Annotated in this window: 81 protein-coding genes and 2 tRNA genes; 44 read left to right on the top strand and 39 right to left on the bottom strand. The window is 54.8% G+C overall.

Annotated elements, in window-relative coordinates; translation table 11 throughout:
* Nucleotides 1-112: 112 nt before the first annotated feature.
* A complete protein-coding gene (locus tag TMES_RS12175) occupies nt 113-421 on the top strand; it encodes a HigA family addiction module antitoxin (protein WP_085582903.1) in 309 nt (102 codons plus the stop codon).
* Between the two features lie 207 nt (nt 422-628).
* Here TMES_RS12175 and TMES_RS12170 read toward each other — a convergent pair.
* Nucleotides 629-718: transfer RNA gene (locus TMES_RS12170), tRNA-Ser, on the bottom strand.
* Nucleotides 719-1273: 555 nt separating this feature from the next.
* Here TMES_RS12170 and rplU point away from each other — a divergent pair.
* From rplU to proB, 4 genes are all read left to right on the top strand, one after another.
* The gene (rplU, locus tag TMES_RS12165) at nt 1274-1585 is read left to right on the top strand and encodes a 50S ribosomal protein L21 (protein WP_085582812.1); all 312 of its coding nucleotides are present in this window, start codon (nt 1274-1276) and stop codon (nt 1583-1585) included.
* 33 nt (nt 1586-1618) lie between these two features.
* Nucleotides 1619-1879: a 50S ribosomal protein L27 gene (gene rpmA / locus TMES_RS12160; protein WP_085582810.1), complete on the top strand. Its 261-nt coding sequence runs from the start codon at nt 1619-1621 to the stop codon at nt 1877-1879.
* Between the two features lie 160 nt (nt 1880-2039).
* On the top strand, nt 2040-3077 hold the full coding sequence (gene obgE, locus TMES_RS12155; RefSeq protein WP_085582808.1) for a GTPase ObgE: 1038 nt from the start codon (nt 2040-2042) through the stop codon (nt 3075-3077).
* On the top strand, nt 3074-4189 hold the full coding sequence (gene proB / locus TMES_RS12150; RefSeq protein WP_085582806.1) for a glutamate 5-kinase: 1116 nt from the start codon (nt 3074-3076) through the stop codon (nt 4187-4189). The genes obgE and proB overlap by 4 nt, the downstream gene beginning before the upstream one ends.
* A gap of 142 nt (nt 4190-4331) precedes the next feature.
* Here the strand turns inward: proB and TMES_RS12145 are convergent, their stop codons facing one another.
* Complete coding sequence (locus TMES_RS12145; RefSeq protein WP_085582804.1) at nt 4332-4727, bottom strand: helix-turn-helix domain-containing protein; 396 nt, start codon at nt 4725-4727, stop codon at nt 4332-4334.
* A 1010-nt stretch (nt 4728-5737) separates the two neighbouring features.
* Nucleotides 5738-6370 carry a polyhydroxyalkanoate synthesis repressor PhaR gene (gene phaR, locus TMES_RS12135; RefSeq protein WP_085582800.1) on the bottom strand — a complete coding sequence of 211 codons (633 nt, stop codon included), beginning with the start codon at nt 6368-6370 and terminating at the stop codon, nt 5738-5740.
* Between the two features lie 101 nt (nt 6371-6471).
* Here phaR and TMES_RS12130 point away from each other — a divergent pair, with 101 nt between their 5' ends.
* The 3 genes from TMES_RS12130 to TMES_RS12120 are packed head-to-tail and all read left to right on the top strand — an operon-like array spanning nt 6472 to nt 8850.
* On the top strand, nt 6472-6915 hold the full coding sequence (locus TMES_RS12130; protein ID WP_143589638.1) for a hypothetical protein: 444 nt from the start codon (nt 6472-6474) through the stop codon (nt 6913-6915).
* Nucleotides 6912-7778: a hypothetical protein gene (locus tag TMES_RS23325; protein ID WP_085582796.1), complete on the top strand. Its 867-nt coding sequence runs from the start codon at nt 6912-6914 to the stop codon at nt 7776-7778. The genes TMES_RS12130 and TMES_RS23325 overlap by 4 nt, the downstream gene beginning before the upstream one ends.
* Nucleotides 7708-8850, top strand: coding sequence for an alpha/beta fold hydrolase (locus TMES_RS12120; RefSeq protein ID WP_245835380.1), 1143 nt, complete (start codon nt 7708-7710; stop codon nt 8848-8850). The genes TMES_RS23325 and TMES_RS12120 overlap by 71 nt, the downstream gene beginning before the upstream one ends.
* 22 nt (nt 8851-8872) lie before the next feature.
* On the opposite strand, the gene TMES_RS12115 is transcribed toward TMES_RS12120, so the two are convergent.
* Complete coding sequence (locus TMES_RS12115) at nt 8873-9832, bottom strand: nucleoside recognition domain-containing protein (protein WP_245835378.1); 960 nt, start codon at nt 9830-9832, stop codon at nt 8873-8875.
* A gap of 216 nt (nt 9833-10048) precedes the next feature.
* On the opposite strand from TMES_RS12115, the gene TMES_RS12110 reads away from it, so the two are divergent.
* The 3 genes from TMES_RS12110 (at nt 10049) to phbB (ending at nt 12843) form a co-directional block, all read left to right on the top strand.
* Nucleotides 10049-10507, top strand: coding sequence for an Lrp/AsnC family transcriptional regulator (locus tag TMES_RS12110; RefSeq protein ID WP_085582791.1), 459 nt, complete (start codon nt 10049-10051; stop codon nt 10505-10507).
* Between the two features lie 186 nt (nt 10508-10693).
* On the top strand, nt 10694-11866 hold the full coding sequence (locus tag TMES_RS12105) for an acetyl-CoA C-acetyltransferase (protein ID WP_085582789.1): 1173 nt from the start codon (nt 10694-10696) through the stop codon (nt 11864-11866).
* A gap of 254 nt (nt 11867-12120) precedes the next feature.
* Nucleotides 12121-12843 carry an acetoacetyl-CoA reductase gene (phbB, locus tag TMES_RS12100; protein ID WP_085582787.1) on the top strand — a complete coding sequence of 241 codons (723 nt, stop codon included), beginning with the start codon at nt 12121-12123 and terminating at the stop codon, nt 12841-12843.
* A 182-nt stretch (nt 12844-13025) separates the two neighbouring features.
* Here the strand turns inward: phbB and TMES_RS12095 are convergent, their stop codons facing one another.
* From TMES_RS12095 to TMES_RS12080, 4 genes are all read right to left on the bottom strand, one after another.
* Nucleotides 13026-13691, bottom strand: coding sequence for a nucleoside triphosphate hydrolase (locus TMES_RS12095; protein WP_085582785.1), 666 nt, complete (start codon nt 13689-13691; stop codon nt 13026-13028).
* Nucleotides 13692-13718: 27 nt separating this feature from the next.
* A complete protein-coding gene (locus tag TMES_RS12090; protein ID WP_085582783.1) occupies nt 13719-14516 on the bottom strand; it encodes an ATP-binding cassette domain-containing protein in 798 nt (265 codons plus the stop codon).
* On the bottom strand, nt 14513-15595 hold the full coding sequence (locus tag TMES_RS12085; RefSeq protein ID WP_085582781.1) for an ABC transporter permease: 1083 nt from the start codon (nt 15593-15595) through the stop codon (nt 14513-14515). The genes TMES_RS12090 and TMES_RS12085 overlap by 4 nt, the downstream gene beginning before the upstream one ends.
* 174 nt (nt 15596-15769) lie before the next feature.
* Complete coding sequence (locus TMES_RS12080; RefSeq protein WP_085582779.1) at nt 15770-16801, bottom strand: sugar ABC transporter substrate-binding protein; 1032 nt, start codon at nt 16799-16801, stop codon at nt 15770-15772.
* A gap of 231 nt (nt 16802-17032) precedes the next feature.
* Here TMES_RS12080 and TMES_RS12075 point away from each other — a divergent pair, with 231 nt between their 5' ends.
* The gene (locus tag TMES_RS12075) at nt 17033-18280 is read left to right on the top strand and encodes an ROK family transcriptional regulator (RefSeq protein ID WP_085582777.1); all 1248 of its coding nucleotides are present in this window, start codon (nt 17033-17035) and stop codon (nt 18278-18280) included.
* Nucleotides 18281-18376: 96 nt separating this feature from the next.
* On the opposite strand, the gene gloB is transcribed toward TMES_RS12075, so the two are convergent.
* Nucleotides 18377-19147, bottom strand: a complete 771-nt coding sequence (gloB, locus tag TMES_RS12070) for a hydroxyacylglutathione hydrolase (RefSeq protein ID WP_085582775.1) — start codon at nt 19145-19147, stop codon at nt 18377-18379.
* Between the two features lie 111 nt (nt 19148-19258).
* Here gloB and TMES_RS12065 point away from each other — a divergent pair, with 111 nt between their 5' ends.
* Complete coding sequence (locus TMES_RS12065; RefSeq protein WP_085582773.1) at nt 19259-20065, top strand: methyltransferase domain-containing protein; 807 nt, start codon at nt 19259-19261, stop codon at nt 20063-20065.
* Between the two features lie 248 nt (nt 20066-20313).
* Entirely contained in the window at nt 20314-21141 is an 828-nt protein-coding gene (locus tag TMES_RS12060) for a substrate-binding periplasmic protein (protein ID WP_085582771.1), read from the top strand.
* A 62-nt stretch (nt 21142-21203) separates the two neighbouring features.
* Here the strand turns inward: TMES_RS12060 and TMES_RS12055 are convergent, their stop codons facing one another.
* From TMES_RS12055 to petA, 4 genes are all read right to left on the bottom strand, one after another.
* Entirely contained in the window at nt 21204-21830 is a 627-nt protein-coding gene (locus TMES_RS12055; protein WP_085582769.1) for a LysE family translocator, read from the bottom strand.
* Nucleotides 21831-22021: 191 nt separating this feature from the next.
* Nucleotides 22022-22792, bottom strand: a complete 771-nt coding sequence (locus tag TMES_RS12050) for a cytochrome c1 (RefSeq protein ID WP_085582767.1) — start codon at nt 22790-22792, stop codon at nt 22022-22024.
* On the bottom strand, nt 22785-24053 hold the full coding sequence (locus TMES_RS12045) for a cytochrome b (RefSeq protein WP_085582765.1): 1269 nt from the start codon (nt 24051-24053) through the stop codon (nt 22785-22787). The genes TMES_RS12050 and TMES_RS12045 overlap by 8 nt, the downstream gene beginning before the upstream one ends.
* 11 nt (nt 24054-24064) lie before the next feature.
* Entirely contained in the window at nt 24065-24613 is a 549-nt protein-coding gene (petA, locus tag TMES_RS12040) for a ubiquinol-cytochrome c reductase iron-sulfur subunit (protein WP_085582763.1), read from the bottom strand.
* 395 nt (nt 24614-25008) lie between these two features.
* Between petA and TMES_RS12035 the strand changes: the two genes are divergently transcribed.
* Entirely contained in the window at nt 25009-25482 is a 474-nt protein-coding gene (locus TMES_RS12035; protein ID WP_143589636.1) for a tRNA (cytidine(34)-2'-O)-methyltransferase, read from the top strand.
* Nucleotides 25479-26342 (top strand): oxygen-dependent coproporphyrinogen oxidase, encoded by an 864-nt coding sequence (gene hemF / locus TMES_RS12030; protein WP_085582759.1) that lies wholly within the window; start codon nt 25479-25481, stop codon nt 26340-26342. The genes TMES_RS12035 and hemF overlap by 4 nt, the downstream gene beginning before the upstream one ends.
* Before the next feature lie 87 nt (nt 26343-26429).
* Here hemF and TMES_RS12025 read toward each other — a convergent pair whose 3' ends face one another.
* Nucleotides 26430-27374 carry an AraC family transcriptional regulator gene (locus TMES_RS12025; protein ID WP_085582757.1) on the bottom strand — a complete coding sequence of 315 codons (945 nt, stop codon included), beginning with the start codon at nt 27372-27374 and terminating at the stop codon, nt 26430-26432.
* A gap of 224 nt (nt 27375-27598) precedes the next feature.
* On the opposite strand from TMES_RS12025, the gene TMES_RS12020 reads away from it, so the two are divergent.
* Entirely contained in the window at nt 27599-28225 is a 627-nt protein-coding gene (locus TMES_RS12020; protein ID WP_085582755.1) for an NAD(P)H-dependent oxidoreductase, read from the top strand.
* 85 nt (nt 28226-28310) lie between these two features.
* Here the strand turns inward: TMES_RS12020 and TMES_RS12015 are convergent, their stop codons facing one another.
* Nucleotides 28311-29207, bottom strand: coding sequence for a branched-chain amino acid aminotransferase (locus tag TMES_RS12015; protein ID WP_085582753.1), 897 nt, complete (start codon nt 29205-29207; stop codon nt 28311-28313).
* A 113-nt stretch (nt 29208-29320) separates the two neighbouring features.
* Here TMES_RS12015 and TMES_RS12010 point away from each other — a divergent pair, with 113 nt between their 5' ends.
* The 3 genes from TMES_RS12010 to TMES_RS12000 all read left to right on the top strand — a co-directional run bounded on the left by TMES_RS12010 (nt 29321) and on the right by TMES_RS12000 (nt 32117).
* Nucleotides 29321-29839: a MarR family winged helix-turn-helix transcriptional regulator gene (locus TMES_RS12010; RefSeq protein ID WP_085582751.1), complete on the top strand. Its 519-nt coding sequence runs from the start codon at nt 29321-29323 to the stop codon at nt 29837-29839.
* A gap of 146 nt (nt 29840-29985) precedes the next feature.
* On the top strand, nt 29986-30711 hold the full coding sequence (locus TMES_RS12005) for a response regulator (RefSeq protein ID WP_085582749.1): 726 nt from the start codon (nt 29986-29988) through the stop codon (nt 30709-30711).
* Nucleotides 30712-30803: 92 nt separating this feature from the next.
* Complete coding sequence (locus TMES_RS12000; RefSeq protein WP_342746310.1) at nt 30804-32117, top strand: ATP-binding protein; 1314 nt, start codon at nt 30804-30806, stop codon at nt 32115-32117.
* A gap of 98 nt (nt 32118-32215) precedes the next feature.
* Here TMES_RS12000 and TMES_RS11995 read toward each other — a convergent pair whose 3' ends face one another.
* Both TMES_RS11995 and TMES_RS11990 read right to left on the bottom strand, forming a co-directional pair.
* On the bottom strand, nt 32216-32917 hold the full coding sequence (locus TMES_RS11995; RefSeq protein WP_085582747.1) for a nitroreductase family protein: 702 nt from the start codon (nt 32915-32917) through the stop codon (nt 32216-32218).
* 144 nt (nt 32918-33061) lie between these two features.
* Nucleotides 33062-33727 (bottom strand): GntR family transcriptional regulator, encoded by a 666-nt coding sequence (locus TMES_RS11990; protein ID WP_085582899.1) that lies wholly within the window; start codon nt 33725-33727, stop codon nt 33062-33064.
* 311 nt (nt 33728-34038) lie between these two features.
* Between TMES_RS11990 and TMES_RS11985 the strand changes: the two genes are divergently transcribed.
* Nucleotides 34039-34815, top strand: a complete 777-nt coding sequence (locus TMES_RS11985; RefSeq protein WP_085582745.1) for a ferredoxin--NADP reductase — start codon at nt 34039-34041, stop codon at nt 34813-34815.
* Nucleotides 34816-34935: 120 nt separating this feature from the next.
* Here the strand turns inward: TMES_RS11985 and TMES_RS11980 are convergent, their stop codons facing one another.
* The 6 genes from TMES_RS11980 to TMES_RS11955 form a co-directional block, all read right to left on the bottom strand.
* Nucleotides 34936-35280 (bottom strand): tRNA-binding protein, encoded by a 345-nt coding sequence (locus tag TMES_RS11980; protein ID WP_085582743.1) that lies wholly within the window; start codon nt 35278-35280, stop codon nt 34936-34938.
* A 234-nt stretch (nt 35281-35514) separates the two neighbouring features.
* Nucleotides 35515-35970 carry a phasin family protein gene (locus tag TMES_RS11975; RefSeq protein ID WP_085582741.1) on the bottom strand — a complete coding sequence of 152 codons (456 nt, stop codon included), beginning with the start codon at nt 35968-35970 and terminating at the stop codon, nt 35515-35517.
* 223 nt (nt 35971-36193) lie between these two features.
* Nucleotides 36194-36919 carry a TetR/AcrR family transcriptional regulator gene (locus TMES_RS11970; RefSeq protein WP_085582739.1) on the bottom strand — a complete coding sequence of 242 codons (726 nt, stop codon included), beginning with the start codon at nt 36917-36919 and terminating at the stop codon, nt 36194-36196.
* Between the two features lie 131 nt (nt 36920-37050).
* Nucleotides 37051-37866: a pyrroline-5-carboxylate reductase gene (gene proC, locus TMES_RS11965; protein ID WP_085582737.1), complete on the bottom strand. Its 816-nt coding sequence runs from the start codon at nt 37864-37866 to the stop codon at nt 37051-37053.
* Nucleotides 37867-38161: 295 nt separating this feature from the next.
* A complete protein-coding gene (locus TMES_RS11960) occupies nt 38162-38668 on the bottom strand; it encodes a type III secretion system chaperone family protein (protein ID WP_245835370.1) in 507 nt (168 codons plus the stop codon).
* A 243-nt stretch (nt 38669-38911) separates the two neighbouring features.
* Nucleotides 38912-39232, bottom strand: a complete 321-nt coding sequence (locus TMES_RS11955; protein WP_085582735.1) for an accessory factor UbiK family protein — start codon at nt 39230-39232, stop codon at nt 38912-38914.
* Between the two features lie 226 nt (nt 39233-39458).
* Here TMES_RS11955 and rfaD point away from each other — a divergent pair, with 226 nt between their 5' ends.
* From rfaD to TMES_RS11900, 11 genes are all read left to right on the top strand, one after another.
* The gene (gene rfaD / locus TMES_RS11950) at nt 39459-40445 is read left to right on the top strand and encodes an ADP-glyceromanno-heptose 6-epimerase (protein ID WP_085582733.1); all 987 of its coding nucleotides are present in this window, start codon (nt 39459-39461) and stop codon (nt 40443-40445) included.
* Nucleotides 40446-40594: 149 nt separating this feature from the next.
* Complete coding sequence (gene lgt / locus TMES_RS11945) at nt 40595-41440, top strand: prolipoprotein diacylglyceryl transferase (protein WP_085582731.1); 846 nt, start codon at nt 40595-40597, stop codon at nt 41438-41440.
* Between the two features lie 4 nt (nt 41441-41444).
* On the top strand, nt 41445-42578 hold the full coding sequence (locus TMES_RS11940; protein WP_085582729.1) for a class I SAM-dependent methyltransferase: 1134 nt from the start codon (nt 41445-41447) through the stop codon (nt 42576-42578).
* 36 nt (nt 42579-42614) lie between these two features.
* Nucleotides 42615-43433, top strand: coding sequence for a peptidoglycan editing factor PgeF (gene pgeF, locus TMES_RS11935; protein ID WP_245835369.1), 819 nt, complete (start codon nt 42615-42617; stop codon nt 43431-43433).
* 94 nt (nt 43434-43527) lie between these two features.
* Entirely contained in the window at nt 43528-44541 is a 1014-nt protein-coding gene (locus TMES_RS11930; RefSeq protein WP_245835367.1) for a hypothetical protein, read from the top strand.
* 306 nt (nt 44542-44847) lie between these two features.
* Nucleotides 44848-45780, top strand: coding sequence for a ribose-phosphate pyrophosphokinase (locus TMES_RS11925; protein WP_085582727.1), 933 nt, complete (start codon nt 44848-44850; stop codon nt 45778-45780).
* A gap of 123 nt (nt 45781-45903) precedes the next feature.
* Nucleotides 45904-46521 (top strand): 50S ribosomal protein L25/general stress protein Ctc, encoded by a 618-nt coding sequence (locus TMES_RS11920; protein ID WP_085582725.1) that lies wholly within the window; start codon nt 45904-45906, stop codon nt 46519-46521.
* A gap of 15 nt (nt 46522-46536) precedes the next feature.
* Complete coding sequence (gene pth / locus TMES_RS11915) at nt 46537-47388, top strand: aminoacyl-tRNA hydrolase (protein WP_085582723.1); 852 nt, start codon at nt 46537-46539, stop codon at nt 47386-47388.
* Nucleotides 47389-47474: 86 nt separating this feature from the next.
* Complete coding sequence (ychF, locus tag TMES_RS11910; protein WP_085582721.1) at nt 47475-48578, top strand: redox-regulated ATPase YchF; 1104 nt, start codon at nt 47475-47477, stop codon at nt 48576-48578.
* A gap of 322 nt (nt 48579-48900) precedes the next feature.
* On the top strand, nt 48901-49641 hold the full coding sequence (locus TMES_RS11905) for a glutamine amidotransferase-related protein (protein WP_085582890.1): 741 nt from the start codon (nt 48901-48903) through the stop codon (nt 49639-49641).
* A gap of 98 nt (nt 49642-49739) precedes the next feature.
* Complete coding sequence (locus TMES_RS11900) at nt 49740-50300, top strand: invasion associated locus B family protein (RefSeq protein WP_158091231.1); 561 nt, start codon at nt 49740-49742, stop codon at nt 50298-50300.
* Between the two features lie 115 nt (nt 50301-50415).
* Here TMES_RS11900 and TMES_RS11895 read toward each other — a convergent pair whose 3' ends face one another.
* From TMES_RS11895 to TMES_RS11885, 3 genes are all read right to left on the bottom strand, one after another.
* Nucleotides 50416-51456, bottom strand: a complete 1041-nt coding sequence (locus TMES_RS11895) for a zinc-dependent alcohol dehydrogenase family protein (protein WP_085582717.1) — start codon at nt 51454-51456, stop codon at nt 50416-50418.
* A 195-nt stretch (nt 51457-51651) separates the two neighbouring features.
* Entirely contained in the window at nt 51652-52812 is a 1161-nt protein-coding gene (locus tag TMES_RS11890; protein WP_085582715.1) for a rhomboid family intramembrane serine protease, read from the bottom strand.
* A gap of 139 nt (nt 52813-52951) precedes the next feature.
* A complete protein-coding gene (locus tag TMES_RS11885) occupies nt 52952-53875 on the bottom strand; it encodes a LysR substrate-binding domain-containing protein (protein ID WP_085582713.1) in 924 nt (307 codons plus the stop codon).
* A gap of 164 nt (nt 53876-54039) precedes the next feature.
* On the opposite strand from TMES_RS11885, the gene TMES_RS11880 reads away from it, so the two are divergent.
* Both TMES_RS11880 and ahpD read left to right on the top strand, forming a co-directional pair.
* The gene (locus tag TMES_RS11880; RefSeq protein WP_085582711.1) at nt 54040-54567 is read left to right on the top strand and encodes a peroxiredoxin; all 528 of its coding nucleotides are present in this window, start codon (nt 54040-54042) and stop codon (nt 54565-54567) included.
* A 193-nt stretch (nt 54568-54760) separates the two neighbouring features.
* The gene (gene ahpD / locus TMES_RS11875; protein WP_085582710.1) at nt 54761-55294 is read left to right on the top strand and encodes an alkylhydroperoxidase, AhpD family; all 534 of its coding nucleotides are present in this window, start codon (nt 54761-54763) and stop codon (nt 55292-55294) included.
* Between the two features lie 123 nt (nt 55295-55417).
* Here ahpD and TMES_RS11870 read toward each other — a convergent pair whose 3' ends face one another.
* Together TMES_RS11870 and TMES_RS11865 are read right to left on the bottom strand one after the other, a co-directional pair.
* On the bottom strand, nt 55418-56284 hold the full coding sequence (locus tag TMES_RS11870) for an alpha/beta fold hydrolase (RefSeq protein ID WP_085582708.1): 867 nt from the start codon (nt 56282-56284) through the stop codon (nt 55418-55420).
* 115 nt (nt 56285-56399) lie between these two features.
* Nucleotides 56400-57602, bottom strand: coding sequence for an aspartate transaminase (locus TMES_RS11865; protein ID WP_085582706.1), 1203 nt, complete (start codon nt 57600-57602; stop codon nt 56400-56402).
* Nucleotides 57603-58021: 419 nt separating this feature from the next.
* Between TMES_RS11865 and uvrB the strand changes: the two genes are divergently transcribed.
* Nucleotides 58022-60169 carry an excinuclease ABC subunit UvrB gene (gene uvrB, locus TMES_RS11860; RefSeq protein WP_085582704.1) on the top strand — a complete coding sequence of 716 codons (2148 nt, stop codon included), beginning with the start codon at nt 58022-58024 and terminating at the stop codon, nt 60167-60169.
* Between the two features lie 73 nt (nt 60170-60242).
* Here uvrB and TMES_RS11855 read toward each other — a convergent pair whose 3' ends face one another.
* From TMES_RS11855 to trxB, 7 genes are all read right to left on the bottom strand, one after another.
* Nucleotides 60243-60602, bottom strand: coding sequence for a cupin domain-containing protein (locus tag TMES_RS11855; protein ID WP_211275914.1), 360 nt, complete (start codon nt 60600-60602; stop codon nt 60243-60245).
* A gap of 114 nt (nt 60603-60716) precedes the next feature.
* The gene (msrP, locus tag TMES_RS11850) at nt 60717-61685 is read right to left on the bottom strand and encodes a protein-methionine-sulfoxide reductase catalytic subunit MsrP (RefSeq protein ID WP_085582702.1); all 969 of its coding nucleotides are present in this window, start codon (nt 61683-61685) and stop codon (nt 60717-60719) included.
* Nucleotides 61686-61935: 250 nt separating this feature from the next.
* Nucleotides 61936-62406, bottom strand: coding sequence for a Dps family protein (locus TMES_RS11845; RefSeq protein WP_085582700.1), 471 nt, complete (start codon nt 62404-62406; stop codon nt 61936-61938).
* Nucleotides 62407-62548: 142 nt separating this feature from the next.
* Complete coding sequence (locus TMES_RS11840) at nt 62549-64633, bottom strand: elongation factor G (RefSeq protein ID WP_245835365.1); 2085 nt, start codon at nt 64631-64633, stop codon at nt 62549-62551.
* A gap of 2109 nt (nt 64634-66742) precedes the next feature.
* Nucleotides 66743-68122: an adenylate/guanylate cyclase domain-containing protein gene (locus TMES_RS11825; RefSeq protein ID WP_085582694.1), complete on the bottom strand. Its 1380-nt coding sequence runs from the start codon at nt 68120-68122 to the stop codon at nt 66743-66745.
* Nucleotides 68123-69294: 1172 nt separating this feature from the next.
* Complete coding sequence (locus TMES_RS11815) at nt 69295-70209, bottom strand: LysR family transcriptional regulator (RefSeq protein WP_085582690.1); 915 nt, start codon at nt 70207-70209, stop codon at nt 69295-69297.
* Between the two features lie 347 nt (nt 70210-70556).
* Nucleotides 70557-71507 (bottom strand): thioredoxin-disulfide reductase, encoded by a 951-nt coding sequence (gene trxB / locus TMES_RS11805; protein ID WP_085582686.1) that lies wholly within the window; start codon nt 71505-71507, stop codon nt 70557-70559.
* A 334-nt stretch (nt 71508-71841) separates the two neighbouring features.
* Between trxB and TMES_RS11800 the strand changes: the two genes are divergently transcribed.
* The gene (locus TMES_RS11800) at nt 71842-72330 is read left to right on the top strand and encodes an Lrp/AsnC family transcriptional regulator (RefSeq protein ID WP_085582685.1); all 489 of its coding nucleotides are present in this window, start codon (nt 71842-71844) and stop codon (nt 72328-72330) included.
* 117 nt (nt 72331-72447) lie between these two features.
* Here TMES_RS11800 and TMES_RS11795 read toward each other — a convergent pair whose 3' ends face one another.
* From TMES_RS11795 to carA, 4 genes are all read right to left on the bottom strand, one after another.
* Complete coding sequence (locus tag TMES_RS11795) at nt 72448-72945, bottom strand: GNAT family N-acetyltransferase (RefSeq protein ID WP_158091230.1); 498 nt, start codon at nt 72943-72945, stop codon at nt 72448-72450.
* 133 nt (nt 72946-73078) lie between these two features.
* Nucleotides 73079-73552 carry a transcription elongation factor GreA gene (greA, locus tag TMES_RS11790; RefSeq protein ID WP_085582681.1) on the bottom strand — a complete coding sequence of 158 codons (474 nt, stop codon included), beginning with the start codon at nt 73550-73552 and terminating at the stop codon, nt 73079-73081.
* 111 nt (nt 73553-73663) lie between these two features.
* A complete protein-coding gene (carB, locus tag TMES_RS11785; RefSeq protein ID WP_085582884.1) occupies nt 73664-76906 on the bottom strand; it encodes a carbamoyl-phosphate synthase large subunit in 3243 nt (1080 codons plus the stop codon).
* A gap of 79 nt (nt 76907-76985) precedes the next feature.
* Nucleotides 76986-78152, bottom strand: a complete 1167-nt coding sequence (gene carA / locus TMES_RS11780; RefSeq protein WP_085582679.1) for a glutamine-hydrolyzing carbamoyl-phosphate synthase small subunit — start codon at nt 78150-78152, stop codon at nt 76986-76988.
* A gap of 374 nt (nt 78153-78526) precedes the next feature.
* On the opposite strand from carA, the gene TMES_RS11775 reads away from it, so the two are divergent.
* From TMES_RS11775 to TMES_RS11740, 8 genes are all read left to right on the top strand, one after another.
* On the top strand, nt 78527-78982 hold the full coding sequence (locus tag TMES_RS11775) for a GatB/YqeY domain-containing protein (protein WP_085582882.1): 456 nt from the start codon (nt 78527-78529) through the stop codon (nt 78980-78982).
* 122 nt (nt 78983-79104) lie between these two features.
* Complete coding sequence (gene dnaG, locus TMES_RS11770) at nt 79105-81000, top strand: DNA primase (protein ID WP_085582677.1); 1896 nt, start codon at nt 79105-79107, stop codon at nt 80998-81000.
* 111 nt (nt 81001-81111) lie between these two features.
* Nucleotides 81112-83241 (top strand): RNA polymerase sigma factor RpoD, encoded by a 2130-nt coding sequence (gene rpoD / locus TMES_RS11765; protein WP_085582675.1) that lies wholly within the window; start codon nt 81112-81114, stop codon nt 83239-83241.
* Between the two features lie 107 nt (nt 83242-83348).
* Nucleotides 83349-83425 (top strand) — tRNA-Ile (locus TMES_RS11760).
* A 615-nt stretch (nt 83426-84040) separates the two neighbouring features.
* Complete coding sequence (locus TMES_RS11755; protein ID WP_085582673.1) at nt 84041-85600, top strand: Fic family protein; 1560 nt, start codon at nt 84041-84043, stop codon at nt 85598-85600.
* Nucleotides 85601-86318: 718 nt separating this feature from the next.
* A complete protein-coding gene (locus tag TMES_RS11750; RefSeq protein WP_085582671.1) occupies nt 86319-87908 on the top strand; it encodes a long-chain-fatty-acid--CoA ligase in 1590 nt (529 codons plus the stop codon).
* A 79-nt stretch (nt 87909-87987) separates the two neighbouring features.
* Nucleotides 87988-89178, top strand: coding sequence for an acetyl-CoA C-acyltransferase (locus TMES_RS11745; protein WP_085582669.1), 1191 nt, complete (start codon nt 87988-87990; stop codon nt 89176-89178).
* 323 nt (nt 89179-89501) lie between these two features.
* Nucleotides 89502-90200 carry a TetR/AcrR family transcriptional regulator gene (locus TMES_RS11740; protein ID WP_211275913.1) on the top strand — a complete coding sequence of 233 codons (699 nt, stop codon included), beginning with the start codon at nt 89502-89504 and terminating at the stop codon, nt 90198-90200.
* Nucleotides 90201-90343: the final 143 nt, after the last annotated feature.

Below are 90343 nucleotides of genomic sequence, written 5' to 3'. Positions count from 1 at the left end.
AAATAGGTGGGCCGCTCGCACCGCTTACGATCTTTCGCTGGGATGGTGAGCGCGGCGAAGCGGACGGGGTTTATCTGGACGATCACAGTTACCGATGAGAGTGAGGTATGTCATGCTGACGACGAAGCGCAAGCCAGCCACTGTCGGTGAAATTCTGACAGAAGAGTTCATGGGGCCAATGGGCCTGACTCAGGGGGCGCTGGCCGAAGCAATGGGCGTGCAGCGCAAGCACGTTAACGAATTGTGCAATAATCGCAGGAATGTAACTGTTGCGACGGCGCTTATCCTTGCGCGTGTATTTGGCAACAGCTCTGATTTCTGGCTGAATGTGCAGCGACGTAATGATCTTTGGGAAGTCATGAATACTCCCGGAAAGCGCGAACGTATCGAACGCGCCCGCCCGCTCAGGCGTGCTGCCTGAGCCTTGTGTGGCCAGATTGGTCGGTCGTGATATTTGTTTGAGACGGAGGTGAAGATAATCGCTGACGCTTTCTTGAGCCTTCAGCGTGCGTCCACATACGATTTCTGGGTGTGCTTGTCTCACTGTGAGCGGGAATCCGTCCAAAAACAACAAAAGCCGCCCAAGGGCGGCTTGTCGTGCCGGGTGATGCTGACATCACTCGGAATATGGCGGAGAGGGTGGGATTCGAACCCACGGTACTATTGCTAGTACAACGGTTTTCGAGACCGCCCCGTTCGACCACTCCGGCACCTCTCCACATGTGGTCTTTCGGCTTGCGAGGCGCTGTTTAACGGTCTGTGCGCCAGATTGCAAGAGGGAAAACACAAAACGTTCGGTTTTGCGGCGGAAATTGTTGTTTGCGCGGCGTTCCCATTGAATTTGGTCAGGGGCAGGGGGAGTGTGTTTTGCGGGTCGTTTGGTGCCCCTATTATAAGGTAACGGGGCGCGCATGGCTTGATCGGCGGGTTAGGTGTTTCGTGTCGGGGCTTTTGGCTGTGCGCTATGTTGGGCATTCCGGTGGCGAATGCGTGCCTGTTTGCCGGGAAACAGGAGTCGGGTGTTGGCCATCTGGCTGCGGGCATGAGAATGCCCGGCAAGGGGTTTTGAGGGTTTGCAGCGCTTGTGTGGCGGGATGCAGGCTTGCCATGCGTGCCAAACAGGGCCGTATGGCGGGTTGGGCCTGCTTTAGAGTTGACATTTAAGGGGGGAAACGGTAATTCACCCGTCTCTCGCAGCGGTCCGGTCTTCGTTTGCAGCGACACCGGTCTGCGCGTTTGCGTTTCCGAAGTCTTTTATTCAGGAACTATTTCGATGTATGCAATCATCAAAACTGGTGGCAAGCAGTATAAGGTTGCCGCCAACGACGTTATCAAGGTCGAAAAGATCGCTGCCCAAGCTGGTGAAACCGTGACCCTGGATCAGGTTCTCATGGTGGCTGGCGACGGTGCGCCGCAGGTTGGTGCTCCGTTGGTCTCTGGTGCTTCTGTTGTTGCAGAAGTTCTGGAACAGGCCAAGGGCGACAAAGTGATCGTTTTCAAGAAAAAGCGCCGGCACAATTACCGTCGCAAAAATGGTCATCGCCAGAACCTGACCGTTCTGCGCATCACGGGCATCAACGTCTGATTTTCAGGCGGATGCAGGTTTTAGGAGGGTTTCATGGCTCATAAAAAAGCTGGTGGTAGCTCCCGTAACGGTCGCGACTCCGAAGGTCGACGCCTCGGCGTTAAGAAATTCGGCGGCCAAGCGGTTGTTGCAGGTAACATTCTCGTACGTCAGCGTGGCACAAAATTCCATGCGGGCGAAAATGTTGGCCTCGCCAAAGACCATACCTTGTTTGCAACTGCGGGCGGTAGCGTTCAGTTCAAGTCAGGTTTCAAAGGTCGTACCTATGTGAACATCGTCCCGGCAGAGGCGTAAGCCTCCCGTTCCGGACACGATGTGTCAAGAATTTGCAGGGGAGGAATGAGCAATCATTCCTCCCCTGTTTTATATGTTTCAGGCAAAATAATGCCGGGCGCGGATTGCCGCGCGGCATTGGGGAAATACCCCCGGACGAATTGATCCCAAAGGACTGGTTATGAAGTTTCTCGACGAAGCAAAAATTCATGTGCAAAGCGGCCGCGGCGGCGCAGGAGCGGTGAGCTTCCGGCGGGAAAAATTCATTGAATATGGCGGGCCGGATGGGGGCGATGGCGGCCGCGGCGGCGATATCATTATTGAAGCCGTTGAAAACCTTAATACCCTGATCGATTTTCGCTATCAGCAGCATTTCAAGGCCCAGATCGGCATGCATGGCATGGGCCGTAACCGGACCGGTCCTGCGGGCAAGTCCATTACCATCAAGGTGCCGGTTGGCACCCAGATTATGGCCGAAGACCGCGAAACCGTTATCCTTGATATGGTTAAAGCCGGGCAAAGCATTGTTTTGTGCCGGGGCGGTGATGGCGGCCGGGGCAATACCCATTTTAAATCATCGATCAATCAGGCCCCAAGACGCGCCGAAGAAGGCTGGCCGAACGAGGAAATGTCGGTCTGGCTGCGCTTGAAGCTGATTGCCGATGCCGGGCTGGTCGGCCTGCCCAATGCCGGGAAGTCGACCTTCCTTGCCGCATCGTCAGCCGCGCGCCCGAAAATCGCCGATTATCCCTTTACCACCCTGCATCCGCAGTTGGGTGTGGTCGAGGTGGATGACAATGAATTTGTGCTGGCCGATATTCCCGGCCTGATCGAAGGGGCATCTGAAGGCAAGGGGATTGGCACCCGCTTTTTGGGCCATCTTGAGCGCTGCGAAGTGTTGTTGCACCTGATCGATTGTGCCGATGAAGACCCGGTTGCGACCTATCGCACGGTGCGTGAAGAACTGGATAATTACGCCGATATCTTGATCGACAAACCCGAAATTGTTGCCCTGTCCAAGGCCGATACGCTGTTGCCCGAAATGGTCGAGGAACAGCGCGAAATTTTGGAAAAAGGGATCGGCAAGAAGGTTTACATCGTTTCGGGCGCCACCCAGCAGGGTGTGAAAGACGTGCATCGCCTGTTGCGCCACCATATTGTCGCCGAGCGTGAACGCCGCGCCCAGGAAAATGCCGAGGATAAAGGGTTCCAGCCTTGAGCCTTGGGGACGCAAAACGGCTGATTATCAAGGTTGGTTCGGCCTTGCTGGTGGATGAAACCACCGGCAAGCTGCGCCGTGCCTGGCTGGAGGCGCTGGCCGATGATGTTGCCGCCCTGCGTGAACGTGGCACCGAAGTTATTATTGTCTCGAGCGGGGCCATCGCCATGGGCCGCCGCCTGTTGGGGCTGGATCATCGCACCATCAGCCTGGCCGACAAGCAGGCCGCCGCCGCAACCGGGCAAATTTCGTTATCACAAGTGTGGCAGGAAGCCCTGCATCGCAACGGGCTGATCATGGCGCAGGTGTTGGTAACACTGGAAGATATGGAATCGCGCCAGCGTTATTTAAACGCGCGCGGCACGCTTAACGCGTTGCTGGGCCATGGTGCCATTCCGCTGATCAATGAAAACGATACCGTTGCCACGGCTGAAATCCGCTTTGGCGATAATGACCGGCTGGCGGCCAAGGTCGCGCATATGATTTCGGCCGATATGCTGGTTTTGCTGTCTGACATAGACGGGCTTTATACCGCAGACCCGCGTAAAAACCCCGATGCCGAACTGATCCCCGAAGTTCGTGAACTCACCCCTGAAATCATGAGCATGGCGGGGGCTGCGCCGACGATGTACAGCTCGGGCGGGATGGTGACCAAACTTCTGGCCGCCGAAATTGCCATGAAATCGGGTTGCCGCATGATGATTGCACGCGGCACGATTTATCATCCGTTAAAAGCACAGCTTGACGGCGGCCTGCACACCCTGTTTCAGCCATCCGAAACACCGCTTGCTGCCCGTCGCCACTGGATTGCGACATCGCTTTCGGCACGCGGTGCGATTGTGATTGATGCCGGGGCGGTCAACGCCCTGCGGGCGGGTAAAAACCTGCTGGCACCGGGCATTACCACCTTGCAGGGCAGTTTTAAACAAGGCGATGCGGTTCGTGTGCTGGCCAGCGACGGCGTTGAAGTGGCGCGCGGGCTGTCGGCCTATTCCGCCGACGAAACCCGCCAGCTCATGGGCCATAACAGCCACGATATCGAGCCTATTCTGGGTTACAGCCGGGGCAATGCGATTATCCATTCCGATGATCTGGTGCTGGCTGAAGGTTAGGTTTCTGGCCGCGACGTGTGATGTTGGGACGGTATAGTTTGCTGCATTGTCCGCCCGCCAAGGGGGGATTGGGATTGCGGTATCAAAAAAGGCTGCCGTGGGGGCAGCCTTTTTTAAGGTAGCACGTCTAACGAAGAAACGATCAGGCTGCCTGGTCGGCAAGGGCGCGGGCCATCTGGCTTAACGCTTCCTGATGTTTTTCGTGTTTGATGCTGGCGAAGTTACGCGCCAGTTCCAGGCACATGCGCTGACGCGCATTAAGCTCGGTTTCCTGGTTGCCGTTCAGCCCTTCATAGAAGTAGTTGACGGGAACACCCAGGACTTGTGAGATTTCATAAAGACGACCGGCAGAAATGCGGTTAATGCCACGTTCGTATTTATGAGCCTGCTGGTAGGTAACACCAATCAGGTCTGCCATCTGCTGCTGGCTAAAGCCAAGCATGATCCGGCGTTCGCGGATGCGCTGGCCGACATAACGATCAGTGTCGGTTGCACGATTGGCACGTTTAGGTTCTTCGTTGGGGGAAATTGCATTCATTGCATTGTTATCCGTTATCAACCGCCAGTTATAAAGATTCCCACTCCGATCGTTGTTTGGCGTCGTAAATGCGCCGTCCTCCCACATCTTTTGGGTAAGTTTCTACACAGGGATATGATGTGGATGGCATCTGACTGGGAGTCAGATATCGTTCTCAACGAACCGAAGGAAGCTAGGTATATAGGTCAATTGGCCTGTCTTTGTCTAGTGCGTAAGGCGAAAAAAAGACAGAGGCTTCTGAGCCATAGGGTGTGAGAAGGGCTGCATAGCTGGCATGCATCTTTTGAATGATCACAGGTTGCACAAGGCTTTCTGCCGGCATTATTTGCCCTAAAAGTTGTGCCAGAAAAGCCGAGCTTCCACCGGGAAAATGGTAGTCAAGCCAAGGCCCTCCGACCCGATTTATCGCTAAAACCTTATGTGGCGGTGCAGCATGGGTGACGCTTATTCCACGCGTGCTACTTGCACCTGCGTTGCTGGCAGGGGCGTTGTAAACGGGGGATGCCAGCGGGGCTGTAAGGGCCATTTCACCGTCATATCCTGCGGGTTTATATCACGATTTCTTGAAGCCCCTGAGTTGGGGGCCGGCCATGGGACCGTTTTGCAAATGGAGTCCTTTTAAATTTAGCCCGTTCAAGGATGCAAAATTTGCCTGTTTTGGTGCAAATTGGCGGTTGCCGTTCGGTATATGAGGCAAATTTTGCCCGTCGAATCGCCGGTTTTTAAAATGTCGCTTTCTGCAGGGAAAGCCATGCAGGATCGGTGCCGAAGCGAAACGCAGCGGTTGTAAAATAGCGACATAAAAAAACGGGGCACGATGGCCCCGTTTGCCGCGTTGATTTTGCGGATTAAGATTTATTGTCAGGCGATAGCCGGTTTATTCCCCGTTCATTCCCGATTTAAGCCCCGTGCGCCGGGCCCGGTTTTCGTGCTGTGCCGCACAAAGGGAAATATCCCTTCTCCGGGTCGCAAAAAGGGTTCAGGCGGCACGTTACCGGCTTTGAGCGGGGTTATTTTTTGGTTTTGCCTTCAACCAGATTGTTGAGTTGCGCCTGCATGGCTTCGAGCTGAGATTTCAAATCATCAAGCGAGGAATCGCGCGCAGCAGGTGCGGCCGGGGCAGGGCGCGGCGTGTTGCTCGGCGCGGTGCCATTATTTTGGGCCCGTTCCTGTTCTTTGGCTAAAAACGGCGAAAACATTTTCATCGTTTGTTCAAACAGCGCCATGTTCTGTTTGTTCATTTCTTCAAACTGGCCAAAGGGGAACATACCCTGCATGGTGCCCTGCATATAATCGCGCATCTGTTCCTGATTATGGGAGAAAGAGCGCATCGACTGTTCGAGATAGCTGGGAATAAGCCCCTGCAGGCTGTCGCCATAAAACCCGATCAACTGGCGCAGAAAACTGATGGGCAGCAGGTTCTGGCCCTTGTTTTCTTCCTCGACTATAATCTGGGTCAGGACGGGGCGGGTAATATCGTCGCCGGTTTTGGCGTCATATACGACAAAGTCGGTGTTTTCCTTGACCATTTGGGAAAGATGATCAAGCGTAACATAGGAACTGGTTGCGGTGTTATACAGGCGCCGATTGGCGTATTTCTTGATGACGACGCGATCCGGATCGTTGGTGTTTTTGGTGGTCATGGCGTTGTTTCCTGCTTCCCTGTTTCCCCGACGTGCGGTTTGTAAACCAGCTTCTTGTCGTAAGGTTCTGTGCGCGTGCACAAATTGTCTTGTGGCGCAGCATGGTCACTGCTGCAATTGCTAATGCCAACGGTAACAGTGCCGTTAAATTACAAATGTGTCCAGCATTCAACACGGGTTGCAACGCGAAACAGGACGTGTTTTTACGCTGTTGCCGCGCAACAAGGGATTTGATTTTATCAAAAACTGGTTCAGCCTATAATAACGATGGTATGACCTTTGATGCCAGCCGCGCAAAATTGGGGGCGCAAAAACAGCCATGGCAGATCAGACTGGAAAAAAATCAACCGCGCCCCGGCGTGGCAAAAATGCCGCGCCGAAAAAGCAAACGGTCAGAACCGGGGCTGCAGCCAAAGGGTGCAAATCCGCAACCGACCCCGCAGCCACATCAAAACCGGGGAAGCGCCACGCGCCCGGCACGGATGACGCAAAAGGCCGGTCACACAAGCGTGCGGGTGGCAAAGATAAAGATAAAGATGATGTGAGGCCTGCCCCGTCATCGGCCGCTGCGCAAACGCCCTTGAATAACGGCAAGGCAGCACGCAATGCGCCGGCGCCTGAAAACACGACGGCCAGCACCGTGCATGAAAATACCGGAAACAGCGCGAATGACGAGAATGACGAGAACCGTATCATTCCTGATCCTGATGAGCTGGCGATCCGTTTTCTGGAACTTTGGCGCGCACAGGTGGCCGCAACAGCAAGCGGCGGTGACGCGGCCAGTGCCATTGGTCGTTTATATGCCGGGCTTGGGGCCGATACATCGCGGCTGGCCGAAGGGTTTGAGGCCTGGGGCCGCTTGATTGGCCAACTGGCCACCGGGCAGTCGCCAGCGCAAAATCCGTTTGTGCCAGGCGGCAGTGATATGGGTGCCGCCGCGGGTATGAATGCTATGTTTGAGCCGATTACCGCGATGATGAATTTCAAGCCGCCGTTTACGACGGGCAAGGATGCGGGCAGGGATACGGACAAATCGGCAGGTTCGACAAACAAGCCAAGGGATGCAACTGCGGTAACACCACCGGCGGATGGCGCGCCAACCGGGCCGAAAACCGCCGTACCCTCAGACCAGAATACAAAAACAGCAACGTCAGGCGGCGGCGCAAAAACCGCACCTTTGGCAAATGACGGGGAAGAAAATGGGCGAGAACGACCAAAAAAGGCCGCAAGCGAGCGGACTCCGGGCGGGCCCAAGGCCGCTGGCGATGCATCTCGCCGTCGAGATGACGAGCTGGCTGAGCTCGCGCGCCGCCTTGCCGCTCTTTCGGAAACAATTGATGCCCTGGAAGCCGGAGCTGACGACAGCGGCGGAAAGCCTGCGTCAGGAGATGTCCCACCACAGCAATGATGTGATGGGGCAGGCGATTGACCGCGCCGCCTTTGCCCAGCATTCCGCCCTGCATGATGGCATTCGCCGCTATCAGGCCCATCCCTATCGCCGGGGGGCGGATGATGTGCCTGTGATATGGCAGGAAGGCGAGACGCGCATTTTTGATTATGGCGCGATTGCTTCTGAGGTCGTCAATGCTGATATTGCGAAACCCGGCAGCAAGGGGGCGGTGTTGCTCGTCCCGTCGCTGGTCAATCGCGGTTATATTCTCGATTTGAACAAAAAACGCAGTTTCGCCCGGTTTTTGGCCCAACAAGGCTATCGGCCGCTTTTGCTGGAATGGGGGTATCCTGGCGCGGACGAACGCGATTTCGGGATGGATGATTTTATTGCCGGGCGTCTGGTGATGGCCTTGCAAGATATGGCCGAACAAACCGGCGGGCCAATGCCGGTTGTGGGCTATTGCATGGGGGGCGTGCTGGCAATGGCGGCGTGCTTGTTAGAACCTGCCCTGGTGTCGCAGCTGGTATTGCTGGCAACCCCGTGGGATTTTATGGCTGCTGGCCCGACGCAGGCCCGCATTGCGGCCGCCTTTGCGCCGACCTTGCCCCATATGCTGTCGGTTCACGACGAATTGCCGGTGGATGTGTTGCAAACCCTGTTTTCCAGCCTTGATCCGTTCATGATTGGCGAAAAATTTCGCCGCTTTGCTGCCATGGACCCGTCAACAAACCGCGCGCAGGATTTTGTCGCCCTTGAAGACTGGTTAAATGACGGCGTGCCGCTGACCCGCAAGGTGGCGATTGATTGCCTGATCGGCTGGTATGTTGAAAACCGCCCGGCGCGCGGTAATTGGGCAATTGACGGGATCGCGATCGACCCCGCCGGGGTTACTTGCCCGACATTGGTGGTAATCCCCGAAAACGACCGCATCGTGCCACCCGAAAGTGCCCTGGCGTTGTTTGACGGCCTTGATCCGTCCCTTCGCACCGCGCATCGGCCCTCTGCCGGGCATATCGGCATGATGGTCGGCTCGCGCGCCCAGGGCTCCACCTGGCAGCCGGTGGTCGACTGGCTGGAAACGGCGTGATCAATTGCTGAACCGGCAAGGGCTATTGTGCCGGTTCTATCTGCGCGGTGGCCGGGGCTGTTTGCCAGCGCCGGGTAAGCCATGCCAGCAGCGTCATAATGATCAGGGTCAGAACAATCCTGCCCACCAGTACCACCCAGATGTCAGCGCCAAGGGCCAGCATGATCACGGTATCCTCGATCAGGGAATGCGATAACGATAACCATGACAGGGATAAAAACAGGGTGCGCGGCGGGAAGTTTTTCGCCCGTGCCTCGTCAATAATCAGCGCGCCGCCATAGGTGAGGCCGAGCAAAATACCGATGGTGGTGACCGGGGCGGCATCCTGTGACAAGCCCGAAACCCGCAACATCGGCAGCAATGCATTGGTAAAGCGATCCGTAAGGCCGCTTTTTTGTAAAATATCAAGCAGCACCAGCAACCCGACAATGATGGCAAAACTGGCCACCAGCGAATAAAGTGTGCTTTGCGCCCAGACCAGCCAGCCGGTCCAGCCCGTTTGGCTGGCGGCATCGGCGGCTTGCCCCGCCATCCATGACAGATCAACCGGTTGGGAAAGATACCCGGTGTGACGGCTGATCCAGGTGATGAAAGCGGCATAAAACAGGGCGGTAAAAACACGCAAGGCGGCCGTGGCCCAAAAACTGGCCCCGGCCTTTTTAACAATCGCCTGTTCGACGGGAATACCATGCGCAAACAGCATCATGGCGCATAAGGCACTAAGCTGTGCCGATGTCATATCAAGGTGGCTTGCCAGCCCGGCAATAACCGCAACCGCGCCGTAAATATTGATGAACAGGCAACTGGCCCAGATCAGCCCGGCTTCGGGTGGCATGCCAATCAGCGACATGACCGGAGTAAGGATTTTTGAGGCCATATCAACCACGCCGAACTGGTCGGCAATACGCACCAGCACCATAATGGGCAGCATCACCTTGGCAAGCGTGATGAAAAGTCGGCGACTGCGCACAAGTAACGACATCAGATAGGGCTGCATAAACGGACCTTGCCAGATAATTTGGTGTTTCGATGTGCAAGATATTGATCGCGAAATCGAACGCCGCAAACGACACCAGGGGAATGTTTCGATTGCCACTTTAGCGATAACACGCAATGCTGGGCGGCGTTTTTGGGCGAATATGTGCATTTTTACGGCGTATTTTTCACAAGTTGCGCTGAATTATTGTGAGGGGACGTTGTGGAACTTGACCAGATCGACACCCGCATTTTGCGGCAATTACAGATAGATGCCGATATTGCCACCAACCGGCTGGCCGATATGGTGGGGCTGTCGCCATCGGCCTGTTTGCGCCGAGTGACAAAATTGCGCCGCGACGGGGTTATTGCGCGCACGGTGGCGGTGCTGGACCCGGCCCTTGTCGGGCGGCCTTTAACCGCCGTGATCACGCTGGAATTTGCCCTGCATGGTACACGCCACCGGCAGGAATTTATCGACAAGGTACGCAAGCTTTCGGCGGTGCGGCAATGTTTTATGGTCACTGGCGAGGTGTCGTGCGTGCTGACATTGCATATGCGCGACATGGATGAATATCTGGCGCTGACCGATGAACTTTTTAATTCTGATCCGAATGTCGAATGGTTTCGAACCTATATTTCTGTTCAAACGGTAAAGGACGATCCCGGTGTGGCACTTTGACGATCAAGTGCCTATGTCCGGGGTGGTTGTTGTGCTGAAAAACAGTTCAAAAGCGTTGCAGCCTGTACCAAAGAGTCACGGATCAATGCTTGGCTTTTCATTGCAGCGCGATAAGATCAGATCTGGTTCGGTCGATTGAGCGAACGGGCCGGGAGTAAACGCAAAACAAAAGTTTCGGAGGGTTTCATGACCGAGGTCGTAATTGTTGGTGCCGCACGGACACCAATTGGTGCCTTTAACGGCACGCTGTCTGGCACACCGGCCCATGCGCTGGGAACCATCGCGATCAAGGCGGCTCTGGAGCGCGCCGGTGTCGAAGCCGGTGCTGTGGACGAAGTTATTTTAGGTCAGGTTCTGACCGCAGGCGAGGGGCAAAACCCGGGCCGACAGGCCGCCCTTGGTGCCGGTATTCCCGAAAGTGCAACGGCGTTTTTGATCAATCAGGTTTGTGGGTCGGGCTTGCGTACGGTGGCATTGGCCGCCCAGCAGATTATGACCGGTGATGCCACCATTGTTGTGGCCGGTGGCCAGGAAAATATGAGCATGTCCGGCCATGTTGCGCATTTGCGCGACGGCCATAAAATGGGCGATGTGAAATTCATCGATACCATGATCAAGGACGGCCTGTGGTGCGCGTTTAACGGCTATCACATGGGCAACACCGCCGAAAACGTTGCCACGAAATGGGATATCAGCCGCGAAGAGCAGGACGCTTTTGCCGTGGCCTCGCAAAACAAGGCCGAAGCCGCGCAGAAAGCGGGCCGGTTTAACGATGAAATTGCCCCGGTTGCCATTCAGCATCGCAAGGGCGAGACCATTTTTGATACCGACGAATATCCGCGCCACGGCGCATCGGTTGAAGGTATGGCAAAATTGCGCCCGGCCTTTTCCAAGGACGGCACCGTAACCGCAGGTAACGCATCGGGCATTAATGACGGCGCGGCTGCCCTTGTGTTGATGTCGGCAGAAGAAGCCAGCCGCCGCGGTTTGACCTCGCTTGCGAAAATCAAAAGCTGGGCGACGGCCGGTGTTGATCCGTCGATCATGGGCAGCGGGCCGATTCCGGCATCGCGCAAGGCGCTTGAAAAAGCCGGCTGGAGTGTTGATGACCTTGACCTGATCGAAGCCAACGAAGCCTTTGCTGCCCAGGCGATTGCGGTTAACCGCGATATGGGCTGGGATACTGCGAAGGTAAACGTCAATGGCGGTGCCATTGCCATGGGCCATCCGATTGGGGCCTCGGGCGCACGCGTTTTTGTTACCTTGCTGCACGAAATGCAAAAGCGCGATGCCAAAAAAGGTCTGGCGACCTTGTGCATTGGCGGCGGCATGGGCATTGCCCTGTGCGTGGAACGTTAATGGCGGGTAAGTCACCTTCTGCCATCTGAATTCAGGGTCAGGGGTGTCGTTGATGGTTGCCCATCTGGCGGTGCCCCTGATTGTCTTTTGGGGCGTTATGGGTTTGTATTATTCAACTTATGATGTGGATCATGGCGCCAGATTAACTTTGCGGTTACCCTGAAATCATTCTTGGTCTGGCGCAAAGGGCAAGTGAAGATGCGGTTCTGGCTAATCAGGGCTGTTATTAAAAACTGTTTCTAGGGAGGTCTGCAATGACCCAAATTGCACTGGTTACCGGTGGTACACGCGGCATTGGCAAGTCGATCAGTCTTGCCCTTAAAAATGCAGGTTTTCTCGTGGCCGCGAATTATGCCGGAAATGACGATGCCGCCCGGAAATTCAGCGACGAAACCGGGATTGCCACTTTTAAATGGAGTGTCGCCGACCCCGATGCCTGCGCACAGGGCATTAAAGAGGTGGAAAAGGAACTGGGCCAGGTCGACGTGCTGGTGAATAATGCCGGCATTACCCGCGATGGCTTTATGCACAAAATGTCGGTCGAAGGGTGGCGGGCGGTTATTGAAACCAACCTTGGCTCGTTGTTTTACATGACCCAGCCGGTTCTTGAAGGCATGCGCTCGCGCGGGTATGGCCGGGTGATCAATATTTCCTCGATCAATGGTCAGGCAGGCCAAATGGGCCAAACCAATTATTCGGCAGCCAAGGCCGGTGTGCACGGCTTTACCAAGTCGCTGGCCCAGGAAGTAGCGCGCAAGGGCATCACGGTTAACACCATCGCGCCGGGCTACATCAATACCGACATGGTGGCGGCGGTGCCTGAAAAGGTGCTGGAAAGCATTATTGGTAAAATTCCGGTGGGCCGACTGGGCGAAGCCGACGAAATTGCCGAGGCTGTGCTTTATCTGTCGGGGCCAAACTCGGGCTTTATTACCGGTTCGTGCCTGTCGATCAATGGCGGCCAACATATGGGCTGATTGTTAAAATCAGCGGGTAGTATGACCACCAACACCCCGGTTTTCCGGAGTGTTGGTGGTTTGGGACCAAATAGATTAGCCAGTCGCGTGCTTCTCCCAAGCCCATCCCAAGCCCATCCCGTGCCGATATCGCCTGATAACGGATGCGGGGCGATTGGGGACGGTTAATTTAATAACCCGCGTTATAGCAGGCGAATGATGTGGTCGGGTGGACGGCTGTGGTTTTGCACGGTTCGTGCATTGGGGATGTCATTGCCAAGGGCACGCTGTTTGGCCGTTTCGGTATCAAAGCCTTGTTGATGCCAGCGGTCAATCAGCCGTTCTTCAAGCACGGTTAACGGAATGTCGAGAAACAGGGTCAGGTCAAGCAGGGGGGATATCAGATCCTTCCACGGGGCCTGATCAAGCAGCAAATAATTTCCCTCGACCAGAATGATGCGGTGAGCCTTTGAGATGCAGCGCGCCGACCCGCGCGACAGTTCGAGGTTGCGATCAAACACCGGCACATAAATATCCGCGTCATCGCGTTTGATGGCCTCAAGACAGCGGGCAAAGCCGCCAACATCAAATGTGTGCGGGGCCCCTTTGCGGGCCAGATCGCCGCGCGCGCGCAAAATGGCATCATCGAAATGAAAACCATCCATCGGCACGATGGCCACCCCGGCTTCATCACCCCCCAGATGGTGATAAAGCCGTTCGGACAGGGTTGACTTGCCCGAAGCAGGGGCGCCAGCGATTGCCACCATCAGCCGGGTGTTGCCGGACGGATGGTTGGCAATGAGAGATGCGATGTGGTCGAGATCTGGATCAAGGACGGGATCAAGACCGGAATCAAAGTTATGGGGCATTTGCGGCGGGGTGTTCCTGATGGTGTTTTACGCCATTGCTGCAATTTCGGGGGCTTCGAGCGCCCCGGTCATGAACGCAACGGCATCGGACATGGTATAATCATTGGGCTGGATGGTGCACAGGCGTTTGCCCAGCCGATGGATGTGGATGCGATCGGCGACCTCGAATACATGGGGCATATTGTGCGAAATAAGCACGATCGGCATTCCGCGGGATCGTACATCCTGTATTAATTCCAGCACCCGACGGCTTTCTTTAACCCCAAGGGCGGCGGTTGGTTCATCCATAATCACCACGCGCGAGCCAAAGGCCGCCGCCCGGGCCACGGCCACCCCCTGGCGTTGCCCGCCAGACAGGGTTTCAATCGCCTGATTGATGTTTTGAATGGTCATCAGGCCCAGATCATTAAGCTTTTCGCGTGCAATGCGTTGCATTGCCGGATGATCCAGCATTTTAAGGAACTTGCCGGCAAAACCGGGGCGGCGAATTTCGCGGCCCATGAACATGTTATCGGCAATCGACAGGGCCGGTGACAGGGCCAGGGTTTGATAAACCGTTTCAATACCGGCTTCGCGGGCATCCATCGGGGATGAAAAATGAACCGGTTTGCCATCAAGCTGTATTTCACCTTCATCAAGCGAAATTGCCCCGGACAAAGCCTTGATCAGGGATGATTTTCCCGCACCATTATCGCCGATAACAGCCAGAATTTCGCCGGGATAAAGATCAAAATCGGCATTATCAAGGGCGGTGACGCGGCCATAACGCTTGACCAGACCACGCCCGGACAAAACCGGTTGGGGGGCAGGGGATGTCGTGTTCATGACGATACCTTTCTGATCCACTGGTCAATCGCAACGGCAATGATGGTCAGCCAGCCAATGGCAAACAATTGCCACAGCACATCAACCCCGACCATGCGCAGGCCGGAATTAAACACACCCACAATCAGCGCGCCAATCAACGGCCCGGCGATGGAGCCGCGCCCGCCAAACAGCGAAATGCCGCCAATCACCACCGCTGTGATCGACTGCAAATTGGCTTCCTGAAAGCTTTGCGGCGAGACCGAGCCTACACGCCCGATTGACGCCCAGCCGCCAATGGCACACACCACACCGGCCAGCACATAAACCGATATCAGAGTACGGTTGGTGCGAATGCCCGATAGCTCGGCTGATTCCTTGTCATCGCCAATGGCATAGACATGGCGACCCCAGGCGGTGTGGTTCAAAATGAACCAGAGAACAGCAAAAATCGCCAGCATCAGGATCGAGCCATAGGTAATGCGCGCCCCGCCAATGGCGATGGTTTCGCCAAACAGTTTTAACAGCGGAGCGACTTCGTCAAGTGTTTGACTGCGGATCGACTGGGCATTGGACAGCCACAAATTAAGGGCAAAGAAAATATTCCAGGAGCCGAGGGTGACAATAAAAGGCGGCAGTTTGATCCGGGTGACGAGAAAACCGTTCATGCCCCCGGCCAGTGCGCCCCCGCCAAAACCGATAAGAATGGCAAGCGGGGTGGGAACACCTATGGTTACGGCAAGTTGCCCCATGATGACCGACATTAAAACCATGATCGCGCCGACCGACAGGTCAATCCCGGCGGTAAGGATCACCAGGCTTTGGGCAGCAGCCAGAATGCCAATGATTGAAACCTGCTGTACAATCAGCGACAGGTTGAACGGTGAAAAAAACTTGGGCCCGGCCAGTGCGCCAAAAATGATAATCGATAAAATCAGCACAATGACCGGAATCATTGTGGGGTGGCCGTGCAAAAGATGCTGGGTCGATTGCAGGAAAGACCGGTTATGAGGCGTAAACGCAGCAACGCTTTTGTCACTGCGGCCCAATCCCTGTTCAAATTCCTGCTGTTTGCGCGGCGTACGGGTATCGTCGCTCATCGCTTCCTCCGGGGCCCGGTGTGCGCTCTGTCCTGTGGGGAAACAGACTGCATGCAGTGCAAGATCAACCCGGTTCGGGTGCCTGCGGGGCCGTTTGACATGGTAAGGATTTATGTGTTCTGGACCGGGGCGGAAGGGTGCCCGCCCCGGTCAACCGATGCGGGGTGCGGTTTATTAGCCCCAGCAGCGATCCAGACCTTCTTTAACGCTGATTGATTCAACGCCGTCGACTGGCTGGTCGGTGACCAGATTAACGCCGGTATTGACAAAATTCAGGCCGTCGCTGTTTTCCGGTTTTTTGCCCGAATCCGCCCATGCCTTGATGGCCTCGATCCCTTTGGACGCCATCAGCAACGGGTATTGTTGCGATGTTGCCCCGATAACACCATCCTTGACGTTTTCCACACCGGGGCAACCGCCATCAATCGATACGATCAAAACACCTTCCTGCATGCCAAAGGCTTTCAGGGCTTCATAGGCACCAGCCGCGGCGGGTTCGTTGATGGTGTAAACAACATTGATGCCGGAATCGCGCTGCAACAGGTTTTCCAGTGCCTTGCGGCCACCTTCCTCGTTGCCGCTGGTCACATCATGGCCAACGATGCGGGCATCGTCTTCGTCGCCAATTTTGTTTTCGTCTTTGATATCAATACCAAAGCCTTTCATGAAACCCTGATCGCGCAGCACGTCCACCGACGGGGCGCTGGCCGACAGGTCCAGAAATGCGATTTTGGCATCCTCGGCCTTGTCGCCCATTTTGGCTTTGGCCCACTGGCCGATCAATTCGCCCGCCTTGAAATTGTCGGTGGCAAAGGTGGCATCGGCAGCATCAAGCGGTTCAAGCGGGGTATCAAGCGCGATAACCAGAATTCCGGCATCGCGGGCTTTTTTAACCACGGGGACAATCGCCTTGGTGTCAGACGCGGTTAACATGATGCCTTTGACACCCGATGCAATGCATGATTCAATCGCCTGCACCTGGGTTTCGTGGTCGCCGTCAATTTTACCGGCATAGGTCGAAAGGTTGATGCCCAGTTCCTTGGCCTTGGCCGAGGCCCCTTCTTTCATTTTGACGAAAAACGGGTTGATGTCGGTTTTGGTGACCAGGCAGGCACCAATTTCATCGGCTTTGGCCTGATGAACGGGCAAGGCGGCAATCGACAGGGCAAGCGCACCAAGGGTTGCGCCAAGAAGTGCTTTTTTCATCTGTTTCCTCCCAGGGATTTCCCTGATTTCAAAGGCATTTTTGCCATTTATGGATCGACAAGACAGTCGCTGTGGTTGTTATTTTCAACCTTTAAGGGCGGCTGTCTGCCAATACACCACACCAAATGTGGGGGGCTGTCAATTAATAAATCCATTTGATTTATTAATGAGAATTGGCGATCTTGCCTCCCATAACAATAAAGGCGAAAGTGCCGCATGGGAGGACACATCATGCCTGAAAACCAGAGCCTCGGCGCGGATGCGGTCGGTGCAGCACCAGTTCATGGCGGGCCGCACGGCGGTGGCGGGGCGAACCAGATACGGGTGCGCGCCTATAACGAACGCTTGCTGTTATCGCTGGTACGGCGCACGGCAGGGCTGTCGAAGGCCGACATTGCCCGGTTGTCGGGGTTATCGGCGCAAACGGCATCTGTCATCATTCGCGCGCTGGAACGTGACGGGCTTTTGAAGCGTGGGGAACCGGTGCGTGGCAAGGTGGGCAAACCGTCGGTGCCAATGGCGCTTAACCCCGATGGGGCCTATTCGTTTGGCCTTAAAATTGGCCGTCGCAGTGCCGATCTGGTGTTGATGGATTTTGTCGGCACGGTGCGTGAACGGCGCATTGAAACCTATAAATACCCCACCCCCGCCACCATTCGCCAGTTTGTCCGCACCGCGATTAACAGTTTGATCGCCCGGCTGACCCCGGCCCAGTGTGCCCGTATTGCCGGGCTGGGCATTGCCGCCCCGTTCGAGCTGTGGAACTGGGTCGATGAAATGGGCGCGCCGGAACACGATATGAATGCCTGGCGCGAAATTGATCTGGTCGAAGACATTGGCGAAATTGTTTCTTTTCCAGTGTTTTTACAAAATGACGCTACGGCGGCCTGCGGGGCGGAACTGGTGTTTGGTCAGGGGGCCAATTACGCCGATTTCGCCTATTTTTTTATCGGCTCGTTCATTGGCGGCGGCGTGGTTTTAAATCAGGCTGTTTATGCCGGGCGCACGGGCAATGCCGGGGCATTCGGGTCTATGCCGGTGGGGGACCGGGCGGGGAACCCGTCGCAATTAATTGATCAGGCATCGTTGTTTGTGTTGGAAGAAATGCTGACGGCTGAAGGCATTAACCCCGACCGGTTATGGCGCGACCCGGAAAGCTGGGACGACATCGGCCCGCAGCTTGATCGCTGGATCACCCAGGCCGCCCGCAGCCTTGCCGTGGCGATTACATCGGTTTGTTCGGTGATTGATTTTGAAACCGTGATTGTCGATGGCGGGTTTCCGGCACATGTGCGCGACCGCGTGGTGGCCGCCACGCGCGCGGCGGTAATGGGGCTCGATTTACAAGGCATTGCCATGCCAAGGGTTGAACCTGGGGTGGTTGGCAACGGAGCGCGGGCAATTGGTGCGGCCAGCCTGCCGCTGTTTTCGCGCTACCTGCTCGATCAGAATGTGTTGTTCAAGCAGGTTGAAGGCTGAGGTTTCGCACTGAAACGTTCTTCCGTGGCGGGGATGCGAGACCGGAGAGACCGGAGGGATCTGGCGGCATCCCTCTGGTGCTTTGCGGTATCGGGATTAGAAATTATCCTTGCGATGGCGAATTTCGGTAAACACGATTTCGGCGGTGGCACCCGACATGCCCATTGCTTTGCCAACCAGCGGGACATCGGCCCGTAAAAACGGGTTGGTGTCGATTTCCTCGCCAATGGTCGAGGGGATGGTGGGACGGTTGGCCTTGCGCAGGGTTTCAATGGCGCTGACGCGGGCCTGAAGGGCGGTGTTTTCCGGCTCAATCGTTAAGGCAAAGCGGGCATTGTTCAGGGTGTATTCGTGGCCGCAATAAAGCCGGGTTTCAACCGGCAAGGTGCGGAACTTGATCAGCGAATGCCACATTTGCTCCGCCGTGCCTTCAAACAGGCGACCACAGCCAAGGGCAAACAGGCTGTCGCCCGAAAACAGCGCCGAAACGGCCGGAAAATAAAACGCAATATGCCCGGCAGTATGGCCCGGTACATCGTAAATACTGGCCTCAAGCTCGCCGACTTTAACCGTGTCGCCTTCGGCAACGGTAACATCGAGCCCGCCAATTTTATCGGCTTCTGCCGTCGGGCCGATTATTTTTGCGCCGTACTTTTCCTTAAGCTCGGCATTGCCGCCCACATGGTCGTTGTGGTGGTGGGTGTTTAAAATGATATCAAGCTGCCAGCCGCGTTTTTCCAGTTCATCGATCACCGGGGCGGCGTCGCCGGGGTCGATCACGGCGGTAACGCCGCTCTTGGCACAGCGCAGCAAATAGATGTAATTGTCTGACCGGTTCGGGATCAGGATGATGTCACCTGCCGACATTTTTGGCCTCATTTGTTTGAAAACATACCAAAGCCTAACAGGGTGGCGCCGCAGAAACAATTGCGCTGCAATTTGTTTCGCGCATCGTCTGGACAATGATAGGATTTGACCATGCGTCAGGATGTTGTCGATTTACACCGGTTTTATGCCACTAGCCTTGGTCAGGCCGCCCGTCGGCTTATTCGCCGCCGGCTGCGCCTGATGTGGTCGGATGTGCGCGGCATGCGCGTGCTGGGGTTTGGCTATGCCACGCCCTATTTGCGGCCCTTTTTGGGGGAGGCCGAACGGGTGATGGCCTTTATGCCCGCCCCGCAGGGATGTGTGCATTGGCCCGCCGGTGAATCCAACCAGGTTGCCCTGACCGAAGAAACCATGTTGCCGTTACCTGATAGTTCGGTGGATCGCATTTTACTGGTGCATCTGGTTGAACATTCCGACTCGCAACGTCGCCTGATGCGTGAATGCTGGCGTGTGTTAACGCCAAATGGCCGGATTGTGGTGGTTACGCCCAACCGCAGCTCATTATGGAGCTGGTCGGAAAATACCCCGTTCGGGTTTGGCCATCCTTATAGTGTTAGCCAGTTGCAAAACCTGATGCGCGAAAACATGTTTTTGCCGGTTCAACACAGCCGCGCCCTGTTTTTGCCACCGACGCGCAACCGGTTTTTGCTGCGCTGGTCGCAGGGCATTGAAAATGTTGGATCGCGCCTGTTCAAGGCCTTCGCCGGGGTCAGTATTGTTGAGGCTGGCAAGCAGCTTTATGCCAGCACCGGCACGCCGCAGCACAAAAGACGGCTGGTGCATATACCCGTAACCGTCCCGCCAATGCGCCCGGTTGACGGTAATCAGGTTGGCAATAATAACGACCTGCACGACGCCCTTTGCTCGACGCTAAAGGCGGTCGATAAAGACAGCTAAAGCTCACCAACGATCAGTGGTGCAGGGTGGTTCGCTCGCTTTGGGCAGGCCCAAAGCGGGAAGGATTTTAACATCCGTTGCGGCGCAAGGCCGCAAGTCATATCGCGATATGACGAAATCTGGTCGCGCAACTATCACCCTGCAGTTGTGCATGTCTCGGTTTCGTCTATCGCAGTGGTCATGCTGCGGCATTGCTGTTATCTCAGGCGCCGCTTCCCCCCTTATCGCCCACTGTTTCGGACATCGTCATGTCGATGCGCTTTGCGCTTGCCACTTTTCTGCTTTTTGGAACTCTTCTCATTCAGTCCGGGTCGGTATCGGCCCAGACGCAAAACGCGACCAGCGGGTCACGTCAGCGCGTTGTATTGTATGGCGAGGAAAATGACCCGCCTTATGCCTATTTGAACGGGGCAGTGATGGCAGGTGCCTATACCGATGTGCTGCGCCGGGCGGCAGAACAATTGCCGCAATACGACATTGAATTTGCGGCTGTGCCGTTTAAACGCGGGATCGAAATGTTGCAGCGTGGCGAAATCATGGCGTTTTTTCCGCCTTATCTTGATCCGAAGCGCGACTGGGTGGGCCGTTATTCGGTGCCGATCATTGATGAGTCTGTTGTGGTGATGTGTACGCAGCAATTTGTCCGCAACCGTGTTTTGATGGATTACCCGTTTGACTATATCGGCGCGCGATTTGGCAATACGTCGGGGTATAAACTGGCGGGCAAGGACCTGTTCGAGATGGCGCGCCTGCATGAGGTGACCCTGGAAGAAGCCCACACTGCCGAGATTAATTTGCGCCGCCTGCTTGCCGGGCGCATTGACTGTTATGTCAACGATCGGCTGGCAGCGGAAACAGCATTGGCGAAAATTGGCATTAACCCCGCCGATATTCGAAATAAATTAACCGAAACGGCCGTGTTGGGGCATCATCAGGGGGCCATTGCCTATGCCCCGGATGATCAGGGTAAATGGCCCTATCGCGATGATTTCGCCAAGGCGCTGGACGCGGTGTTGCTGCAAATGCACCGGGACGGTGTTATTGATCAGATATTGCAAAGCTATTTGATCTACTGATCGGGACTGCCGTGACCGGATTATATCATCGGCAAAATGGGACTTGTTAAAAGAAGCATGCGTTAGCGGTGGCTGGCAGCCAAAGCCAGACCGAAACTGACAAAAATGCTGCCTGCGACCCGGTCAAACCATTTGCGCGCGGATCCTAGCAGAAAATCCTTGCTGCGCGCGGCAAGTAAGGCATAGCCCATAATTGATGAAAACGACAAAATGACAAAGGTGCCATCCAGCGCGGCAAACTGCGTCATCAAGGGGGCATTGGGGTCAAGAAACATCGGGAACAGGGCGGTAAAAAAGGCAATTGCCTTGGGGTTGCTGGCCGAAATCAGAAAACCACGGACATAGCAGCGCAGGTAACCGGGGTGAACGGCAACGCGGTCTGGTGAAATATCGACCGCAACCTTGCCGCTGGCCTTCCACATTTTAAGGCCCAGCCAGATCAGATAGGCCGCCCCGGCAAAGCGGATAATATCAAACAGGATCGCCGATGCCATGATCATGGCACCCAGCCCCATCGCCGATAATGCCCCCATCAGCCCGGTGGCACTTACACAGCCCAGCGCGCCGACAAAGGACGTGGTCATGTTATGGCGGATGCTGTTGGTAATGCCCAGCATGACAGCCGGGCCGGGCGTGAGAACAGCAATCAGAACGGCAACCAGATACAGGCCATATTGGTCCAGCGACATAAGACGGTATCCTGCGGCATAGGGGGTGGCGGAAAACGGGGGACGGCGATTTTCGCGCGCAGAGGTGGCGGTTCAATCAATCATCTGTGCGCAGTGTTTCTTCTCTATCATGGCGGGTGAAAATTAAAAGCAAATAAAAAGGCCGCCGAAAAAATCCGGCGGCCTTTGGTAACGGGTTGGAACCAAACAGATTAATGTTCGATTTTTGCCCAGATTTTGCGTTTTACAGCATACAACATCGCGGTTAACACGAGCAGGAATAACAGCACTTTCATGCCCATTGCCTTGCGGGCTTCAAGCTCCGGTTCGGCAATCCAGTTCAAAAATGCGGTAACATCCTGAACTTCCTGATCAATGCTGGCTTCCGTGCCATCGGTATATTCAACATCGTCACCATACAGGGGCGGCGGCATCGAAATCTGGTGGCCAGGGAAGTAGTGGTTGTAATGCTTGCCTTCGGCCATTTCGACACCGGCAGGTGCCTCTTCTTCATAGCCGGTCAACAGGGCATGGATATAATCCGGGCCGTGCGCACGGGCCTTGGCCATCAGCGACAGATCAGGCGGGGTTGCCCCGCCATTGGCTGCCGCAGCAGCCTTGGCATTGGGGAAGGGTGACGGAAAATGATCAGCCGGTTTGCCCGAACGGGTGAACATTTCACCATCGTCATTGGGGCCGTCTTCGATATCATATTCCGCCGCAATCGCCTTGACCTGGTCGTCGTTAAAACCAATACCTTCAAGGTTGCGGAATGCCAGATAGCGCATGCTGTGGCAGCTTGCACAGACATTTTTGAATACCTGAAAACCACGCTGTAATTGCGCACGGTCATAGGTGCCAAAAAGCCCTTTCCAGCTCCAGTCCATTTCTGGCGGAACCACACCTTCGGAGGCTTTCGATGCGTTGGCAAAAGCGGTCAGCGCGAATGCAGCAGCAATTGCGGTGAGAGCAAATTTACGCATTTGCACCTCCCTTGAGGACAGATTCGCTGATACTTGCCGGAAGCGGTTTTGGCCGTTCCATTTTGCCAACCACAGGCATTATCACCAGGAAATGCAAGAAGTAATACAATGTTGCCAGCTGGCCCATTGTAATTACCTGAAGTCCCTGCAGCCCCATGAACGGGTCGGCTGGCGATTTGGCCCCGCAATAACCCAGAACAAAGCAGTCAATGATCAGCAGAACAAAGAACCATTTGTAAACCGGGCGGAAACGCGAACTGCGAACCTTTGATGTATCAAGCCAGGGAATGACGAACAAAACAATGATCGCGGCAAACATCGCCAACACACCCAGCAGTTTTGCCGGCATGCCAAGGAAACTGAAATCGATCGAGCGCAAGATCGCATAGAATGGCAGGAAGTACCATTCCGGCACGATATGTGCGGGTGTCGATAACGGGTTTGCCATGATGTAGTTGTCCGGCTCGCCAAAGAAGTTTGGCGCGAAGAACACAAAATACAGATAGATGATCAAAAACACGCCCATCCCGAACAGATCCTTGATCGTGTAGTAGGGATGGAAAGGAATGCTGTCCTGCGGGGTTTTGATTTCAACGCCGGTCGGGTTGTTCGAGCGCACCGCATGCAACGCCCAGACATGCAAGACCACAAGGCCCAGAATGACGAACGGCAGCAGGTAATGCAGCGAGAAGAACCGGTTCAGTGTCGGGTTGCCAATCGAGAAGCCCCCCCAAAGCCATGTCACCAGCGGATCGCCAATGACCGGAAAGGCGGAGAACAGATTGGTGATAACTGTTGCACCCCAGAACGACATCTGGCCCCACGGCAGCACATAGCCCATAAAGGCTGTTGCCATCATGGCCAGCAAAATCAGGATGCCAATCCACCACAGCACTTCACGCGGGGCTTTGTATGACCCGTAATAAAGACCACGGAAAATGTGGATATAAACACAGATGAAGAACATCGACGCGCCATTGACGTGCAAATAGCGCAACAGCCAGCCGTAATTCACGTCACGCATGATGCGTTCAACGGAATCAAATGCCATATCGGCATGCGGCGTATAGTTCATCACCAGGAAGATCCCCGAAAGGATCATGGTCACCAGAATAAAACCGGCCAGCGAACCGAAGTTCCACATGTAGGACAGGTTTTTCGGTGTCGGATATTCATAAGCGGCGTGGTGTACCATCGATATGATCGGAAGACGATCATCGACCCACTTTACCACTTTGTTATTCCATACAGGCGCGCTCATCTTACACTCCCTTAGCCGATCTTGACCGACGTGTCGGTGAGGAAGGTATAGGTCGGCACATGCAGGTTCAACGGGGCCGGACCCTTGCGGATACGACCTGAACTGTCATAATGCGACCCGTGACACGGGCAATACCAACCGTCAAAGTCCCCACGCGGTTCCCCGGTAGCGGTCCCCATCGGGATGCAGCCCAGATGGGTGCAAACGCCGACGACAATCAGCCATTCTTTCTTTTGGACGCGTGCATCGTCGGTCTCGGGATCGACCAGCTGGTTCAATGCAACGTCTTCTGCTTCTTTGATTTCCCGTTCGGTACGGTGGCGGATAAACACGGGTTTACCGCGCCACATGACCTTGATGGCCTGACCGACGGCTATATTGGACAGGTTAACTTCGACCGAGGACAGCGCCAGAACGTCCTTGGACGGGTTCATGCTGTCCACGAACGGCCACAGTGCCATACCGGTGCCAACGACACCGACAGCTGTGGTCGCAAGGGTCAGGAAATCCCTGCGGTTCTCGTCCGGCGTATCCCCGGATGATTGCACCGTTTGCGACATGATGTATTCCTCTTTCTGCCCCCAAAACAGGCATGCGGAATGCCTGAATTTACCACAAAGATCATTGACTTGTTTCAAACTGAAAAAAGTTTTCTGTCCCCGTGGCCTTCAGGCCTGAATCGAATTTCGTATACTAACAATAATGGCCTTTGTTAAGGAGAACTTGGCGGGAAAGGTCGGTATTAATAAACGCTGTGGTTTTGGAAGCATTATAAAAACCCTACGGCAAACAAGGCTTTTCCTAGCGCTGGCACCGGTTTCAGATACCCGCTATAACAAGCTGCTTAAGTGAAAGACCTGTTCCAGAAGCGGGAAACTCCTGTAACGCTATGAAACTTTTGGTAACATTTTTTTGGTTCCATTTACACAAAATTGCGCGAGTCTGTTGATCAATCATGAGAATTTGCCTGTTCGAGCCGGATATTCCCCAAAACACCGGCACCATTCTTCGCATGGCGGCCTGTCTGGGCGTTGGCGTTGATATTATTGAGCCTTGCGGTTTCCTGCTGACCTCGGCCAGCCTGAAACGGGCGGGCATGGATTATCTCGATGCCGCTGATTATCAGCGCCATGCCGACTGGCAGGCATTTGACGATGCCCGTAAAACCGGCGCGTTGCCGGGGCGGCTGGTGTTGATGACGACAAAGGGGGCGGTGCCCTATTGTGATTTTGATTTTCGGCCCGATGATATTTTGATGCTGGGGGCTGAAAGCCGGGGTGTGCCTGATCAGGTTCACGCGGCGGCCGATGCCCGGGTGGTAATTCCCCTGCGCCCGGGGATGCGGTCCTTGAATGTGGCGATGGCGGGGGCTATGACCTTGGGCGAAGCCCTGCGCCAGACCAACAGTTTTCCGGGATATTCTGAATGACCGACGCCACCGCACGCCAGACCGAAATTCATAAAGCACAAGCCGTCGAATGGTTCAAATCCCTGCGCGACCAGATCTGCGCCCGGTTCGAGCAGCTTGAAAACAGCTATACCGGCCCGCTGGCCGACCGGCCCGCCGGGCGGTTCGAACGAACCCGCTGGGACCGGGGTGAAAAGCAGGGCGGCGGTGAAATGTCGGTGATGCGGGGCCGGGTGTTTGAAAAAGTCGGGGTTAATATTTCGACGGTTCATGGCGAATTTTCGGAAAAATTTCGCAAGGAAATTCCCGGTGCTGATGAAAACCCCAATTTTTGGGCAGCGGGCATTTCGCTGGTGGCCCATCCCTGTTCGCCGCTGGTGCCAGCTGTGCATATGAATACCCGCCATATTGTGACGTCAAAGGCGTGGTTTGGCGGTGGGGCGGATTTAACACCGGTTTTCCCCGATGATGCCGACACAAACGATTTTCTCGGAGCGTTTAAGGCCGCCTGTGACGCGCATGGCGATGATTATTACGACCGTTTCAAAAAATGGTGCGACGACTATTTCTGGCTGCCGCACCGTAACGAAGCACGCGGTGTGGGCGGCATTTTTTATGATTATCTGGAAGATGACTGGGACGCCAATTTCGCCTTTACCCGCGATGTCGGGCGGGCGTTTCTTGATGTTTATCCACGGCTGGTCGAACGTCATTACAATAACGCGTGGTCAATCGACCAGCGCGAGGCCCAGTTGGTTAAACGCGGGCGCTATGTCGAATTTAACCTGCTCCATGATCGCGGAACGCGCTTTGGCCTGATGACCGGGGGCAATACCGAGGCCATCCTGATGTCGTTGCCGCCCATGGCGAACTGGCCCTGACCAGAAAGCCGGTGGGTTCGCCGCCGGTTTTGGTGATGACAAAACGTTGGTCCGGGCATTGCGGGGCAACGGTTATCATGCGTTTTGTTAAAGGGCGTGTTGCGCCGGAATAATTTCGGTTTGCGGGGTTACGTCGCCCCCCATATGAACAGTTTCACGCAACCGGCGGATATCGCGGACCGGCGGGGCGCCAAACATGCGCGTATATTCGCGGCTGAATTGCGATGCACTTTCATAGCCAACATGAAAAGCGGCACTTCCGGCATCAACGCGGTCATGTAACATTAACTGGCGGGCTTCAAGCAACCGTATCTGTTTGAGGTATTGAAGCGGGCTGATGCCGGTAACCGATTTGAAATGCTGGCGAAAGGTCGATGCGCTCATATTCGCACGCGAGGCCATAGCGGCGGCGGTTATATCCTGACAGAAATTTTCCCTTAGCCACGACAGAATGCTGGTAATGCGCTGAACGGGTGATTCCATCGACAGATGGTGGCGCAAACAGGGGCCGAAAGGGCCGTGCAACAGGCGAATTGTGATCTCGCGCTGAATGACGGGCAGAAGATGGGACGCAAGATCGGGTTTGTTTTGTAATTCCAGCAAGCGGATCAGGGCATTGCTGATGCCGCTATCGAGGTTTGTGACATGCATGCAGGAAAGCTCGGTTTCCGGCGCGTGTGGCGGTGTTGGTATCTCGACCGCCAGTTCGGCCATAAGGCGGATATCAAGATCAATCCATAAACCAAGATAAGGGTGATCTGGCGTTGCATGGGTGATCGCGGTAATGACCGGAAGATCGGCAGGGGGCAGCATGGCCTGCCCGGCCCGCATGGGATAGATCCTTTCCCCGATCATGATATCCTTGCTGCCCGATACCGTAACGCCAAGGCCAAAGAAATACATGCAGGGCAGGGGGCTGGAGGGATCAGAACTGCGGACAAGGCGGACGCGTGAATTCAGGATCGGATGTTCTCCGTCCTTTTGGGCAATCCTTGCTATGGCATTTGCCAGATTTTTTACATCGTCAGACATGGCTTGTCCCTTTGCATCCTTATTCGTGGCCCTTGTGTTTCGCCTGAATTGACTGTTAGGGGAAATATGCCCTTAACAATAGCATGGATCACCGGGTTTGATGCATTATCGGCGTTTCAGGCAAAACTGCCATCACAACTGGCAAACAGATTTTTTCCAGAATGCGTAAGCTGTCCTCATCACAAAGGTCATCCGCAGCAGAGCGGATTTATGAGGAGAGAATCGTGGTAAACATTCTGATTATCAATGCCCACAAACGTTACGAAGGCTGGTCGGAGGGAACGTTGAACCGGCACCTTGCAGGGGTGATTGATGCCGAGTTTCGCGCCGCCGGCTATGATGTGCGCCAGTCATATATTGACGATGGCTATGACATTGCCGATGAAGTTGCCAAACATGTTTGGGCGGATGTGATTATTTTACAAAGCCCGGTAAACTGGTTTGGTGCGCCTTGGACCCACAAGAAATATCTCGACGAAGTTTTTAATGAAGGCCTGGCACAAAAGCAGTTGATTACCGATGATGGCCGGAGCCGCAAGGACCCGTCGCGCCAATACGGCATGGGCGGCAACATGCAGGGCAAAAAATTCATGATGTCGCTGACATGGAACGCCCCGGAGGTGGCATTCGGGAACGATGCGCAGGTTCTTTATCGTGGTAAAACAGTTGACGATGCATTTTTGCATATTGCCGCCTGTTACCGGTTTTGCGGTGCCGAAATTGTACCGTCCTTTTCGTGCTATGACGTTATGAAAACACCGCAAATAGAACAGGATGTTGTGCGTTTGCGTGCGCATCTTGCCACGTATTTTTCATTATCAGCACAGAATCAGGATGCTCTGTCGGCCTGATTTTTGCAAAAACAGCATAAACAAAAAGCCCGTCCTGATGGTGTCAGGGCGGGCTTTGATGTTTATGGAACCGGCAAAGGTCGGTTTATTCGGCGGCGACGGCTTCTTTTTGCCCGGTCACCAGTGCCATGTAATCTTCCATCAGGGTTTTGGAAATCTGGCCGGGGGTGAATTTATACTGGCCGATTTCTGAAACCGGGGTGACCTCGGCAGCGGTGCCGGTCAGGAAGCATTCTTCAAAGCCGGCCATTTCGTCGGGCATGATTGTGCGTTCAATCACATCAATGCCGCGCGCCTTGGCAAGGCCGATAACCGTTCGGCGGGTAATGCCGTTCAGGAAACAATCCGGGGTCGGGGTGTGCAGTTTGCCTTCTTTGACAAAGAACACATTGGCACCGGTCGCCTCGGCCACATGACCGCGATAATCAAGCAGCATGGCATCGGCATAGCCCTTGCGCTCGGCTTCATGTTTGGACAGGGTGCAAATCATGTAAAGGCCGGCGGCCTTGGCATCGGTCGGTGCGGTGTTTGGTGCCGGGCGCGCCCATTTTGACAGGTCCAGACGAATGCCTTTCAGGCGTTCTTCGGGCTTGAAATAGCTGGGCCACTGCCAGGTGGCGATGGCAACATTGATTTTGGTGGTCTGGGCGGCAACACCCATCATTTCGCTTCCGCGCCAGGCGATGCGACGCACATAGCCATCAACAATATTGTTGGCTTTCAGCGTTTCCATCACGGCAGCGTCAAGCTCGGTCGAGCTGTAGGGAATGGTCATATCAAGGATTTTGCCCGATTTGATCAGGCGTTCGCCATGCTCGGCAAGCTTGAAAACATTACCATTATAAGCACGTTCCCCTTCAAACACGGCACTGGCATAATGCAGTGCATGGCTAAGCACATGTGCTGTGCTGTCACGCCAGGGTTTGAGTTCGCCGTTAAACCAGATAAAACCGTCGCGGTCATCAAAGGAAGGAGTCGTCATTTGCCAAATTCCATTTAAAAGGGTCTCTTGAACGTAACTTTATGTCCCTAAACATGTAGCCGAAGTAACATTCATAGATTAATATGTCAACGTAACTGACATAACGGAACAGCATGGCAGATATCTCGACACGCAAGGTCAATCCGCTTTTCCTGCGCGAGGAAGAGCTTCGTCAGGGCATGGAACTTCTGTTTTATGCCTATCGCGATTTCACGGCCGAAGCCGATTTGCTATTGGAGCAATATAATTTCGGCCGCGCCCATCATCGGGTTATTCATTTCGTCAGTCGTAACCCTGGTATCAATGTCAGTGACCTTCTGGCGATTTTGCAAATTACCAAACAGTCGCTTTCGCGCGTGCTAAGCCAACTGGTGCGCGACGGTTTTATCGAGCAGAAAACCGGTATTCAGGATCGTCGCCAGCGTCTTTTGACGGTAACGGAAAAAGGCGAGGAGCTTGAACGCAAACTGTCGGAAAACCAGCGCACTTTGATCGCCAATGCCTACCGCGAAGCCGGGGCAGAAGCCGTTGAAGGTTTTCGTAAAGTAATGCTGGGTATGCTGGGGGCCAGTGACCGGGCCCGGTTTGACGATGAGTTTTTGCCAAACGGCTTGCGGCGGCGGTTAGGATAATTGGTGGCCCAAAGGGGCCCGTATTTTGGGTTTTACCGCACGAAGACGGATTGCGCGGCGCAGGTGCCGGGTTATATTGTTGCGCGTATGGGGCTAATCAGCACGGTTCTGACAGGCCGATTGCGCGACTGTTAAAGGTGGATTGAATGGCCGAAATCGGATCGCCGCATATTTTGGTGGTGGATGACGATGACAGATTGCGCGATTTGTTAAAACGCTATCTGGGTGAAAACGGGTTTATGGTTACCGTGGCCCGCGATGCCGCCGAGGCCCGCGCCCGTCTTGAGGGGCTGGAATTTGATTTGCTGGTGATTGATGTGTTGATGCCCGGTGAACGCGGCGTTGATCTGGCAAAATCACTGCGAGACCGCGGCATGAAAGTGCCGATCATGATGTTAACCGCCTTGTCAGAAACCGACGACCGCATCGCCGGGCTAGAAGCCGGGGCAGATGATTATCTGGCCAAGCCGTTTGAGCCGCGCGAGCTTGTTTTGCGCATCGAGGCGATTTTACGTCGATACAGTGTGCGTCCCGAAACCGGCGACATCCCTGAAAAAGCAGTCTCGGAAGTGGCCTTTGGCGATTTTCGGTTTGATATGGACCGCATGGTTTTGCAACGCGGCGGGGAACATGTTTATCTGACCACCGCCGAGCAGGATCTGCTGGTAGCGCTGGCAGGCCGCACCGGGCAAACCACTACGCGCGAACAGCTTTTTGATTTAACCGGGGGCAGCGGCAGTGCTGATCCTGCGGCATCACGCAGCATTGATGTACAGGTCACACGGCTACGCCGTAAACTTGAAGATGATCCAAAACAGCCAAGATACTTGCAGACAGTACGCGGTCGGGGATATGTCCTTTATACAGATTGAACTGCTGCAATGCAGTGGACGCGATTAATGGCCGATCAAATCGATAAAGGGTGACGGTTTTGGGCAACGCTTATACCGGATGGATCAAATCTTTGCTGCCGAGGGGCCTGCTTGGGCGGTCCTTGCTGATCCTGATGACGCCAATGCTTTTGTTGCAGATCGTCACGGTGTTGATCTTTTTTGAACGGCACTGGGATACCATTGCCCGCCAGCTCAGCCGAGGTTTGGCCGGTGATGTTGCCTATGTGGTCGATTATATCGGCCAATATCCGGACCAGGCGCATTTTGATGCGATGACCGATAATGTGCGCCGTCGCATGCAGCTTGATGTGGTTTTTGAACCTGACGCTATTTTGCAAAAACAAATCACCGAACCGCCTTATGGCCTGGTATCGGAAGAACTGTTTACCGCCCTTAAAGAACGCCTCGACCGGCCTTTCTATTTTGATCTGGAAATTGATGACCGCCTGCTGGAAATTCGCGTGCAATTGCGCGACGGGGTGTTGTCGATTGTCGCCCCGCGCAAGCGTCTTTATACCTCGACCACCTATATCTTCTTTATGTGGATCGCTGGAACGGCCCTGATCTTGTACGGGGTTGCTGTGTTGTTCATGCGCAATCAGGTGCGGCCCATTCGCCGCCTTGCCAAGGCCGCAGACCAGTTTGGGCGCGGCGTGAATGTGGATGATTTCAAACCCGAAGGGGCATCCGAGGTGCGGCTTGCTGCCGCCTCCTTTATGTCGATGCGCGACCGTATTCAGCGCCATTTGTCACAACGCACGGCTCTTTTGGCTGGCGTCTCGCACGATTTGCGTACGCCCCTGACGCGTATGAAGCTGGAACTGGCCATGCAGGGCATGTCGCCCGGCGTGGATGCGTTAAAGCAGGACGTGCTGGATATGGAACGCATGGTTGATGCCTATCTGGCATTTGCCCGCGGCGAAGAAGGCGAGCAAGCGGTTGAAACCGATATTGGCAAGCTTTTGACCGATCTGGTGGGCGAGGCCCTGCGCGATGGCGACCAGATTGATTTGCATATCGAAGACAACCAGATGATGGAATTGCGCCGTCAGTCGGTGCGGCGGTGTGTTGCCAATATTATTGGTAATGCCGGGCGCTATGCCACCAACCTGTCGATCCGGGCCGGGCGGCGCGGCAATGATTTTGAAATTATATTTGACGATGATGGCCCCGGTATTCCGGCCGATAAACGCGAAGAGGTTTTCAAACCGTTTTACCGCCTTGAAGAATCGCGTAATCAGGCGACCGGCGGGGTGGGGTTGGGCATGACCATTGCACGCGATTCAGCACGCGGCCATGGCGGCGAGGTGTATCTGGAAGATGCCCCAAGTGGCGGCCTGCGGGTACGGTTGGTCCTGCCTATCGGCCATCAGATACGCACATAACGCGGTGCTGCCGGTTGCACGCCCGGCGTGCTCGTATATGCCCAAACCAAATTACAGGCACGATCCGCTGGCGCGGATCGTGCCATTTTATTGCAAGGTTACCCTGCCGGGAAAAACGTCGCGATATCGCCAAGTGCGCGCTTCAGGGTGGCATGTTGCGGAATGGTGGCATCCTGTGCCGGGTATCCGGTGACCAGCAGGAGGTAAGGTTTGTCTTGCGCCGGGCGGCCACAAATTTCGCCCAGAAATCCCATCGGGCTTGGGGTGTGGGTTAAGGTGGCCAGGCCCGCGCGGTGCAGGGCCGCAATCAGGAAGCCGGTGGCGATGGATACTGATTCGGGCACGTAATAGTTTTTGCGCATTTCACCATCGGTCGATTTGCTTTTGCGTTCACCAAAAATGCAAATCAGCCACGGGGCGATTTCCAAAAACGGTTTGCTGTCATCGGTGCCCAGCGGTGCCAGCGCCTTGATCCATTCATCCCCGGCGCGCCCGGCATAAAAGGCGCGTTCTTCTTCTTCGGCTGCATGGCGGATTTTACGTTTCATATCGGTATCGCCAATTACGGCGAAATGCCATGGTTGATGGTTGGCCCCGCTGGGCGCTGTGCCCGCTGCGCGCAAGCAGGTTTCAATAATGTCACGCGGCACCGGCCGGTCGGAAAATTCACGGATGGTATGGCGGGTGCGAATTTCCTCGTAAAATGCGGTGGCATCAGCGCGCATTTGCGACAGCGGCTTTTCTCGATAATCGGGCAACGGGATGGGGCTATAGGCCGGGGAGTTTGAGGACGCGGTCATGGCAAACCCTTTAACATTGTCAGTTAATATTGTCTGACAATGTTAAAGGGTTTGGTTTTGCCACGCAATCAGTTCTGAATTCTGGTGAGCTGTGAACTGGTGGCGGCAGGCGGGGGAATCGCCTGCGCGGCGTCTGCGTAGGCGTTATCTGGCCGGGGCAAAATAGAAATCATCAAGCGACTGTACAAGCAGGCGGGACTGGTCGACATGGTTTGCCATGATGCTTGCCGCTAGGTTACCGTTCCCGGCAAGGATAGCCGCTGTAATTTCCTGATGTTGGGCATTGCTGTGTAAAACCTTGTCGTCAGCTACCAGCACCCGAAATTGCAGCCAATAAACCGAATTGGCCAGTCTGTGCAGCATTTCCAACAGCATGGTGTTGCCGCTGACATCGGCAAACAACTGATGAAAGGCGATGTTGTGGCGCGACATTTCGCCAAGGTCGCCGGCGTTTTCGGCTTTGTCGAGGGCTGTTTGAATGGCGATCAGCCGTTCTGGTGCACTATGCAGGGCTGGTGCCGCCAGGCGCACGGCCAGTGCCTCCAGCGTTGCGCGAATAATGAACAGGTCATCAAGTTCGCGCCGTGTAAGCTGCCTTACACTAACGCCGCGATGGGGTTCGGATATCAGCAAGCCATCGCTGCAAAGCTGGCGAAAGGCTTCGCGCACCGTGGGGCGACTTACCGCCAGCTTTTGGGTGAATTCGGCCTCGGTCAGGCGTTGGCCGGGAGCCAGCCGCCCGTCGCGTACCGCCTGTGTAATGATTTGACAAACATGTTGAACAGCAGGGGCGTTGTTCTGTGCGGGCATGGGTGTTTTTCCGGGCTTGGGGGCCAAATTGGCCGGGTTTGGCTTGCCTTTGGGCAAGGTGGGCCACATATTGCGATGCAGGTAAGGAAAATACTTATGACAATATTGTCAGACAATATTTTACACAAATTTGATATAGATCAAAGGGTGATTTGATAAAAATACACCTAAGTTGAATGTTTTCTTGCGATATACGGTGGATTGATGTTAAATCGCGGCAACTTGGCATCCATACTGTGCCGGGAACCGTGAATTTCTTTCCCGCCACGGTCTGATTGAAAGCTTCTGTCGAAACGGATTGATGCAGCACTATGGCTAGCAATTTAAACGAAGAAACCGTCACATACGTCCATCACTGGACGGATACCCTGTTCACATTTAAAACCACGCGGGACCCGGGCTTCCGGTTTCTGAATGGTCAGTTCGCCATGATCGGACTCGAAGTCGAAGGTAAGCCGCTGTTGCGCGCCTATTCGATGGTCAGTGCCAATTATGATGAAGAACTGGAATTTTTCTCGATCAAGGTGCCCAACGGGCCTTTGACCTCGCGGTTACAGCATATCAAGGTTGGGGACAAAATTCTGGTGGGGCGCAAGCCGACCGGAACCCTGATTCATGACAATCTGTTGCCGGGCAAAAACCTGTGGCTGCTGTCAACCGGCACCGGCCTTGCCCCGTTCATGAGCGTTATTCGCGATTACGAAACCTATGAACGTTATGAAAAAGTAATTCTGGTGCATGGCTGTCGCGAAGTGCGCGAACTGGCCTATCAGGAATTCATTCATAATGAATTGCCCCATAACGAGTTCTTTGGCGAGGAAGTGCAGCAAAAACTGCTGTATTACCCGACCGTGACCCGCGAAGAATTTACCCATCAGGGCCGGATTACCGAACTGATGGCGTCGGGCAAAATTTATGAAGATCTTGGTCTGGAAAAGCCGACCCTGGAAAATGATCGCTTCATGCTGTGCGGCAACCCGGAAATGATTGCCGATACCCGCAAGATGTTGACCGAATGGGGTGGGATCGAAGGCAATATGAACGAACCCGGTCACTTCGTGATCGAAAAGGCCTTTGTTGAAAAATAACGGGACCGGCATCGTTTGATGCCGGGTTCGGACAAATGTGAAAATGCCGCCAGCTTTGTGTTGGCGGCATTTTTATTGGCAACAATACCGGGGTAATGCGGGGACGCATGACGGCATGTGTTACGACATGCGTTCGCCATTGGGCACGCCCTGTTCCGGGCGGATCAGGACAATGCCGTTATCGTCGGTGCCATCGGAAAAGCCCAGTGCCAGAAATTCGGACATGAACGGGCCGATTTGACGCGGCGGGAAATTAACCACCCCGGCCACCTGCGTGCCGATCAGTTTTTCCGGCGTATAATATTTGGTTATTTGGGCCGAGGTTTTTTTCACCCCGATCACATCGCCAAAATCGACCCACATTTTTATGGCCGGGCGTCGGGCTTCGGGAAAGGGCTGGGCATCAATCACGGTGCCAACCCGGATATCAACTTTCAGGAAATCATCAAAACTGATTTCGCTCATCGGGACCTCCATTTGCTGTGCCCGCAAAATAGCGTGATCCCGCGATATGCGCAAAGTCCGCCAGGGTAATTGGCATAAAACAGGAGTTTGGGCAAAGAAGGATGTGGCGGGGAAGGTAAACAAAGCGGTTTGCCGAAGTGCCGGATATTGTCGGGGCTGCGCATAGAAAAACGGCAGGGCCAATGGCCCTGCCGGAAGTTTGATAACGGGAAGTTATCAGAAACTTATTTGAATTTACTTGGCTGCGGTTTCGGTCTTTTCGATCGCAACCTTCAATTCGTCAAGCGATTCGGTGAAGCGCGACTGCAACAGGCCAAGCGCTTCTTCCTGGGATTTGCTGACAATGCCGGAAAGTTCTTTGGCATTGTTAAGTGCGTCTTCATAGGCGGTTTTCGCAGCAGCGGTCTGTTTGGCAGCAGCAGCCATCGGGGTTTCGCCCGACGTAGCCGAAAAATCTTTACCCTGAGTGGTGGCTTTTTCCATCATGGTCTTGAAGATTTCGCTCTGGCGCTGTGCAACAGCCTGAAAGCCATCAAAAGCAATCTTGTTTGCTTTGGTCAGGGCTTCCATATTCTTGCGCTGAAAGGCCATCATTTCGTTGATATCAATACCCGGCATTTTGAAATCCGTGGTGAATTTGGTGAAATCAACGTCGAAGAACGGGTTGGTGGCTTTTTTTGCGGCGGTCATGAGTGGCACTCCATTTTTAATGCAACAGGTATCGAATGAGGCGCTTTTATTGTGCGCCGCACAATTTCAACTGCAATGTGCCTGAATGCTGCGCTTGGGTCAAGGATTATTTTGCACTGCACAAAAATCTTGGGTTATATTTTTATGTCAGTCTGTAACCACAGGATGCAAGGCGAAAAAGCCGTTATCGTCTGGTTACGAACACACCCGTAAGCGATTGATTTTATGCAGGCGAGGATGAAACCCCGGCGCGGGGATCAGGTGAGGGGGCAGTAGCGGAACTGCCTTGTTGTTGTGTATCATCACCGCCATCTGTGGCCGTTTTGGGGCGGCGGTGGCACAGGCGATTCCTGATATTTCCCAAGACGCCGAGTCCCTTGCCCACCTGCTGGTCCCAGCCGCCGCCCCGGACCAGGTCGCGATCCAGCATCGCCATGGTCGGCCCGTAATCGGGGCTGGTGTCATTTAACCACAGGCGAAAACAGCGGGCATAAATGGCGGTCATTCCGGCGACGCGCAAACTGCCATGAAGGCCACCGGTTTCAAACCCGGCGGCTTCAAGCATCCAGCGCATGGCGGCAAAAATGCTTTTGGTGGCGCGCAATCCGTCTGCCGGGCCCATATCGCCGCCGTCACGCAGGATTGATTTTATTGCATTGCGGTGTGGGGCCAGCGCATCAAAGCGGGCCATGATCACGTCGATCAAACGGTCATGGCGGGGTTGGTCAAAATCGGCCGGGTCAAGGTCAGCCAGAACCTGCTGATCAATCTGGCCGATAAAGGCGCGCAAAATGTCGTTGCGGTTTTTGAAATGCACATAAAGCGCGCCGAGCGATATATCGGCCCGTTTGGCAATGTCGATCAGGGTGACCTGATGCCAGCGTTTTTCGCAGGCAAGGTCCAGTGTCGCCAGGATGGCAGCGTTACGGGGATCTTTTTTTGCAGGCATCGGGGGCTCCTGTATCGGGCGGCGCGCGGTGTTTCACATATCTGGCGCCGCGCGCCTTTATTCAACCTGTGAATTAACGCAACCGGGAATGGCCGTATTATGGCGCAGTCGCGGTTATGCTCACAGGGATGTTAACCCGCCAGTTCGGTTGACCGTTTGCGTGCCGCTTCGACGGCTTTTTCCAATAAAGCAGTCATGCCGTCTTGCGGGTTCATCAAAACATCAAGCGCGGCAGCGGTGGTGCCGCCGGGGCTGGTAACGTTTTTGCGCAGGGTTTCGGCACTTTCCGGGCTGCTATCAAGCAGAAAACCGGCACCGACAATTGTCTGGCGGGCCAACAGCATGGCTTGATCGGCGGGCAGCCCTGCCGTGACGCCTGCTTGGGCCAGCGCTTCTACCATATGGAAAACATAGGCCGGGCCGCTGCCCGACACGGCGGTTACCGCATCCATCAGGGCTTCATCGGTAATCCACGATACTTCGCCAACGGCTTTTAACAGCACTTCGCACATGTCGCGCTGGGCGGTGCTGACATAATCGGTGGGAAACATCACTGTCATGCCGCGTGAAACCGCCGCCGGGGTGTTGGGCATGGCGCGGACAATGCGGGCGGTATCGCCAAGGTGGCTGGCGAAAAATGCTGTGGTGCGCCCCGCCGCCACCGACAAAAACACGGTTTCGGCACGGACCAGCGGTTTGTAAAGGTCGATAATTTCGGGCAAAATTTGCGGCTTAACCGCAAACAGAACGACCTGGGGTATAAAGCTGTCGGGCATATCGGCAAGTTCGGTAATGCCATGAATGCCCAGTCGGGTTTCCAGATTTTCGGCAGTGTCGGCCTGTTCGATTACATATACATTATCGGCGTTCAATCCGCGTGCCAGCCAGCCTTCCAGCATGGCACCGCCCATTTTTCCGCAGCCGACCAGCAATAACCGTGTTTTCATTTCTCACCTTGCTCCGTAACGATGCCGCCTTTAAAGGGGCGTTCCGGGCGAATGCCCGATTATCAGGGTTCCAAAAGCCGTAGCGTTGTTATGGGGGCGGGTCAAGTCACGCGCGGTTTATGTGCCAGTGCTTCTTCGCCCAAGGTGGTGGGTTTTCAAAAGCACGCGCCGGGTAAGGATTGCAAATATCATCGCCCTGACGGCACAAAAATCAAAACCAGCGCAAAATACAAAATACCCCGCACAGGGCGGGGTATCAGAGTCGGATATGATTGCGTCACGCCACAGGCGGGATTTACGCCTGGCCTACCGGTTCCAGCATCGAGCTTGCCAGCGCCTCGTCCGGGGTTTTGTCATCGGCCAAGACAAAATTGAAAGCCGGGAAAAACCGTTCACATTCGCAAATGGCGATTTCAATCAGTTCTTCAAACTGTTCGGTTGCCGGGGGCGCATCGCCGCCAAACAGCAAGGTGTGCCGAAACAGCGGCATGTTTTCGTCCTGCCACAGGCCAAAATGGCCAATCCATAACTGTTCGTTGCATTTGGCCAGCAATTCATACATGCGGGGCCGAATGGCTTCTGGTACGACCAGATCAAAACAGCAGGCAATGTGCAAGGCTTCGGCATCGTCGCGCCAGGTGAAATACGCAAGATAAGTACACCAGTGACCCGGAATTTCGACAACGATTTCGTCGGCGCTGCGGCGTTCCAGATTCCATTGGTTGGTCTGGGCGATATCCTCGACAAGCAACAGCGGGTTGTCGTCGTCGATTTCGCCGTTATCTTGCATCAGGTCGTTCATATAAATTCAATCAGTTTCTGCATCGCCAAAGGGCGCGCACTATAGGGCGCTCGCCGTGCGCTTGCAACCATTGTGGATACAGGGGCAAACAGCTTTTGTCACCCTTGATAACCGGGCCGACCGGTTCAAATGCAGGGCGGCACGGCTAACACCGCAATAACCCCCCAAAGCAACACGACATTTTGTTTTTTCCGCAGGGAAAAATTATGGTCGCAACAGGTGCCGGGCAGGGTCGATTTGCAATTAACCTTTGGGGGCGGATGCGTTTTTGGCGGCTTTGGGGGTGGTTTTTGTTGCCGGATTACTTGCTGTTTCAAGGTTGGAGAGGCGGTCTTCAAGGGTGGCAAGCTGTGCCACCAAGGCATCATTCCGCTGGGTTGCCTTGGTGGCAATATCGCGCACCACGTCAAATTCTTCGCGTGTCACCAGATCCATATTGACCAGTATTTTTTCAAATTGCTGGCGGACAAGCGCGTCAACCTCGCCTTTGACCCCGGTCATGGTGCCCAATGCACTGTTGGTAACGCGGGTAAGGTCATCAAGAAGGCGGTTGTTGATTTGCATTTCAGGCTCCGGCGGGTAAATCGGTTTTAAATCATGTGCCCTATAATATGGTGTTAAGCCGTTCGGGGGCAAGCAATGAAGCATCATTCCGTTTGGGTGTGGCACCTGTGTGCCCTGTCGCACTTGCCCTGCTGCAATCGCGTGCCTATAAAAGCCATCAGCAAAACAGTTGATAGCATGTGCAAGGCGGATAGCCTGTCGGGCTTAGAAAAAGCAGGAGAAGACGATGCTTGTTGTTACGGGGGGAGCCGGGTTTATCGGGTCCAATATTGTTGCAGCCCTGCAAGAGCGCGGTGAAACCGACATTGTTATTGTGGACCGCCTGCGTGATGGCATCAAATGGCGCAACATCGCCAAGCGCGAGCTGCGCGACATCATCCATCCTGACGAACTGCCCGCGTTTTTGGAAGCCCACCCCAATGATATCGAAGCGATATTTCATATGGGCGCAATTTCGGCGACCACCGAACGCGATGCCGACAAAATCGTTGCCAATAATTTCAAGCTGACGACCTTTTTGTGGGAATGGTGTTCCCGCCATAGCACACGCCTGATTTATGCGTCTTCTGCCGCAACTTATGGCGACGGCAAGCAGGGCTTTGCCGATGTGTTTGAACAGGGCGAACTGGCAAAGTTACAGCCCCTGAACGCCTATGGCTGGTCCAAACACGCAACCGACCGGCGGTTTCGCCGCATATTGGATCAAAACGGCTTTCGTCCCAAACAATGGGCCGGGTTGAAGTTTTTTAACGTCTATGGCCCGAACGAATATCATAAGGACGGGATGCGGTCGGTTGTGTCGCAAATGCATGATAAACTGGCAGCCGGCGAACAGGCGACCTTGTTTAAATCGCACCATCCTGACTATGAAGACGGCGGGCAGCTTCGCGATTTTGTCTGGGTCGGGGATGTGGTGAATATTATTCTGTGGCTGTATGACCACCCCGATGTTTCCGACCTGTTTAACATCGGCACGGGCGAGGCGCGCAGTTTCAAGGATCTGGCACTGGCGGTATTTGCCGCCATGGGCAAGGAGCCCGACATTAAATTTGTGCCAACGCCTGAATCCATTCGCGACAAATACCAGTATTTCACCCAGGCCGACATGTCCAAGCTGCGTGCGAGCGGCTATGACGCGCCCATGACGCCGCTGGAAGAAGGGGTGCGCCAATATGTGCAGGACTTCCTTGCGACAGATGATCCGTTTCGGTAAATCCCGATAAAATTAATACTGTAAATAACTGTCACGCCCGGTTAGGTCGTTTTCTGACATGATGGTATGACAGTGCCATGTTCCTGCCGCCTTGTGCTGATTGATCAGGGCGTTACCACCCATTTGCCATCCGAACGGAGTGCGCCCCGATGCTCAGTCTTGCCTTTCCGGCAATCGATCCCATCGCCATTGCCATCGGACCAATTGCGATCCGCTGGTATGCCCTGGCCTATATTGCCGGGCTGACTATCGGCTGGCGTTATACCCTGGCCTATATCAACAAGCAGCCCTATGTCATGACCCGCAACCAGGTTGATGATTTGCTGTTCTGGGCGACCCTGGGGGTTATTCTGGGCGGGCGAACGGGCTATGTCCTGTTTTACAATCTTGATTTTTACCTCGCCAACCCGTCGCATATCTTAAAGGTATGGGAAGGCGGCATGTCGTTTCATGGTGGCATGCTGGGTGTGATTATTGCGGTTTTCTGTTTTGCCCGCTTGCGCGGCATTTCGTTTTTGGGCGTGGTGGATGCGGTGGCAGCCGCCGCCCCCATCGGCCTGTTTTTTGGACGGATCGCCAATTTCATTAATGGCGAATTGTTTGGCCGCACCACCGATGTGCCGTGGGGCATGGTGTTTCCGCGGGGCGGGCCCGAACCGCGCCATCCCAGCCAGCTTTACGAAGCCGGGCTTGAAGGCATTGCCCTGTTTTGCATTTTGTTTGCCCTGTCGCGCAGCGAAAAAATGCGATCCCATCCCGGTGTGGTTGGCGGCACGTTTTTGGCGGGCTATGGCATTTGCCGGATTATTGTCGAATTTTTCCGCCAGCCCGACCAGCAACTTGGCTATCTGATGTTTGGCGCAACAATGGGCCAGCTTTTGTCGATCCCGATGGTTCTGGTCGGTGCGGGCGTTGCCATTTATGGCCTGAACCGCCCGGCGCTGGTTGGCACCAAACCCGCAGATGATACCAAAACCAAAACGGCAAAATCCTGATATTATGACCGACCAAGACAAAGCAGCCACCCCGCTTCTGGACCATTTGAAACGCCGCATTGCGATTGCCGGGCCGATCACGATAGCCGATTACATGACCGAGGCTTTGGCCCACCCGCAATGGGGGTATTACCGCAAACAGGACCCGTTTGGTCAGGCGGGCGATTTTGTTACCGCCCCCGAGATTAGCCAGATGTTTGGCGAACTGATTGGCCTGTGGGCAGCCGTAACATGGCAGCAAATGGGCAGCCCGTCGCGGGTGCATCTGGTGGAAATGGGGCCGGGGCGCGGCACCCTGATGGCCGATGCCTTGCGCGCCGTGCGCAAGGTGCCGGGCTTTGCCGATGCGCTAACGGTGCGGTTTGTGGAAACCAGCCCGGTTTTGCGTACCCGCCAGCAAACCGCGATTATGGAATATGGTATTCCGGCGGTGTGGCACGATAATTTCGATGATATTCCCGATACGCAAAATGCACCCATGATCGTGCTTGCCAACGAATTTTTCGATGCCCTGCCGGTGCGCCAGTTTCAGTTTACCAAGGGTGGCTGGCGTGAACGGCTGGTTGCCATTGCCAGCGAAACCGATGATTTGTGTTTTGTGGCGGGCGGGCTGGCCCCGATGACCGATGCGCTGGTGCCCGTCACCTTGCGCGGCACGGCCAAGGAAGGCGATGTTTTTGAAACATCATCGCTGGCCATTGCAATTGCCGATCAAATGGCACGGCGCATTAACCGCGATGGCGGGGCGGCGTTAATGATCGATTATGGCCACGCCCATAGTGGTTTTGGCGACACATTACAGGCCCTGCGCCATCACAAATTCCACCCGGTTTTATCTAACCCCGGCGATGCTGACTTAACCACCCATGTTGATTTTGGTGCCCTTTCACGCACGTTTGACCAGGCCGACGCCCGCACCGGGGCTGTCCTGGGGCAGGGCACATTTTTAAAAATGCTGGGCATTGAGGCGCGTGCGGATCTTTTAAAGCAGTCCGCCACCCCTGATCAGGCAAGTGCGATTGAGGCGGCGTTGAAACGTCTGGTCGATGCCGATCAGATGGGAACACTTTTTAAAGTGTTGATCGCCTATGGTCGGGAAACGGCCCCGCCGCCCTGTGTCAGCGGTGCCGAAGGTTAGGTTATGAAACCGGCCATGGCCGGGCGGAGGATGCTAATGCCAAAAAACATGACCCCGAGCGTTAAGGATGTTTCGTTTCTCGAAACAGAAAACCTTGCGGATATTACCGGGTTAAAACATGGCTTTTTCACCCGCAAGGGCGGGGTGAGCGATGGTATTCACGCCGGGTTGAATGTTGGTTTTGGCTCGGACGATGACCATGACAGGGTGGCGGCCAATCGCAAACTGGCGGCAGGGGCTTTTGGCACCAGCGAGGGCCGGTTAACCACGGTTTATCAGGTGCATGGCATTGATGTGGCCCCTCTTGAGCGGCCCTTGGCGCGGGATGAAACGCCGCGTGCCGATGCCATGGTGACAGACCGTGAAAATGTCATGCTGGGTATTTTAACCGCCGATTGCACCCCGGTTTTGTTTTGCGACCCGGTGAAACGCATTATCGGCGCGGCCCATTCGGGCTGGCGCGGGTCGTTTGCCGGTATTTCCGAAAGCACGGTCTGTGCGATGGAAAAACTGGGGGCCGCGCGTGAAAATATCGTTGCCGCGATTGGCCCGTGCATTGGCCGGGTCTCCTACGAGGTTGATGGCGGTTTTCGGGATAAAATTCTAAGTGGCCCGCGCGGCGAGGATGACTTGTTTGATCGATCGCGGCGCGATGGGCATTATATGTTCGATCTGGCGCAATATGTGTATCGGCGCACATGCGATACCGGCATTGGCAAGGTTGAATTGCTGGCGCGCGATACCTTGGCCGAAGAAGACCTGTTTTACAGTTATCGCCGCACAACATTGCGCGGCGAACCCGATTACGGACGCCAGCTTTCAGCGATTATGCTAACCTCGCTTGACCATCCCTGAGTGCAGGAGAATTTTGCCGGTGCCCCATATGATCATGTTGTTTGCCTTCATCATCATTGCGTCGATGGTGGGCTGTGTGGCGATAATGTGACCCATGCGTAAAATGATGAATGTGCGTTTCCTTGCGGTGATGGTGCTGGTTTTTGCCGTTGCGGCCTGTGGCCAACTGCCTCGCCCATTCGAAGGGGCCGGGCGCGAAGGCGATCCGCAATTGCTTGACGTGCCCGATGCCGCAACTGTCAAGGTTGATATCGCCGATGACCTGCCACAAGGGGCGGCGCGCCATTTGGCCCGCGCCATGGTGCGCGCGCTGCGCGCCGATGATATTGCCGCCTATTCCGAAGACCCGTCCAAGGGGACGTATGTTTTACACCCCAACGTTATTTCCCGGCTTGATGATACCCGCGAGGCCCACCTTGATGTGACGTGGGTGCTGTATAATGATGCCGGGCTGGCGATTGATTCGGCCAATAATACCGGAAAAATCACCGCGCAAAGCTGGTTCGCCGACGCCCCGCAAGCCCCCGAAGATGGCGATATGAATATCCCGCCCGATATTGCCCGCAAACTGGCGCGCCTGTCGCCCGGGGGCGAAAAGGAAAGCCCCGCCGAACGCGAATTTGACCAGCTGGTTGCGGCCCCAGCCGTTTGGGTGGTGGGAAAAATCAGCGGGGAACGCCAGACAATGGTGATGGCAAAGCCGTTAAAAGTGGCCCTTGTCGATTTTGAAGGGGCGCCGGGCGATGGCAACGAAGCCCTTAACCGGTCGGCCAAGGCATTTTTACAGGCCAAGGGCATTACCGTTAGCAAAGAGATTGACCCGCAAAGCATTGTGTTGTCCGCCACAATCAATGTGCAGCCCATTGTCCGCTCGACCGGGCCGGAACTGGACCGTGTAACGATTGACTGGGTGTTGCTAGACGATAGCGGCCACGAACTGGGCCAGATGACGCAAGACAACGCGGTGCCGCACGGCAAGCTTGATAAACGCTGGGGCACCATTGCATCCCTGGCGGCACAGGCCGCTGTTGACGCGCTGGAAGGGGCTCTGGGGCAAATTGCGCGGGATCGGGGCTTGTTGCTGCGCGCCGATAAACAGCACCGCTAGCGTCAATGCGATGTTTGTTCGGGCTTAACAGCATAACAGCCAAAAAGAATCGGAAATCATCCCGCGTTTTGCAGATGATAAAATGCAGCTTTGGGTGTTGTATTGGTTGGGTGTGATCCCAATAAGATGTATTGGTGGGGCGTGGTGGCGAAAATGCATGTCTTTTATGCGTCAAATGACCCGCGTGTTAGCCATAGCGACCATTTACAGACTGTTAAGGTCTGGGTATAAAGCCGCCGCGGTCCCTATGGGGGGCTGCGTAGGCATTTTTTCGCTTTCCCGGCACCCATAAACCGAGGCCCCACAATGAAAATCCTCGCCTGTAACAGTAATCTGCCCCTGGCCGAATCGATTGCGGACCATTTGAACCTGCCGCTTACCCGTGCAGCTGTAAAACGGTTCTCCGATCAGGAAATCTGGTGTGAAATTCAGGAAAACGTCCGCGGTGAGGACGTTTTTGTGATTCAGAGCACATCTTTTCCCGCCAACGACAACCTGATGGAACTGTTGGTGATGCTTGATACGCTGCGCCGCGGCTCGGCGCGTCGTATCACCGCGGTCATGCCTTATTTCGGGTATGCCCGCCAGGACCGTAAATCTGGCCCCCGCACGCCGATCTCGGCCAAACTGGTTGCCAACCTGATCACGGTTGCCGGTGCCGACCGCGTTTTGACCATGGATTTGCATGCTGATCAGATTCAGGGCTTTTTCGACATTCCGCTTGATAACCTGTTTGCATCCCCGGTTTTGACCAGCGACATTCGCGCCAAGTTTGAAGGCCAGAAACTGGTTATCGTCAGCCCCGACGTTGGCGGTGTGGCCCGTGCGCGTTCGGTGGCCAAGCGCCTTGATGCCGAACTGGCGATTATCGACAAACGTCGCCCCAAGGCCGGTATTTCCGAAGTGATGCACGTGATTGGCGATGTTAAGGATGCGGCCTGCATTCTGGTTGACGATATTGTCGATTCGGCAGGCACCCTGTGCAACGCTGCCACGGCCTTGATGGAACGCGGTGCGTCCTCGGTTGCGGCTTATGTCAGCCATGGTGTTTTGTCGGGGCCGGCGGTTGAACGTATTACCAATTCACCGATGAGCGAAGTTGTCACCACCGACTCGATCAAGGCATCGGATGCGGTGCGGGCTTGCAGCAAAATTCGCCAGTTGCCGGTCGCCCCGCTGATGGCTGAGGCAATTCGGCGGATTTCTGAAGAAAAATCTGTTTCCGTTCTTTTCGATTGAGGGTATAACGCCCTCGCAGCGCTGGCACCCCTGGAGGCCAGCGCGCTTGTTTTCGTGGGCTTTCAGCGGTGAATCACACCGACCTGCGGAAACGATACTGTCTTAGTTCAAGGAGCTTTTCCGATGGCAAACGCCACTCTTACTGCGGAAATCCGTGAACGGGCTGGAAAGGGGGCCGCCCGTGCCGTGCGTCGTGCCGGTATGGTCCCTGGTGTCATCTATGGTGCAAAACAGGATCCTGTTATGTTCCAGATTGACCCGCGTCCGCTCGTGAAACTGCTGCACAAGCCGGGTTTCTTTTCACATGTTCTGACCATTGATGTTGCTGGCACGTCTTACGACGTTCTGCCGCGCGATGTTCAGTTTGACAAAGTGACCGACGAGCCGTTGCATGTTGACCTTCTGCGTTTCGCAAAAGATCACAAGCTGACGGTTGATGTTCCGGTTCGCTTTATCAACGAAGAAAAATCCCCGGGCCTGAAACGCGGTGGCGTTCTTAACATCGTGCGTCACGATGTTGAACTCAACTGCGATCCGAAGGCAATTCCGGAAGAACTGGTCTTCGATTTGACCGGCTACGAAGTTGGCGATTCGGTCCACATTTCGGCAACGACCTTGCCGGCAGGTGCCGAACCGACCATTACCGACCGTGACTTCACCGTTGCAACCATTGCTGCTCCGTCATCTTTGAAATCCGAAGATAACGCCGCTGGCGATGAAGAAGAAGCAACCGAAGAATAAAATCGGGGACTTGCGATGTTTTTGGTGGTTGGACTGGGAAACCCGGGTTCGGGATATGCCGGCAATCGTCACAATATCGGCTTTATGGCGGCGGACGAAATCGTCCGCCGCCATTCTTTTGGCCCCTGGCGACGCAAGTTTCAGGGGCAAGTGGCCGAAGGCGACATTGGCGGCACCAAAGTTCTGGTGTTAAAGCCCGAAACCTTTATGAACCTGTCCGGGCAATCGGTCGGGGAAGTGCTGCGATTTTATAAAATTCCGATCGAAGACGTGATCGTCTTGCATGACGAGCTTGATTTGCCACCGGGCAAATTGCGGGTCAAACGGGCAGGCGGGCATGGCGGCCATAACGGCCTGCGATCCATCGATGCCCATTGTGGCAAGGAATACCGCCGGGTAAGGCTGGGTATCGGCCATCCGGGCGACAAGGCACGCGTACATGGGCATGTGCTGGGGGATTTTTCCAAATCCGAACAGACCGGCTGGTTATCGGCCCTGATAGATGGTGTCGCGCAGGAATTGCCGCGTCTGATCAAGGGTGATGACAGCGCATTCATGAGCAAAGTTGCCAATCTGGTAACACCACCCAAGCCGCGTGTTGCCAAGCCTGCGAAGATTGATAAAGCTGAGAAAGTTGGCAAAATCGACAAGGCTGACAAAGCAGGCAGCGCCGGGCGCAATAATGGCGATGCGGCGATGCCAGTTGCTCCGGGTGCGGGCGCAAAGGATACACCGGACGTTAGCGGCGATAATGGTAGCGCGGCTGCCGCCTACGCCGTGGCCAAGGCAGCCAAAGGTGCAAAGCAGGAAAACGCGCCGACCACGTTGGCGCAAGCCCTTGCCAAGGCATTTGGTCTGAAAAAATAACAATTCGATTATAAGTGCCCGGGGCTGTTGCGCGATGCAGGGCCCCTGGTGATATGTGAAATTCAGATGTGACGGAGCCCGGAAAGATGGGATTCAAATGTGGTATCGTTGGTTTGCCCAATGTCGGCAAATCGACCCTGTTTAACGCCCTGACACAGACGGCAGCGGCCGAAGCGGCCAATTTTCCGTTCTGCACGATTGAACCCAATACCGGCCGGGTCAGCGTTCCTGACGATCGCCTTGATAAAATCGTGGCGATTTCCAAATCGGCCACCATCATTCCGACCCAGCTGGAATTTGTGGATATTGCCGGACTGGTGCGCGGTGCCTCCAAGGGGGAAGGGCTGGGCAACCAGTTTTTGGCCAATATCCGCGAAACCGATGCCATCGTGCATGTGTTGCGCTGCTTTGAAGATGGCGACATCACCCATGTTGAAGGCTCGGTTGACCCGGTTCGCGATGCGGAAACCATCGAAACCGAACTGATGCTGGCCGATATGGAAAGCCTGGAAAAGCGCGTTACCGGTTTGCAAAAACGGGCCAAAGGCAATGACAAGGACGCCAAGCTGAGCCTTGAAATGGTCGAACGTGCCTTGGCCGTTTTGCGCGAAGGCAAACCCGCCCGTATTGTTGAGATCAACAATGAAGACGAAGCCAAGTCGTTTCGCATGTTACAGCTTTTGACCAGCAAGCCGGTTTTGTATGCCTGCAATGTTGACGAAGACAGTGCCGCCGAAGGCAATGAATTTTCGGCCAGGGTTGCGGAAATGGCAGCATCGCAGGGCGCGCGGTCGGTTGTGGTTTCGGCCGCGATTGAATCCGAAGTCGCTTTGCTTGAAAGTGCCGAAGAAAAGCAGGAATTTCTTGAAAGCCTGGGCCTGGAAGAAACCGGGCTGACCCGTGTTATTCGCGAAGGCTACAAGCTGCTCGATCTTCTGACCTTCTTTACCGTTGGTCCGAAAGAAGCCCGGGCATGGACGGTGTTTAACGGGGCCACTGCACCAAATGCAGCGGGCGTGATTCATACCGATTTTGAACGCGGCTTCATCAAGGCCGAAACCATGGCCTATGACGATTTTATCGCGTGCAACGGTGAATCAGGCGCGCGCGATGCCGGTAAGCTGCGTCAGGAAGGCAAGGGCTATATCGTTAAGGATGGCGATATTTTCCACTTTAAATTCAACGTCTGATCCCGATCAGAACGGATCAAATTTGTGGGCCGCCTCGAATATTCGGGGCGGTCTTTTTTGTTTTTACGGTTGAAAATGGCCGTAAAGGGCGATTTTTTCCATTCCTTGCTTGCCTTTGTGCAACGCAGCGGTCACCTTGATTGAAATCTGGAATGGTGCAAAACGTCTAAAATGGCGAAGACGCCAGCAACGATGCACAAACCAAAAAGGCTAAAAGGCCGCAAACCCCCGAAATCGGGGCCGGTTATTGTGTGTTGGTTGGCAGGTTCGCCCGCTGTTTGCATCCGTAATCCACGAAACGGACGAGGATAAGGACGTCGCGGTGAATTGTATTTCGGGGCTGGCAAAGGTTCTTCTGGTTTTTAATTCTGCCCACGGCAGGCCGGGCCGGGTTGGCCGGGTTTTGGCTGAACTTGGATACGAGTTCGATATTCGCCGCCCGGGCGAGGGCGATGTCCTGCCCACCGATTTATCCCCTTATCAGGGCGTTATCGTGTTTGGCGGCCCCATGAGTGCCAATGACGACCATGAACCCAATGTTGCCCGTATTATGGCATGGCTGCCCCATGTGGCGCAGGCCGATGCCTGGTATCTGGGCATTTGCCTTGGCGCACAAATGATGGCGCGCAATCTGGGGGCGGTCGTGCGGCCCCATGACGGTGAAAAAACCGAAATCGGATATTACCCTGCCTATGCCACCGATGCGGGCCGTGACCTTTTTCCTGCCAATATGATGGTTTATCACTGGCACAGTGAAGGATTTGACGTGCCACCCGGTGGCGAGTTGCTGATGACGGGGGATGTGTTTCCCAATCAGGCCTATCATGTTGATCGTCGGATCTGGGGGATACAGTTTCATCCCGAAGTTGATGACGATATTCATGAAAGCTGGCTGGAGCGGGCGGCGGAAAAAACCAACCGCCCCAACGCCCAGAACCCGGATCAGCAACGCGCCGGTCGCCAGGCATTTGATGCCGCCTTTGGCGCATGGTTTGCCGGTTTCGCACGCAAGGTCCTGTCGCCCGGTGTCGAGGTATCAAGGCTCTCGACACAGGATCGTTAGTTGGTTAGACCATGGGACAAGTCTCAAGCGCGCAGGGTGTGGGGCCTCTATACCCCTTGTCTGAATGCGCCATTTTCATGATAGCGGGAGAAATAGGAATGCTGTTTGGCAAGGCGACGATGGTTCGTTGTGTGTTTGCGGCTGTTGGCGCGTTTATGGCGATTGCGGCGGGCACAGCCCCGGCAATGGCCCAAAATGCTGACCCGGCGGCAAGCAAAGGGCCCCTGTGGAAAAAAGAATGCGACGATAAAAACCCCGATCGTTGCCAGATCGGCCAGCAGGTTTTCCTGCAAAAGGATGTTGATGGCAAAAAGGAAACGGTTGGGCGCATTCTGGCCGTCACCGTGCAAAAGGCCGTTAACCCGAAAACCAAGGCAGAAGTTTCCATCCTGACCATGCAACTGCCATTGGGCGTTGATTTGCGCCCCGGCATCGTGATCAAGGTTGATGACGGCAGCGAAATGAAGGTTCTGTATGGCAAATGCACCAATGCAGGCTGTGATGCCGCATTGGTGATGTCTGATGATATGGTCAATGCCATGAAGGCCGGGGCGACCTTGTTTGTCGGCTTCCGCGCGTGGGGCAATGAACAGACCCAGGTGATCAAGGCATCCCTGACCGGCTTTACCGCCGCCCTGGGCTCCATCAGCCCCAGCTAAACTCGCTTGGCTAACGGATGGGCCGGCATCGTTCCGGCAAAATGTAATGCCGAATACCGTTATTTCACGGTATTCGGCATTTTGTCTTTAACAGCCAAATTATGCGAATGCGGGTTTAAAACCGGTCAATAACCGTGACGCCGGTGCCAACAAAGCTGTCCATATTCATAAGGGCGGTTGCCCCTTCGGCCAGAGTAATGCGATCGCCAATCAGCTTTTGCGGGGCGATCTTGCCGGTCGCCACCATGTCGAGCATCGCGTCATAGCGAAATGCCTGCATGCCGTGGCTGCCCAGAATTTCCAGCTCGTGCCCTACCACCCGGTCCATCGGAACTTTGGCATGGGCATGATCGCCGGTCATAAGGCCGATCTGGATATGTTTGCCGCGCTTGCGCAGGCACGAAACCGAATTAAAACAGGTCACCGCACTGCCCAGCCCGTCCACCGATACATGGGCGCCACCGTGCGACAGGTCGCGAATGGCGGCGGGAACGTCTGCGATGCTGGCCGCGTTGATGATGTAATCGGCACCAACGGCTTTGGCAAAAGCCAGTTTTTCATCGTCAATATCAATGGCAATAACATTGGCCCCGGCGGCCTGCGCGATCATGATCGCCGAAAGGCCAACCCCGCCACAGCCATGCACCGCCACCCATTGCCCGGCGCGTACCTGGCCCTGATCAATCACGCCGCGAAAGCTGGTGGCAAAGCGGCAACCAAGGCTGGCGGCGGTAACATAATCCATATTATCGGGCAGGGTGACCAGATTGCCGTCGGCATAATCGATGGCAACATATTGGGCAAAGCTGCCCCAGGCGGTAAAGCCGGGCTGGAATTGCTGGTCGCAAATTTGCTGGTTGCCACTATGGCATTGCGGGCAATGACCGCAGCCCGAGACAAACGGCACCGTTACCCGGTCGCCAATTTTAAAGCGTTGAATGTTTTTACCAATGGCGACGATTTTACCGGCAAATTCATGCCCCGGCACATGGGGCAAGTGAACGTCGGAATCATGGCCCATCCAGCCATGCCAGTCACTGCGGCACAGGCCGGTGGCGCCGACTTCAATCACAACCCCGTTGTCGCCCGGTTCAGGGTCCGGCAGCTTCAGGATTTCAATCGGGCCCTGAAATTCTTCAAAACAGGCAGCAAGCATCGGAATTCTCCACAAGCGCAGATCAAAACCGGGCCAACGGCGCTCCCGGTCAAAGCAAGTTATTTCAACATCCTAATGCGCTTTTTCCGACAGGAAAACCAGTGATGCATAACTTTTTGCGCCATCGGGTTTAACACCGGGTTTAACACCGGCTTTAACACCGGCTTTGGGCCAAATGTGCTGGCTGCGCGTGGCTTACGTGTCGGTATCGCCCCCGTTGCGCCGGGGCCGGGGTCGTCGTGGCACACCGGGCACGCCGATGCCGTGGCGTGCGGGTTTGGCTGCGCCCGTCGTGCCATCTGTGTTGGCTGCTGCGTCCGTGGTGGGGCGCGAACGTGGCTCGCCCCACGGGCGGGCTGGGCGCGCCGGGTGTGATGGGTCTGACGCCGAGCTGTGCTGCGTGGGGCGGGCGGCGTCCGGTTTGCTGTGGTCGTGGCTGTAAATGGTGCTGCCCGGCTGCCAGGTCCAGTTTTCGGCACTGTTTGGGTCGGTATTTTGGCTGGTGCGCGATGTGCCGGGCTTAAACCCGCGCCGGGTATCACGCTTTTCGGCCTTTTCGCGTTCATAGGCCGCGGCCCATGGCGGGGTGTTAAAGCCAAATTGTGGCGATAATCCATCGGCATTGGCGCGCTGGCGACCGGGGCGGTAGACCCCGAAAACCGGTTGTTGTTTCGGGCCGCCCTGCCACAGGGGCACATGGCGATATTTGAAAAACGGGATCAGCAACAACCCGGTGGCAAAACCGGCCACATGGGCGGCCCATGCCACCCCGTCATTGACCCCGCTCGACAGGTTAATCACCTGCATGCCAATCCAGAAGCCCAGCACAACAACGGCAGGGACATAAAAAATAAGCACCCAGAAAAACCACACCAGCACCCGCGCCTTGGGAAATAGCAGGAAATAAGCGCCAAGCACACCTGCCAGCGCGCCCGATGCGCCAATCATGGGGATTTGCGATGTGGTATCGGCCACGGCATGGCCAAGGGCGGCGGCCACCCCGCACAGCAGGTAAAATGCCAAAAACCGCCAATGCCCCATGGCATCTTCGACATTATTGCCAAAAACCCACAGATACAGCATGTTCCCGGCAACATGCATCCAGCCGCCATGCATGAACATGGCGGTAAAGATGGTCAAAAACGCGTATCCGGGCGGAAAAACCGATAATTCGGGCGGCAGGTCGACATTGCCAAACAGCACGGCGGGAATGGCACCAAATTCAATATTGGCGCGGAACATACCCCGATGGCCCAGCGACAGGGTCATCACAAACACCGCGATGTTCACTGCAATCAAGCCCCAGGTAACCCAGGGGGTAAGGGTGGTGGGGTTGTTATCCTTGATGGGCAGCATCGGCGTCTGTTTCCGTTTTGGTTCCTGTTATCGCCGTAAGTTGGCCGATTAATGCGTGAAGGCGCTGCGCAGTAAAGTGAAACCGCTTTCACCCGCGATTATGGCTGTTCATTGCCGCTTATCGCTGCCAGGGGGGCTTTCATGCCACATCTGCTGCACGGCACGGGTTTAACGCCCCGCGCAAATAGGCACCCAGTTTGCGGTATTCGGCCTTGCGCGCCGAACTGCGCCGCCACACCAGCCCGATGCGGCGTACCGGCACCGGGTTTTCAAAGGGCAGAATGGCAATCGAGTCGCGACGGCGCGCTTCAACTTCCAATGCCATTTCCGGCAGCAAGGTGGAGCCGATGCCAGCTGCGACCATCTGCACCAGTGTTGACAGGCTGTTGGCCTGAAAATCGGCTGATTTGCTCCATCCGGCACGCTGGCAAATTTCCAGCGCCTGATCGCGCAGGCAATGCCCGTCTTCCAGCAACAACAGTTTTTCGTCTTTGATATCGTCGATATTGATGTGTTTTTTCGACGTTAGTGGATTATCCGGGCTGCAGGCAAAAACAAACCGGTCTTCAAACAGGTCCATGTCTTCCAAACCGTTTTCCTCGATCGGCAGGGCGATCAGGGCCAGGTCCAGCTTGCCAGCCAACAGCAGGTTTACCAGTTTCGATGTCTGGTCTTCGCGTAAAAACGGCTGCAACTTGGGAAAGCCAGCGCGCAAACGGCCCATCACATCGGGCAGCAAATAGGGGCCGATGGTGGGGATAACACCGATATTGATCGGGCCAACCAGCGGTTGGTTGGCGGCATGGGCCACCACGGTCAATTCATCGACCTCGCGCAGAATATGCCGCGCCCGCGAAACAACTTCCTGACCCAGTGCGGTTATCAATACCTGGCGCTTGTTTCGCTCCACCAATTGCGCACCCAGCAGGTTTTCCAGCTCGCTTATGGCGGCGGAAAGGCTGGGCTGGGTGATGAAGCACGCCTCGGCAGCGCGGCCAAAATGGCCGGTTTCCGCCAGCGCGACCAGATATTTCAACTGTTTGATGCTGGGTTGGGCGGCCATAAATTTTTCCTATCGAAAAACCAGATTTATTTTATTGGTCATAGGTAATGCAATTATCTACAAATCGCTACCAGCGATGTTGCTTTTTGCACATGCACACTAAATTTAAGAGGCCCATCGGGGGCCTTAAGGGATTTTAGAAAACAAGCGTTAGGAGTTCAGATATGCTTACCGTTGGTGATACCCTTCCTGAGTTCAATCTTACCGGTGTTTCGGGTAAATCCGAAGCCAGCTTTGCACCGGTTACGGATAAATCCCACGAAGGCAAATGGAAGATCCTGTTCTTCTGGCCGAAGGATTTCACCTTTGTTTGCCCGACCGAAATCGTTGGTTATGGCGAATTGAACGGCGATTTTGAAGATCGCGATGCCGTTCTTCTCGGCTGCTCGACCGATACCGATTTCGTTCACGCCGCATGGCGTACCCACCACGAAGACCTGGGCGATAGCCCGTTCGTGTGGCTGGCCGATGAAAAGAAAGAACTGGCAAATGCACTTGGCGTGATCGCCAAAGGTGAAGGCGTTGCTTTGCGCGCCACTTTCATCGTCGATCCGGAAGGCATTATCCGCCACGTTCAGGTGAACGATCTTTCTGTTGGTCGTAACCCGCAGGAAACCTTGCGTATTCTTGATGCACTGCAGACAGACGAGCTCTGCCCGTGCAACTGGACCAAGGGTGAAGCCACCCTCTAAACCATCTGGTTTGGAACTGGCCTTGATATCCGGACCGGGCAAAGTGCCCGGTCCCCTCTGACCCGCACGGAATTTACCGTGTCAGCCTGATCAAGGGCCGGGTCAATGCACCATCTGGTTCACAGATGGAACGGTTCGCCCGAAGCGTACCGGACAGTAGCGTTAATTTCTCACAAAAATCAGGATGTTTTCCATGTCTATCGCTGAAATTAAAGACTCCTTGCCGGCCTATGCCAAGGACTTGAAACTGAACCTGAGCAGCCTTTTTAATAACCCCGGCATGACCGACCAACAGGTTTATGGAACGGCACTGGCCTGCGCCTATGCGTCGCGCAATGCAAAATTGCTGCGTGCTGTGGCCGCCGAAGCCGAAGGCAAACTGACCCCCGAAGCGCTTGAAGCATCCAAAGGTGCGGCTGCGATCATGGGCATGAACAATATTTATTACCGTTTCACGCATCTGGTGTCGGAAAAAGAATACGCCACCATGCCTGCCCGCCTGCGCATGAACATCATTGGCAAGCCAGGCATTGATAAAGCTGATTTCGAGCTGTTCTCGCTGGCTGTTTCCGCCATTAATGGCTGCGGCATGTGCATCGACAGCCACGAAAAAATTCTCAAGCAGGCAGGTTTGAACAAGGAAGTTGTTCAGAACGCTGTGCGCATTGCATCGGTTATCCATGCGATTGCTGCCGTGCTTGATGCCGAAGAAGCCCTCGAAGGTTAATCTTCGACATAATCCCTGACGACCCTGTCTTTTCCCCCAACGAGACAGACGGCGGAGTGGTTTGAAAATGCCATCCCGCCCGAACCTTGAAACCGATGGTCTCTCCCCGACCATCGGTTTTTTTTATGCTTTTGCCCGCAGGCTTGTGGGGGGCGGAGGCGTTTTTGCCTTCGAAAAAGTGTCCAGAAAGTGACGAACCGACTCGAGAACTTTATCGGGTGCTTCAAGGTGGGGAATATGGCCGCAACCCTTGATAATACGGGCAATTACCGGGCCGCTTACATGGTCGCGAATGGTGGTAACCTGGTCCTCGCTGCCAAACGGGTCGTCGTCACCTTGCAAGATCAGGGCCGGGCATATGATGGCCGGTAGTTCGTCAATCATGTGCCAGTTTTTGAAATTTGGCTGCCGCCAGGTATCGACCCAGGCGCGAAAAACGGTGTCGGTCTGATCAAAATGGTGGCGTTCCAGACGCGACTTCCAGTCGGTACTGGCATAGGTTTGCGCCGCCGTTTCAATGCCATTAATTGTCACATCTTCAACAAACACATGGGCGGCCAGGCTGATCACGGCGCGGGGGACGGCGGGAAAGCGGGCGGCATATTTAAGGGCAATGGTGGCACCGTCGCTGTGGCCAAACAGGATCGGGTTTTTCAGGTTCCGGTGCGTGATCACGCCGTTTAAAAACCGGTCGGTTTCCTCGTTATGAAAATCAACCGGGCGCGGCACAATGTCTTGCGGGTCCGATTTGCCGTGTCCGCGCCGCTCATAAATCAGGCACGGGCACCCGGTTTCATTGGCCAGCCTTTGCGGAAAATCGCGCCACATGCGAATGGTACCCAGGGCTTCATGCAGCATGACAATGGTCGGGGCGTCGCCATTCGCCCACATCACAGGCGGTTTGGCGGCTGGTGCGGGTGGTTCTGGCGTGACGGACTGGCAGGCAAGGCGCACCCCGTCGATGGTGATGCTAAAATCGCGAACCGGCATGGCTTTCCTGATTTATCGGTTATTTGGTACTGATTTATGGGATTTATCATGCGCCAAAAAACAAAGCCCGGCAAGACTGCCGGGCTTTGATCGGAAATTGGTAAAGGGGCGAAGCTTATTTCAGTGCGGCACAGGCGCGTTTAATGCGCTTGCAGGCTTCTTCAAGGGCTTCGGTGGATGTGGCATAGGAAATGCGGAAATACGGGGCCAGACCAAAGGCCGTTCCCTGAACCGCAGCAACGCCTTCAGCTTCAAGAAGGTAGGTCACAAAATCGGTATCGGTTTCGATTTTTTTGCCATCTGGCGTGGTTTTGCCAATGGTGCCAGCGCATGACGGATAGACATAAAATGCCCCTTCCGGCGTTTTGCAGCTCAGACCTTCACATTCGTTGATCTTTGCCACAACCAGGTCGCGGCGCGATTTGAACACTTCGGCGCGTTCAGCAAGAAAATCCTGCGGGCCGTTCAGGGCTTCAACCGAGGCGGCCTGACTGATCGACGAGGTATGGGTGCTGCTTTGCGACTGAACCTTGTTGATCGCCTTGATCAGTTCAACCGGGCCAGCGGCATAGCCCAAACGCCAGCCGGTCATGGCATAGGATTTGGAAACACCGTTACACGTCAGGGTGCGGGCCTTTAATTTCGGCTCGATCTGGGCGATGGTGGTAAACTCAAACCCGTCATAGACCAGATGCTCATACATGTCGTCGGACATGATATAAACGTTTTCGTGCTTCAGCAGAACGTCGGCCAGTGCGCGCAGTTCGGCGCGTGAATAGGCCGCACCGGTCGGGTTTGATGGCGAGTTCAGGACCACCCATTTGGTTTTCGGCGTGATCGCGGCTTCAAGTTCGGCAGGTGTAATTTTGAAGTCGTTTTCTTCCTGGCATTCAACAATGACAGGGGTGCCTTCGGCCATCAGCGCCATGTCGGGATAAGAAACCCAATACGGTGCCGGGATCACAACTTCGTCGCCCGGGTTCAGGGTTGCAAACAGGGCATTAAACAATGTCTGCTTGCCACCACAGCCAACGGTGATTTCGTCGATGGTGTATTCCAGGTCGTTTTCGCGTTTGAACTTGGCGACAATCGCTTTGCGCAGCGCCGGAGTACCAGCGACCGGAGTATATTTGGTCTGGCCAGCATCAAGGGCAGCTTTGGCAGCGTCTTTAATGTTGTCGGGGGTATCGAAATCCGGCTCGCCTGCGCCAAGGCCGATGACATCAACGCCAGCAGCTTTGAGTTCTGCGGCCTTGGTGGTGACAGCAATGGTAGGAGAAGGTTTGATACGGCTCAAACGATCGGCAATAAACGCCATTGGTCTGTTTCCCTGGAATGAAATGAGAAATGGAAAGACTCTTGTTCTTTCGGGTGGACCCTACGCCCGCCACAATTTCAATTCAAGGCCATTTGGCGCTTTTGCGCGTTCTTTGCGGTCATACAGCCCCGCATACAGGGCAAAGGCCGTCGGCAATAGGGTTATCATGGGCAATTCAACGCATTAGCAGGCAGATAGTTCCGCTTTTAAAACCAAATGATGTTTTTGAACGGCAATTTTTAATGTGCGCCGGGCTGCCATCGCGGCGGTCCGGCAGTATTGCCGAGGCGAGTCCTTGTGGTTTGGGGCAATGCTCCTGCCGTTCTCCTGACAGTTCCTGACGGGATGTGTCAGGGGCAGGGCTTGCGAAGTGGCTATTCCGGCTTATAACTAGGGACGGAAACGAAGGCAGGTTGATAATGAATGCACTCCCCGAAATGTTGTTAAAGCGGCGTCCGCCGGTCGAAGGATCGCGCAAGTTCAAGCTGGTGACGGAGTATGAACCCTCTGGCGACCAGCCCCATGCCATTGCCGAGCTTTATGACGGCATCGAACAGGGCGAACGTGACCAGGTTTTGCTGGGCGTTACCGGGTCGGGCAAGACATTTACTATCGCCAACCTGATTGCCAAAACCCAGCGCCCGGCCCTTGTTCTGGCCCCAAACAAGACGCTGGCGGCACAGCTTTATTCCGAGATGAAAAGTTTTTTCCCGGAAAATGCGGTGGAATATTTCGTTTCCTATTACGATTATTATCAGCCCGAAGCTTACGTTGCGCGAACCGACACCTATATTGAAAAAGACAGTTCGATCAACGAGCAGATCGACCGCATGCGCCATGCCGCCACCCGTGCCATTCTGGAACGCAACGACTGTATTATCGTCGCCTCGGTTTCGTGCATTTACGGTATTGGTGCGGTGGAAACCTATCTTGAGATGACGCAGCGCATTTCGGTGGGCGACGAAGTTGACCGCAACGACATTATGAAACGGCTGGTCGAACTGCAATATACCCGTAATGATGCCGCCTTTACCCGTGGCACTTTTCGGGTGCGCGGCGATGTGCTTGAAATTTTCCCCGCCCACTCCGAAGATCGGGGCTGGCGGGTGTCGATGTTTGGTGACGAGGTCGAGGAACTGACCGAGTTTGACCCGCTGACCGGGCACAAATATGCCAATATGGACTCGGTCACTGTTTACGCCAATTCCCACCACGTCACCCCGCGCCCGACCCTGGTGCAGGCAATGCATGGGATTAAACAGGAACTCAAAGACCGGTTGGCGCAGTTTCAAAACGAAGGCAAATTGCTGGCCGCCGAACGGATTGAGCAGCGCACAACTTTTGATTTGGAGATGATGGAAACAGTGGGCCACTGCAAGGGGATTGAAAACTATTCCCGCTGGCTATCGGGGCGTAACCCTGGCGAGCCGCCCCCCACATTGTTTGAATATCTGCCCGAAAATGCCTTGCTGTTTGTGGATGAAAGCCACGTTGCCGTGCCGCAAATTGGCGGCATGTTCAAGGGCGATTATAATCGCAAATTTACCCTTGCCGATCATGGTTTTCGCCTGCCCAGTTGTGTTGACAACCGGCCTTTGAAGTTTGACGAATGGGAGGCGATGCGCCCGCAAAGCGTGTTTGTGTCGGCCACACCGGGCCCGTGGGAAATTAACAAAACCGGCGGCACATTTGTCGAGCAGGTGATCCGCCCGACCGGCCTGATTGACCCGGTATGTATCATTCGCCCGGTCGAAACCCAGGTCGATGATCTGCTGGCCGAAGCCCGCGATTGCGCCTTGAAAAGCCAGCGGGTGCTGGTGACGACGCTGACCAAGCGCATGGCCGAGGATTTAACTGAATATTTGCACGAAAACGGCGTGCGGGTGCGCTATTTGCATTCCGACATTGATACGCTGGAACGGATCGAGATTATTCGCGATTTGCGCCTGGGTGTGTTTGACGTGCTGGTGGGCATTAACCTGTTGCGTGAGGGGCTGGATATCCCGGAATGTGCGCTGGTGGCCATTCTGGATGCCGACAAGGAAGGCTTTTTGCGGTCCAAAACATCACTGGTGCAAACCATTGGCCGTGCGGCGCGTAACCTTGATGGCCGGGTGATTTTATACGCCGACAAAATGACCGACAGCCTTGATTATGCGATTGGCGAAACCAACCGCCGCCGCGAAAAACAGGTTGCCTATAACACCGAACATGGCATTACCCCTGCCTCGATCCGCAGCCGCATTCATGACGTGATCGAAAGTGTCGCCGAGCACGATTATGTCACGGTTGATACCGGCGTTTCCGGCGATGTGATGATCGGGCATAATTTGCGCGCCCATATTGAAGACCTTGAAAAACGGATGCGTCAGGCCGCCGGTGATCTGGAATTTGAAGAAGCCGCGCGCTTGCGCGACGAGGTTAAACGGCTGGAAAGCCAGGAACTGGGCTTGTCGCAGGCCGGGCCAATGGCGCGCGATATTACACCCAAGGATGGTTCTGCCGGGCCGGGATCAAAATCGGCCAACAAGTCCAAATATAAAGGCCGCCGTCGCAAGGGGGCCTGATCGCCTGTCTGCTGGAATGGCACAGATTGGTCGCGCCAGCCTTTAACTGGCGTGACCACGCGGTTGGCGCGGCTTAACCGGTTTTGTGATGCACGCCACGGCCATCAAAAAACACCGCCAGCCACACGGTTTCGGCGTTTTGTTCGGTCCAGACCACGCGGTGGCGGTAATGGGGTGGGATGTATAAATGGTCGCCTGCTTTTAAAACCCGGCCGGTTTCTTCGTTTTCAAACAGAATTTCAGCACTGCCGGTGAGCAATATCACCCATTCGGCGGGTTGCTGGTCATACCAGCCGGTTTCGGGTGAGGATTGGCCGTGCGAAACAATCCGTTCGATCCGCAAACACGGGGATCGCAGGATTTCGTCGAAAACTTCGCCGTTTGTGGCATCGGGAAGGGCGGCAAACAGGTTGGCGAGGGTTGCGTTGGGCAAAATGAAGCCCCTTCGTTCCGGTTGTAAGAATTGCGCGCAACATATACCGAAAAGAAGGGTCGGCACAAAGCCGACCCTGACAAAGCAGCCATGCGTTTAAACCGCAAAAGGCGATTACATGTAGAGTTTTTCGCCGTCCATGCCTTTGTAAATGTCGGCGACATAGTCGCCATAACCGTTAAACAGCTGGGTCGGAACTTCGTCGCCGTTCGATAACAATCGTTCCTGTGCCTGGCTCCAGCGGGGGTGGGGCACCTTGGGGTTCACATTGGCCCAAAAGCCATATTCGCTGTCGGCCAGGCTTTCCCAATAGCCAACCGGGCGTTTGTCGGTGAAGGTGAATTTGACGATGGATTTAATGTTTTTAAAACCATATTTCCACGGCGTTACCAGACGCAACGGCGCGCCGTTCTGTTTGGGAAGCGGCTCTCCATACAGGCCGGTTGCAATCATGGTCAGCTCGTTTGTGGCCTCGGCCATGGTCAGGCCTTCGGTATAGGGCCACGGATACCAGAACTGTTTCAGGCCCGGCATGGTGTCTTTTTGTTCGGCGGTTTGCATTTGAATGTATTTTGCCCCCGATGTCGGCTTGGCAAAATCCACCAGTGCCTTCATCGGAAAACCGGTCCAGGGCACGGTCATCGCCCATGCTTCAACACAGCGAAACCGGTAAACCCGTTCTTCGAGCGGCATTTTGCGCACCAGATCGTCAAAATCCATTTCGATCGGTTTTTCAACCATGCCATCGATCTGGACAGTCCAGGGCGTGATCTTCATTGCCTGGGCGGCATCGGATATGAATTTGTGCGAACCAAATTCGTAGAAGTTATTATAGGTGGTCGCCTTTGCCTTGGGGGTAATCGCGCGGTCCACCGTATAGGCATCGTTATGTTTGGCCGGGTACAGGTCGGCATTGGGGGCGGCGGCCTGGGCAAAGGCGCGCCCGGCGGGCAATGTGGCGGCGGCGGCACCCAGGGTGCCTGCGGTAATGCCCTTGATGAAATTGCGACGATTGCGATAGATGGCTTCCGGCGTCGCCGCGCTTTCCGGTAATTCCCAGCCGCGCTTGCGTTTGATCAGCATGTGGTTTTCTCCTGTTCACTACGAATGGCGTGCGCCGTGTGCGTTTTAGAATCCCGCCAAAATCTGATTTGGGCAAGTCACGCCTCGGTGAGGGGCCGGTGATGATTTGGCGCAGTGTTACCTTGATACGCGAAAAAAAGCCTGTCCGATCAACGCAAAACGGCCCCGCAACTGCAGGGCCATTTAATAAATGCCGGGTAATATTGTGATCAGCATCGGGGCTGGTTAGTCCGCCCCGCCCGGTAACAGATCAAGCTTCAAGCAGGGAACGCAGCATCCATGCCGTTTTTTCGTGGATCTGAATGCGCTGGGTCAGCAGGTCGGCGGTGGCGTCGTCATCGGCTTCATCACACAGCGGATAGAGCGCACGCGCCGTTTTAATCACGGTTTCATGGCCTTCAACCAGTTGCTTGATCATATCCTTGGCGGCGGGAACGCCTTTTTCCTCGGGAATGGAGCTTAGCTCCGAATAAGCCGAAAAGCTGGCCGGGGCAAAGGCACCCAGCGACCGGATACGCTCGGCAAGTTCATCAACCGCCATGGCGAGTTCGGTATATTGCTGTTCAAACATGGTGTGCAGGGTCTGAAACATCGGCCCGGTCACATTCCAGTGAAAATTGTGCGTTTTCAGATATAGCGCATAGGAATCAGCCAAGACACGGCCAAGGCCCGTTGCGATGTCGGTACGGTTCTTTTCGTTAATACCAATATCAATCTGCATTATGCTCTCCTGCCATTAAAATCGGGCTTGCGCCGCGCGGTGTTTCTGATCTCTGAAGACATTATCTTTCATGGAAAAATATAATGCCAATCAATAGTTTAATGTTTGAACATAGATCAAATCTATTACTGGAAACCCGGTATTAACGGGGGGTTAGGGCGGCGTCTAGCGCCTTGCCGGAAACCTCCTGCATGTGGGAAAACTGCTTGGTGAAAAAACCGGTTCCCAGCGTGACCGAACGCAGCTCCATCACCATGTCGCCGGTTTCTGCCGTTGGCACGCGGGCCTGTATTTCGTCCCATCCCGGCCATCCTTCGCGGGGGTTAAAACCCAAAATCTGGCCCCGGCGCGTGGTGATCAGGCGTTGGGTTTTTGATGTGCAACTGCTTGGGATAACAAAAATCACATCCTCGACAGGTTCCAGCAATATCGGCCCTGCGGTTTTCAAGCCATCGGCAAGGGCTAGGCGACCGGCCATTTGAAAAGCCTGGTCCGAGCTGTCAACCGCGTGAAAGGCCCCGTCATGCAAGGTCACCTCCAGATCAACCACGGGAAAGCCCAGCGGCCCGGTGCGCAAGCCATCCAGAATACCTTTTTGCACAGCCCCGATATATTGCCGGGGGATCGCCCCGCCGACAATGGCGTCTATAAATGCGAAACCCGCCCCACGGGGAAGGGGACGGGCTGAGATTTTGACATCTCCAAACTGGCCGTGACCGCCGCTTTGTTTTTTGTAACGGCCATGGGCCTCAAACGAACTGCGGATGGTTTCTTCAAATCCGGTTGCGACCGGTGCGGTGCCAATATCGACATGATAGCGCTCGGCCAGTTGCGATAACACCAACTGCAAATGGATATCGCCCTGACCCTGCAAAATCAGTTGGCCGGTGCGTTCATGATGCAACACCGACAAGGATCGATCCTGCTCGCAAATATAGCGCAGGGCTTCGTTTAGCTTAACATCGTCGCCGGGTTTGTTAACGATAAGGGCAAGCTGGTAAAGCGGTGGCAACGGGGCTGGCCATAATTCCACCGGGTTATTTGTTTGCAAGGTCAGCAATGTGCCGGTGCGCGCATGGTTCATGCGCGGCAGGCCAATAACAGCGCCCGTCGGGGCGGTATCAATTTTATCATGGCGGGGGCCAAACAGGCTGCATATTGCATTGGCGTGTTCGCTGCCCAGATTATCGCCGTTGTTAATGGTGCCCGATAAAACCCGGCCAATGCAAAATCGCCCTTCGTGCGGCAGGTGGATGGTTTTAAAAATTTGCACTGCGGGCTGGTCTGCCGCCGGGTCGATGCCCAGTCGATAGGCGGCAATATCGGGCGAGGGGGCCTCGTGGCGCAGGGCCTTTAACAGGCGGCGAATGCCCCGGTTGCGCTCGGCAGAGCCGAAAAATACGGGTACAATAAGGTCTTGTGCCAGATCACGGCCCAGATTGTCATAGATTTCACCTGTAGCCGGTGTGTGGTCTTCAAGAATTTGTTCAAGCAGGCCGTCGTCAAAGTCGGCAAGCTGTTCAAGCAGGGTGTCGCGTGCGGTGTCTTCGTCGGGTTTGGTGCGGGCGGGCAGGGCGATCATGCGCGACGGGCTGCCATCATCAAGGTATTGATAAGCACGTTCCGATACCAGATCGACAAAGCCGGTAATATCGGGGCTATCGGCATGGTCGCGAAGGGGGATTTCGCGCAATATCAGCGGCCGCGTGGTCAGGTCTTGCAAGGCGGCAAGGCTGTGGCGGATGCGGCAGTTGCCGGTGTCGATTTTGTTGATAAAAATCAGATGCGGAATACGGTTGTAATCAAGAAACTGCAAAACCGGGGCGGCGGTAATCATTTTTTCAACATCGGATTCGACCACAACAATCGCCACATCGCACACCATCAGGGCGTCGCGGCTGTCCTGGGCAAAATCGACCGAGCCGGGGCAATCAATAAAATGCCAGTCGTCTTGTAAATATTGCGCGCGGGCAACGGTGATTTCGGTACTCATTTGATGGGCGCGCGCATCTGCACTGCTATCGGCAAGGGTGGTGCCTTCGCGGATAGACCCTTTGCGATGCAGGGTTCCGCATGCGGCCAGCAAACTTTCCAGAAGGCTGCTTTTTCCCGATGAATAAGGGCCAACAATGGCGGCACATCGCGGCGGACGAGACTCCGCCGTCGGGGTGTTTTCGGGGTTTTCTTGTGGTGATGAATTTTTGTCGGCAATTGTGAGGTGGGGCACAGTGTTTTCTCCTTTTTGCGGGGATGCATCAGGTGATTTCTGTTTTATGCCAGGTCGTCATCAAGTATGGGCGCGGGCAAGCCTGTAAGCCAGCAAAACAGCGGTTTTTTAAAAGTTGGCAAGCAGAGCGTTTTGGAAGCCAGAAGTAAAATAATCGGCAGTTCGCAGGCGGTTCATGGGCCGTTTCAGGTGAAAACGGCAAGCAGCAGGAATTGTTGACGGCTACGTAACAGAACAATCCGATGGTGCGCCCGCGTGAAATGCTATGATAGTATACTTGAGATGATAATTCTATTTCGAGATATATGCGTGTTTTGACATATTTACGCCATGATCTGCCTTGGAATTGCCTTAACAGGCCTGTGTTCCGGCCTTATTGTGCAGGCAGAGTTCTATCTGTCAGCGGCGAATAGCTGGAGCATTCTGTCCCCCTCAATCGTTTCCAGCGCGCTCTCTTCGTCCCCCCGTGCGAGAGCCAACATGCCAAAAGCTGACAGGTCTCCCCAAGACCATTAGACCCCAAAATGGGGGCGGGCATTACCCGCCCTCTTTTTTTTGGGGCGCCGTTTTCCAAATTATGACGATTTGAAATTTGTTCATTCTGCCTTAATTTGCCCCTAAATGGCCTTAAGGGACTGGTTTTCGTGCCGCATTCACCAGACATATTTTTACCTGTCGAACGCAGCATCAATGGCGATGCGCCCCTCCCTCGTATTTCGCCATGGCCTGATATCGTTGTCCCCAACAACGATCTGCACCCCAAAGGCCTGCATATGCGTTTGACTGGTCTCCCCAAGACCATCTGTCCCCCAAAAAAGCGAGCCAGGTTCCCCCCGACCTGTCTCGTTTTTTGGCGTTTGGGGCAAAGGTGACGGGCTTACCGCAGGCAATAACGCACCCGGTGACACAATTCTGACTTTATTTGACACGAAAGAGCCCTGACTGGCCGAATTTTATGCCGTAATCGCTCGTCATATTCTTAACTGTCGGACGCGATGATATCCGGTGCGGTGCCTCCCTCACTTACCACCGGTGACCTGATTGTTGTTCCCCCCAACAACATCACCCCCAAGGTCAAAAATTCCGCGTTCGCATGGTCTCCCCAAGACCATCTGTCCCCAAGAAAAGGCGAAGCAGGTTCCCCAACCTGCTTCGTTTTTCTTTTGTGCGTTTGGTTGGGTGCCTTGCCAGATGACGTTCACGGGTACGCAAGGGGCATGCCGGGCAAATGCATCACGGAAATGCATGGGCAAGCCAGAAGGCAGGTTCCGGGTTTCGGGTGTGCTGGCCGATGGTAATTCAGATCTGCCGGTGACTTTTTCATCGAAACAAACCACGATCTGTTTTGGAAACTGTTTTAAAACAAAATTATACCCATGCGGATAGTTGCGTTGGCGCGTAGGTCTGTCTGGGCACAAATTTGCCTTAAAATGGCACGAAATGGCCAAAAGCCCCCGGTTTTGTTGCCGTATTCAGGCGGCATATTCATCCTTACCGAACACGATGTTCCGGTGCGGTGCCCTCCCTCACCAACCACCGGGACCGGAATACCACCCCCCTGATGGTATTCACCCCCACGGTCATTTCCGTGTTCGGTAGGTCTCCCCAAGACCACTGTCCCCAAACGGGGTGGGTTCCCCTGACCCACCCCGTTTTTCTTTGCCCGCATTCCGGGCGGGCGCTGCTGCGACCTGGCGGCGTGAATGTGGCAGGATTGTTCTGAAAATTGACGTCAAATGGCCTTTTACGATGAATTTTTCAGCCGCAATTGCACGGCATTATCAATTTTGTCAGCAACGCAGACCGGTGCAGTGCCCTCCCTCACATGTCACCGGCGCCTGCAAAAAAGGCCGTTCCCCCGATGGCCAATCGCAGCAGCAGGCACAAAGCGTTCTGACCGGTCTCCCCAAGACCATCTGTCCCCAAAACGGGGTGGGTTCCCCGACCCACCCCGTTTTTTTGTCTTCAGCACAAGGGGAAAGGGAAAGCTGGCGCCGGGGTGAAGGCGCGTTTTTTATGCGCCCGCATATGCGCCGTTACCGCACACATCGCAGCCAAACATCAATTTCATTATTTTATGGTAACGCTGGTCCGGGCTTTGGCAGGGGGCTATGCGATGTTGCCCTCTGCGATTTGCGGGCTGAAAATATCGCGATGATTGCGATAGTCGGTACTAAATATCGCTGTTGGCTGGCTGCGCCCGCGCACTGTTACATCGCCGCGTTGCGTCCAGCGGGCATCGGTTTGGCCTTCTGTGCCATGCGCCAATGTTGTGTCGCTGACCAGAATATAGGTGCCAAACTGTTTGTTGAGCGGTTCCAGCCGGGCGGCAATATTAACCGTGTCGCCATGAACCGTAAATGTCAGCCGGTTTTCCGAGCCAATCGCCCCGACAACAATTTCGCCGCTATTAATGCCACACCGGGTTTTAAGCCTGGCGCCATGGCAAAATGTTGTGGTTTCACATAAATGCTGAATTTCCAACGCTGTGCGAATCGCGTTTTTTGCGTGGTGCGGGTCGGGTTTGACGGCATTAAAGGTTATCAGCATGGCATCCCCCTGAAACTGGGTGATCACACCGCCAAATTTTTCGATCACTGCACTGGTGGCGGTAAAATAGTCATTAAGCATTTGCGCCAGTTCGGTGGGGCTTAAGGTTTCCGATATGGTTGAAAATCCTTCAATGTCGGTAAACATCACCGTGGCGTTTACGGCCTCGCCGTCACCAGGGCGAATTTGCTGATCGGCATGGGTAATGCGTTCTGCCACCTCGCGCGACACAAACCGCGACAGGTCGCGGGCGGCGATTTCATCGCTTACCGCGCGTTTGAACGACCGCTGGGCCCGCAAAACCGCAATCGCCAACACACCTGACACCATGACAATCGAAATAATCTTGTCGATTTCGGCCCCGATCAGAATGGAGTTCGAGGTTAGATAAGTGACGTAGTTGCGCGTGATCATGCTGTGTCCGCCCTCGCTCCACAGCACATAAAACACCAGCACCAGCCAGCCAGTGGCGGCAGTTGCCCCGGCCAGCAAAATATAGCGCGGGTCAAACCGCAAGGCGCGCAACGAGATGAAGATGAACACATACATCATCGTCGGTGCTTTCAGATAAAAGCTGGCCGGTTGCATATACTGGATGTGAAAGCTCCAGATCAGCACCATCAGCAAGCTGATATCGGCAATCACCGACAGGGTCAGAACCGGGGCAGGCAGGTGAATGCGATAGGACAGCACCAGGCGGGTGAAGGTAAACAGGAAATACAGCCCCAAGGCCCAGGGAACAGGGTGAAAGCCCGCATTCATCGCGGTTTTGGGGGCAATGGCATATAGGGTGCCAAATATGGTCACGACCAGCAACTGAACCCAGCCGATCAGTTGTTCACTATCGCCTTGCTGGCGCTTAATGGCTTGGTTAACCCGTTCGGGAAGGCTGTTTTCCGGTGCCCGGCCAAATAGAAACTCGCCAATATTATGCGTCATGGATACCTGCCCTGTCTCGGAAGCCTTCATAGTGAGGGCACTTGCCCAAGCTGCCAAGCCAGACATTTTCATTCGCTATCACAGTTGCGTGTCGCCAGTTTGCGTTTGTGGTGCCTCGCAAAGGCCGCGTGCTGTGATCTTGGCAGGAAAATGGTGGATGAACGCGTGCCATTGTCGCGTTGCCTGCAAAGAGATGACCGGGGGTTTGTTAACGGCGTTTGGCCGGGCGCGGGAAAGGGACAGGCAAAATGCGGACAAAAAAAAGCCGGGCATCAAAGTGCCCGGCAAGTTTATCAGGGAGGCTTCACGTCTGGGAGACGTAGGACCCCTCTCGGGGCCCTGGGTAAGCCGGGCAGGGCGCCCGGCTAAGACCGAAAAACGGTCAGGGAGAAAACTCTGTACCGCGATGCGGCGTTCACCGCTGCGGTTCGATTGACAAAATAGCGATTTAACGGGCGAACACCACTGTCAAATTGCTTTTTCTGCCATGCGTAAAACGCATATTCCTTGTATAGGTTCTCACTTAAAGTTAACGCATTGAATATAAACAAATTTTATGGGGAGACCCATTCTCTGTCGGGCAATTTGGCAGAAGTTCCCATCTCCTCACGGATTTGTGTAAGGGGTGGCGATGGGCCGAAGATAAAAAAAACGGCAGCCCAAACGGGCTGCCGTGAGTCTCAACAGGGAGGATTTTACGTCTGGGAGACGCGGAATCACTAGGACTCCAGACCAAATAACGTTTTGGCCGGACGCCCCTTGCGGGGAGCGAAAAAGATGAAAAAAATCTTCGCGGTGGTGATTAATATCAACCACAGATGCAAATATAGGCGGAGACTCTTTCGTTTAAAAATAGAAAAGATACAAATCAACCATGCGTGTGGTGCATGGCAAAAAAGTGTCAGTAAAATGAAGGTATTATGACATTGCCGTTGGTGCGGTTGTGTGCATTGCGGTAATTGGCGCGCGGACGAGGCACCGGCGGCACGTCTGTGCAGGTGGTTTTTACCGGGTTGGCGGGGGCACGATGGCGATGACGAACGGCTGCTTTACCGAATCGAAGTCAGTTAACTGCGCGGTCATGTCTTAAAACAATCCCCGCCAGAAAAATCTGGCAGGGATTATGTTTGGTTATCGTTCTGCGGCGTGGCCGGTGGCGCGCGATACCAGCCTCAGGCGTTGGCCGCGGCAGCAAGCCTTGCTTTTACTTCGCTGATTTTGTCGATCAGGAAGTCGCGGAAAACACCGATTCGTTTGCTGTGGCGCAATTCTTCGGGATAGACGAAATAGGCATCAAAGCTGGGGCCTTCCAGTTCGGGAAGAATACGCACCAGCGTGCTGTCGGCGGGCACCAGATAATCAGGCAGGGCGGAAATCCCCAAACCCGATTCGGTGGCGCGGTAAATGCCGTAAATATTGTTCAGCTTCAGGATCGGCCGCATGTCAGGCTTGAATTGCAAGGCGGCATTCATCATCCAGTTCACATTGGAAACCGGTGGCCGTGCATCTTCGCCATAAATGATCAGGCGGTGATCTTTCAGGTCTTCGGGTTTTTTGGGCATGCCGTGCGCCTTGATATAATCAGGCGAGGCAAAAATATGATAGCGCAGCGTCATCAACTGGCGCTGAACCAGATCGGCCTGGCGTGGCGGCTGCATACGAATGGCAACGTCGGCCTCGCGCATGGCAAGGTCGAGTTCCTCGTCATTAAGCACCATCGACAATTCAATTTCAGGATAGCGTTCCAGAAATTCATTGATACGCGGTGTCAGCCAGATCGAGCCAAAGGCGACCGTGGTGGTAATTTTAAGGGGCCCTGACGGGCGTTCCTTCGATTCGCGAATGCGGGCTTCGGCCATTGAAAGTTTCGCAAACACATCATGTGCCGTGCGATATAGCAATTCGCCCTGTTCCGTAAGGATCAGGCCACGCGCATGGCGATGAAAAAGCGGTACTTTCACACTTTCTTCAAGCGCGCTAATCTGCCGGCTTACCGCAGACTGGCTCAGATTCAGGTTCTCACCCGCGTGTGTAAAACTTCCTGCTTCGGCCACAGCGTGAAAGACACGCAGTTTGTCCCAATCCATTGACCTGCTCCTTTGTCACCACCGTTTGGTCGGCACGATGGCCCCCTGATTGTATTGCGTTTTTAAAAGCATTTGGTTTCCAGCTGGTTAACCAAAACTGTTTCCCGCTTTAAAAGGCCGTCATCAGAGTAATATGAGGGCTTGTGTCTGTTGTGCAAGCAACCATTCGTGTTTGACGCATTTTATCGGCCGGTAACGATATGAAAAGATCGTGATATTTGCGTTTTGCCCCGCCATCGAGGCCCGGTTCCGGCGGGTTTTAACCAAAACCGGGGCAAAAACATAAAAAAGGCCAAAGACACATGCGGTCTTTGGCCTTTTCAAACATTTTTAACGCGACCGGACGATCAGTCGTCCTGTTCCGCCAGGAATTTTTCGGCTTCAAGGGCGGCCATGCACCCCATGCCAGCAGCAGTTACCGCCTGACGGTAAATTTTGTCGGTCACATCGCCTGCGGCAAACACCCCGGCAACATTGGTGCGTGTGCTGCCCGGTTCGACCAGAACATAGTTTTCGTCATCCATGGTGATCTGGCCCTGAAACACTCTGGTGGCCGGGTCATGACCAATGGCGACAAAAAAGCCGTCACAGGGGATATCCATGGTTTCGCCCGATTTGGTATTGTGCACCCGAACGGCCTCGACACCATCCATCGGGCCATCGCCGCCCAGAATATCGTCAATCACGCTGTCCCAGACCACGTCGATTTTTTCGTGTTTGAACAGGCGGTCTTGCAACATTTTTTCGGCGCGCAATTCATCGCGGCGGTGGATCAGGGTAACCTTGCTGCAAATACCGGCCAGATACAGGGCTTCTTCAACCGCCGTGTTGCCGCCGCCCACAACAGTGACCGGTTTGTTGCGATAGAAAAAGCCGTCACAGGTCGCACAGGCCGAAACACCGCGCCCGTTGAACTTTTCTTCACCCGGCAGGCCCAGCCAACGCGCCTGCGCCCCGGTTGAAATAATCACGCTATCGGCAATATAGGTGGCACCCGAATCCCCTTTGCACACAAAGGGACGTTTGGAAAAATCAACATCGGTGATCAGGTCATGGACCATGGTGGTGCCAACATGTTCGGCCTGCGCCTTCATCTGGTCCATCAGCCACGGACCCTGAATAACATCGGCAAAGCCGGGATAGTTTTCAACATCGGTGGTAATGGTCAACTGGCCACCGGGTTGCAGGCCCATCACCATCATGGGCGCAAGATTGGCGCGCGCAGCATAGATCGCGGCAGTATAGCCAGCCGGGCCGGACCCGATGATAAGGACGTTAACGTGGTGTTCCTGCGCCATATGAAGTTCGCCATTGCCAGATGTTGTAAAACAATAATCAGGATTGGGAAACGAACATATGGATGAAGGCGGGGTTGTGCAACAGGTGGTACGCGACAATCGCCCATTTTTCCGTGCAGGAACGAATGGCAGACATGCATTTGGGTCGCGCCCTCAGCCCTGGCTTGTGGTTTGGCGGGTTTTTCCACCAATGCGTTATTATTTTCGTGCGTGATATCAGCTTTACGTTTGCGGAAAGTTGCAAATTAGGCCCGAATATATTATTGCCAGCCTTTGGCCCCGCTGTAATATTGTTTCGTTCGGGGTGGTATCAGCGCACAGAATCGAGGAATAGATGCAACGGGTCAAACTCGACAGGATCGACCGCAGAATTTTGCGCGATCTACAGGAAGATGGCCGGATGACCAATGTTGAACTGGCGCGCCGTGCCGGTATTTCGGCTCCTCCCTGTTTGCGCCGCGTGCGCGCGCTTGAGGAAGCCGGGTTCATCCAGGGGTACCACGCCGATGTCGATGCACAGGCGCTGGGCTATAACGTTACGGTGTTTGCGCTGGTTGGGCTTTCCAGCCAGGCCGAACACGATTTGCGCGGCTTTGAAAAGCGCGCGGCAGACTGGCCCGAAGTGCGCGAATGCCACATGGTCGCGGGCGATATGGATTTTCTGCTGAAAATCGTGTCACACAGCTGGGACGAATATCAAAAGTTCCTGACAACCGAACTGACCGTGGCCGAAAACGTCAACCACGTTAAATCGGCCCTGTCGATTCGCACCGCCAAAAGCCAGCCTGGCGTGCCGATTGATGTGGATGCCGAAGACCAATAAGATCACGGGCGCGAATGCACACCGGGCCAGATTAACCCCGTCTTAACCCCGTCGGGAAACTGACGGGGTTTGTTTTTGCCCATAATATGGCTACCGATAGCATCGCTGGCGGAAATATTACGGTTGTTGCGGTCCGTTTCCCCGGGCCAGTGATGCCAGGGTTTCGCCGTCGATTTCGTATTGCACAGCCCCGGAATTGCGCGCGCCGATGCGGTGATAAAACCGGCAGGCGGCGTGGTTGCTTTGCAAAACGCTCCACCAGATCGAAACATACCTGCGTTCGAGTGCCAGCTTTGCCAGTGCCACCATCAGCATCTTTCCCACTTTGGCAGACCGGAAATCCGGCACGACATAAAGTTCGGTCATCCATAAGCCGGGTGCGGAATAGTCGGGGTTGTAAAAGGGCTGAAAAATGGTTTGTCCCACCGGGCGGTCGCCGTTAAAGGCGATCAGGCTTTCAATCAGCGGGCGGGGACCAAACATCATTTCTTTGATGCTAAGCGCACTGTGCGGCGGATTAGCATAATCAAGCTCGACATGCAGGTCATTTGACATGCCGCTGACATATTGGCAATCAGCCCGGGTGGCACTGCGGATTTCAAACACTTCAGCCATTCGCGCATGTTTCCTTTTATAAGGCCCGTTCTGGCCCCAAAGCATGGGTCTTATTAAAAGAAACATGCCCTAAACGGAAAATGGCCCGATGCAAAACACCGGGCCATTCAGCTTTGATCATAGAGAAATCAGATCAGGAGAAATCGACCGAAAGGATTTCATAAGATTTTGTGCCACCAGGGACGCTGACTTCGACCGAATCACCAACGGCCTTGCCAATCAGCGCACGGCCAATCGGCGAGGTGGTTGAAATACGCCCTTTATTGATGTCAGCCTCGATCGGGCCAACGATCTGATAGGTCGTTTCATCGTTGGTGTTTTCATCGACAAGGCCAACACTCGCCCCGAATTTAACAATCGACCCGGCGAGCGACGGCACGTCGATGACTTCGGCGCGGCTCAGAACATCTTCCAGTTCGGCAATGCGCCCTTCGGAGAAGCTCTGGCGTTCGCGTGCCGCATGATATTCGGCATTTTCCGACAAATCGCCATGTTCGCGTGCTTCGGCAATCGCCTTGATGATCTCAAGGCGTTCAACCGATTTACGGTGTCTCAGTTCTTCTTCGAGACGCTGATGCCCTTGCGGGGTCATTGGTACTTTTTCCATCGCGCTCACAGCCTATTCGTTACAAGTCGACATTACAAAATCAACCGCCCGGCCTGGATCGCCGGGCGGTTTAAACTCGTTTACTGCCAGTTACGGTGTTTGCCGTAAACCTTAGTATTCATCACCAAGATAAGCCTGAACGGGCTGCACTGCAAGTGCTCCGCGTTGCAGGTTGTCGATCGCCCGCAAGGTTGCACGGGCGCCGGCAATGGTGGTGTAGTAAGGGATATCATTGGTCAGGGCGGTGCGACGGATCGAAAAACTGTCGACCACAGCCTGTTTGGTTTCCGTGGTGTTAAACACCAGGTTGATATCACCGTTCTTCATCATGTCCACAATATGGGGACGACCTTCCTGTACCTTATTGACCGGGGTGACGTCCAGCCCTTCTTTTTCAAGCGTATCAGCGGTGCCGCGCGTGGCGACAATCGCAAAGCCCAGGGCAATTGCATCGCGTGCCAGTTCAATGGCAGCGGGCTTGTCGTGGTTTTTGACCGACATGAAGATTTTACCCGAAAGCGGCAGGTCATGACCCGCTGCCATCTGGGCCTTGGCAAAGGCGCGGCCAAAGTCGGTATCAAGCCCCATAACTTCGCCGGTCGAGCGCATTTCCGGCCCAAGCAAGGTGTCAACGCCGGGGAAACGGTTAAACGGCAGAACCGCTTCTTTCACCGCTATATGTTTGAACGGGCCGTGATTAAGCTTGAAATCACCCAGTTTTTCGCCCGCCATGATCCGTGCGCCAATTTTGGCAATCGCGTTACCGGTGGCTTTGGCAACAAACGGCACGGTACGCGAAGCCCGCGGGTTTACCTCGATCAGGTAAATCACATCATCCTTGATCGCATACTGAACATTCATCAAACCAATCACGTTCAGGGCCTTGGCCAGTTGAACGGTCTGGGCTTTCAGGCGCACGATCATGTCCTGGCTCAGGGAATAAGGCGGCAGGGAGCAGGCCGAGTCACCCGAATGAATACCGGCTTCTTCAATATGCTGCATGATCCCGGCGACAAAAACGTTTTCGCCGTCGGAAACCGCGTCGGCGTCAATTTCAATCGCGTCTTGCAAAAAGCTGTCGATCAGGACCGGGCTTTTGCCCGAAACCTGCACGGCTTCGGCCATATAGCGCAGCAAATCTTCGGTGGTGTGGACAATTTCCATTGCCCGGCCGCCCAGAACATAGCTGGGACGGATCACAACCGGATAACCGATATTTTCGGCAATCGCGATGGCCTGATCAACCGAACGGGCAATGCCGTTGGCGGGCTGTTTTAAGCCCAGCTTGTTGATCAGGGCCTGGAAGCGGTCGCGGTCTTCGGCAAGGTCGATGCTGTCGGGGCTGGTGCCCAAAATCGGGATGCCGGCCTTTTCAAGGGCGGCTGAAAGTTTGAGCGGGGTTTGCCCGCCATACTGCACAATCACGCCCATAAGTTCGCCATTGCTTTGTTCAAGCTGGCACAGCTCGATCACGTCTTCGGCGGTCAGCGGTTCAAAATACAGGCGATCCGATGTGTCATAGTCGGTTGAAACCGTTTCCGGGTTGCAATTCACCATGATCGCTTCGATGCCCACATCGCGCAGCGCATAGGCCGCGTGAACACAGCAATAATCAAACTCGATGCCCTGGCCAATCCGGTTGGGGCCGCCCCCAAGAATGATTACTTTTTTGCGATCCGTCACTTCGGCTTCGTTTTCGGCATCGACAAAGCCGTCGCCTTCATACATCGAATACATATAGGACGTGCGCGACGGGAACTCGGCGGCACAGGTATCGATCCGTTTGTAAACCGGGCGCAAATTCAGGCCGTGACGTATGGCGCGAACCTCGTCTTCTTCCATCCCGGTCAATTCGGCCAGGCGGGCATCGGCAAAGCCAAGCTTTTTAAGGCGCAGCAATTCGTGTTTGTCACGCGGCAGGCCGTTTTTGCGAATTTGTTCTTCTTCATTCACCAGCATTTCCAACTGGCGCAGATACCACGGGTCAAACTTGGTTGCTGACTGGATTTCTTCGAGCGTCAGGCCATGACGAAAGGCCTGTGCGGCATAAAGAATGCGGAACGGAACCGGCTGGGTCAGCTTTGCGCGGATCGCGGCTTTGTCCGGGGCACCTTCGATTTTAACTTCGTTAAGCCCGGTCAGGTCGGTTTCCATCGACCGCAGGCCTTTTTGCAGGCTTTCGGCAAACGAACCGCCAATCGACATGGCTTCGCCAACCGATTTCATGGCCGTGCCCAAAAGGGCCTGTGCGCCGGGGAATTTTTCAAAGGTAAAGCGCGGAATTTTGGTGACAACATAATCGATGGTCGGCTCGAACGAGGCCGGGGTTACACCGGTAATGTCGTTATCAAGTTCGTCAAGCGTATAACCAACCGCCAGCTTGGCCGCAATTTTGGCAATCGGGAAACCGGTTGCCTTTGATGCCAGCGCAGAAGACCGCGATACACGCGGGTTCATTTCAATAACAATCAGGCGGCCATCATCGGGGTTTACCGCGAACTGCACGTTTGATCCGCCGGTATCCACACCAATTTCACGCAGCACCGCAAGCGATGCGTCGCGCATGATCTGATATTCCTTGTCGGTCAGGGTCAGGGCCGGGGCGACGGTGATGGAATCGCCGGTATGAATGCCCATCGGGTCGACGTTTTCAATCGCACAAATGATAATGCAGTTATCCGCATGGTCGCGAACAACTTCCATTTCATATTCTTTCCAGCCCAGAATGCTTTCTTCGATCAGCACTTCGTGGCTGGGTGAAATGGCAAGGCCATTACGCACGATCTGTTCAAATTCTTCGCGGTTATAGGCAATGCCGCCCCCTTCGCCGCCCAGCGTGTAGCTGGGGCGAATGATGGCGGGAAGGCCGGTGTGGCTGACCGCTTCGACCGCTTCTTCATAGGTGCGCACCATGGCAGAGCGGGCACTTTCCAGGCCGATCTTGTCCATGGCATCGCGAAACAACAGCCGGTCTTCGGCTTTGCGGATCACGTCCTTTTTCGCGCCGATCATTTCAACGCCGTATTTTTCCAGCGTGCCGTCATCGGACAGGGACAGCGCGGTGTTTAGCGCTGTTTGCCCGCCCATGGTCGGCAGCAGAACGTCGGGGCGTTCTTTTTCAATGATCTTGGCGACCATTTCCGGGGTGATCGGTTCGATATAGGTGGCATCGGCCAGGTCCGGGTCGGTCATGATCGTGGCCGGGTTCGAATTGACCAGAATGACGCGGTAGCCTTCTTCCTTCAAAGCCTTGCAGGCCTGGGCGCCGGAATAGTCAAATTCGCAAGCCTGACCAATGACAATCGGGCCGGCGCCGATGATGAGGATCGATTTGATGTCTGTACGTTTCGGCATGTCTTTTTCCGCTTTTGGCGTGGCGGCGGCAATTGGGGGTGCCGCCAGCATCATGAAGGGTCGCTGTTGCCAGCAATGATCAGGATTTCGCGTCTTCGATCAAAGTAACGAAACGTTTGAACAAATAATGGCTGTCATGCGGGCCGGGCGATGCTTCGGGGTGGTATTGCACCGCAAAGGCCGGTTTGTCTTTGGCGCGCAAGCCCGCAAGCGACCCGTCAAACAACGAGAAATGCGTGGCTTCAACATTGTCGGGCAGGGTGTCTTTATCCACGACAAAGCCGTGGTTTTGACTGGTGATTTCAACAACACCGGTTGTCATATCCTTGACCGGGTGGTTGGCCCCGCGATGGCCGACATCCATTTTGCGGGTTTTCGCGCCTAACGCCAGTGCCATCATCTGATGACCCAGGCAAATGCCAAATACAGGCTTGCCGGTATCAATCAGCTTTTTGATGGTCGGCACGGCATATGTGCCGGTTGCCGCCGGGTCGCCCGGGCCGTTGGACAGGAAAATGCCATCGGGCTGCATCGCCAGAATTTCTTCGGCCGATGTGCTTGCCGGTACCACCGATACCTTGCATTCCAGCGAGGCCAGATTGCGCAGGATGTTGCGTTTGATGCCGTAATCAATGGCGACAACATGATGTTTGGCGTTGCCCAGCTTGCCGTATCCACCCCTGATCGACCACAGGGTTTCATCCCATTCATAGCCTTCGGTGCAGCTCAACTCCTTGGCAAGGTCCATGCCTTCAAGGCCGGGCCATGCATTGGCCTTGGCAATCAGGGCATCAATATCAAAGGTGCCATCCGGGTTATGGCAAATTACCCCGTTAGGCGCGCCTTCATTACGGATGCGTTTGGTCAGGCGGCGGGTATCAACCCCGGCAATGCCGACACGGCCATGTTTTGCCAGCCAGTCGCCATAATGGCCGGTAGAACGGTAGTTTGACGGCTCGGTTATGTCCTGGCGCAGGATGCAGCCAAGGGCGACCGGTGTTGCGTTTTCAATGTCTTCATCATTAACGCCAACATTGCCGATATGGGGAAACGTAAATGTAATCATCTGACCGGCATAAGACGGGTCAGTCATGATTTCCTGATAACCGGTGATCGAGGTGTTGAAGCATACTTCACCAACCACCTCGCCTCGGGCGCCAATACCGCGTCCCCAGAAAACTGAACCATCGGCAAGAACCAGAACGGCAGTGGCACCAGGGGGCGGGGTGTGCGTGGGCGCTGACATTGGCGAATGTCCTTTCGATCTATCCACGGTGAGACACGAAGTCTTTGGAGTCTTTATATTATATAAATTCATCGGCAAGCCGATAAAAACAGCCCAAACCGCCATCATGGCAGCCATGCAGACACGTGCAAAATTCCGGCATAAATTGACGATCCCAAAGCAGGTATCGGCATTTTATGCTGAAAGCAGGATTTGCACATATCCCGTCGGGCAAATTGGCGGATGTCTACGGGAAGGGGGTGCTGCTGTCAAGAACCGATCAAAACTTTTATTTATCTTTTGTTTTCAGTGCTTTGCCAGAAGACGTTTTCTTTGCGCCAACTGTCCTTTTGGGGTATGTTCACTCCTTTCTTCCACAGAATCAGAGATGCGCCATGCTGCGACCGCAGCTTACAGATGCTTTGAAAAAAGCCGTCCTTTCAAAAGATACCGTTTCGGTGACCACCATTCGCCTGATCCTTGCTGCATTGAAGGAGCGCGACATTGCAGCGCGCGGCGAAGGCAATACCGATGGTATTTCGGACGATGATATTCAGGGTCTGCTCCAGTCAATGGTCAAGCAGCGCCGCGAAAGCATCGAAATGTATACCAAGGGCAACCGCCCCGAACTGGCCGCACAGGAAGCTTCCGAGATCGTCGTGATCGAACGGTTTTTGCCTTTGCAGATGAGTGATTCTGAAATCGAAGTTGCGGTTAAGGGCACGGTTTCGGACATGGGGGCGACCTGTCTGAAAGACATGGGCCGCACCATGGCCACCTTGCGCGAAAAATACAGCGGTTGCATGGATTTCGGCAAAGCCGGTCTGGTCGCGAAAAAACTATTGGGTTAATTGCAAACCCCGACGTGATAAAAAGCCGGATGCCTTGCGTCCGGCTTTTGTCATGCTTAAACTTTATCTGGTATGCTGGTTTAACGGTCTTCTGAACTTCACATTTCACGGATGGGCACATTATGAGCTTTCCCCAGTCGTTTCTCGACGATCTGCGGGCGCGTGTTGATCTGGCAGATGTTGTCGGATCATCAGTAAAGCTGATCAAACGCGGCCGGGAATATTCCGGGCTGTGCCCCTTTCATAGTGAAAAATCGCCGTCTTTTACCGTGAACGAGCAAAAGGGGTTCTATCATTGCTTTGGCTGCGGTGCGCATGGCGATGTTATCAGTTTTATCATGAATACCCGCGGGCTCACCTTTGTCGAAGCGGTCGAGGTGCTGGCAAACCAGGTTGGCATGGATGTGCCAAAACCATCGCGCGAGGCCCAGGAACGCGAAAAAAAGGCCAAAACCCTTTATGATGTGATGGAAGTCGCCTGTGTGTTTTTCGAGCGTAACCTGCGCATGCCCGAAGGGCGCGAGGGGCTGGATTATTTTCATGCCCGCGGGCTGGATGACAAAACCATTAGCGACTTTCGCCTTGGATATGCGTCGGACAATCGCGGTGCGCTGAAGGCCGCGCTCAAACGCGAAGACATCGACGAACGCACCATGATCGAGGCGGGCTTGCTGATCGAACCCGAAGATCAGAACCGCCAAAGCTATGACCGCTTTCGTGGCCGGGTGATGTTTCCCATTCTTGACCGGCGCGGACGCGTGGTCGCCTTTGGGGGCCGCGTGATGGGCGATGGCAAACCCAAATATTTAAACAGCCCCGATACGCCCCTGTTTCACAAGGGGCAGTTGCTCTATGGCCTGCCACAGGCGCGCGAAGCATCGCAGCACGGTGCCGAAATTATTGTGACCGAAGGTTATATGGACGTGATTGCCCTGCACCGCGCGGGCTATCGCGGGGCGGTTGCGCCGCTGGGCACTGCGGTGACCGAGGAACAGATTGGCGAATTGTGGAAAATGGCCAATGAGCCGATCCTGTGCCTTGACGGCGATGCGGCGGGCAAGCGCGCCGCTGTGCGGGCGGCGGAACGTGCCTTGCCCATCTTGCGGCCGGGGAAATCACTGCTGTTTTCCATCTTGCCCGAGGGGGATGACCCCGACAGCCTGATGGCGGCGGACGACGGCATGACGCGGTTTCGCAAAATTCTCGATCAGGCAGTGCCGATGGCCGAACTGGTCTGGCGGCTTGATACCGCAGGCCGACCCACCGATACACCAGAGCGCCGCGCCGCGCTGGAGGCCGATATTCACGCGCGCATTGGCGCGATTGGCGACGAGGCTGTGCGCCATCAATATCAGGCGATGTTCAAGGACCGGATCTGGAAACTGTTTCGCGGGACTCGGGATGATGCAGCCCGCCCGGCCCGGTCGAACTGGCAAAAGAGCGGGGCGGGAAATAAAAAAACCGGTTCCTATGGCAAACGCGGAAATAAAAACTATGTTTGGGAACCGGCAGGTAAAGCGGTGCCGGGCATGGCGCGGCCAGCGACGGGAAACCGTCGTCACGTTCAGGATGGGATCCTGATCGCCACTTTGATCAATCATCCGGCCTTGCTTGACGATATCGGCGAAAGGCTCGGCGTTTATGTTTGTATAGACTCCGACCTTGACATTTTACGGCGCGCAGTCTTAAAGCTGCTTGATGGTGATCCTGGACTTGACTCTGAAACACTTAAGGGCCACTTGAAGCGCGACGGGCTGTCTGAAACAGTTTTGCGGGCGGTTGAGAGCGATGTTATGGCTCATGCCGCTTTCGCCAGGCCCGAAACGCCGCTTACGCGGGCCCTTGCGGGTTGGGAACAGGTTTTTTCTATGGCTGTAAGCTCCCTGGCGGACGAAGAGGCAAAATATGCCGTCCGACAGTTGGCAGCAGATGTCAGCGATGAAGAATGGGAAAGATTTTCGCATCGCCGCGATGATCTGGCCCGGCGCCGGGAAAATGTGTTCAAGCTCGACGACTGATCGTTGCGGTTTCGCAGGGTCAGTGTTCGGGCTATTTGTGATTTGCGTTACCAGGTGTAGCGTACGGGATAACATGGTGCTTTATGTGCCAAAGCGGGAAACGGGGAATAGATGTCGTCTAAGACTTCGAGCGCTGAAGAGAAAAAGACCTCTTCTGATAACGCAGACGGACCTCTTCTCGATACATATAAAACAGCGATCAAGAAGCTAATTGCCAAGGGCAAGGAGCGGGGTCACATTACTGTTGACGAGCTCAATGCGGCGTTGCCGTCCGAGCATTTCTCCTCCGAGCAGATCGAGGACGTGATGACCAATCTCAGTGAGATGGGCATCAATGTTGTCGAGAACGAGGAAGGGGACGACAACGAAACGAATGGTGATGCCGAGGCCGATCCCAAGGGCAACATTTCCGAAGATGACGTTGGACGTACCGATGATCCGGTGCGCATGTATCTTCGCGAAATGGGCAGTGTCGAGCTGTTGTCGCGCGAGGGCGAAATCGCCATTGCCAAGCGTATCGAGGCTGGCCGTGAAATGATGATTGGCGGGATTTGCGAAAGCCCGCTGACCATTCAGGCCATCGTTAACTGGCACGACCAGTTGCAGGAAGGCAAACTTCTGCTTCGCGACGTGATCGACCTTGAAACCACTTATGGCGGCGGGCCTGATGCGGCCGCCATTGGTGCTGCCGAGGTTGACGAGAACGCCGAAGAAGAAGTGGCAGGCGATCTGACGCCGCCAGTTGTTTCTGAAGACGATGACGACGACGAAAAAGAAGTTGAAGCTCCGGTTCAGCCTGTTGCTGCTGCTCCTGCGCGTGAGATCAAGGTCGACGGCGAGAGTGACGACGACAGCGACAGCGACGAAGAAGGCGCTGACAAGGAAAAAACGGATTCTGAAGAAGAGGACGATGTCGCAACCCGTCCTTTGCCCGATGACGATGATGAAGACGATGACGAGAACGAGCAGGTCAACGTTTCCCTTTCCAAAATGGAAGAGGAACTGACCGAGCAGGTTCTGGAAAAATTCGAAAAAATCGCCAAAACCTATGAGAAGCTGCACAAGGCGCAAGAGCAGCGTCTGGCCGCGATGAACAAGGGTGAGTCTGTTCCGGCGGCAACTGAAAAGCGCTATGGCAAGCTCAAGCAGGAAATGGTCGATTTGATGGAAGATGTTCATTTGAACAACTTCCGCATCGAAGAACTGCTTGACCATTTGACCGGCCTGAACAACCGTTTGCTGGGCCTTGAAGGCAAATTGTTGCGCTTTTCCGATCGCTGCAAAATCAAGCGTCCTGATTTCGTCAAACATTATCAGGGTAACGAACTTGATCCGAACTGGATGGAACGGGTTGGGGCTTTGCCGGGCAAGGGCTGGAAACTGTTCATCGAACGCTATCCCGATGAAATTGCCCAGTTGCGCGAAAATATTGGCGGTGTTTCGGCCGAGGTTGGTTTGCCAATTGGCGAGTTCCGCCGTGTTTACGGTGTCGTCAACAAGGGCGAACGCGAAGCAGGCCGGGCGAAAAAGGAAATGATCGAGGCCAATCTGCGTCTCGTGATTTCAATTGCCAAAAAATATACCAACCGTGGTTTGCAGTTCCTTGACCTTATTCAGGAAGGCAATATTGGCCTGATGAAGGCCGTGGACAAGTTTGAATATCGTCGCGGTTATAAATTCTCGACCTATGCCACCTGGTGGATCCGTCAGGCGATTACGCGTTCTATTGCCGATCAGGCCCGGACCATCCGTATTCCGGTTCACATGATCGAAACCATCAACAAACTGGTTCGGACCTCGCGCCAGATGTTGCATGAAATCGGTCGCGAGCCGACCCCGGAAGAACTGGCTGAAAAACTGCAAATGCCGCTTGAAAAAGTGCGCAAGGTTCTCAAAATCGCCAAGGAACCAATCTCCCTTGAAACCCCGATCGGGGACGAGGAAGACAGCCATCTTGGGGATTTCATCGAGGACAAGAACGCTGTTCAGCCGCTTGATGCGGCGATCCAGGCTAATTTGCGGGAAACCACAACCCGGGTTCTGGCATCGCTCACCCCGCGTGAAGAACGTGTGTTGCGCATGCGCTTTGGTATCGGCATGAACACCGACCATACGCTCGAAGAAGTCGGCCAGCAGTTCTCGGTGACCCGTGAACGTATCCGTCAGATCGAAGCGAAGGCCTTGCGCAAGCTCAAACATCCGTCACGCTCGCGCAAGTTGCGGTCGTTCCTGGACTATTAAGAAAAATAGCCAGGATAGCGGCGATACGGGGCTTGACCTTTGCGCCAAAATCGCTAGTTTTCGGGACCGCGCCACATGTTGGCGCGGTCCTTTCTGTTTCCCCTCGGGGGCCCGTAGCTCAATTGGTTAGAGCCGACCGCTCATAACGGTCTGGTTGGGGGTTCAAGTCCCTCCGGGCCTACCATTTTCCTTAGTTGATTGACATTTTTCTCCTTGATGTCGAGCCGTGACGGGTTTCTCGGCATCCCGATGACTTTTCTGACATAAATCCGGGGATCACAATGGCAGTTGGCGCGCCGTCTTGAGCGAGGGGGCACGGCTGTATCAATCAAATGATAGATCTGACACGTCAGCCCAGCGAAACGAATTACAGGCTCATTCGTGCCGTTGAGGTTCATTTCAAAAATGACATTATTTAGAAAAATGTTGTTATTTTTTGCTGTTCCAAATTTCTTGTCTGTTTTGTCGTGCCTGACACTTTAACCGCTTTCGGTATTGTTAAAGCACGGTAGAAATCCGGCAAAAATTCGTGACAAGATGGACTCATTGGTTCGCTCAAACGGTCATTATCTTGCCGAACGCCAGACGCACGGTCCTTCTGAGCCGGGGAAGCAGGAAGAAAGCGCGCGCTGGATCGCCCGGATCAGAGCATGGCATTGATCATATTTCGACCTTTACATCTATCTTGAACAACTTTCGACAGCCGTGATTGATTTTCGATATCTAAATCTTTAGTGTCGTTTTCGACATCTTGCGTTTTTATGAGCTTATTTCGATCCCCATGAGTGAGTTTCGACATATGCAGCTAGAAATTGGCGATACGAGATATTTCCAGGATGAGCCAATTCCGGCTGAAACCCGGCTGGCGGGGTGGTCCGCTTTGGTGCATGCGCTGGGCCTTCAGACACCTGTTCGCCATCTCTCCTGTATATCTGAGAAATATGTACGCGGCACTCGGCGGTATGACGGAAGATGGGAGATCTATGACAAGCGGTTTGCACTAGAGGACACGCTTGCCGACCATCTCGGCTTTGCGCTGCGACACGAGAAAATCGACCTTCTCATCCTGAAAAGGCTGTTTGATGCCATTGATCCGGGTGATTTGGCCGCTTTTATTCGCTCGACGCCGAATGGTGCAGTCACCAGGCGAGCATGGTTCTTCTACGAAACCCTAACTGGTAACAAATTGGAGTTGGATGACGCGCCTCTCGTTAAGGCGGTCAACGCCCTTGATCCAAGTCTTTATTTTACTGGCAAGGCCAAGCTGTCTGTCAGGCATCGCGTTTGGGATAACCTACTGGGAACCGGCGAGTTTTGCCCCGTCATTCGCCGCACCAAGAAACTCGAAGAATTCATAGATGCGAACCTGTCAGAACAAGCAGCGGGAACAATCGGAAGAACCGGCACCAACATTGTCGCACGAGCTGCGAGTTTTTTGCTGCTCGCCGATAGCCGCGCAAGTTTCGAAATTGAGGGTGAACGTCCAAGAACAGAAAGGCTGCAACGATGGGGGCGCGCGGTATTAGAGGCGGGCAAGCGCCCTCTCAATCAGACTGAAATCTACCGGCTGCATCGTATCCTGATCGGAGACGACAGATTTACTGCGATCGGATATCGCACCGAAGGGGTTTTTCTTGGTGAACGCGATATAAACAATGATCCTGTGCCCGAGTTCATCGGTGCTAGGCATAGTGACGTATTCACGCTCATGACCGCCCTTAATGGATGCAACAACCGCTTACGGCCATCTAACCTGGATGCAGTGTTGCAGGCTGCCATTATCGCTTTTGGGTTCATTTACATTCACCCGTTAGCGGATGGAAATGGCAGACTACACCGTTGCCTTATTCACCACGTTCTCGCAGAACGTAAATTTACGCCTCCCGGAATGGTGTTCCCGGTTTCTTCTGTCATGCTTGACCGGATTGACGATTACCGAAAGACGCTTCAAGCCCATTCCGGTCCATTGATGGATTTTATAGAATGGCGCCCCTTGCCCAATAGGAACGTTGACGTAATAAACGACACTGCGGATCTTTACCGGTATTTCGACTGTACCGAGGAAGCTGAATTTCTCTATAGTTGTGTGAAGCGAACGGTTGATTACGACCTTCCTAAAGAGATCATCTATCTTAAGAGCAACGATGAAGCTTTACGAGGGATAATGAGCGTGATCGAGATGCCAGACCGATTGGCTCAAGACCTTATAATGCATATCCGTCAGAATAACGGAAAATTAAGTAAAAATCGCCGCCAGGGTATATTTGAGGAGCTCTTAGATCAAGAAGTTGCCAAGGCCGAAGAAATTGTCAGCTCCGCTTTTGAGGATCATGATGCGGAGTTTGGTGAGCGCGCATGACGCTTGGTCTTTAACAGAGCAAAAAGCAGGAAAATTCTAATCTCTGGCGGTCCAGCGGTGGGGCTCAGAGCAGGCGATAAATTGTTCTTACGTCCATCTGTCCGGCTCTGCTCTGAAATTCCTGATTTTATTCAGTATTTGTCGAAAATTTTGAATAAAGAAAAAACTCATCTGGAAAAAATCACAACTTTTCCTTGCGGCCAAAGGCCTGACGTTTGGGGAAGCTGTTCGTTGACGCCATAAATGAGCAACCATGTGCGGGTCTGTATGGCATGATTAAAAATGTTCACGCACGCGATAGTTAATGTTGACACGGGCAGGGCGCTGGGCCATTGATACCGACGCGGTGGCGCAAGGATAAGGCGCCTGACGCGGCGTAAGTGCCGCTGCGGGCTGCATTTTCTTGCGGCAGGCTCGCGTGTGGCAGGGAGGCCGTCGGTATTTTGGTGTCTTGATGCGAGGGCAGGTCGGGGGACTTGTTGGCGTATCACAGCCGGAACTGTTTGCGCGCTGGCGCAAGCCGGGGTGGACGAGCGGCGGCGAGCGGGTTTCCTGCGCGTTGCGCGGCCGGGGTTTGTTTTACAGGCTGCCATCATGAGTGCAGACGGTGCCTGGGGTTCGCGCTGCGCAGCTAGTTTTTTCTCTGCAGGTGTTCCCTGCGGAATGTGAATGTTGGCAAGGGCGGGATCGCCGTGCCGCCAGAGATATCGGAGTTCGAATGATAGACGGTGCCATGCAGCCATATGCGCTGACACTCGACAAGTTTCTCGATCATGCTGCCAAATGGCACCCTGATGTCGAGGTGGTCAGCGCACACCCGGATGGCGTGGTGGAACGGGTTGGTTATGCCGAACTAAAGGCGCGCGCACAGCGTTTGTCGCGGGTATTGGCCGACCGGGGGATCGGGCTGGGCGACCGCGTGGCAACACTGGTGTGGAACAGTCAGGCCCATGTCGAGGCATGGTATGCGATTATGGGGATCGGGGCGGCGTGCCATACGTTGAACCCCCGGCTGACGGTTGAGCAAACAGCCAGTATTCTGGCACAGTCCGAAGCGCGTATCTTGATTGTCAGCGCCGATCTGGTGCCGCTTGCGCGCCAGATTGTTGCCCATACCCCGTTGCAACATATTCTGGTGGTGGATGGTGAAGCTGACCTTGAGGCTGCACAGGCGGAAGGACTTGCCATCACCGCGATGGCGCCGTTAATTGCGGCGGCGTCAAACGACGTTACCTGGGGCGGGTTTGATGAAACAACCGCGTCCGGGCTGTGTTTTACCTCGGGCACTACCGGCGCGCCCAAGGGGGTGAGCTATACCCATCGCTCAAGCTATCTTCATACATCGCGCCTGCTTCAGGCCGACGTGATTGGCATTACCGCAGCCGATACCGTGCTGGCAATGGTGCCGATGTTTCATGCCAATGCCTGGGGCTTGCCCTTTGCAGCCCCGGCTGTGGGCGCAAAACTGGTATTGCCGGGGCGCTTGGCCGACGGAGCCAGTCTGGCGAAACTGATTAATTCGGAAGGGGTTACGGTTGCGGCAGGGGTGCCAACGGTCTGGCTGGGGCTGGTCGAGCATCTTGAATCCTGCGGCGGTGAAGTCCCGACCTTAAAACGGATTTTAATGGGTGGCGCCCCCATGCCACCCGCGCTGATGGCACGCCTTGAAGAGCGGCTTGGCGTTGCCGTGCAAACCAGTTGGGGCATGACCGAGCTTTCGCCGTTGGGCGCAATGTCGTCGCCTTACGAAACCAACCGCACGGCATCGGTTGCGGGGCGGCCATCGGTCGGGATCGATATGTTAATAACCGATGCCAGTGGCAAAGCCCTGCCACAGCAACGCAATGTCGAGGGGCATTTGCGGGTGCGCGGATGTTCGGTGGTGGAACGGTATCTGGGTGATGAAAAAAATGCCACCGATGCCGATGGCTGGTTTGATACCGGCGACCTTGCCCGGATTGATGACCGTGGCAACCTGATGATTACCGGGCGCGCCAAGGAACTGATCAAATCGGGCGGCGAATGGATTAACCCGGCCGAAATCGAAGCGATTGTCAGCGCCCTGCCGCAAGTATCGCTGGCCGCCGTCATTGCCCGGCCTGATGAAAAATGGGGCGAGCGGCCCGTATTGCTGATTGAAATGCGTAAACATCAGACCATCAGTGACGATGACCTTCGTGCATCGTTGCGCGGACGTGTGGCGTCGTGGTGGATACCCGATGTGGTGGTGCGCGTACCCAGCATGCCCCGGGCATCAACCGGTAAAATAGACAAATTGCGCCTTCGTGCCGAATACGGCATCGCCTGAACCATAACAGATGGCAGCGCGTGGCGTGTTTGCACGTTGCGGATTGTAAAGCCAGCGGATTGAAAACGGGAGAATACGAATGAGAGAAGCCGTCATCGTCAGCACCGCCCGGACCGGCATCGGGCGCGCCTATCGCGGAAGCCTGAATGCTATTAAATCGCCGACGCTGGCGGGCCATGTTTTACAGCACGCTGTGGCGCGGGCCAAAATTGATGCCGCCGAGATCGAGGATTTTGTTCTCGGTACGGTTTTGGCCGCCGGAACCGCGGGCATGAACCTGGCGCGCAATGCGGTCTTTGCGGCGGGTCTTCCGGTAACGGTTCCGGGCCAGACCATGGACCGGCAATGTGCATCGGGCCTGATGGCGATTGCAACCGCCGCCAAGCAAATCATGGTTGATGGTATGGATATTGTTGCCGCCGGTGGGCAGGATAATATTTCGGCTGTGCAGGACCGTTATTTTTCCTGGATACAGGAAGATGCCGACGAAAACGTTATTGCCGGTGCCGCCCATGCCTATATGCCGATGTTAAAAACGGCTGAATTTGTTGCCAGCAAATACGGCATCAGCCGCGAGGCACAGGATGAATACGCCCTGCAATCGCAGTTGCGCACCGCAAAGGCGCAGGCCAACGGCCTGTTTGACGACGAGATTGTGCCGATTTCAACCCGCATGAAAGTGCAGGACAAGGAAACCGGTGTGGTATCAGAACGCGAGGTCACCCTTGATCGCGACGAAGGCAACCGCCCCTCGACCACTTTGGACGGCTTGGCCGGGCTAAAGCCGGTTATCGACGGCGGCGTGATTACGGCCGGGAATGCCAGCCAGCTTTCCGACGGGGCATCGGCCTGTGTTTTGATGGATGCGAAACTGGCGGAAAAACGCGGACTTTCCCCGCTGGGAATTTATCGCGGTATGGCGGTTGCCGGTTGCCCGCCCGAAGAAATGGGCATCGGCCCGATCTATGCCATTCCTAAATTGCTAAAACAGCACGGGCTTGGCGTGGATGATATCGGGCTGTGGGAACTGAACGAAGCCTTTGCCGTACAAGCACTTTATTGCCGCGATCATTTGGGGATTAATCCCGACATTTATAATGTGAATGGCGGCGGCATTTCGGTGGGCCATCCGTATGGTATGACCGGCGCGCGCCTTGTGGGCCATGCGCTGATAGAAGGTCGCCGTCGCGGGGTGAAATATGTTGTGGTGACCATGTGCGTGGGCGGCGGCATGGGGGCCGCCGGGCTGTTTGAAGTGAATAACGGCTAACGTCCCGATCCGGACTATGAATGCCGGGCGGACGTTGCAAAAGCGGTGCCCGCCCGGTTGCCAGCCTGTCAAATCGTTTGGATATCGCCGGCCTTCGCGGTTATGTTGGTAGCGGGTTTTATGGCCCTGCGCGGCGAAACCGGTAAAATCCTGCCCACGGGAATGCCGCACAGGTCTTTGATATTGCGTGTGGCCTTAAATGATACTGTGCTGCTATTGGGGCAGTGTCACCCTGGTCTGTGGCAAAGGTTGCGGGTGAGGTGCCTTGCGCAAGGTGCAACGGTTTGGCCGGCGGGGGATCATAATTTGGAAAGGTATCAAACTTGTCTGTAGAGAAGAAATCGCGGCCCAGAAGTTCGACCAAGGCAGAACAGCGCGCCGAGATGATTGAGAAGATACTCGATGCTGCCGAATATCTTTTTTCCAGACATGGCCTGTATGGCGTGACCTTGAAGGATGTCGCCAAATATGTTGGCGTGCATCACACGCTGATCAATTACTATTTCGAGGACAAGAAAAAGCTGTTCGATGCGGTGTTTGAACGCCGGGCTGTTATCACCAGCGAGCGACGCCTGCGTGTGCTTAAGGAATACGAGCTTGAATGTGGCGGCAAGCCAACGGTGGAAGGTGCGCTTCGGGCCTTTCTTGATACCGACCTTGATTTGTATATCGAAGGCGGGGACGGCTGGAAAAACTACGCGGCCCTGGGCGCGCAGGTGGCCAATACTCCGGAATGGGGCGCGGACATGATGGACAAGCATTTTGACCCGGTTGTTTTGCGCCTGATTAACCTTCTAAAGGCTGCTTTGCCCGATAGTGCCGAGGAAGATATCTTTTGGGGATATCACTTTGTCACCGGGGCCTTGATGCTGACGTTGGCGCGCACCGGGCGTATCGACAAGCTGTCGGGCGGTTTGTGCAAATCGGGCGATTTCATTGCGGTTAAAGAACGCATGGCAACCTTCATGACAGCCGGTTTTCTCGCTGTTTGCAAGGAACGTTCTGCCCCGAAGGTGTCGTAGGCCAGGGCGAAGAATTCTGAGGCTGGCAGGGCGTTTGCGGCAGGGTTTTGCCGTTTTTCTGCCGCCGAATATAACACGGAATCATGGGGCTCCAAACCGGGGCCGCAGCAAAAGAAACTCTTGCGTTTTTATTATTAATTCAC

It is taken from the genome of Thalassospira mesophila (assembly GCF_002115755.1).
GTDB classification, from domain to species: Bacteria; Pseudomonadota; Alphaproteobacteria; order Rhodospirillales; family Thalassospiraceae; genus Thalassospira; species Thalassospira mesophila.
The sequence above is the reverse complement of the archived record's forward strand: the minus strand, read 5'-3'. Positions and strand labels throughout refer to the sequence as shown.

Coding starts and splice junctions, on each gene's coding strand:
- TMES_RS11970 (WP_085582739.1), bottom strand. CDS start 36,919: ATGCCTGCAAAAAAAGATCCCCGTAACGCTGCCATCCTGGCGACACTG.
- TMES_RS11745 (WP_085582669.1), top strand. CDS start 87,988: ATGAGAGAAGCCGTCATCGTCAGCACCGCCCGGACCGGCATCGGGCGC.
- TMES_RS12005 (WP_085582749.1), top strand. CDS start 29,986: ATGGCCGAAATCGGATCGCCGCATATTTTGGTGGTGGATGACGATGAC.
- TMES_RS12080 (WP_085582779.1), bottom strand. CDS start 16,801: ATGAAAAAAGCACTTCTTGGCGCAACCCTTGGTGCGCTTGCCCTGTCG.
- TMES_RS12145 (WP_085582804.1), bottom strand. CDS start 4,727: ATGAATGCAATTTCCCCCAACGAAGAACCTAAACGTGCCAATCGTGCA.
- ahpD (WP_085582710.1), top strand. CDS start 54,761: ATGTCTATCGCTGAAATTAAAGACTCCTTGCCGGCCTATGCCAAGGAC.
- greA (WP_085582681.1), bottom strand. CDS start 73,552: ATGGAAAAAGTACCAATGACCCCGCAAGGGCATCAGCGTCTCGAAGAA.
- TMES_RS11800 (WP_085582685.1), top strand. CDS start 71,842: ATGCAACGGGTCAAACTCGACAGGATCGACCGCAGAATTTTGCGCGAT.
- pth (WP_085582723.1), top strand. CDS start 46,537: ATGTTTTTGGTGGTTGGACTGGGAAACCCGGGTTCGGGATATGCCGGC.
- TMES_RS11890 (WP_085582715.1), bottom strand. CDS start 52,812: ATGCTGCCCATCAAGGATAACAACCCCACCACCCTTACCCCCTGGGTT.
- proC (WP_085582737.1), bottom strand. CDS start 37,866: ATGAAAACACGGTTATTGCTGGTCGGCTGCGGAAAAATGGGCGGTGCC.
- rpoD (WP_085582675.1), top strand. CDS start 81,112: ATGTCGTCTAAGACTTCGAGCGCTGAAGAGAAAAAGACCTCTTCTGAT.
- pgeF (WP_245835369.1), top strand. CDS start 42,615: ATGCCAAAAAACATGACCCCGAGCGTTAAGGATGTTTCGTTTCTCGAA.
- TMES_RS11845 (WP_085582700.1), bottom strand. CDS start 62,406: ATGCAGATTGATATTGGTATTAACGAAAAGAACCGTACCGACATCGCA.
- TMES_RS11755 (WP_085582673.1), top strand. CDS start 84,041: ATGCAGCTAGAAATTGGCGATACGAGATATTTCCAGGATGAGCCAATT.
- carA (WP_085582679.1), bottom strand. CDS start 78,152: ATGTCAGCGCCCACGCACACCCCGCCCCCTGGTGCCACTGCCGTTCTG.
- TMES_RS11985 (WP_085582745.1), top strand. CDS start 34,039: ATGGCTAGCAATTTAAACGAAGAAACCGTCACATACGTCCATCACTGG.
- TMES_RS12095 (WP_085582785.1), bottom strand. CDS start 13,691: ATGCCCCATAACTTTGATTCCGGTCTTGATCCCGTCCTTGATCCAGAT.
- TMES_RS12055 (WP_085582769.1), bottom strand. CDS start 21,830: ATGTCGCTGGACCAATATGGCCTGTATCTGGTTGCCGTTCTGATTGCT.
- TMES_RS12025 (WP_085582757.1), bottom strand. CDS start 27,374: ATGTCTGACGATGTAAAAAATCTGGCAAATGCCATAGCAAGGATTGCC.
- TMES_RS12115 (WP_245835378.1), bottom strand. CDS start 9,832: ATGTCGTTACTTGTGCGCAGTCGCCGACTTTTCATCACGCTTGCCAAG.
- TMES_RS11990 (WP_085582899.1), bottom strand. CDS start 33,727: ATGCCCGCACAGAACAACGCCCCTGCTGTTCAACATGTTTGTCAAATC.
- TMES_RS12090 (WP_085582783.1), bottom strand. CDS start 14,516: ATGAACACGACATCCCCTGCCCCCCAACCGGTTTTGTCCGGGCGTGGT.
- msrP (WP_085582702.1), bottom strand. CDS start 61,685: ATGCTGATCAAACGCAAGCGCGGCTGGGAATTACCGGAAAGCGCGGCG.
- phaR (WP_085582800.1), bottom strand. CDS start 6,370: ATGACCACCAAAAACACCAACGATCCGGATCGCGTCGTCATCAAGAAA.
- TMES_RS12105 (WP_085582789.1), top strand. CDS start 10,694: ATGACCGAGGTCGTAATTGTTGGTGCCGCACGGACACCAATTGGTGCC.
- TMES_RS12130 (WP_143589638.1), top strand. CDS start 6,472: ATGGTCACTGCTGCAATTGCTAATGCCAACGGTAACAGTGCCGTTAAA.
- TMES_RS11960 (WP_245835370.1), bottom strand. CDS start 38,668: ATGAACGACCTGATGCAAGATAACGGCGAAATCGACGACGACAACCCG.
- dnaG (WP_085582677.1), top strand. CDS start 79,105: ATGAGCTTTCCCCAGTCGTTTCTCGACGATCTGCGGGCGCGTGTTGAT.
- TMES_RS12120 (WP_245835380.1), top strand. CDS start 7,708: ATGCCCTGGAAGCCGGAGCTGACGACAGCGGCGGAAAGCCTGCGTCAG.
- TMES_RS11825 (WP_085582694.1), bottom strand. CDS start 68,122: ATGACGCATAATATTGGCGAGTTTCTATTTGGCCGGGCACCGGAAAAC.
- TMES_RS11940 (WP_085582729.1), top strand. CDS start 41,445: ATGACCGACCAAGACAAAGCAGCCACCCCGCTTCTGGACCATTTGAAA.
- TMES_RS11895 (WP_085582717.1), bottom strand. CDS start 51,456: ATGCTTGCTGCCTGTTTTGAAGAATTTCAGGGCCCGATTGAAATCCTG.
- TMES_RS11920 (WP_085582725.1), top strand. CDS start 45,904: ATGGCAAACGCCACTCTTACTGCGGAAATCCGTGAACGGGCTGGAAAG.
- TMES_RS12065 (WP_085582773.1), top strand. CDS start 19,259: ATGCGTCAGGATGTTGTCGATTTACACCGGTTTTATGCCACTAGCCTT.
- petA (WP_085582763.1), bottom strand. CDS start 24,613: ATGTCGCAAACGGTGCAATCATCCGGGGATACGCCGGACGAGAACCGC.
- rplU (WP_085582812.1), top strand. CDS start 1,274: ATGTATGCAATCATCAAAACTGGTGGCAAGCAGTATAAGGTTGCCGCC.
- ychF (WP_085582721.1), top strand. CDS start 47,475: ATGGGATTCAAATGTGGTATCGTTGGTTTGCCCAATGTCGGCAAATCG.
- trxB (WP_085582686.1), bottom strand. CDS start 71,507: ATGGCGCAGGAACACCACGTTAACGTCCTTATCATCGGGTCCGGCCCG.
- TMES_RS11775 (WP_085582882.1), top strand. CDS start 78,527: ATGCTGCGACCGCAGCTTACAGATGCTTTGAAAAAAGCCGTCCTTTCA.
- gloB (WP_085582775.1), bottom strand. CDS start 19,147: ATGTCGGCAGGTGACATCATCCTGATCCCGAACCGGTCAGACAATTAC.
- TMES_RS12050 (WP_085582767.1), bottom strand. CDS start 22,792: ATGCGTAAATTTGCTCTCACCGCAATTGCTGCTGCATTCGCGCTGACC.
- obgE (WP_085582808.1), top strand. CDS start 2,040: ATGAAGTTTCTCGACGAAGCAAAAATTCATGTGCAAAGCGGCCGCGGC.
- TMES_RS12035 (WP_143589636.1), top strand. CDS start 25,009: ATGAGAATTTGCCTGTTCGAGCCGGATATTCCCCAAAACACCGGCACC.
- TMES_RS12015 (WP_085582753.1), bottom strand. CDS start 29,207: ATGACGACTCCTTCCTTTGATGACCGCGACGGTTTTATCTGGTTTAAC.
- TMES_RS12045 (WP_085582765.1), bottom strand. CDS start 24,053: ATGAGCGCGCCTGTATGGAATAACAAAGTGGTAAAGTGGGTCGATGAT.
- TMES_RS12085 (WP_085582781.1), bottom strand. CDS start 15,595: ATGAGCGACGATACCCGTACGCCGCGCAAACAGCAGGAATTTGAACAG.
- TMES_RS11955 (WP_085582735.1), bottom strand. CDS start 39,232: ATGCAAATCAACAACCGCCTTCTTGATGACCTTACCCGCGTTACCAAC.
- TMES_RS12075 (WP_085582777.1), top strand. CDS start 17,033: ATGCCTGAAAACCAGAGCCTCGGCGCGGATGCGGTCGGTGCAGCACCA.
- carB (WP_085582884.1), bottom strand. CDS start 76,906: ATGCCGAAACGTACAGACATCAAATCGATCCTCATCATCGGCGCCGGC.
- rpmA (WP_085582810.1), top strand. CDS start 1,619: ATGGCTCATAAAAAAGCTGGTGGTAGCTCCCGTAACGGTCGCGACTCC.
- TMES_RS12010 (WP_085582751.1), top strand. CDS start 29,321: ATGGCAGATATCTCGACACGCAAGGTCAATCCGCTTTTCCTGCGCGAG.
- uvrB (WP_085582704.1), top strand. CDS start 58,022: ATGAATGCACTCCCCGAAATGTTGTTAAAGCGGCGTCCGCCGGTCGAA.
- TMES_RS11930 (WP_245835367.1), top strand. CDS start 43,528: ATGCGTAAAATGATGAATGTGCGTTTCCTTGCGGTGATGGTGCTGGTT.
- TMES_RS12175 (WP_085582903.1), top strand. CDS start 113: ATGCTGACGACGAAGCGCAAGCCAGCCACTGTCGGTGAAATTCTGACA.
- TMES_RS11750 (WP_085582671.1), top strand. CDS start 86,319: ATGATAGACGGTGCCATGCAGCCATATGCGCTGACACTCGACAAGTTT.
- rfaD (WP_085582733.1), top strand. CDS start 39,459: ATGCTTGTTGTTACGGGGGGAGCCGGGTTTATCGGGTCCAATATTGTT.
- TMES_RS11815 (WP_085582690.1), bottom strand. CDS start 70,209: ATGGATTGGGACAAACTGCGTGTCTTTCACGCTGTGGCCGAAGCAGGA.
- TMES_RS11865 (WP_085582706.1), bottom strand. CDS start 57,602: ATGGCGTTTATTGCCGATCGTTTGAGCCGTATCAAACCTTCTCCTACC.
- TMES_RS11975 (WP_085582741.1), bottom strand. CDS start 35,970: ATGACCGCCGCAAAAAAAGCCACCAACCCGTTCTTCGACGTTGATTTC.
- TMES_RS11980 (WP_085582743.1), bottom strand. CDS start 35,280: ATGAGCGAAATCAGTTTTGATGATTTCCTGAAAGTTGATATCCGGGTT.
- TMES_RS11870 (WP_085582708.1), bottom strand. CDS start 56,284: ATGCCGGTTCGCGATTTTAGCATCACCATCGACGGGGTGCGCCTTGCC.
- TMES_RS11885 (WP_085582713.1), bottom strand. CDS start 53,875: ATGGCCGCCCAACCCAGCATCAAACAGTTGAAATATCTGGTCGCGCTG.
- TMES_RS12060 (WP_085582771.1), top strand. CDS start 20,314: ATGTCGATGCGCTTTGCGCTTGCCACTTTTCTGCTTTTTGGAACTCTT.
- hemF (WP_085582759.1), top strand. CDS start 25,479: ATGACCGACGCCACCGCACGCCAGACCGAAATTCATAAAGCACAAGCC.
- TMES_RS11880 (WP_085582711.1), top strand. CDS start 54,040: ATGCTTACCGTTGGTGATACCCTTCCTGAGTTCAATCTTACCGGTGTT.
- TMES_RS11900 (WP_158091231.1), top strand. CDS start 49,740: ATGCTGTTTGGCAAGGCGACGATGGTTCGTTGTGTGTTTGCGGCTGTT.
- TMES_RS11925 (WP_085582727.1), top strand. CDS start 44,848: ATGAAAATCCTCGCCTGTAACAGTAATCTGCCCCTGGCCGAATCGATT.
- phbB (WP_085582787.1), top strand. CDS start 12,121: ATGACCCAAATTGCACTGGTTACCGGTGGTACACGCGGCATTGGCAAG.
- lgt (WP_085582731.1), top strand. CDS start 40,595: ATGCTCAGTCTTGCCTTTCCGGCAATCGATCCCATCGCCATTGCCATC.
- TMES_RS11995 (WP_085582747.1), bottom strand. CDS start 32,917: ATGACCGCGTCCTCAAACTCCCCGGCCTATAGCCCCATCCCGTTGCCC.
- TMES_RS11795 (WP_158091230.1), bottom strand. CDS start 72,945: ATGGCTGAAGTGTTTGAAATCCGCAGTGCCACCCGGGCTGATTGCCAA.